Annotated in this window: 91 protein-coding genes and 1 riboswitch (1 of these 92 running past the window's edge); of the genes, 31 read left to right on the plus strand and 60 right to left on the minus strand. The window is 45.8% G+C overall.

Features of this window, described 5'->3' with window-relative positions; translation table 11 throughout:
* The first annotated feature begins 80 nt into the window (after window positions 1–80).
* The 3 genes from AC0J2X_RS05060 to AC0J2X_RS05070 all read left to right on the plus strand — a co-directional run bounded on the left by AC0J2X_RS05060 (window position 81) and on the right by AC0J2X_RS05070 (window position 2,699).
* Window positions 81–626: an NUDIX hydrolase gene (locus tag AC0J2X_RS05060; protein WP_069943750.1), complete on the plus strand. Its 546-nt coding sequence runs from the start codon at window positions 81–83 to the stop codon at window positions 624–626.
* Window positions 627–691: 65 nt separating this feature from the next.
* Window positions 692–1,459, plus strand: a complete 768-nt coding sequence (locus AC0J2X_RS05065) for a class II aldolase/adducin family protein (RefSeq protein ID WP_049587025.1) — start codon at window positions 692–694, stop codon at window positions 1,457–1,459.
* 55 nt (window positions 1,460–1,514) lie between these two features.
* On the plus strand, window positions 1,515–2,699 hold the full coding sequence (locus AC0J2X_RS05070; protein WP_014975676.1) for a mandelate racemase/muconate lactonizing enzyme family protein: 1,185 nt from the start codon (window positions 1,515–1,517) through the stop codon (window positions 2,697–2,699).
* A gap of 70 nt (window positions 2,700–2,769) precedes the next feature.
* Here the strand turns inward: AC0J2X_RS05070 and AC0J2X_RS05075 are convergent, their stop codons facing one another.
* Entirely contained in the window at window positions 2,770–3,645 is an 876-nt protein-coding gene (locus tag AC0J2X_RS05075; protein WP_069943749.1) for an amidohydrolase family protein, read from the minus strand.
* A gap of 86 nt (window positions 3,646–3,731) precedes the next feature.
* Window positions 3,732–4,523 (minus strand): SDR family NAD(P)-dependent oxidoreductase, encoded by a 792-nt coding sequence (locus tag AC0J2X_RS05080; RefSeq protein WP_069943748.1) that lies wholly within the window; start codon window positions 4,521–4,523, stop codon window positions 3,732–3,734.
* A 347-nt stretch (window positions 4,524–4,870) separates the two neighbouring features.
* Between AC0J2X_RS05080 and AC0J2X_RS05085 the strand changes: the two genes are divergently transcribed.
* Window positions 4,871–6,631 (plus strand): acyl-CoA dehydrogenase family protein, encoded by a 1,761-nt coding sequence (locus tag AC0J2X_RS05085; RefSeq protein ID WP_069943747.1) that lies wholly within the window; start codon window positions 4,871–4,873, stop codon window positions 6,629–6,631.
* Between the two features lie 94 nt (window positions 6,632–6,725).
* On the opposite strand, the gene AC0J2X_RS05090 is transcribed toward AC0J2X_RS05085, so the two are convergent.
* The gene (locus tag AC0J2X_RS05090) at window positions 6,726–7,271 is read right to left on the minus strand and encodes a DUF3016 domain-containing protein (RefSeq protein ID WP_014948252.1); all 546 of its coding nucleotides are present in this window, start codon (window positions 7,269–7,271) and stop codon (window positions 6,726–6,728) included.
* Window positions 7,272–7,394: 123 nt separating this feature from the next.
* Complete coding sequence (locus AC0J2X_RS05095; RefSeq protein WP_069943746.1) at window positions 7,395–7,766, minus strand: hypothetical protein; 372 nt, start codon at window positions 7,764–7,766, stop codon at window positions 7,395–7,397.
* A gap of 480 nt (window positions 7,767–8,246) precedes the next feature.
* Here AC0J2X_RS05095 and ccoG (AC0J2X_RS05100) point away from each other — a divergent pair, with 480 nt between their 5' ends.
* The 5 genes from ccoG (AC0J2X_RS05100) to AC0J2X_RS05120 all read left to right on the plus strand — a co-directional run bounded on the left by ccoG (AC0J2X_RS05100) (window position 8,247) and on the right by AC0J2X_RS05120 (window position 14,658).
* Window positions 8,247–9,677, plus strand: coding sequence for a cytochrome c oxidase accessory protein CcoG (ccoG, locus tag AC0J2X_RS05100; protein ID WP_014975671.1), 1,431 nt, complete (start codon window positions 8,247–8,249; stop codon window positions 9,675–9,677).
* On the plus strand, window positions 9,674–10,657 hold the full coding sequence (locus AC0J2X_RS05105; protein WP_014975670.1) for a serine/threonine protein kinase: 984 nt from the start codon (window positions 9,674–9,676) through the stop codon (window positions 10,655–10,657). The genes ccoG (AC0J2X_RS05100) and AC0J2X_RS05105 overlap by 4 nt, the downstream gene beginning before the upstream one ends.
* Window positions 10,658–10,776: 119 nt before the next feature.
* Window positions 10,777–11,028, plus strand: a riboswitch (cobalamin riboswitch).
* 90 nt (window positions 11,029–11,118) lie between these two features.
* Window positions 11,119–13,041: a TonB-dependent receptor plug domain-containing protein gene (locus tag AC0J2X_RS05110; RefSeq protein WP_240491561.1), complete on the plus strand. Its 1,923-nt coding sequence runs from the start codon at window positions 11,119–11,121 to the stop codon at window positions 13,039–13,041.
* A gap of 308 nt (window positions 13,042–13,349) precedes the next feature.
* Window positions 13,350–13,982 carry a thiol:disulfide interchange protein DsbA/DsbL gene (locus AC0J2X_RS05115; protein WP_014948248.1) on the plus strand — a complete coding sequence of 211 codons (633 nt, stop codon included), beginning with the start codon at window positions 13,350–13,352 and terminating at the stop codon, window positions 13,980–13,982.
* An 85-nt stretch (window positions 13,983–14,067) separates the two neighbouring features.
* On the plus strand, window positions 14,068–14,658 hold the full coding sequence (locus tag AC0J2X_RS05120) for an HD domain-containing protein (protein ID WP_069943743.1): 591 nt from the start codon (window positions 14,068–14,070) through the stop codon (window positions 14,656–14,658).
* A 58-nt stretch (window positions 14,659–14,716) separates the two neighbouring features.
* Here AC0J2X_RS05120 and AC0J2X_RS05125 read toward each other — a convergent pair whose 3' ends face one another.
* The 14 genes from AC0J2X_RS05125 to AC0J2X_RS05190 form a co-directional block, all read right to left on the minus strand.
* Window positions 14,717–15,937: an alginate export family protein gene (locus AC0J2X_RS05125; protein ID WP_069943742.1), complete on the minus strand. Its 1,221-nt coding sequence runs from the start codon at window positions 15,935–15,937 to the stop codon at window positions 14,717–14,719.
* Window positions 15,938–16,329: 392 nt separating this feature from the next.
* The gene (locus AC0J2X_RS05130) at window positions 16,330–17,232 is read right to left on the minus strand and encodes an ABC transporter ATP-binding protein (RefSeq protein WP_014975666.1); all 903 of its coding nucleotides are present in this window, start codon (window positions 17,230–17,232) and stop codon (window positions 16,330–16,332) included.
* A gap of 16 nt (window positions 17,233–17,248) precedes the next feature.
* Window positions 17,249–18,244 carry an ABC transporter permease gene (locus AC0J2X_RS05135; RefSeq protein WP_014948244.1) on the minus strand — a complete coding sequence of 332 codons (996 nt, stop codon included), beginning with the start codon at window positions 18,242–18,244 and terminating at the stop codon, window positions 17,249–17,251.
* An 88-nt stretch (window positions 18,245–18,332) separates the two neighbouring features.
* Window positions 18,333–19,742 (minus strand): CmpA/NrtA family ABC transporter substrate-binding protein, encoded by a 1,410-nt coding sequence (locus AC0J2X_RS05140; protein WP_069943741.1) that lies wholly within the window; start codon window positions 19,740–19,742, stop codon window positions 18,333–18,335.
* A gap of 570 nt (window positions 19,743–20,312) precedes the next feature.
* Window positions 20,313–21,629 (minus strand): methyl-accepting chemotaxis protein, encoded by a 1,317-nt coding sequence (locus AC0J2X_RS05145; protein WP_069943740.1) that lies wholly within the window; start codon window positions 21,627–21,629, stop codon window positions 20,313–20,315.
* 283 nt (window positions 21,630–21,912) lie between these two features.
* The gene (locus AC0J2X_RS05150) at window positions 21,913–22,914 is read right to left on the minus strand and encodes a GGDEF domain-containing protein (protein ID WP_472995830.1); all 1,002 of its coding nucleotides are present in this window, start codon (window positions 22,912–22,914) and stop codon (window positions 21,913–21,915) included.
* Between the two features lie 111 nt (window positions 22,915–23,025).
* The gene (locus AC0J2X_RS05155) at window positions 23,026–23,511 is read right to left on the minus strand and encodes a hypothetical protein (protein WP_472995831.1); all 486 of its coding nucleotides are present in this window, start codon (window positions 23,509–23,511) and stop codon (window positions 23,026–23,028) included.
* 4 nt (window positions 23,512–23,515) lie between these two features.
* A complete protein-coding gene (locus AC0J2X_RS05160) occupies window positions 23,516–25,033 on the minus strand; it encodes a bifunctional metallophosphatase/5'-nucleotidase (RefSeq protein ID WP_069943738.1) in 1,518 nt (505 codons plus the stop codon).
* A 145-nt stretch (window positions 25,034–25,178) separates the two neighbouring features.
* A complete protein-coding gene (locus AC0J2X_RS05165; protein ID WP_069943737.1) occupies window positions 25,179–26,165 on the minus strand; it encodes a glycosyl transferase family protein in 987 nt (328 codons plus the stop codon).
* Entirely contained in the window at window positions 26,149–27,132 is a 984-nt protein-coding gene (gene cobA / locus AC0J2X_RS05170) for a uroporphyrinogen-III C-methyltransferase (RefSeq protein WP_069943736.1), read from the minus strand. The genes AC0J2X_RS05165 and cobA overlap by 17 nt, the downstream gene beginning before the upstream one ends.
* 12 nt (window positions 27,133–27,144) lie before the next feature.
* Complete coding sequence (locus tag AC0J2X_RS05175) at window positions 27,145–30,036, minus strand: nitrate reductase (RefSeq protein ID WP_472995832.1); 2,892 nt, start codon at window positions 30,034–30,036, stop codon at window positions 27,145–27,147.
* Window positions 30,037–30,122: 86 nt separating this feature from the next.
* The gene (gene nirD / locus AC0J2X_RS05180) at window positions 30,123–30,494 is read right to left on the minus strand and encodes a nitrite reductase small subunit NirD (protein ID WP_014975661.1); all 372 of its coding nucleotides are present in this window, start codon (window positions 30,492–30,494) and stop codon (window positions 30,123–30,125) included.
* Between the two features lie 36 nt (window positions 30,495–30,530).
* Window positions 30,531–33,080, minus strand: a complete 2,550-nt coding sequence (gene nirB / locus AC0J2X_RS05185; RefSeq protein WP_069943734.1) for a nitrite reductase large subunit NirB — start codon at window positions 33,078–33,080, stop codon at window positions 30,531–30,533.
* A 311-nt stretch (window positions 33,081–33,391) separates the two neighbouring features.
* Window positions 33,392–34,957 carry a SulP family inorganic anion transporter gene (locus AC0J2X_RS05190; protein WP_014978293.1) on the minus strand — a complete coding sequence of 522 codons (1,566 nt, stop codon included), beginning with the start codon at window positions 34,955–34,957 and terminating at the stop codon, window positions 33,392–33,394.
* Between the two features lie 434 nt (window positions 34,958–35,391).
* Between AC0J2X_RS05190 and AC0J2X_RS05195 the strand changes: the two genes are divergently transcribed.
* The gene (locus tag AC0J2X_RS05195) at window positions 35,392–35,679 is read left to right on the plus strand and encodes a hypothetical protein (RefSeq protein WP_014948232.1); all 288 of its coding nucleotides are present in this window, start codon (window positions 35,392–35,394) and stop codon (window positions 35,677–35,679) included.
* A gap of 355 nt (window positions 35,680–36,034) precedes the next feature.
* Entirely contained in the window at window positions 36,035–37,375 is a 1,341-nt protein-coding gene (locus tag AC0J2X_RS05200) for a nitrate regulatory protein (protein WP_069943732.1), read from the plus strand.
* Window positions 37,376–37,457: 82 nt separating this feature from the next.
* Here AC0J2X_RS05200 and AC0J2X_RS05205 read toward each other — a convergent pair whose 3' ends face one another.
* The 6 genes from AC0J2X_RS05205 to AC0J2X_RS05230 all read right to left on the minus strand — a co-directional run bounded on the left by AC0J2X_RS05205 (window position 37,458) and on the right by AC0J2X_RS05230 (window position 40,849).
* A complete protein-coding gene (locus AC0J2X_RS05205) occupies window positions 37,458–37,661 on the minus strand; it encodes a helix-turn-helix transcriptional regulator (protein ID WP_014948230.1) in 204 nt (67 codons plus the stop codon).
* Window positions 37,654–38,136 carry a hypothetical protein gene (locus AC0J2X_RS05210; RefSeq protein ID WP_039231818.1) on the minus strand — a complete coding sequence of 161 codons (483 nt, stop codon included), beginning with the start codon at window positions 38,134–38,136 and terminating at the stop codon, window positions 37,654–37,656. The genes AC0J2X_RS05205 and AC0J2X_RS05210 overlap by 8 nt, the downstream gene beginning before the upstream one ends.
* A 377-nt stretch (window positions 38,137–38,513) precedes the next feature.
* Window positions 38,514–39,155, minus strand: a complete 642-nt coding sequence (locus tag AC0J2X_RS05215) for a nucleotidyltransferase family protein (protein WP_069943731.1) — start codon at window positions 39,153–39,155, stop codon at window positions 38,514–38,516.
* Window positions 39,156–39,157: 2 nt separating this feature from the next.
* The gene (locus tag AC0J2X_RS05220; RefSeq protein ID WP_069943730.1) at window positions 39,158–39,850 is read right to left on the minus strand and encodes a phosphatase PAP2 family protein; all 693 of its coding nucleotides are present in this window, start codon (window positions 39,848–39,850) and stop codon (window positions 39,158–39,160) included.
* Window positions 39,851–39,881: 31 nt separating this feature from the next.
* Window positions 39,882–40,202 carry a BolA family protein gene (locus AC0J2X_RS05225; protein ID WP_014975655.1) on the minus strand — a complete coding sequence of 107 codons (321 nt, stop codon included), beginning with the start codon at window positions 40,200–40,202 and terminating at the stop codon, window positions 39,882–39,884.
* Between the two features lie 5 nt (window positions 40,203–40,207).
* The gene (locus AC0J2X_RS05230) at window positions 40,208–40,849 is read right to left on the minus strand and encodes an alpha-ketoglutarate-dependent dioxygenase AlkB family protein (protein ID WP_069943729.1); all 642 of its coding nucleotides are present in this window, start codon (window positions 40,847–40,849) and stop codon (window positions 40,208–40,210) included.
* A gap of 317 nt (window positions 40,850–41,166) precedes the next feature.
* On the opposite strand from AC0J2X_RS05230, the gene AC0J2X_RS05235 reads away from it, so the two are divergent.
* Both AC0J2X_RS05235 and AC0J2X_RS05240 read left to right on the plus strand, forming a co-directional pair.
* Entirely contained in the window at window positions 41,167–42,399 is a 1,233-nt protein-coding gene (locus AC0J2X_RS05235; RefSeq protein ID WP_069943728.1) for a methyltransferase, read from the plus strand.
* Window positions 42,400–42,448: 49 nt separating this feature from the next.
* Window positions 42,449–43,057, plus strand: coding sequence for a peptidylprolyl isomerase (locus AC0J2X_RS05240; RefSeq protein WP_014975652.1), 609 nt, complete (start codon window positions 42,449–42,451; stop codon window positions 43,055–43,057).
* Between the two features lie 90 nt (window positions 43,058–43,147).
* Here AC0J2X_RS05240 and AC0J2X_RS05245 read toward each other — a convergent pair whose 3' ends face one another.
* The 7 genes from AC0J2X_RS05245 to efp all read right to left on the minus strand — a co-directional run bounded on the left by AC0J2X_RS05245 (window position 43,148) and on the right by efp (window position 52,754).
* Window positions 43,148–44,386 carry a dipeptidase gene (locus tag AC0J2X_RS05245; RefSeq protein WP_420920261.1) on the minus strand — a complete coding sequence of 413 codons (1,239 nt, stop codon included), beginning with the start codon at window positions 44,384–44,386 and terminating at the stop codon, window positions 43,148–43,150.
* 3 nt (window positions 44,387–44,389) lie between these two features.
* Window positions 44,390–46,735, minus strand: a complete 2,346-nt coding sequence (locus AC0J2X_RS05250) for a TonB-dependent receptor (RefSeq protein ID WP_069943726.1) — start codon at window positions 46,733–46,735, stop codon at window positions 44,390–44,392.
* Between the two features lie 333 nt (window positions 46,736–47,068).
* A complete protein-coding gene (locus tag AC0J2X_RS05255) occupies window positions 47,069–47,584 on the minus strand; it encodes a GNAT family N-acetyltransferase (RefSeq protein ID WP_069943725.1) in 516 nt (171 codons plus the stop codon).
* A 99-nt stretch (window positions 47,585–47,683) separates the two neighbouring features.
* Window positions 47,684–48,301 (minus strand): hypothetical protein, encoded by a 618-nt coding sequence (locus AC0J2X_RS05260; RefSeq protein ID WP_069943724.1) that lies wholly within the window; start codon window positions 48,299–48,301, stop codon window positions 47,684–47,686.
* A gap of 169 nt (window positions 48,302–48,470) precedes the next feature.
* Window positions 48,471–50,957, minus strand: a complete 2,487-nt coding sequence (locus tag AC0J2X_RS05265; protein WP_069943723.1) for a TonB-dependent receptor — start codon at window positions 50,955–50,957, stop codon at window positions 48,471–48,473.
* 173 nt (window positions 50,958–51,130) lie between these two features.
* On the minus strand, window positions 51,131–52,120 hold the full coding sequence (epmA, locus tag AC0J2X_RS05270) for an elongation factor P--(R)-beta-lysine ligase (protein ID WP_276205092.1): 990 nt from the start codon (window positions 52,118–52,120) through the stop codon (window positions 51,131–51,133).
* Between the two features lie 64 nt (window positions 52,121–52,184).
* Complete coding sequence (efp, locus tag AC0J2X_RS05275; protein ID WP_014948217.1) at window positions 52,185–52,754, minus strand: elongation factor P; 570 nt, start codon at window positions 52,752–52,754, stop codon at window positions 52,185–52,187.
* A 36-nt stretch (window positions 52,755–52,790) separates the two neighbouring features.
* On the opposite strand from efp, the gene epmB reads away from it, so the two are divergent.
* Window positions 52,791–53,816 (plus strand): EF-P beta-lysylation protein EpmB, encoded by a 1,026-nt coding sequence (gene epmB / locus AC0J2X_RS05280; RefSeq protein WP_472995833.1) that lies wholly within the window; start codon window positions 52,791–52,793, stop codon window positions 53,814–53,816.
* Between the two features lies 1 nt (window position 53,817).
* Here the strand turns inward: epmB and AC0J2X_RS05285 are convergent, their stop codons facing one another.
* Window positions 53,818–54,009: a hypothetical protein gene (locus tag AC0J2X_RS05285; RefSeq protein WP_044556911.1), complete on the minus strand. Its 192-nt coding sequence runs from the start codon at window positions 54,007–54,009 to the stop codon at window positions 53,818–53,820.
* A gap of 277 nt (window positions 54,010–54,286) precedes the next feature.
* Here AC0J2X_RS05285 and priC point away from each other — a divergent pair, with 277 nt between their 5' ends.
* The gene (priC, locus tag AC0J2X_RS05290; RefSeq protein WP_187447272.1) at window positions 54,287–54,619 is read left to right on the plus strand and encodes a primosomal replication protein PriC; all 333 of its coding nucleotides are present in this window, start codon (window positions 54,287–54,289) and stop codon (window positions 54,617–54,619) included.
* 97 nt (window positions 54,620–54,716) lie between these two features.
* On the opposite strand, the gene AC0J2X_RS05295 is transcribed toward priC, so the two are convergent.
* On the minus strand, window positions 54,717–56,012 hold the full coding sequence (locus AC0J2X_RS05295) for a hypothetical protein (protein WP_472995834.1): 1,296 nt from the start codon (window positions 56,010–56,012) through the stop codon (window positions 54,717–54,719).
* A 178-nt stretch (window positions 56,013–56,190) separates the two neighbouring features.
* Complete coding sequence (locus AC0J2X_RS05300) at window positions 56,191–56,892, minus strand: HAD family hydrolase (RefSeq protein WP_472995835.1); 702 nt, start codon at window positions 56,890–56,892, stop codon at window positions 56,191–56,193.
* A 212-nt stretch (window positions 56,893–57,104) separates the two neighbouring features.
* Between AC0J2X_RS05300 and AC0J2X_RS05305 the strand changes: the two genes are divergently transcribed.
* Entirely contained in the window at window positions 57,105–57,779 is a 675-nt protein-coding gene (locus AC0J2X_RS05305) for a hypothetical protein (protein WP_283645331.1), read from the plus strand.
* A gap of 78 nt (window positions 57,780–57,857) precedes the next feature.
* Here the strand turns inward: AC0J2X_RS05305 and parE are convergent, their stop codons facing one another.
* From parE to nudF, 5 genes are all read right to left on the minus strand, one after another.
* Window positions 57,858–59,753, minus strand: a complete 1,896-nt coding sequence (parE, locus tag AC0J2X_RS05310; RefSeq protein ID WP_014997265.1) for a DNA topoisomerase IV subunit B — start codon at window positions 59,751–59,753, stop codon at window positions 57,858–57,860.
* Between the two features lie 126 nt (window positions 59,754–59,879).
* Window positions 59,880–60,461 carry a YqiA/YcfP family alpha/beta fold hydrolase gene (locus AC0J2X_RS05315; RefSeq protein ID WP_061439462.1) on the minus strand — a complete coding sequence of 194 codons (582 nt, stop codon included), beginning with the start codon at window positions 60,459–60,461 and terminating at the stop codon, window positions 59,880–59,882.
* 119 nt (window positions 60,462–60,580) lie between these two features.
* Window positions 60,581–61,414 carry a metallophosphoesterase gene (locus tag AC0J2X_RS05320; protein ID WP_061439460.1) on the minus strand — a complete coding sequence of 278 codons (834 nt, stop codon included), beginning with the start codon at window positions 61,412–61,414 and terminating at the stop codon, window positions 60,581–60,583.
* The gene (locus AC0J2X_RS05325; protein ID WP_014975631.1) at window positions 61,411–61,851 is read right to left on the minus strand and encodes a DUF1249 domain-containing protein; all 441 of its coding nucleotides are present in this window, start codon (window positions 61,849–61,851) and stop codon (window positions 61,411–61,413) included. The genes AC0J2X_RS05320 and AC0J2X_RS05325 overlap by 4 nt, the downstream gene beginning before the upstream one ends.
* Window positions 61,848–62,474, minus strand: coding sequence for an ADP-ribose diphosphatase (gene nudF / locus AC0J2X_RS05330; RefSeq protein WP_049587314.1), 627 nt, complete (start codon window positions 62,472–62,474; stop codon window positions 61,848–61,850). The genes AC0J2X_RS05325 and nudF overlap by 4 nt, the downstream gene beginning before the upstream one ends.
* 295 nt (window positions 62,475–62,769) lie before the next feature.
* Here nudF and tolC point away from each other — a divergent pair, with 295 nt between their 5' ends.
* Window positions 62,770–64,143 (plus strand): outer membrane channel protein TolC, encoded by a 1,374-nt coding sequence (gene tolC / locus AC0J2X_RS05335; protein ID WP_049587315.1) that lies wholly within the window; start codon window positions 62,770–62,772, stop codon window positions 64,141–64,143.
* Between the two features lie 139 nt (window positions 64,144–64,282).
* Here tolC and AC0J2X_RS05340 read toward each other — a convergent pair whose 3' ends face one another.
* A complete protein-coding gene (locus AC0J2X_RS05340; RefSeq protein WP_014997260.1) occupies window positions 64,283–64,441 on the minus strand; it encodes a hypothetical protein in 159 nt (52 codons plus the stop codon).
* A gap of 209 nt (window positions 64,442–64,650) precedes the next feature.
* Between AC0J2X_RS05340 and AC0J2X_RS05345 the strand changes: the two genes are divergently transcribed.
* Window positions 64,651–65,505 (plus strand): ion transporter, encoded by an 855-nt coding sequence (locus tag AC0J2X_RS05345; RefSeq protein WP_061439458.1) that lies wholly within the window; start codon window positions 64,651–64,653, stop codon window positions 65,503–65,505.
* A gap of 114 nt (window positions 65,506–65,619) precedes the next feature.
* Here the strand turns inward: AC0J2X_RS05345 and prsT are convergent, their stop codons facing one another.
* Complete coding sequence (prsT, locus tag AC0J2X_RS05350; RefSeq protein WP_081333954.1) at window positions 65,620–68,394, minus strand: XrtA/PEP-CTERM system TPR-repeat protein PrsT; 2,775 nt, start codon at window positions 68,392–68,394, stop codon at window positions 65,620–65,622.
* A 305-nt stretch (window positions 68,395–68,699) separates the two neighbouring features.
* Between prsT and AC0J2X_RS05355 the strand changes: the two genes are divergently transcribed.
* The 4 genes from AC0J2X_RS05355 to AC0J2X_RS05370 all read left to right on the plus strand — a co-directional run bounded on the left by AC0J2X_RS05355 (window position 68,700) and on the right by AC0J2X_RS05370 (window position 75,029).
* A complete protein-coding gene (locus AC0J2X_RS05355; protein ID WP_472995836.1) occupies window positions 68,700–70,484 on the plus strand; it encodes a DEAD/DEAH box helicase in 1,785 nt (594 codons plus the stop codon).
* A gap of 129 nt (window positions 70,485–70,613) precedes the next feature.
* On the plus strand, window positions 70,614–71,996 hold the full coding sequence (cysG, locus tag AC0J2X_RS05360; protein ID WP_069943717.1) for a siroheme synthase CysG: 1,383 nt from the start codon (window positions 70,614–70,616) through the stop codon (window positions 71,994–71,996).
* A gap of 318 nt (window positions 71,997–72,314) precedes the next feature.
* Window positions 72,315–73,883, plus strand: coding sequence for a tryptophan halogenase family protein (locus AC0J2X_RS05365; protein WP_283627159.1), 1,569 nt, complete (start codon window positions 72,315–72,317; stop codon window positions 73,881–73,883).
* Window positions 73,884–74,024: 141 nt separating this feature from the next.
* On the plus strand, window positions 74,025–75,029 hold the full coding sequence (locus tag AC0J2X_RS05370; protein ID WP_435787127.1) for a hypothetical protein: 1,005 nt from the start codon (window positions 74,025–74,027) through the stop codon (window positions 75,027–75,029).
* 7 nt (window positions 75,030–75,036) lie between these two features.
* Here AC0J2X_RS05370 and ccoG (AC0J2X_RS05375) read toward each other — a convergent pair whose 3' ends face one another.
* From ccoG (AC0J2X_RS05375) to AC0J2X_RS05385, 3 genes are all read right to left on the minus strand, one after another.
* Window positions 75,037–76,410: a cytochrome c oxidase accessory protein CcoG gene (gene ccoG / locus AC0J2X_RS05375; protein ID WP_069943714.1), complete on the minus strand. Its 1,374-nt coding sequence runs from the start codon at window positions 76,408–76,410 to the stop codon at window positions 75,037–75,039.
* Between the two features lie 234 nt (window positions 76,411–76,644).
* Window positions 76,645–78,042 (minus strand): aminotransferase-like domain-containing protein, encoded by a 1,398-nt coding sequence (locus AC0J2X_RS05380; RefSeq protein ID WP_416022456.1) that lies wholly within the window; start codon window positions 78,040–78,042, stop codon window positions 76,645–76,647.
* 93 nt (window positions 78,043–78,135) lie between these two features.
* Window positions 78,136–79,533, minus strand: a complete 1,398-nt coding sequence (locus AC0J2X_RS05385; protein ID WP_014978266.1) for a PhoH family protein — start codon at window positions 79,531–79,533, stop codon at window positions 78,136–78,138.
* A 522-nt stretch (window positions 79,534–80,055) separates the two neighbouring features.
* Between AC0J2X_RS05385 and AC0J2X_RS05390 the strand changes: the two genes are divergently transcribed.
* Window positions 80,056–81,453: a gluzincin family metallopeptidase gene (locus tag AC0J2X_RS05390; protein WP_416022457.1), complete on the plus strand. Its 1,398-nt coding sequence runs from the start codon at window positions 80,056–80,058 to the stop codon at window positions 81,451–81,453.
* Window position 81,454: 1 nt separating this feature from the next.
* On the opposite strand, the gene AC0J2X_RS05395 is transcribed toward AC0J2X_RS05390, so the two are convergent.
* Complete coding sequence (locus AC0J2X_RS05395) at window positions 81,455–82,246, minus strand: DUF4019 domain-containing protein (RefSeq protein ID WP_171337542.1); 792 nt, start codon at window positions 82,244–82,246, stop codon at window positions 81,455–81,457.
* Between the two features lie 329 nt (window positions 82,247–82,575).
* On the opposite strand from AC0J2X_RS05395, the gene rapA reads away from it, so the two are divergent.
* From rapA to AC0J2X_RS05425, 6 genes are all read left to right on the plus strand, one after another.
* Entirely contained in the window at window positions 82,576–85,437 is a 2,862-nt protein-coding gene (gene rapA, locus AC0J2X_RS05400; RefSeq protein ID WP_472995837.1) for an RNA polymerase-associated protein RapA, read from the plus strand.
* Window positions 85,438–85,491: 54 nt separating this feature from the next.
* The gene (gene rluA, locus AC0J2X_RS05405; RefSeq protein ID WP_061094166.1) at window positions 85,492–86,208 is read left to right on the plus strand and encodes a bifunctional tRNA pseudouridine(32) synthase/23S rRNA pseudouridine(746) synthase RluA; all 717 of its coding nucleotides are present in this window, start codon (window positions 85,492–85,494) and stop codon (window positions 86,206–86,208) included.
* A gap of 149 nt (window positions 86,209–86,357) precedes the next feature.
* Complete coding sequence (locus AC0J2X_RS05410; RefSeq protein WP_039224451.1) at window positions 86,358–87,245, plus strand: DUF3530 family protein; 888 nt, start codon at window positions 86,358–86,360, stop codon at window positions 87,243–87,245.
* Window positions 87,246–87,387: 142 nt separating this feature from the next.
* A complete protein-coding gene (locus AC0J2X_RS05415; RefSeq protein ID WP_014948188.1) occupies window positions 87,388–87,711 on the plus strand; it encodes a hypothetical protein in 324 nt (107 codons plus the stop codon).
* A 43-nt stretch (window positions 87,712–87,754) separates the two neighbouring features.
* Complete coding sequence (locus AC0J2X_RS05420) at window positions 87,755–89,101, plus strand: AmpG family muropeptide MFS transporter (RefSeq protein WP_069943709.1); 1,347 nt, start codon at window positions 87,755–87,757, stop codon at window positions 89,099–89,101.
* 79 nt (window positions 89,102–89,180) lie between these two features.
* The gene (locus AC0J2X_RS05425) at window positions 89,181–91,373 is read left to right on the plus strand and encodes a response regulator (RefSeq protein WP_472995838.1); all 2,193 of its coding nucleotides are present in this window, start codon (window positions 89,181–89,183) and stop codon (window positions 91,371–91,373) included.
* Here AC0J2X_RS05425 and AC0J2X_RS05430 read toward each other — a convergent pair.
* The 7 genes from AC0J2X_RS05430 to rppH all read right to left on the minus strand — a co-directional run bounded on the left by AC0J2X_RS05430 (window position 91,368) and on the right by rppH (window position 98,860).
* The gene (locus AC0J2X_RS05430; RefSeq protein WP_081099330.1) at window positions 91,368–92,357 is read right to left on the minus strand and encodes a sensor domain-containing diguanylate cyclase; all 990 of its coding nucleotides are present in this window, start codon (window positions 92,355–92,357) and stop codon (window positions 91,368–91,370) included. The two genes, AC0J2X_RS05425 and AC0J2X_RS05430, sit on opposite strands and share 6 nt — an antisense overlap.
* A complete protein-coding gene (locus AC0J2X_RS05435; protein ID WP_061094163.1) occupies window positions 92,354–93,424 on the minus strand; it encodes a response regulator in 1,071 nt (356 codons plus the stop codon). Before AC0J2X_RS05435 ends, AC0J2X_RS05430 begins: the two co-directional genes overlap by 4 nt.
* A gap of 9 nt (window positions 93,425–93,433) precedes the next feature.
* On the minus strand, window positions 93,434–94,267 hold the full coding sequence (locus AC0J2X_RS05440) for a thymidylate synthase (protein ID WP_061094162.1): 834 nt from the start codon (window positions 94,265–94,267) through the stop codon (window positions 93,434–93,436).
* Window positions 94,268–94,275: 8 nt separating this feature from the next.
* Window positions 94,276–95,088: a prolipoprotein diacylglyceryl transferase gene (lgt, locus tag AC0J2X_RS05445; protein WP_069943708.1), complete on the minus strand. Its 813-nt coding sequence runs from the start codon at window positions 95,086–95,088 to the stop codon at window positions 94,276–94,278.
* 4 nt (window positions 95,089–95,092) lie between these two features.
* The gene (locus tag AC0J2X_RS05450) at window positions 95,093–95,899 is read right to left on the minus strand and encodes a sulfite exporter TauE/SafE family protein (protein ID WP_014975612.1); all 807 of its coding nucleotides are present in this window, start codon (window positions 95,897–95,899) and stop codon (window positions 95,093–95,095) included.
* A gap of 3 nt (window positions 95,900–95,902) precedes the next feature.
* Entirely contained in the window at window positions 95,903–98,194 is a 2,292-nt protein-coding gene (gene ptsP, locus AC0J2X_RS05455; RefSeq protein WP_039224899.1) for a phosphoenolpyruvate--protein phosphotransferase, read from the minus strand.
* 123 nt (window positions 98,195–98,317) lie between these two features.
* Complete coding sequence (rppH, locus tag AC0J2X_RS05460; RefSeq protein WP_049587332.1) at window positions 98,318–98,860, minus strand: RNA pyrophosphohydrolase; 543 nt, start codon at window positions 98,858–98,860, stop codon at window positions 98,318–98,320.
* Between the two features lie 113 nt (window positions 98,861–98,973).
* On the opposite strand from rppH, the gene mutH reads away from it, so the two are divergent.
* A complete protein-coding gene (gene mutH, locus AC0J2X_RS05465; protein WP_039224444.1) occupies window positions 98,974–99,651 on the plus strand; it encodes a DNA mismatch repair endonuclease MutH in 678 nt (225 codons plus the stop codon).
* 32 nt (window positions 99,652–99,683) lie between these two features.
* On the opposite strand, the gene AC0J2X_RS05470 is transcribed toward mutH, so the two are convergent.
* Both AC0J2X_RS05470 and AC0J2X_RS05475 read right to left on the minus strand, forming a co-directional pair.
* Window positions 99,684–100,763 (minus strand): helix-turn-helix domain-containing protein, encoded by a 1,080-nt coding sequence (locus AC0J2X_RS05470; protein WP_069943707.1) that lies wholly within the window; start codon window positions 100,761–100,763, stop codon window positions 99,684–99,686.
* 76 nt (window positions 100,764–100,839) lie between these two features.
* Window positions 100,840–102,345 carry a CYTH domain-containing protein gene (locus AC0J2X_RS05475; protein WP_014948176.1) on the minus strand — a complete coding sequence of 502 codons (1,506 nt, stop codon included), beginning with the start codon at window positions 102,343–102,345 and terminating at the stop codon, window positions 100,840–100,842.
* Here AC0J2X_RS05475 and AC0J2X_RS05480 point away from each other — a divergent pair.
* Window positions 102,308–103,120: a TIGR04211 family SH3 domain-containing protein gene (locus tag AC0J2X_RS05480; RefSeq protein ID WP_061094159.1), complete on the plus strand. Its 813-nt coding sequence runs from the start codon at window positions 102,308–102,310 to the stop codon at window positions 103,118–103,120. The genes AC0J2X_RS05475 and AC0J2X_RS05480 overlap by 38 nt on opposite strands.
* 133 nt (window positions 103,121–103,253) lie before the next feature.
* Here the strand turns inward: AC0J2X_RS05480 and AC0J2X_RS05485 are convergent, their stop codons facing one another.
* The 6 genes from AC0J2X_RS05485 to putA all read right to left on the minus strand — a co-directional run.
* Window positions 103,254–104,603: a sensor histidine kinase gene (locus tag AC0J2X_RS05485; protein ID WP_069943705.1), complete on the minus strand. Its 1,350-nt coding sequence runs from the start codon at window positions 104,601–104,603 to the stop codon at window positions 103,254–103,256.
* The gene (locus AC0J2X_RS05490; RefSeq protein WP_069943704.1) at window positions 104,597–105,337 is read right to left on the minus strand and encodes a response regulator transcription factor; all 741 of its coding nucleotides are present in this window, start codon (window positions 105,335–105,337) and stop codon (window positions 104,597–104,599) included. The genes AC0J2X_RS05485 and AC0J2X_RS05490 overlap by 7 nt, the downstream gene beginning before the upstream one ends.
* Window positions 105,309–108,536: an efflux RND transporter permease subunit gene (locus AC0J2X_RS05495; protein WP_139125416.1), complete on the minus strand. Its 3,228-nt coding sequence runs from the start codon at window positions 108,534–108,536 to the stop codon at window positions 105,309–105,311. Before AC0J2X_RS05495 ends, AC0J2X_RS05490 begins: the two co-directional genes overlap by 29 nt.
* Complete coding sequence (locus tag AC0J2X_RS05500; RefSeq protein ID WP_069943703.1) at window positions 108,526–109,980, minus strand: efflux RND transporter periplasmic adaptor subunit; 1,455 nt, start codon at window positions 109,978–109,980, stop codon at window positions 108,526–108,528. The genes AC0J2X_RS05495 and AC0J2X_RS05500 overlap by 11 nt, the downstream gene beginning before the upstream one ends.
* Window positions 109,977–111,419, minus strand: coding sequence for an efflux transporter outer membrane subunit (locus AC0J2X_RS05505; RefSeq protein WP_069943702.1), 1,443 nt, complete (start codon window positions 111,417–111,419; stop codon window positions 109,977–109,979). Before AC0J2X_RS05505 ends, AC0J2X_RS05500 begins: the two co-directional genes overlap by 4 nt.
* A gap of 260 nt (window positions 111,420–111,679) precedes the next feature.
* On the minus strand, window positions 111,680–115,343 hold the 3' portion of the coding sequence (putA, locus tag AC0J2X_RS05510; RefSeq protein WP_039217490.1) for a bifunctional proline dehydrogenase/L-glutamate gamma-semialdehyde dehydrogenase PutA. It continues 134 nt past the right edge of the window; only the last 3,664 of its 3,798 coding nucleotides appear in the window; its start codon lies beyond the right edge, outside the window; the stop codon is at window positions 111,680–111,682.

Here is a 115,343-nt window from a genome sequence, read left to right on the forward strand (position 1 = left end):
TTTTGCGTAGAGTCTGTCATTTAATATTGATTATTTTTAAAACAATCACAAACAGCTTTTAGAGTATTTTACCCAAATCGATGGTCATCTTATTTCGCTTATCAGCTATATTCGCTGTTTTAACGCTTTTCGCATGTTCACAGTCTTCACCCAACGCGCCGGTTTGTCGCGTTTCCGATAGGCTTTTATCTCAACAAAACCAAATTGGAGAAAACAGTCCAGCCCCTTTGATTGCTGCCGCGTGCCTAGTCAAAACAAATAATAAGGTACTGTTAGTAGAACACCGTCTTTCAGGTAAATTGGATTTTCCTGGTGGAGGGGTGCTTGAAAATGAATCGGTCGCCTGTACTGCACACAGAGAAACGTGGGAAGAAACTGGGTTCAATGTTGAAGTTACCCAATATTTATCCACCACACCTAATGGATTGGCTATATTTGGTTGTGATTTAGATGCTGGTATTGAGACCCTTCCAGACGCCTTCGATGCGCCTCCTTGGGCCAAATTAGAGATAAAAAAACTCGTAAAAGCCGACCCCTTTACCCTTGACCACGACGCAATGCGTTTCGCTGACGATCTTATTCCCTTGCGCGATGGCTACACCCAATTCGATATAACGCAGCACTGACAAAGCATTGTTCATTGTTGCGGGTATTGGTAAATTGTCACCATGAAAAGAATAGGAGAAGTGGCTTGTTTTCACTGCCAACCTTAAGCCTTAAAGGCAAAGTTTCTGAACAAGAATGGCAAACTCGTGTCGATTTAGCAGCATGCTATCGGTTAGTGGCAGATATGCGATGGGGCGACCTTATTTACACGCATATCTCAGCTAAGGTACCGGGCACTGATCATTACTTGGTTAACGCCTTTGGCCTGACGTTTGACGAGGTTACCGCCTCTAACCTGGTTAAGGTCGATTTAGAGGGTAACATCCTTGACGATACACCTTACGGCATAAACCCCGCTGGCTTCACCATTCACAGTGCTATCCACGAAGTGCGTCACGATGCCCAATGCGTTATTCACCTGCATACACTAGCCACAATCTCAGTCGCATCTGTCAAAGGCGGGCTTAAGCCCTGGAGCCAGTATTCAATGTTTTCGCTACCTTCACTTTCTTATCACAGCTACGAAGGTTTAGCCGTTGATGATAGTGAAAAGAAACGTTTGCAGGACGACCTTGGCGACACTAATCACATGCTTTTGCCTAATCACGGCGGTCTAACCCTTGGTCCCACCGTTGGCGACGCCTTTATGCGCTTTTACGATTTGCAGCGTGCGTGCGAAATTCAGCTTGCCCTGATGCAGTCTGATGAAGAGGTTATCGAGATACCGCAAAGCATTATTGATGGCATATACGCACAGGCTAATGTGGTTCACAGCGGCGAAACAGGCGGCCAAAAAGCATGGCCTGCCATGCTTCGCAAAGCTTACAAACTAGACCCGGGCTTCTGCGAATAATTTAGCTTAGCCAGCTAAACGCCAACTTATTTCAAACAGGAATTGTTTATACATTATGAAAGTCACCAAAGTAGAAATTTTTGATATCGAATGCCCTAAGCGCCCTCAGTGGAACCCGGTTTTCGTACGCGTTTACACCGACGAAGGTATTACCGGTGTGGGCGAAGCAGGACTGGCTTATGATTGGGGTCACAGCGCCGCTGCACACATGATTAAAGAAATTGCCGAAGCCATGCTGATTGGCTTTAATCCTTTTCACACTGAACTGCTTTGGTCGAGAATGCTGCGCGAAGGCTTTTGGGGATTAGGCGGCGGCCCGGTTATTTATGCTGCGATGAGCGCTATTGATACTGCACTTTGGGACATTAAAGGCAAAGCGCTTGGCTTACCGGTTTACGAATTACTGGGTGGCAAAACTAATGGCAAGCTCCGTAGCTACGCTAGCCAGCTACAGTTTGATTGGGACAAAGAAGTAACCAAGCTTAACGACCCCGCTGACTATGCTCGCGCCACTGAAAAAGCACTTAAAGATGGTTACGATGCGGTTAAAGTTGACCCCATCGTTTACGATAAAGACGGCAACACCCATTTCGACAGAACCAAACTATTCACTAAGCCCGAGCTTAAACTTTTCAAAGCCCGTCTTCAGGCGATTAGAGACACAATGGGCGAAGATGGCGACATCATCTTTGAATGTCACAGCTTATTAGGTGCATCAACGGCTATCCAGCTGGGTGACATCGTTGAAGAAATTGGCTGTCTATATTACGAAGAGCCAGTGAATTACCTTAACTCGAAGCTTCACGACAAAGTAGCGAAGAACGTGAATGTGCCTATTGCGGGCGGTGAGCGCTTGTACCACCGCTGGGATGTGCGCCCTTACCTTGAAGACCAATCTATTGATGTACTTCAGCCTGACGTTGGCCTTTGTGGTGGTTTCACCGAAGCGAAAAAGGTGTGTGACTATGCCGACATTTACGATGTACGTATTCAGGCTCACGTTTGCGGAGGCCCTGTAGCGACAGCGGCAAGCCTGCATCTAGAAACGGCCATTCCAAACTTCTTAATTCACGAGCACCATACCTACGCTATTAAAGATTGGAACCGTGAACTTTGCATTCAAGATCCTCAGCCAGTAAACGGCTTCATTGAAGCGCCTGACACACCGGGAATTGGTATCGATCTAAACGATGAGGTGGTTTATCGCTCGCCGCACATGACGGTAACTGCGCTTAAATAAAGCTGAAATCCAACGGGTTTATTGAAGGCAATAAACCCTAGGCTAGTTCAGCAGCTTAAGTAAGCTAGCTTTATGCGATGTCGTACCATCGCTTCGCATTTTCGTACAGCAGCGCCGCTTTTTGAGTTACAGAAAGCGGCGTTGTCATATCAATGAATCCATGCCAAAGCGCGGCATACGGCATTCGCCACTGACACAGCGGGAAGTTGCTGGCAAACATCATGTGATCTGTGCCAACGGTGTCCAGCAAGGTTTCAAAAATATAAGACGCACGCGGCCACTGCCAACGGCGATCTTGCATTTCTAATCCTGAGAACTTAAACACAACTTGCTGCGTTTCATTCAAGTCGCGAATATTCTGCCGCCATGTTTTAAACGCAAAGCTATTTACATCAATCGGCGCTATTGCGGCATGGTTTACAGCCACTTTTAGCAAGGGTGTTTGTTCTAGCACCGTTAGCAGCGCATGCACAGCATTGCTATCTGCAAGATTTAACTGCGCATCGAAAGACAAGCCTTGCGACGCCATGTGATGAAGCCCCCATTTAACTTTAGGGGTGCGTAAAAGTACTTTAGCATCGTCATCTAATATGTGACGAAGCCCACGTATTGAGTGGTACCGCTTTAGCTTATCGATATGACTGCCAACACTATTCTCTGTTAAATCGATACACCCAATTGAACGGAATGGCAGCGTACAATGACGCTCCAAGAACGCAATTTCACGCCAGGGTCTTTCGTTATCGTAACCCGCTTCAATGTGAACAAAACCGCCTAACTGCCCTAACGACGCGCGATAGAGCATGTGCTCTGTAGTATTTTTTGCAATCGCTTTTTTATCTGACCAGAAAGGGGCATTGGCTGGTTTCATCCAATCATAGTGCCCTTCGTTTAAGGCAAAGAAGTGGATATGAGGGTCTATCCAAGTGATTGAAGGCTTGCTCATCTTTGTTTATAAAACCTTGGTTTATGCTATTGCTGATAAGGCATTTCGCGTTGCTTTTCTGTTCAGCCCTATCTATTCAGCTCTTTCTATTGTGCTGTGTAGCCCCCATCCACCGCATACAAGCTACCCGTGATGAACGACGCTTTGTTGCTGCATAGGAAATAAGTCAATTCAGCTACGTCTTCGGGCTGGCCCAAACGTCCAATAGGTTGTGCAGCGGCTTCTTCAGCTACCACTTCATTTTTATCTGCCCCAGAACGTGCCACATAATTATCAATGGCGTTATGAAATAGAGGCGTTTCGATGGTACCCGGGCATACCGCGTTAACGCGGATGTTATAGGGTGCGTAGTCAAGCGCAGTGGTTTTCGCCATAGACGCCAACGCACCTTTGCTGACCCCGTAGGCAAACGAATTGCGCTTTCCGATAAAGGACTGATCTGAGCCCATCACCACAATCGCGCCGCTGCCCTGCTCTTTCATGGTTGGCAGGCAAGATTTAATCGCGCCATACGCCCCTTTTACGTTCAAGTTTAGTACCTTATCAAGCAGCGCTTCATCAGTGTCTTCAATGGTTGCTGAAACATGTATACCGGCATTACACACCAATGCGTCTATGCGTTGATAAGAACTAATAACCTCATTCACCGCGGCTTCAATATTACGCACAACACTTACATCACACGGCTTCCAGATAGCATTAGGTAACGCTTGCTCAAAGTCTCTGATATCTAAATTAATGACTTGATAACCGTTTTGACTAAACAGCTTGCATACCGCAAAACCGATACCCAAGCTTCCCCCCGTTACAATGCAAACCGGGATCTGCGCATCATCACTGCTATGTTTAAGGTTTTTCTTCGCGCTTTCTGAATTCATGTTTTTATGTACCGTGTTGCTTGTGCGTATGTGAACGGGTTATTTCAATGTAAGCTAAGCATGCCAGTGAGAATTTGAATTGCAAGCGAGCCTACCACTTGAGTTCACTTTTCTATATTAACATCAATGCGTCAGACATAATCACCAGAGCCTGTGTGACCTTTGCTGCACATTTAAAGTCCATGAGTCTTGGAAAACCTATGTGTTTCTCTCATGTCAGTCCGCATAGATCATTACCCACATCATCCAAATTTATTATTAACTTTCCTTTAACGGACTATTCGGACTACGCTTTTTGTGACTATAATAGACAAAATTAAAACACTTGTTTGAAAAAGGAGTCATCCATGCCTCTGTACCACGCCCCTACGACTGATTTTCAGTTCTTGTTAAAAGACTGGCTTGGACTTGATGCTCACTACGAAAAGCTCGGTATCAGCGACTTTGATAGCGAGCTTGCCAACGAAATTATTGCACAGGGTGCAAAGTTTGCTTTGGATGTGGTTGCCCCTCTTAACCGTGAAGGCGATGAAGAAGGCTGTACGCTAAAAGACGGCAAAATTACCACGCCTAAAGGCTTCGCTGATGCCTATCAGGAATATGTTGCTAACGGCTGGAATGCAATGCTAGGTACTGCCGAGTACGACGGGCAAGACTTGCCGTACACCATGGCTGTGCCTGTTCACGAAATGCTAAACGCGGCGAACTTAAGCTGGCGTTTAACCACCATGCTTACTGAGAGCGCAACACTTGCGGTTACTAAGCACGCCAGTAAAGAATTAAAAGATATCTACCTTGCTAAGCTAATCAGCGGTGAGTGGACAGGTACCATGAACCTGACCGAACCTCACGCAGGAACAGATTTGAGCTTGCTTAGTACCAAAGCTGAGCCACAAGGCGACGGCAGCTATAAAGTCACCGGTAATAAGATTTTTATTACCGCAGGCGATCACGATTGGAGCTCGAACGTTATTCACCTTGTTCTAGCTCGTCTGCCTGATGCTCCCAAAGGCGTTAAAGGCATCAGCTTATTCTTAGTGCCCAAGTTCCTTCCAGATGCCAGCAATGAGCCTGGCGAGACGAACAGCTTGTCAGTGGGAAGCATCGAACACAAAATGGGGATCAAAGCGAGCCCGACTTGCGTGATGAATTTTGACGGTGCAACGGGTTACCTTGTAGGTGAAGAAAACCAAGGCCTAGCATGTATGTTCACCATGATGAACGATGCACGCTTCCAAGTAGGTCTGCAAGGTTTAGGGGCGGCAGAAGCCTCTTACCAAGGCGCGCTGACCTATGCCCGCGAACGCGTTCAGTCTCGCGCACCTCAGGGAATTCAAAATCCAGAAGGCAAAGCAGACCCGATCGTCTTTCAACCTGACGTAGCGCGTATGTTACTTACGCAGAAATCACTGATTGAAGGCTGTCGTGCACTTTCACTTTTCTATGCCAAGTTTATGGACGTTGAGAAGCTTGGTGAAGGTCAAGAAAAAGAAGATGCCGACAAGATACTTCAGTTTTTAACGCCAATCTGCAAAGCTTTTATGACGGATATGGGCCTTGAGACCACCAGCCTAGGTGTACAAGTATTTGGTGGTCACGGCTTTATTCGTGAATGGGGTATGGAACAACTTATGCGCGACGTGCGCATTGCTATGTTATATGAAGGCACCAACGGTATTCAGGCGCTAGACCTTATTGGTCGTAAGCTTACCCGAGATGGCGGTCAAATGATGGAAGCGACCTATAATGCGTTTAACGCTTTGGTCAGCGACATTCAAGACAGTGAGGCGAAGGGTCTGGCTCAAGGAATTCTTGATGACTGGCGTGCATCTTCAGCCGATTGCTTAGGTATGGATGCCACCACCGCTGCAGCTGCTGCTTGTGATTACTTGGCATACAGCGCCTATTCATTGATTGGTGTACTGTGGTACAGCATGGCCGACAAAGCGCAGGCATCAGGTAATGCAGTACTTGCAGCGTCTAAGATGAAGACACGTGACTTCTACATGGAACGTATATTAGTACGTCGCGATGCGCACAAAGCCGCTTATAAAGCTGGCCCTGGAAGCACCCTTGCAATATCAGGTAATGAGTTTGATTATCTGTAGGCAGCTTATTCTGCTATAGCCCGTGAAATATGGGCTATGAACGCAAAAAAGGTCACTATATGTGACCTTTTTTATTATGATTTGAACGAAACTATTAGTCGTTCGCTGCTACTTGGGTTGAAAACGTATCTGAAAACCAATCGTTAAGCATCGCTTTTTCATAAGAAAGCGATTCCGTGCGATTGCGACGAATATTCGACTCCATAAAATCCATATCTTTAAGTTTCACATCTTCACCACTTAAAATGACCTGACCGTCGGCATTAGCCAACGAGTAGCTGAATGTCATTCTAGGAATATCAACGCGCTTAATGATACGGACGTCGCTACCGGCACCGTTACCGAAGCCGACAAACTGGCTTGGCCAAACTTGGCCAGCTAAATCAACATTTGTTACTGTCATTGACAGCACTTGCGACTCAGGTAAATCACTGGCCAAATCTACAATGTGTTCTTCAAGCTCTTGTAGCGTTCGTTCGCGGAACCGTTTACGAGATTCATTGGTTGGTCTTACATCGCTATAAGACTCAGGTTCTTCCCACGTTATCTTCACCTCAGCGGCTTGAGTGGGAGCAAAAACGGTAAGGAGTCCCACCGCTGTGGCGCAGCTTAAACAAGAAAAAGTACGTAATTTATTCACTTTTATGCTCCTAAATTCAGTCGTTTAAACTATGAGTTAGCAAGACATTTAGAGAAAGCTTAGCATGCAGCAATTGTCGGCTTTTATATCAGCTTTATATTTAACCAGCCTTGTTAAAATTGGCTAGTCTCGCTTTGCTACTTGCATAAATGACGACTGTTTAATGATTAGGCATAGTTGAACGCGTTTAGTTCCCGTAAAGTTGGGGTTTATATCGTCCTTTTCACAATAGGTGTGATAAAAACGTTTAACGCTTGCGCTATCAGCGGTGATTTGCTGAACATATGTTTGCTGGTAAGGCTTTAAGGGACTCAGCTGGATATTAATTTTATCTTGTAAACTACGCAGTTCTTCTCGCTCCGGTAAGGTGGCAATTGAAACTAGCCATTCAGAAAGCGAGTTCTGGATATCTTCAAAGAGATACTGAACAAAAGGAGACCGCAGCACAATTACCAAAACAATAATTTCAGCAGCGATGATAAAGAACCTTAACATGACTTCTCAGCTAACTTTGACAGACGTTTACTACAAATAGCGCCAATTTTTTAGCACCTTTCTCACTATGTGCTCAACTACACTTTGCCAATTTACATTTTCACAATGCTCACTGTACACGATTCAAACGGTAATTGACCACATTATTATCGACGATAATAGGGTTATATCGGTTTACCTGTAAATACAGCAAACTATACTCATGTATAGTACGTAAAGCCTAATCGTCGATGTTGGGCATCAAATGGCATCTGGCCGTTATATTAATCCTCATTATTCACGTAGCTGTATTTAACTATTTACAAAGTTACATAGACTGAGGAAATCAAAACAAAAAACGACTTACGTTCTGAAGTTTCAGTATTGACTGAAACTTTAAAAAGATACACCATACGCCGCATTATTGATCTACATTAAATATGACGTTGTGAACGCAGTTATACTGCACAGGCAGTTCGTTACGTCACATAAGGTTAAGCTATGAATGAACAAATACCGGTAAAGACCGTTACACCGGTAAAAGTACATAAACCCAAAGGTGGACCTGAGGGTAAACGCCACGACTCTCGTAGCCGTATTTATGTGCGGGCTGTACAAGGCCCTCTGGAGACGTTTAGACGCATGTTTGGCCTTTTCTTTTTGGGCCTCTTTGCCATCATTCCATGGATTCAGTACAACGGGCATCAAGCCGTGCTACTCGATATTGGTGAGCAGCGATTTACTATATTCTCACTAACCTTATGGCCTCAAGATCTCACTTTACTGGCCTACATATTTATTGTTTCCGCCTTTGCGCTGTTCTTCGTCACCACTTTCGCTGGTCGAGTGTGGTGTGGATTTATGTGTCCTCAAACAACGTGGGTATACATTTATACGTGGTTCGAAGAGAAATTCGAAGGCCCGCGCAACAAGCGTATAGCGCTAGATGCACGCAAAATGGATGCAGATAAATTTTTGCGTAAAACAGCTAAGCACACCGCTTGGGTATTGGTAGCGCTGTTAACGGCTTTAACCTTCGTTGGCTACTTTACGCCAATTGATGAACTGTTTATCGATTTTGTAACATTTAACACCAGCTTCTGGGCAGGTTTATCGGTTATTTTCTTTGCCGTCTGTACGTACGGAAACGCTGGCTACATGCGCGAAATCATGTGCACGCACATCTGCCCGTATGCGCGTTTTCAGTCTGCCATGTTCGACAAAGACACGTTTACTGTATCGTACGATGCAAAGCGTGGAGAGCAACGCGGCCCGCGACCACGCAAACTTAGTCACGAGCAAGTAAAAGAAAAAGGGTTAGGCGACTGTATAGACTGCAACCTGTGTGTTCAGGTATGCCCAACCGGTATCGATATTCGAAATGGCTTACAATACGAATGCATCAACTGCGGCGCCTGTGTTGATGCCTGTAACGGTGTTATGGATAAAATGGGTTATCCTAAAGGCCTGATAAGCTTTACCTCTGAAGAAGAACTAGCTGGCGGTAAGACTCATATTTTACGTCCAAAGTTAATTGGTTACTTTGTAGTTTTAGTGGTGATGATAGGCTTGCTGTTTGCCAATATTTGGATGCGCAGCCCCACCGAAGTTGACATTATTCGCGACAGAAACTCGCTATACCGCGAAACGAATGAAGGGCTAATTGAGAACGTTTATACAATAAAAGTACTTAACAAAACTCAGCAAACCCAAACCTACTCTATTGCTGTAAAAGGTTTGCCTGACTACAAGTACATTGGTGAGCAAACTGTAACAGTTGAAGGCGGTGCGGTGTATAGCACGCCAATTTCAGTTGCAACTGACGCCTATAATCTGGAAGATACGGTTACCGATATTTTTATCAGTGTAACCACCACTATTGATGGGGAAACGGTTACCGTTGATGAGCCAACTAAGTTCCTTTATCGATGACAGATTTTTCATTCTCTGGGCTTAGCCCAGACACCATATTAGATGCCCTGGAAAGTCAGGGCATTTTTCTTCAAAGCGGTTTGCTAGCACTAAATAGTTATGAAAACCGCGTCTATCAGTTTTTGGCTGAAGACGGTCAGCGCTATGTAGCAAAATTCTATCGCCCAGGTCGATGGACCGACGCTCAAATTCTTGAAGAACACGCGTTTGCTGCAGAGCTAATCGATAACGAAATTCCATTGGCTGCGCCCATTTCTCTCAATGGCAGCACGCTGCATCATCACACCGTGGCGGAAACTGACTATCGATTTGCGTTATTTCCTTCGGTGGGCGGTAGACAGTTCGAAAATGACAACCTTGATCAACTCGAATGGATGGGGCGTTTCATTGGTCGTATTCACCGCGTGGCCCATGCTAAAGGGTTTGCACATCGTCCCTCGATTGATATTGAAAGTTACCTCGATGAACCGAAGCAGGTGCTTATGCAAAGCACACTGCTGCCAGAGCATCTAAAGACAGCATTTTTTGCCATACTTAACCCCGTTATTGATGCCACGAAAAAAGCGTATAAGCCAACATCAAGTATTCGGCTTCACGGTGACTGCCACCCAGGCAATATACTGTGGCGCGATGGCCCTACCTTCGTTGATTTAGATGATTGCCGCATGGGCCCTGCTATCCAAGATTTGTGGATGATGCTAAGCGGCGACCGCCAACAACAACTATTGCAGCTCGATACTTTGGTTGAAGCATACGAGGAGTTTCACCCGTTTGACACTGCACAGTTGCCACTTATTGAGCCCCTGCGCGCTATGCGAATGGTGCATTACATGGCATGGCTTTCACGACGCTGGGAAGACCCTGCTTTTCCGCGGGCATTTCCTTGGTTTGCTGAAGACAAATACTGGGAAGGCCAAATACTTGCTCTGAAAGAACAGCTATCGGCCCTTCAAGAGCCTCCACTGAAATTAGGATATTGAGCCAGTCCCTTTACTGCTGAAAAAACGCTTTTTCGATGACCGTTGTCGATAATCTTATGGCGGTTACGAAAAAGCGTAAGGTATAAGAAACCGTATTCGCTATCACTTTTTAACTTAGATATAATCGACAGTGTGTAGGTGCTCTTGTCTAGCTCCATATTAACTACGGCGACAAGGGTTAAACGGGAAATCAGTGAAAAACTGATGCTGCCCCCGCAACGGTAAACTCAACGCGTTGTCGTTTTCTTTTCATACGCCACTGTCTTTTATGCGTTACGTATTAAACGCCATTAGATGGGAAGGCAAAAGAGCTATTACATTTGTAGTAATGGTGAGTAAGCCCGGATACCGGCCTGTACTTCATGGTGTCGTTTGCTTGCTCACATCCATAATTAAGCAAAAACGCGCACTTTCCCTAATCATGTGCTCGGGTGGAGCGCATCAAAGACAACATAAAAACCATGCGTACACATTTTACTAAAGCAGCCCTTAGCGCTGCAGTTATTTCGTGCTTAAGCACACCTGCCTTTGCTCAAACTTCTGACCAAGATATTGAAACTTTAACAGTAACAGGCACGCGTTTGCCTATTTCGTTAACCAAACTTCCTGGTTCAGTATCGGTGCTAACTGAAAGCGACATTAAAGCTTCGGGCGCACTTCAACTTACCGATCTAATTCGCGGCCTACCTGGCGTTAGCTTGTCTCAGTCAGGCAGTCCTGGTGGCTTAACGGAGCTGCGCGTGCGCGGCGGTGAAACCAACCATCTACTTGTTTTAATTGATGGCGTTGTTGCCAACGACGTAGGCCAAGGAAGCCTAGTTGATCTTGCTCACTTAACTAGCGCAAACGTGGTGCGCATAGAACTTCTTCGAGGCCCGCAGAGCGCAAGATGGGGCAGCGGCGCTATCGGTGGTGTATTGAGCATTACTACGAAATCAGGCCAGTTTGCCGATAATGCGTCACACGTAGACTTCTCTGCTGGCGTTGGCACACAAGGTACGTTGCAGGGCAGCATGAACGCGCGCTCGCAAAGCGATAACGTAGGTATTTCTGCATACGCCAGCTACATACGTACCGACGGCGACAACGTATCTCGTGTTGGTAACGAAGATGATGGCTACGACAACATGACCGCTGGCATTAATATTAATTATGCCGTAACGTCGGAGCATACGTTAATAGCTAACCTTCGCACGGTTCAGTACGAGAATGATTACGACGGCACTGATTTTGTGACGACAGGCCTTCCTGCTGACTCAGATAACGTGACGGATGGTTCACAAATTAGCGCGAAATTAAGATGGGAATTTGCTCCGGAAAATACAGGTTATCGCTCAGCGCTAAGTGCGCATTATCGCAAAGACGATAACGATAACACTGAGTCAGGTGCAGACACTGGCGGTACCACTGGTGAGCGCATAGAGTTAAACTGGACAGGTTTCTATACCATGGATAACTGGGATTTTGCTGGCGGTGTTGAATACCTACAGCGCCTTTTTACCCAGCGCGGCCCAATTGCATTTGGCGATCCGAACCAGAAGCAGCACGACAATACTTATAGCGTATTTGCCGAGACAAATGGCCAGCTAACCGAGTCGCTAACCGCAACACTAAGCGCACGATTCGACAACAACAGTGAGTTCGACAATGCCGTAAGTTATCGCGGTGGCCTTACATGGCAGCTTAACGATTACTACGCTGTTTTTACCAGCTATGGTAAAGCTGTTAAAACCCCCACCTTCACCGAGCGCTTTGGCTACTTCCCAGCAAGCTTCATCGGCAACCCAAACTTAGAACCTGAAACCAGTGAAGAATGGGAAATAGGCGTTAAGGCAAACTGGAAATCACTGTCTGCACAAATCAGCGCATACACTACCGACCTTGAAGACGAAATCAATGGCTTCGTATTTGTGTCAGATTTGGGTGCATATAGTGCCGATAATATCGACGGTGAAAGCTCGCGAGAAGGTATTGATCTAGAACTTAACTGGGACAGTGGCTATGGTGATTTTACCGCAGCGTATAGTTATCTAGATGCGGAACAAACCGACAGTGGTATAACAACCACTGAACTGCGTCGTGCCCGTCACCAAGGCTCATTAACCTACAACACTGACTTTGGAACGGAGAAGTTCAGCTTTTACACCAAGCTAGCTTACACAGGGAGTCATTACGACACCTTCTTCCCTCCTTTCCCTGAACCGTCTCAGACTCTGGCGCTGTCAGCCTATACGCTTGCAACCGTTAATTTAGGCTATCAGATAGATAAGCAGTGGCAGGTCTCGTTGAAGGTCGACAATGTATTTGATACTGATTATGAAGACATTGTAGGTTATGCAGGCCAAGAGCGTCGCGCTCTACTTTCAGTTAACTACAGCATGTAAGTGATGTAACGTTAATGAACCTTCTGTTGAGCGTTGCTTAAAGGCAAAACTCAACGTAAAATCAACAAACAATAAAGGGCTATACATGGTTATAGCCCTTTTTCTTTGAGTTTCTGTTAGGGCCTGATGATTCAGACTCTGTTCATCATGCGTATATAAAATACTGCATTTACCTAAACCTTGAATCGCGTTTTTTAGTGAGCTTATCGCGTAGTAAGGCATTGAAGTAGAACAGGTCCTAGTTAAGCGAACAAGCCTGTGATAATCTCGGTATCGATAATAGTTTTTTGAACATAGGATTATATTCCATGAAAAAGTTTGCAGTAATGTTTGTCATGGCAATGCTTTTGCCACTAACAGCATGCGCTCAGGAGCCAGCGTCTAAATGGAAAGAAGGTACGCACTATACTGTGCTTGATAAAGAAGCCACAGATAAGCCTGTTATTACTGAGTACTTCTCATTTTGGTGCCCTCACTGCTTCCAGTTCGAACCTATCGTTGCGCAAATTAAAGAAAAGAAAAGCGACGGCACGAAATTCAATAAGGTGCACGTAAACTTTATGCGTTTTACTGGACCTGAAGTTCAAGATGATGCAACTAAAGCCATGCTTATTGCGCGCGCTATGAAGCAAGAAGACGCGATGAACGGCGCTATTTTTAACTATATCCACAAGCAACGTGCATCTATCACTGGCTTGAAAGACCTTCGCAATATCTTCGTTGTGAACGGTGTAGACGGTGAAGAGTTTGACAAAATGGCTAAAAGCTTCGGCGTAAATAGCATGGTGCGCAAGAATCAACAGCAAATTGACGAGTATCGTGAGCACCTAACTGGTGTGCCAAGCTTTATTATCAACGGTAAATATCAGCCTACATTCACTGCTGACATGACCTTCGACGACATCGCTGACCTAATCGTGTGGCTATCTGAGCAAAAATAATTTGGTTAATAACCAATACACTCGTTAGACCTTGAATAATTAAATGGGCGCTCAGGCGCCCATTTTTACGCCTTGGAGCATCCCAATGTATGCAGTAAGTGACTTTGCTGACTTTATCTGTGAACTTGACCAGCTAAAAGCAGTTAAGCGCCAGATCACCCTACCCTGTGATAACTATCGACAGGAAAACTCCGCAGAGCACAGCTGGCATGTTGCATTAATGGCAAATATGCTAAGCGAATATGCGGCTAAACCCATAGATGTGACCCGCGTTATTCGCATGATCCTTATTCACGATATTGTGGAAATTGATGCTGGCGACATGTTTGCTTTCAATCATCAAACAGATCACGACGCACAAGCCGAGAAAGAAGTAGCTGCCGCTAAGCGCATTTTTGGTTTATTGCCGAGTCCACTTAGTAGTGAAATGCTCGATTTATGGCTTGAGTTTGAAGCAGCGGAAACCGCCGATGCAGAATTTGCAAAATCAATGGACCGCGTACTTCCCGTATTTCAAAATATGAAAGACAACGGAGGAAGCTGGAAGCGTCACGGTATTCCAAGGGAGAAAATTGAGAAGCGTAATGCTCACCTTAAATCTTGCGCACCGGCTTTATGGGACTACGTTATGCATCAGCTTGATGTGGCCGTTGAAAAAGGCTGGCTAAGTCAGTAACGACTCAGCCAGACCTGTAGTATTAATTACAACATAACGTTGTAATAATGTATTGCAATTAGAAGCGTGTACCAATCCACATCCAGAAGCGATTGGTATCCACCTTTATATCTCCCGCATCGTAAGTACCGTACTTAATGCCAAAATTGTACTTACCTGCAAACTTCTTCGTATACTGTACATTAATTTCGCTGCCTAAGTCGTCAGCACCGTTACTGCTGTCGTCAGCGCTGAAATCGTGGTAAGCCAAAAGCCATTTACCACCGGCTAGCCCACCTGATAGAGATAACTTAAGATCTTTTAAGCCCTGTGCTGGCGTGCCCAAGAACTGATCAGTCCAACCGTTGAATTTGTGCAGCGTAGCTAGCGGCGTTGCAAACCCATACAACCCATCGTCAGAACCTAGTATTTCGTAATCGACCTTAGCCGTCACGCCAGAAAACGTGGCTGCGACATACGCATTTAAATAAGAGGCGTCAAAGTCGGTGGCCGTTTCGCCCGCGCCAGCTTCGCTTGATTGCGTGGCAAACTCACCACCGTAAGCCCAACTCACGCTCTCACCTTTCATCTTTCCATCGTAGCTCACGCCATACGTGTCCAACGCGTTATCCGTGTCGTTGTCCACCTCTAAAAGGTAAGCGTAGGCCACAAACTTGCCAATTTTAGATGTATAAGTAGCATGAAGAATATGATCTTTAGAATCTAAATCTGCCGCCTCAGCAAAAATGCGGTTGCGTTTGTAAAGATAGCTATAGAACAGCTCTAAATTGTCTGTTGCCGCATATTTAGCGCTTACGGCATCAAAGGTCTGGCGGTCTTGTCGCCAGCCAACGTGGCCAACAAATCGATGGTCATCCAACGTAATTACTTGTCGCCCTACTCTGGCGGTAAAGTTATCCGCCTTATACTGAATAAAAGCTTGATCAACTTCGGTAGTTTCAGGGTCGGCAATGACCGAATACTCACCTACGTTAAAGCCAGTAGGCCCCACAGTAAACTCATCTTGCCCAAGTACAATACGACTGTCTTCAACCTCAGCGGTAAATGAGAAACCATTAACGCTACCCGAACTAAACCCTAAACGCGTACGCAAAGTCAGTGCACTTGCGTCTTCTAACGCATTGTCTTGATCAACAGCTTCGTAGCGTAAATTCAGATCCGCCCATGCCTTTGAATCGCTTAATGCGCTGTGAATGTCAGCGGCCATTGCGCTTCCACCCAATACTGTCAAAACAGATGCTGTTAGCATCTTAATGCCAAAGTTTTTTAACGTGTTCATGTGTATTCCCTATCGGTATTGATGAGGGCCTGCTGGCTTTTGCTGTACATTTTTTGCAGCGGTCTGTGTGCCATCTAGGCAAGGCGGATGTTTGACGGTTTAGTGGTTCTAAATCGAAAACATTCACGGCAGTATAGATGGCACACAGGCGCTGCCCGAAGGGGTCGTTATGGAAGCCTTTTACTCTTTGTCACAGTCCTTTAACTTAGCCCACTAGGCTTGCAGGACTGTTTCGCGATTAAAAGGCTTCCATTTAGACCAAAACTTGTACAACAAAGGCCAACAGGCCCAGAAGTCAAAACTTATCCAGCCAGCAGTAGAATGCTGGTTAAAAGTGATGGTTTTGGTTAGTTGGCGGAAAAGGCTTCCGCCCTAGTCAGGTGCCGATAAAGCTAGGCGGCATCTGACTTCTTAGCGTCTTTTTTTTCAGATGACACCCCGCTGGGTTTTGCTAGCTGTTGTGAATGTTTGTTAGTTGTAGGCGCTTGGTTGGCGCGTGACGAAACGGTTTCAACCTTCTTTTGTTTGTCGTAAAGGAAAGTTAAGACTTCATGTCTGTAGTGGTTGTACTGCTTGTTATCTGCAAGTGCTAATCTATCTCGCGGACGCGGCAACTCAATATCTAGAATTTCGCCAATGGTGGCTGCCGGGCCGTTATTCATCATAACAATACGGTCTGATAGCAATACCGCTTCATCCACATCATGAGTAATCATGATAACCGTGTTACCCAAATCAGCATGAATTTCCATTAGTGAGTCTTGAAGATGAGCGCGAGTTAGGGCGTCTAGCGCACCGAACGGTTCATCCATTAGCAGCACTTTTGGCTCCATTGCCAACGCTCGTGCAATGCCCACTCGCTGTTTCATACCACCTGATATTTCACTGGGTAATTTATCAAGGGCGTGGGTCATGTGCACAAGCTCTAGGTTGTGCATGATCCAGTCACGCATCTCGTTTTTACTCTTGCCTCGCATGGTCGATTTTACGGCCAGCTCAACATTCTTGTATACCGTAAGCCAAGGTAATAAAGAATGGTTTTGAAAGACTACTGCGCGTTCAGGTCCAGGCTGCTTCACTTCTGCGCCATCTAAAATTACGCCGCCGGTAGTAGCTTGGTGCAAACCTGCGACGATATTCAGCACCGTTGATTTACCGCAGCCCGAATGGCCAATTAACGACACAAATTCACCTTTGCTGATTTTAAGATTTACATCTTGAAGCGCAGTAAATGGCCCCTTCGGTGTGGGGAAGTCGATACCCACCTGCTCTAACTCTAAGTGTTTAGTGTGCATAAAATTCTCCTCAAAATTAGCGTAGTACGCTCGACTTGTCCCAGCTTACAGCGCGCTGAATCGATAACATTAGGCGGTCTAGTACAAAGCCAATAGCGCCAATGGTGAGCACTGCGACCATGATTCTCGCTAGCGACTCTGAACTTCCGTTTTGGAATTCATCCCACACAAACTTTCCTAGGCCCGGGTTTTGGGCAAGCATTTCTGCCGCAATCAGTACCATCCAGCCAATACCAAGCGACAATCTAAGTCCTGTAAAAATCATGGGGATAGAAGATGGAAGTACTATTTTGGTGAGATGAGCAAACGGCGTAAGGCGCAATACCTTACTTACGTTGATTAGGTCCTTATCAATATTTGATACGCCTACTGCGGTGTTAATAAGGGTTGGCCATAAACAACAAAGCGAAACCGTAAAGGCAGAGGTCACAAATGATTTAGAAAAGGCCGGATCATCGCTGACATAAAGGGCACTTACCACCATAGTCACCAGCGGCAGCCATGCCAATGGAGACACTGGCTTAAATAACTGGATAAGTGGATTTATTGCGGTGTAAGCAGATTTACTTAGACCACATAGTATACCCACGGGAACCGCCACGACTGATGCAATTAAGAATCCAACCATGACGGTGTAAAGGCTTGTCCATATCTGATCAAAGAAGGTTGGCGCACCGGTGAATTCTCTAATTTTTGGCTGATAAGTAGGGTCCTGCGCTACACGCGCTGCATTTCTTGCTTCTTGACGTTGATAGAAAGCGTCCGCTTTTTCACGCTGTGCAATATGTTCGTCAATTAACGCACCGGCTTGCTCAAAAACTTGTGCAGGCCCTGGGAACTGCCCCAGCGACGTGTCGATACTTTTTGCTACACCATTCCAAATGGCCAAAAACATCAGCAAGCCAATAACAGGCAGCAGCAACGCAGGCGTGGATTGATATAAACGGCTCAACAAAGAGTTGGCGTTTGACGGCGACGATGGAAGGCGAAGAATGGTTGTCATCTTGCTCATTGCTTGCTCCTGACACTTGATGTGCGCTTTTGCGCTGTTTATGCCCCGCCCTAGTTAGAACTGAAGGCAGGGCCATTAAATCAGACACTTACAGTACAGTGTCACCCTTCAGACCAATCTTAAATTGCTCTAAGTAAGCGTTAGGCTTGCTTCCGTCAAACGTCACGCCATCAATGAATTCGCTCTGAGGCGGCTTGTAGCCCGTTTCCGTCCCAAACTCTGGAAAGTCAGACGCCTTAGCTTTACCTTCGGCAATCAGTGCTTTAGCAGCCTGAGCATAAACTTCTGGTTTATAAACTTTTTTGGCTGTCTCTTTATACCAATCGTCAGACTTAGCCTCTGAAATTTGACCCCAGCGGCGCATTTGTGTGAGGTACCAAATAGCATCACTGTAGTATGGGTAAGTGGCGTTGTAGCGGAAGAACACATTAAAATCAGGCACGTCGCGCTTGTCACCTTTCTCGTATTCGAAAGTGCCTGTCATGCTGTTAGCCAGTACGTTTTCATCTGCACCTACGTAGTTACTTTTAGCAAGAATCTTTACCGCTTCAGGGCGGTTAGCATTGTCGTTTTCATCCAGCCACATTGCCGCTCGAATTAGGGCTTTAACCACGCGAATGTGCGTATTTGGGTATTTGTCAGCCCAGCCTTGGCTTACGCCGAACACTTTTTCAGGGTTATTTTTCCAAATTTCGTAGTCGGTGATCACAGGTACACCAATACCTTTAAACACAGCCTGTTGATTCCATGGCTCGCCTACGCAGTAGCCATAGATGGTGCCGGCTTCCATCGTCGCTGGCATTTGCGGTGGGGGGGTGACTGACAACAGTGCCTGAGCGTCAATTTGACCCGCGGTATCGCCTTTATGCGGCGCATAATATCCAGGGTGAATTCCACCTGCCGCAAGCCAATAGCGTAACTCGTAGTTGTGTGTAGAAACTGGAAATACCATTCCCATGTTGAACGGCTTTCCAGCGTTGCGGTATTCATCAACCACTGGCTTTAAATAATCAGCTTTAATAGGATGAACTGGCTTGCCATTTTCCTGTGGAATATGGGCCTTCATTTTGTCCCAAATTTCATTAGAAACGGTAATTCCATTACCATTGAGATCCATACTGAACGCTGTTACCACATGCGATTCCGTGCCGAAGCCAATGGTTGCACCAAGGGGTTGGCCAGCCAGCATATGAGCGCCATCTAGTTGGCCGTCGATTACGCGATCAAGCAGCACTTTCCAGTTAGCTTGCGCTTCCAATGTAACGTAGAGGCCCTCATCTTCAAAAAAGCCTTTTTCGTACGCCACAGCAAGCGGTGCCATATCAGTGAGCTTGATAAAACCAAACTTAAGTTCTTCCTTCTCAGGCCAGCCTACCGCTGGAGCTTGTGCTGCCACACTCGCAGAAAAACTTGCTACAGAGACGGCAAGTGCTGCACATACTCCAGCACTCGCCGTTCGAAAGCGTTTTAGCAGTGATGTTGTCTTTAACCCAGTCATACGTGTTCCTCGTAGCCAAAAAAAAACCCACCAGCGTACGACGTTTAACCGTCGAGCATGGTGGGCTTCGTTGCCGTGTTTGTAATATCGGAGTTCTTACAAACGCATCAAGTTGTTAATGGTAAGTCAGGAATTCCCGCTCACACACCTCATCTTTAAGGGAGGTTTATTAAAAGCTTTAGCTTATAAAACCATCTTTATTTTTTATTATTATGCACTTGCCATAAATGCCGGAGATGATGATGCTTCCTTACCGCTCTCCGCTGAATCCTATTTGTTTACCCTATGGTAAGTGTTGTGCATTCCACTCTGCCATCGCATTTGTGTTTGCACCCGTTGCTTTGTACAGCAACGTTGTTGTTGCACGGATTAATTAGCACCCATCGTGCCAGAAATGTAAGCCATTAAAATTTATGAACATTTACACTATTGAGGTAAGAGAAAAGTGAGAATGAATTCGTTTTGGTGCACCAAAACAGGGGGGTGTTCAACCTTGGTGCGCGAAAGCAGATACCAAGGTTGAACAAATATGGCCAATGACTAAAGCTGTCTGATTGTGTCGCTAATTTTCTAAAGGCGTTTAGTAAATTGCCCGATAGCGTTTACCACTTCATTGGCACCGCTTTGGATTTCGCTCATTGCTTTGCCTGACTGCGTTGAATACTCTAAGGCTTCGCGCGCTTTTTCCTGACCCGCTTCAATTAACTGAACTGCATTTTCTGTTAACTTTCTGTTTTCTACGACGACGTTTACGATTTCTTCAGTTGCGCTACTGGTTCGCGACGCGAGCTGCCTGACTTCATCGGCAACTACCGCAAAACCACGCCCTTGATCGCCTGCACGTGCAGCTTCAATAGCTGCGTTAAGCGCCAATAAATTAGTTTGGTCGGCAATTCCGCTTATACTTTTAACCAAGTCCGCAACTTTTTGGGATTGCTCATCAAGGTCCTTGATACCTTCACTCGCATTGCCCATCTGTTTCGCTAATTCGTTCATCGCCTTAACCGTAGAATCGAGCACTTGGTTACCCTTACGTGCTTGCTCTCCAGTTTCTTGCGAAATGTTGAATGCAACGTTGGCGGCTTCAGAAATGGCGAACTCCCGCTTCATTTGCTCTGTAATTACCGTTGCGAATTTCACTACTTTATAAAGCTGACCATCTTCGTTTCTGATGGGGTTATATGACGCTTCTAGCCACACGTCATTCCCTCGGCTATCAATGCGTTTGTAGCGTCCAGATTCTAACTGTCCTTGCGCTAGCCCACGCCAAAAATGTTTATATTCTTCCGAGTTCGCCTCTTGCTCTGTGCAAAAGATCCTGTGATGCTTCCCAACTAGTTGCTCCAGCTTGTACCCCAAACCTTTCAAAAAGTTTTCGTTGGCTTTTATGATGGTGCCATCAAGGTTAAACTCAATAACAGCAGAAGAGCGATGAAGCGCGGCAATCATATCTCTAAGCTCATTACTGTAAGAAATATTGCGCGTTTGCTCTGCCATATAGAAAGAAATACACTTCACATTTCCATAGGCGTCGTCTATGGGCTGTATGATTCCTCTTACCCAAATCTCATGACCTTTTGCATTGTTGAATCTAACTGCGCCATGCCAATGACGATGATTTTTAATAGCGCCTAGCATATCTTGAACGTCCGATTTTTTGAGCGATTTCGGATCCATCAGGCTTTCAAGAGACTTCCCTTCTAGCTCTGAAATCTTAAATCCTGTTGCTTGAGTATATAGATCATTAATTGCACTTATACGTCCGTCTGCATTCAACTCAATGTACAACATTTCTTCACGAAGCTCTTCCTTAACCGTTTCATGTGCCGCCATTTCCTTTTCCAAACGTTGGTTTTCGGCTATCAACTCTTTATTTTTGAAAAACATCCCGCGCTCCTAATGAACTTCGTTTCACGCATTATTTATCAGCCGACTTAGCTCATAACGAAGCCACCCTGACAAAATAGGCACTGGCGTATCACACTGAAATACGGTTAGTTGTCTGAAACGATAAGCTAGTATTTATTGGTTTTGATTAAAGATAGCAGAGGAAGTGAAGTTTATTGATGTTTCACACAAATAAAACTAAATTTTTTTGTTCAATAAAGATTAAAGATAGCCCAGTTTGGGCATTGACATAAACGCGCTACTTTTTGCTATACAAAAATACTCATGGCAGCGATGAAAACACGCAGCGATTCCGGCCGCCCGTTTTGGCGTCGTACAAAGCTCTGTCAGCGGTATTAAGGATCGAAGTTAACGTCCAGTTGTGGTGATTAACGAAATTGACCGTTGCAACGCCCAAACTTGCGGTAATTACGGGTGAAACTGTGCTCTTGCTGTGCTCTATCCCTAATGATTCTATCGCATCTCGAATCTCTTCAGCTTTCACCTTCGCGCCTTTCTCATCGATATTAGGCAGAATCGCTACGAACTCCTCACCACCGTATCGAGCACAAAAATCAGTATTACGGGTAATCACTTCATTAAGCCCAATAGCGACGGCTTTCAGGCATTCATCCCCTTTAGGGTGACCATAATTGTCATTGTAAAGTTTGAAACTATCGACATCCAAGATAATCACCGTCAACGGCCATTCATACCGTTTTGACATTGCTATTACCTTTTCCATTTCCATTTCAAATGCCCGTCGGTTTGGGATGTTAGTCAGCGGATCGCTAAGTGACAAACGAATCAATTCGGTTTCTTGGCTCTTCACTCTCTCAAAATACAGTGCGAAGGTTTTAGCCAGGCGAGATATCTCGTCACTGCCTTCGAAGCTTGCTACTTCTTCACTATTTTTTTCAACCAAGTTGGTTAAAGCAATTAAACGCAGAATAATACGTTTGTAGATATAGAAGATGATGGCGCAACAAATAATCATCACAATTAATGAAAGTGCCAATGACAGGGTTATTTGTTTGGACACAGCCTGGTTGGCAGACAATGCGTAAAATGAGGTGTCTTTTGTGATTGAAGATGCCCTAAACTCAATATTTGACGCGACTTCTTCAGCCAAGTGCTCAACAAAACTGCCTCGCCCTCTTGAACGTCCACGAATACGCATGACATTAGCTTGTTTATCAATCATGCCCCATTTACCTAATACCCCCTCCTCTAGCGCACTTACCAGTTCGCTGCTGCGCTTGTCTAGCGATGTCGCCTCACGCAAGGAAGCGATGCTTTTTTCAATACTGTCCTCTAACTTGCGTAACTCATGCAGTTGGAACTGCTGATTTATTTGGGCAATTTGTAATATCAGAGGAACCAGCGTTTGAGAGGATTAAATACCCACATACTGCGATTTATTGTCTTCAAAAATATTGTTCAAGTAAGTAAATAGTACTTCCCTTTCCACCCGCACTTCTTTTTCGACATCAATCCGCTGACGCACTAATGCGTTTAGTTCTTCTATTTCTAATGTAAGTACATTCAGCTGCGTCGCTAAGTACTTGTCTCCTTGCTCAAGCTTCAAATTGGAGGAATCCAAGCGCTCTATCGTTTCATCCAACTGGGTTTTGACGATACGCCGAGACGATTGGCTCTCAGACGATGTCAATCGCGCAGTAAGTGAAATTAAGTGCTGAACTTCACGCGTAATTTCAGTAGCTTGGCTAAGAGTGGGGATAGAAGACGAGGTGATATCGTCAAGCACTTTTCGCACGTCATTTAAACGCAGCAGCGACAAAACCAGTATCAAAAGAAAAAATCCCATCACACTGCATTGTGCAATGATAAACAGATACAAGGTCTTTTTCTTATGCTGCATCTGATCAACCGCCTTTTGCCATATTTATTATGCGGTTATCAGTTTTAGGCTTTATATCGTATTGATTGACGATGGCCTGCATCACAAGGTCTGATATTTGAGGGGGACGTGTACTCAAGGCCGGACGCTTTTCGGTATTCTTTAACGCATAGAAACCGTCTCCGCCATTGGCCAGAAAGTTACTTGTAGCCAGTGAATAGGTTTTCGACTTATCTATTCGCTTTCCATTAATCGTGACATTTTTTACTCGTTGAAAAACTTTCGCTGAAGGGTCGAAACTATAAGACATACCCGATACATGAGGAAAACCACCTTTTAAATTTTGATATTGCGAAAGCCCCTCTTCCAGAGCTTGAATCAACTGAGCGCCAGTTATATCTAAAGCTACTACATGCGCGCGAAACGGCATTTCGGTGACAATATCTTGCCGAGTAATCGGTGTACCTGCCGTATATTGTTTGTTGCCTCGGATACTGCCTCCGTTTATCAAGGCAATTTCAGTATTGGCATAGCGTTTAATGGTATCCGCGACAAAGTTTACAAAAGGATTCTCTTCACTTCTCACTTCTTTGCGCGCGGTCGAAACGGCAATCTTCCATTCGCCAATTTGGATATTTAACAACCGCTTTAGGCGCGCTTCATACTCAATGAGTTGCTCGTTTAACTCAGCATCAGCCTCTATATCTTCTAACGGCTGTTCGGTATACGACGTTGCTTGCCACCCAGCACTTTTCACGAAACTAGCAACGACAGCGGTGCCCTGCTGCGTAAGCGCCATGCTATTAGGGTGACGCGTAGTTTCGAGCATATTTTTCTCGTCCAAGCGACTGTCTGTTATAAAAGCGACATCAATAATGCGTTTGTTCAGCATGGTATTAATAAAAGGGAACGGGTAGGAATAGTGAAGCAAAATAATATCTGCGCCTTGCTGTCGCAATCTTTTAGACTCCTCCATGATGGCTTTTTGAGGAGGCGTTATAGTAATATCAGATAATTGGTACTCTTCTATCACTCTCTCATGTAAAACTGATATAACACCAAGAGTTAATTCTTCTTTTTCTACAATCACAGAAGTGTGCAGGCCATCAGGGGAACGCCCCACTCGGTTATCTATTACGTTGCTGGCTACCAATGGAAAGGCTGCTTCATAAGAACGAAGAGATAATTCATCCTCATAGAAACTAAATTCTCTCTTTGTGACCCCCATCACATCTGGCTCAAGGGAATTGAGAATATCAATAATGTGGGAGCCACGGTCAAACGAGGATAGCGCGCTCGGCCCAATCGAGCCACCGCCGAAAATGAAGAAGACGGTTTCACTAATTTGCCGCTGTTGTTTTACGAGGGTTTGAAGATTAGCGTAACGCCCTGTGCGTGCGTCGCTAATATTAGGCATATCTGCGGTTAGTACGAAAGTTACGCTAGAGGTTGTGACCTGTTCTCGATTTTCAGATACAGCATAACCTGCTCGAAATATGAGCGACAGGCTAGCTAAAAATACGAGCCATTGCGTGATTCGCATAACACCACTTAAGGAAAACTTGTTATTACTATTAACAAGTATAGCAACGATTAAGTCAATGCGACGATTGGCTATTTTTCCTTAAAAAGAAGGGCTTTATATCAAGCAATATAGATAATTGCCCGCTCGGAAAACGCAGGTGACCTTAAAATGGCGTTGCGCTTTTATCGCGCTGTGCCCAAAGCTGCCTTGCCTGGGACAGGGCATCTGCGGAATCACACTTTTGTAGCAGCACTAAATAGCTGGCAAGTGTACTCAAAACGGCTTGTTCACCGTAAAGGCTACTCGCGTTACCCGCCCACACATCAAGCATGTCGTTAACGTTCATGCCTTTATCTTTAAGCGCCCATTTGTCAGCAACCACCGGCATTATTACTTCTTCGGTCTCACCATTTCTGGTAATAAATAGCTCAGTTTCCCGTTCACCATTAACTTCAGGATCTCCGCCATCACCACGAAAACAAAGCGCATCTATAGATGGATAATTTTCATTAACGCGGCAGTGTTTGTGGTCAAGATGCATATGGAAAACGCCCTGTACGCAAAATTGTGCAGCGGTGGGATTCAACAACCTTGCGAGGGTGTTAGCGCATGAACGCAGGCCAAATACCTCACGAAGCTTAATAATTGTGTCGAGCGCAGGCAGCAAATAAGACAAATCAAGGTAAGTCACCCCTTTATCCGTTAACTGCTGTTTGGCATCTTCAATACTGCTAACTTCAGACAGGCCCAATTGGGGTAACGCTATACTTGCATAAAGGCGTCCCGAACCCGGTTCATGCGCACCGTGGAGCATAACCGAGTAACCATTGTTGGCTAGAACCGCTACGGCCAATAAGTACCACGGTAACTGGCGACGCTTTCCCGCGTAGCAGCCAATATCTAACGTGGGGGTGAGGTTTTTAACTTCTGGCTCTATCAGCTCTCTGCATGCATCGACAAAGCCAATAACTTCTTCTGGTGTTTCTTCACGGGTACGCAGCAACATAAGAAATGCGCCGCGTTGATCGCCTGTCACTTCATTGGCCAATACCATTTTCATGGCATGATAAGCCTCATCACGGGTAAGGCTACGCCCCCCTTTTTGACCTTTTCCAATAATTTTTATGTATTCACTAAATGGTTGCTGCATGCTTGGATGAATGTAATAGAAGAGTATTTACCTGTTGACGAGACTCTACCACCTTTCCAAATATAAGTAACGTAGGCCCCGTTAAATTTGCTGCTTCTACCTTGCTATGAATATCGGCAAGCACGCCAGTAATCACGCGCTGTTCAGGCGAAGTGGCATTTTCAATTGCCGCTACTGGCCATGTGGTTGGCACGTTGTGATGAATCAAGCCTTTGTATAGCCCTTCAAGTCGGCTTAGCCCCATATAAACCACCATGGTTTGCTTCAATACATTTTGCGCCATGGGTGCCATCTCTGGCCATTGATCCACGTCCTTAAAATGTGCGGTCATAAAACTCACCGACTGAGCACAACGCCTGTCGGTTAAAGGGATCCCCGTATAGGCTGACACACCCGATGCTGCCGTAATACCAGGAACAATAGCAAAAGGAATGTTGGCTTTTGTGAGTGCATCGGTTTCTTCGCAGGTTCTTGCAAATAGGGCTGGGTCACCGCCTTTTAACCGTACGACAGTGTGACCGTTGCTTGCCAATTCAACCACTCGCTTGCATATAGCGTCTTGGGTAAAGCTATGCTTTTTGCAGCGTTTCCCTACATATTCTTTCACCACTTTAGAGGGAATTAGCGCGAGAATATCTTCGCTGACTAAAGCATCTAACAGCACGACATCGGCTTGTTGCAGAAGACGAAACGCTTTTAACGTAAGTAACTCGGCATCACCAGGGCCAGCACCGACGATGAACACCTGCCCTTGTTTATGACCTTCAGTTTGCCTGTTTGCTAACTTCAACCACTTGCCAAAGTATGAATGCTTAGCTGGAGCTTTTGGATTATCGGAGCGCTGGCGCGTCGTCACGGTCGTGACCGAGGTAGAAATAGCATCGCGATAAAAGAGGTTTAACAAAGGTTTCTGCGGTTTAAATAAGGTGCGCAAAAACGGTAACGACCAACTAGATGCAATTGACATGATTTAACGCTCCTAAACAGATTGAATTTCAATGACTAAATGCTTGTCTATCAGCTGAGACAAGGCGGGCTTGCACGAGCCACAATTCGTACCACACTTTAATGCTTCACCAAGCTCTGCCACCGAACTACAGCCTTCTTCGATGGCATGTGTAATGGTTTTTTCGCGCACTTCAAAGCAGCTACAAACTACATCACCATTTAAAAATGCGTCGTCTACTTGGCCACGTATTAAATTGCGCTGTATGTCTGTAGAAATAGATGTGTTGAGAAGACTGGCAAGCCATTCGTTAGGTACTGACCATGTGCTTTTTGAATGTGGCGCTGCTTGCGCTGTTGTATGTGCAGTTGCTGGTGCCCTTTCACCCTTTTCTGGCTCATCGCCCAAAAACGCCGCGAAACAAAGAGTATCATCGACAAGCGCAAGGCATACTGAGTATGTATGATGATGAAACTGCAATAGCACCGCGTTTTGCGGCAGCAGAGGTATCAACCCTTGTGTAAAATCTCGACGACCTTTGTTTGAAGCAACGTTCAATACTGATAATGCTGCATCCGAGTTATTTACAGGTGAAGTCGCCTCTGTGCTTTCAAGCGGTGTCGTATTCCAGTAATCACACGCATGCTTTAGTACGTCTTCATAACTGGGGCTAAATTCTGAATTAAGTGTTGATTGGTTTACTGATGAAACAAAGAGCTTGCCGTAGGTAACGAAATGAGCAGGCGCGATAGCAACCGCCGCGTGTTTTAACTCTGGTTGCCCTGAAATAGGGTCTACCGCGCTGGCATAAAGTGCGCCTAGTTTACTGTGAGAACCCCATTGCGCCGACCAGTGAATGGGAATAAATACTTCCCCTTTGCGCATATCCGTATCCGCTTTAACCGGATAAATAACAGGGGCGTCTTTACACACTGCACTTGAAAGAGAAACGAGGCTTCCGTCTTCAACGCCCAATTCAGCAGCGTCTTTAGGGTTGATATGCACGCAAGCACTTGGCATATGAGCCAGTAACTTTGCCGCTTTACCCGTGCGCGTCATGGTATGCCACTGATCTCGCGCTCGGCCGCTGTTTACAACAAAAGGATAAGCGTCTGATGTTACCTGCAGTGGCGCTCTGTAAGTTACGGGAATAAGCCTAGCCTTGGCGTTGGGTGTTGAAAACTGCTTGTCTTCAAAAGGACGTTTACCGGTAAGGCTAGGTTGAGAATTAGAACTGGCCGTATTCTCAGCTTTTGTAACTGCTTGAAAGGGCCACTGCAAAGGCGATAGCCCGTTGTATTGAGCTTCACTTAACGCTTGTAAAGGTGACAGGTCTAATTGTCGCTTACCGTTATTTTGATAGCCGGTTAGCCCAGCGTATTCGCAGAATATTTGTGACGGATGGGTAAAATTAAATGCCTCGCCAAAGCCCATTTTACCCGCCACTTCACACAGTATTTGCCAGTCGTGTTTTGCACTACCTGGTGGAGGCAATATACCGCGCTGACGTGAAATACGGCGCTCTGAGTTTGTCACCGTGCCGTCTTTCTCCGACCACCCCGTGGCAGGAAGGGCAATGTGCGCGTAGTTAAGCGTATCGTTAGACTCAACGATATCAGACACCACCACCATGTCACATTTAGAAAGTGCGCGTTCAACTTGACCGCGATTTGGCATACTGACAACAGGGTTAGTCCCCATTATCCAAACGAATTTTACCTTTCCACTCTCAATTGCATTAAACAAATCAACAGCTTTAAGCCCCTGCCCTTTGGGCATAACAGGGGCATTCCAATAAGTTTTAACAGCGCTGATATGCTCAGGGTTTTCAAGGTCCATATGTGCAGCTAGCATATTGGCTAACCCACCGACTTCACGCCCTCCCATGGCATTGGGCTGGCCAGTAATTGAAAACGGGCCACAACCGTCTTTAGCAATTAAATCCATTGCTAAATGACAGTTGATAATGGCTTGGGCTTTATCCACACCAGCAGAAGACTGGTTTACGCCCATAGAATAAAAAGTAATTGCGCTAGAGGCTTTGCAGAAGGCATCAAAAAAGGCCTTAATACTGTTAACGTCCAGGTCGCATACTTCAGCAACGTCATCTAACGTTAAAGCATTTGCACTTTTAAGCGTTTCATCAAGCCCCTCGGCATAGGTATCAACGGCGGATTTGTCTATTCGACCTTGTGCGTTTGCATAGCTGAGTAAACCGTTAAATAGGGCTACGTCGCTACCCGGTTTTACAGGAAGGTGTAAATCGGCAATGGTACAGGTTTCGGTTTTGCGTGGGTCAATAACAATGACCTTCATATTCGGATTTTTCAGCTTTGCTCGCTGAATGCGTTGAAAAAGCACTGGATGCGCCCACGCCGCATTACTTCCGGTGATCACCAGTAAATCTGTACATTCCAAATCGGTGTAATCGCAAGGCACCACATCTTCACCGAACGCACGCTTGTACGCGGCAACGGCTGATGACATACACAGGCGTGAATTCGTATCGATATTGGCGCTGCCGATGTAACCTTTCATAAGCTTATTGGCAATGTAATAGTCTTCGGTGAGAAGCTGACCTGATACATAAAAAGCAACGGCATCCGCGCCATACTGCGCAATGGTAGAGGTGATCTTATCCGCAATCACATCGGTGACCGTGTCCCAATCCACCGATTGACCTGCCATGGTTGGGTGAAGCAAACGTCCGTTTACGTCGTTTGTTTCAAGCAGGTTTGTTCCTTTAACACACAATCTTCCATAATTGGCGGGATGCTCTGGCGTGCCTTTAACAGTGTCCAGGGTTATGGCACGCGGGCTTACGTTGCAACTGATATCTACACCACACCCTACGCCGCAGTATGGGCATGTTGTTTGTCTTAATTGTTCAGACATCATGTCGGGTTGTCGTGTAGGCATATTCATTTCATTACCTTTTTCGGTTTCACAGCTTTTGAATGCATTTTGCTAAAAGGCTTTATTCATGTGGGCGTATAAAAAAGACAGTTTGCTTAAACGCCCACAAAAACCTTTTCGCCCTCTACCTTCACAGCGTAAGCCGTGACGGAAACATCGTCGTGTTCTTTACACAGCCCGGTTTCTAAAAAGTAATGCTCTTTGTATAGAGGCGAAGCAACAACAGGCGCACCGCCTATCGACCCTAGAAGCCCGCGATAGAGTACGTTTGCTTTACCAATAGGGTCGTAGTTACTAATGGCGAAAACCTGGGTTTCGCCGTTTATCTTCAAACTGAAAATTGCCACTTGCTGTGAGTCGACAAGGGCGCAAACCCCACTGTTTGTCACTAAGTCGTTCGTCTCACAAACATAGTGCCATTGCACTTGCTGTGGTTCTGACGCCATTACATTTTGCGCTGCTGACATAATTTGATTCTCCTAACAGGGTTGATAAGCCAGTGGCTATACCATAGAGACAGGAATGAACTGATCTTTACCTGCTACTTTTTCAGCTTCAGTAGCTGGGCGAACCTGGCCTCGCTCTGAAACAAACTGAATATTGGTGTCGCTAGCATTGCTGTTTACGAATTGACGGAAACGCTTGCGCGACTCAGGGTTTTCAATGGTGGTTTTCCATTCGCACTGATAAGCATCAACCACAGCATCCATCTGTGCTTCAAGCTCACTATTAATGCCAAGAGCATCGTTTATCACAACGTCTTGCAAGTAAGCTAACCCACCTTCTAAGTTGTCCATCCACACCGATGTGCGCTGTAGGCGATCAGCCGTTTTCACGTAAAACATCAGCACGCGGTCGATGTACTTAATTAGGGTTTCGGTATCTAGGTCGGTGGCAAACAGGTCTGCATGTCGAGGCTTCATGCCGCCATTCCCGCAAACATACAGGTTCCAGCCTTGCTCGGTAGCAATAACGCCAATGTCTTTGCTTTGGGCCTCTGCGCACTCACGGGTACACCCCGAGACGGCAAATTTAATTTTGTGCGGCGCACGTAAGCCTTTGTAACGATTCTCTAAGTCAATGGCAGTGCCAACAGAATCCTGAACACCGTAGCGGCACCATGTGCTTCCCACACACGATTTCACGGTACGCAGTGCCTTCGCGTAAGCATGGCCGGTTTCAAAACCACCAGCGACCAGTTTTTCCCAGATATCAGGTAAGTGCTCTACGCGCGCTCCAAATAAATCAATGCGCTGACCACCCGTGATTTTGGTGTACAAGTTGTATTCTTTTGCCACTTCGCCGAGCAGAATCAACTTCTCAGGCGTTATTTCGCCACCAGGTACACGCGGTACAACGGAATACGTGCCATCTTTTTGCATGTTGCCAAGGTAGATATCGTTGGTGTCTTGCAGAGGAAGATGTGAAGCCTTAAGAATGTAGTCGTTATACACCGAGGCTAAAATTGAGCCGACAGCGGGCTTACAAATTTCACACCCTAGACCTTCACCATGCTGCTCTAGTAGCTCGTCAAAGGTGCGAATGCCGTTTACCTTAACAATGTGAAATAGTTCTTGTCGGGTATGGTTGAAGTGCTCACAAATGGCTTTTGATACTTCCACACCGCGCTTTTCAAGTTCGCTATCCACAACATTTTTAAGTAAGGCAGCACAACCTCCACACCCTGTGCTAGCTTTGGTTTCGCCTTTTACATCGCCAACGCTACAACAGCCGCCTTCAATGGCTGAAACAATATCGCCCTTTGTCACATTTAGGCATGAACAAATAGACGCGGTGTCTGGTAGTGCATCGGCACCTAACGCCGGTGCGGCATCGGATGAGGGCAGAATTAGGCTTTCTGGGTGTTCAGGTAATTCAATATTATTAAGTGCATACTGTAAGAGCGTGTCGTAGTCGCTGGTATCGCCAACGAGTACAGCACCAAGCACGTACTTTTGCTCGCTATCTACCACCAGCTTTTTGTACACGCCTTCTGGCTGATTTAAATAGGTGTAGCTAAGCGCACCGACTGTGCGTTCATGAGCATCGCCAATTGAGCCCACTTCCACACCCATTAGCTTGAGTTTGGTACTCATATCTGCGCCAGCGAACTCGGCATCGCCGCCGGTTATATGACTTACAGCCGTGCGCGCCATGGTATAGCCAGGTGCTACCAGGCCAAATATTTTGTTATCCCACAGCGCACATTCACCCACAGCGTAAATGTTTGGGTCAGACGTCACGCAGTGATTATCAATGACAATACCGCCGCGCTCACCCAGTGTTAGCGCTGACTTTCTGCCGAGCTGGTCGGAAGGTCGAATACCGGCAGAGAATAAAATCATGTCAGTTTCTAGTGCAGTGCCGTCAGCAAACACCATTTTATAGCGGCAGGTATCACCGGCCTCAATAGTTTGCGTTGCCTTTTGGGTGTGAACCGTAACGCCCAATGCTTCTATTTTGTCCTTAAGAACGTTACCACCTGCTTGGTCTAGCTGAACCGCCATAAGCTGCGGGGCAAACTCAACCACGTGGGTGTCGAGACCGGCTTGCTTTAATGCGTTAGCGGCTTCTAAACCCAACAGCCCACCACCAACAACAACCCCTACTTTGCTCACTGCTGCTGAAGCTTCAATAGCGAGTAGATCGTCTATAGTACGGTACACCAAGCAATGCTCTTGATCGTTGCCAGGGATGGGTGGCACAAATGGGTATGAGCCCGTAGCTAACACAAGCTTATCGTAGCTAAACACCTGCCCTTCAGAAGTCGTCACTTTATTATTGTCACGGTCTATATCGGTAACCAAGGCATTGGTAACTACGTTTACGCCCCACTCGGCGTACTGAGCGGGTGTAGTTAGCGCTAAGTCATCAGCACTCGCGCCGCTAAAAAAAGACGACAGATAAACGCGGTCGTACGCAAGGCGTGACTCGCCGCATAAAACGGTTATTTCTACATTGGCATCGCTTTGGTGAAGCTGCTCAACAAAATGATGCCCCACCATGCCGTTGCCTACGACGACAATTTGCGTTTTTGAGTCCAATGAAGTCATGATATTCCCCTTTTTTCGGGACAAAAAAAAGCCCGCTTCAACTTTCGTTGATGCGGGCTTCGTTGCCTATTTTGCCAACGGTTTAGGTCGGCTAACACATTTTACGGAGTGTTATAAATCACACAATTTTCAGCGATTGACACAAATCACCAAAACACACTTTACGTTTATAGCTATCCAAGTTCAGTGCCAAAACCGTAAACAATTGTTTTTATTTGATTTACTACAAAATAAGCATTATTCAGACTTCACAACTGCACCAAACAAACGCAAAACTGTGTTTACTTGGTGCATTAAGGCTTTCAAATAACTTAGGCCAGCTTATCCGTCGCTACGCGATAGCGAGGATCTTCAACCACATTAATTTCAACAAACTTATCGGCCTTGCGAAGCAGTGAGCGACACTCATCACTGATATGGCGAATGTGTAGCTTTTTACCTTGCTCTTCGTATTTGTCAGCAAGGGTATCTAGCGCATCGATACCTGATGAATCCCAAATGCGAGAGTCTTTAAAGTCAATAACTACATCATTAGGGTCGTTGGCGATATCAAACAGGTCTTTGAAATGCGATACCGAGCCAAAGAACAGCGGGCCGTCTAGCTCATAGACTTTCCAACCGTCGTTATCGATATGGGATCTCGCTTCAATATGACGAGCGTGTTTCCATGCAAACACCAGTGCTGAAACGATAACACCCACCACAACCGCAATAGCCAGATCAGCGATAACGGTAACGCCTGTTACTAGGAAAAGTACGAACGCATCTTCTTTGTTTACGCCGCGAATAATTCTGAATGACGCCCACTCAAATGTAGCGATAACCACCACGAACATAACGCCAACAAGGGCAGCGAGAGGAATCATTTCAATTAGCGGAGCAGCAAATAGAATAAAGCCTAATAATACAACCGCCGCGGTGATACCAGACAAGCGGCCACGGCCACCAGAGTTAATATTAATCATACTTTGACCAATCATGGCGCAACCGCCCATACCGCCAAAGAAACCGTTTACGGTATTTGCAACGCCTTGGCCAACGCACTCTTTGTTGCCGCGCCCGCGGGTATCTGTCATTTCGTCAATTAATGAAAGAGTAAGAAGCGACTCAATTAGACCAACCAAGCAAAGAATGACTGAGGTAGGCAAAATGATCATGAAGGTTTCCCAGGTGAACGGCACCATAGGAATAGCAAAGCTAGGAAGTTCACCCGCTAGCGTCGCGGTGTCGCGCTGGTCAGCTGGTAGCAAATCGCGAACAAAGTCGATTACAGTGCGCGCTTCAAGGTCAAGACCGTGTACTAACAAGGTTACCGTAACAATCGCTACAAGCGACGCCGGTACAGCTTTGGTTAGCTTTGGCAATAAATAGATAATGGCCATGGTTAGCGCCACAAGCCCTAACATCCAATATAACAGCGTACCTTCCATCCACTGTAATTCACCGGCTGCGTTGGTCACTTTGAACTGGCCTAATTGCGCCAAGAAAATAACAATTGCCAAACCATTTACGAAGCCTAGCATTACCGGATATGGGACCAGACGTATAAACTTTCCGAGCTTGAAAATACCGCACATTATTTGCAGTAAACCAGCCAAAATAACCGCGGCAAATAAATACTGCACGCCGTGTTGGGCAACCAGTGCCACCATTACAACGGCCATGGCGCCGGTAGCACCAGAAATCATTCCTGGTCGGCCACCAATAGCGGAAGTGATTAAGCCCATCATGAAAGCCGCATAAAGACCAATCATCGGTTCTACGCCGGCCACAAATGCGAATGCAACGGCTTCAGGGACCAAGGCAAGCGCCACGGTAATACCTGATAGCACGTCGTTTTTAACGTTGCTGTCTTTACTGGTAATTAAATCGAACATGTTCTCTCAGAAGCTAAGATGTTAAACACAACAACCCACCATGGCGTACACCGCGTTAAAGCAGAACACCAAGTAGGTAGGAGATTTTTTCGGCGATTCTATCACCATTGTAGCGCAAAATCTTTTAATAGATTGTTACTAGGGCCTGTTGAACGTTGATGTGCAGCAAAGATCAACAGGCCCCAGTCCGAACTACTTGGCGCTTACGTGATAAGCGCAGGGCTCTTTGCCCCTTTCCTAATGCTGTGAGCTTGTCAATTTTTCATGTACGGTCTCAGGGCTTAATTTAATAGCGAATGCTGACAAATTGCATCGTACATGGCATCGTATAATGGTTTTTATTAACCGCGTCGTTCAATGCGCTTCGATTTCTAATACGGGGCTACGGTAAGACGTCGCAATAAGGCACAAGTCTTATTCAACGAGGAGTTAAAGTGGTACCTTATATTCTGACTATTTTGTGCGTGCTAGTGGCAGGCGCTATTCATTGGATGTCGCCGAAGGCTTATTGGAAAGCCACTATCATGTCGACCGCTGTTATTTTACTATTTTCTGTAGCTGCATTGTTTATCTTTAAAGCATCAGGAATGCTGGTTAGCGAGCACACTGGCGAGAATGCTGATTTTTCTGGACAAATGCTAACCATCACCACAATGATTGCCTTCTTCGGTTTCTTAATATCACTGTTTGTAGGTTGGTTTCTTCGCGTAGTCAGAAACTAATCCGGAAAGCAAAACCACATAGTTTGCGAGGCTGCACCATTTTGGCGCAGCTTCTTCCCTATCAACTTCCCTCTTGACGCCGCTAACCTTTCCGTCCCCCCTTATAAAGTCACCTTAAATAAAAGTTCCAGCCGAATCACATGCCGCGAAATGTCAGCACTCCGGGCGTTTTTGTTCACTCTAACGCTTATCTTCATTAATTCTAATAAACAGGGCATAAGTGTTGCTTGGTACACGTATTGCTCTGCTGAGTGCAGGGGCTAAGAGCAATGAGTTTCAAAAAACGTTTCGCCAATAGATGCACTCATCAAGAAAAAATTCGAAACGTGTGTACCGAAGATTAGCAGGCCTTAACATGCTTCATGAACCAGAACAGACCATTGCGCTTTGTAGCGACGCCACTAAGCGCTTTTTGCTAGCGGCCAAGCACGCCGAAATAACCGTGCTTGAGCAACTATCTAGTAATTGTCGAATTGTAATTGCCGTTCGAGAACTTATTCATGAACTGCAAAAAGAGCGTGGGGCCAGCAATATCTTTCTTGCTTCAAAAGGCGAGCGTTATGCCGCTGAGCGAATGCAGTACGTCAGTGCTAGCGAGCAAGCGGAGTCAATGTTGAAAAGCCACTTGAAATCGCTCTACCTGACAGATGAGATCACCACGGGTAACCCGCGGTTGTTGAGCAGCATTACACTTGCTATGCAGGCGACGGACTACCTGCCCAGACTGAGAGAACAAGTAAGCAAGCAGCTGCTGACACCACTGGAATCCACACGAGCATACAGTCGCCTTGTTGCCAGTTTACTTACGGTTATTTTTGAAGCGGCAGATATTGCAAGCGACCCGACAATTACTCGCTTATTGGTTGCATTGTTCAACTTTATGCAGGCAAAAGAATACGCTGGGCAGGAGCGGGCGTGGGGCGCTATTGGTTTCGCAGAAACTCATTTCGATGTTCGCCTCTGTGAAAAGCTGGCCGCGCTTCAGCATGCCCAAGAACATCACTTCAGTATATTTTGTGAGTTTAGCTGTAAGCCGCATAAAGATGCATTAGACGCGTTGAACAAAAGCCCTGCTGCAATCGATATTACACAGCTTAGAAATATGATTGCACAGCTTGGTGACGGCAGTCCGATTGCCGGAGAAATATCGGAAGTTTGGTTTGATGTAGCAACACGTCGAATGGATGCAATGCAGACTATCGAAGTGGCGCTCACTGAGGCCCTTACTCAGCAAGCTAACAGTAAAGTGGCCGATGCAAAAAATGAGATGGCCAATCATCAGCAGTTGCTTACGCGCTTCAATGATGAACACGCCACTGATGGCTCACCGCTCACCTTATTGTTCGATCCAAGTATGCCTGGACTCGCGGAAGACACCAAAGAAGACGAAATCAAAACGCTATCACTTAACGAGCAAACGAAAACTTTATCTGCTCACCGCTCTTTTTATGATTTACTGCGTTCACAGGCCCAACACATAGAAGATATGGGTCGAGAGCTCGAAGAGGCCAAGCGTGCAATACAGGAACAAAAACTGATTGGGCGAGCAAAACTGGTAGTAATGGAGCAATTCGGATTAAGCGAAAATAACGCGTATCGTCGACTGCAAAAACAAGCTATGAGCGAAAATACGACCATAGCGGCTATTGCCGCTAAGATCGTAAATATTACAACGAAAAACTCAGTAGGAAGGTAAATTCCGGCTCAACACAAATTCCGACTTTTTGTGCAGCGCCCTTTAATAGGCTTCCACTACAGAATATTTCCAATGTATCGATTTATTTAAGTGCGAATACTTGCTCAACTGGAATAGCAAAATATTCGGCAATTTTTAGAGCAATAACTACCGATGGTGTGAAACGTCCGGTTTCCACGGTACTTATAGTTTTTCTGGAAACACCTATCGCATCAGCTAACTCTTGCTGAGAGATTTTATGTTGCAATCGGAGCTTGTGAATGTGGTTATCTAAATCTTCATTCATCTAGCTCTTCCTCGCGCAACTTCCACAAAATGGATGTTCCATGAGCAGCCGCGGCTACACCAAGTAAGACTTGAAGAGCATTGGTAATCTCAAAGGGAGCAATTACTTCTACAAACCACCTACTGTCCCCCCAAAAAGCGAGAATCAGTGTGCCGAAAATCAGTATATGACAGGTAATGCGCAAGCTAAATGAGCTGACGTAGTCCACATATTCATCGTCAAATGTTAGTGTCCAAAAACCCAACCGGGATATATTTTTGGCAAACTTCGTTGATTTAATACCTAATGCTACGCAGTAAATAGCACTTGCTAATGAAGCTACCTCTAATGCCCAGTAAATAACTGAGTCTGTATTGCCAATTACAGCTAATGCAACTTGGAATAGCACAAATAAAGCTAAGGCGAGACTGACTTTACCCGTGATTGTTAAATACTCTTGTTCCGTCTCTGGTGGTACCAAAATTGATGTTGCCATTTTTAAATTCCCTATTATTAACGGCGCATTGATGCCGATTAAAGCTCACTGCGTTCTAATGTCACATGTGATACCTAAACGGATCATATGTAACCCTTAGGCATCAATGATACCCAAAGGTTACATGAATGCAAGTTTTTTATGCAACACACGTGTGCCGCGTTTACTGTAACTACGTTCTTTCGTAATTTTTTCGACGATAGGTACAGAGGAAATGCCGGGATAAATTGGCTAATTCGTAATGCTTTACTGATAGTATGAATGCAGAAATGAACAATGTATTGTTGTGCAGAAGAACGTTTATTATGGCTTTGATTAATCAAAGTATAGTCTGAAACATTGCGTGCCAATTCGTACAAATATGTACTGCTTTCCAGTTATTTATGAACTTTCAACAAAGGCCAAACAGTAAGCCAGTTCTTAGAAGCAAGTCGCGGTTTAAAAACTTCGGGCCTTGGATATTTTGGGTTAATACTTATGGTGCCGGCGAAGTTTGCTTCCAAGCCAAATGGCGCGAGTATGTCTAAATCATCATTAGCTAAAAGACGAACCGCAACACAGGTTTCTCGTTCTATCCAATAAGAAATAGCGTCGTGGCAATTTTGATAGGGAGCGTGCTCGTGAGCTACGTGCATACGCGCTTGGTTTTTAACTTGCCAATTAGCTTGAGGAACCATACGCGCTAGCTCGCGTTCTATGGCTTGTTCTTGTGCTTTTAGCCCTGGTTTGACGGCTGCAGAATTTGGTGAGTAAGCTTGCGGTTGAGGTACTGATTCCAATGTATTATCGGCACTCGCAACACTTTGCGGCGGATTAATTCCACCACTAAAGTAAATTACATCAATATCGTTAAGCGGAGTTGGGGTCGCTCTTGCGTGTAACTCATCCCATATGGCATTTCGAACAAATCCAGCACCAATGTACCCTTGCGGTAAATCGAGCGCTCTCAAAGCGCGAAGGCAACGCATGCGAAAAGGATCCCGCTTAATAATGTCGCCTAGCCGTTTGAGATCTTGCACGTTTAACCTTCGTCTTTTATACGCAGTTTGCGTTTCCACTTGATGATATAAAAGCAAAAGGCAGCCATACTGCCACCAGCAAACCACCCTGCAATTATGTCGCTAGGCCAATGCACGCCCAATAAAATACGGCTTAAGCCAATACAAAATACAAGAAAGGTGGCTGCCATGTAGATCCACACTTTTACTGAAGCGTTTTGCGTGAAGTACGTTAACAAATAGGCGATATAGAAATAAACAAGCGTAGATAAGGTAGCATGTGCAGAGGGGAAGCTTTGTGTATACACACTTACATCCTGCATGGGCAGCGGAGGACGAGGCCTGTCGATGCCAGCTTTGAGTAAGAAGGTCGTTGCGATCCCCACGGCAACAGCAATCAAAAAAGTCAGTGCCTTTTTCTTTTCACCGGCCATCGCCAAGGCTCCGGCAACTGAAATCGTGACAAAGATAAGTGCCGTATTACTGCCTAACGCGGTGATATCGCGAAGCGCGTCTTCTTTCCAACCCGATACATTGCCTACTTCGCTGATTACATTGAATAACGCATTGTCAAACGTAGTCAGCACGCCCATGTAGACAAACAACATCATAAGCAAAAAACCGGTGCCAAGTAGTAACACCTGAATAGAGGGTGTTTTAATGATGTCTAAGTAAGAGGCTAGCGCGCCGCTGTTTTTTGTTTCACTGCTTGTCATAAATCTACTTCCATTTAGTACAAAAAGAGCGTTATTGGTCGTGCTTGCTACCACCTAGGCAGTTTGGCGATACCATAGATTGCCCACCTCGAGCTTCCCACTCTGCAGGCGTATACGTGTGGAGTGCCAACGCATGAACAGGCCCTTGCAGCGCTTCAGCCGCAAGACCGTTAATTTCTCTGTGTCTCGCTATTAAGCGCTTGCCCTCGAAGGCATCACTCACTACCGTTACTTTGAAATGACTCTGAGCCCCCTCTGGAACATTGTGCATAAAACTCTCATCTACAACCTCGAGAAAACTCGGGTTAAGTGCAGCTTCAATCGTAGTTTCCAGAAACGCTTTTACTTGCATTTGGCTTACCTTGTTCTGTGAATAAGATGTCGGAATGTAAGATTAATTCTACCACCGATAGGCTTAGCCGTCTTCGCAATACCGTGCACATAATGACTTTGTGTCGTTCCTGCCATAATTAATACACTGCCGTGCTCAAGCACCTGTGTATACTTTTCCTTTGTTTCTTTGTGCTTAAAAACAAAGGGCCTTGCTTCACCTAAGGTGACGGATGCAATAACCGGGTTTATACCCAACTCAGGCTCATCATCTGAATGAAAGCTCATGCTATCTTGTCCGTCACGATACCAATTCGCTAACACACTGTTGAACTTTGTATTTTGGGTTGCAGCACATAACGCTTCACAACAATCCTTAATGCTTAAAAGGCTGTTCGTCCACGGATTTGGCGACAAGGTTAAATTCGAATAGGTATAGGTGCAATCGTCATCGCCGTGCCAGCTCTGAAGGCGGGGAATTTTTACCGGCTTGCCAAACAATCTGATCGAGTCCTGACGCCAGGGTAACTCGGCCTTCAGTAACTCAAAAAAAGTATCTGCATCATCTTTTGACAGTGCTTGAGGAAAATAAGTGACGTCGCCCTCTGACAGCGGGAGCTTATGAGATGAGCTATTGTTTTCTGGGGTCTCGAAAAGAGAAAACTGCATGCGTAACTATGATATTTCCGGTGATTTTTAATTTTGGCTGTGGGCACTTGATCTCAAAAGTGCTTAAACACACTTTTGAAGTTCCTCCAATTACACCTTAATTACGCATGCATTGCTAATGTGGATTTTTCTGCGAGCTATAAAAGTGATTCTTCCACCATTACATTGTCACCATCAACATTGCACGGCATAAGAATAACACGTTATTGGTTAGAGCCGCGTAGCTGATATGATAAGATAGGCAACGCGTACATAAACCAAATAGGCATTCCCAAAAGTATGTGAGTGCTTTGAGCCATCTCTGAAAACAGACTCCAATGAATACAGAATTTATTTTTGCCGACCGACAATTCTCGCTTATTCGCTACCCTGAAAAGCACCAGCACATAAGCCTTCAAGCATGGGATAGCGCTGATGAACTCGTTATTGAGCACATTGAGAGCTTACTAAGTGAAGCGTCGCTTTCAATTGGCAGTGGTGACAATGATGGCTCAATGATGATTTTTAACGACGATTTCGGCGCGTTGGGTTGTTGGTTTTCGCACTTAGCACCTTACTGGGTATCTGACTCCTACATATCTTTGCGATCACTCTCTGAGAATTTAAAAGCCAATCATTTACTGAGTAATGCAGAAACGGGTAATAAAAACGGCCTGCTAACCGCGCCGCTGAAAACCTTGACTAGCGTGCAAAGCTTAACGTTTAAGCCAGAAAAGGCGCCGAGTCTTGTTGTGCTGAAGGTCCCCCGCGCCCTTGCACTTCTTGAACAACAGCTTATTGATTTACAAAAATATATAACACCTGACACGCGTGTTATCGCAACCGGTAAAGTGAAGACCATCACAAAATCCGTACTCAACCTATTTGAACGATATATTGGCCCCACCACCACGTCCCTTGCCAAGAAGAAATCGCGGCTTGTGTTCGCTTCGCCTCGTGAGTCAATAAAACTATCTGACTCGCCCTATCCGACGCGCTGGCAGTGTAAAAGTACGATGGGAACGGCGTTAACTATAGACAATCTGGCTAATACGTTTTCTCGACAGTCATTAGATATAGGCGCGCGCATTATGCTTGAACATATGACGGTGAGCGCTAATGATGTGGTGGTAGATTTAGGCTGCGGCAACGGAGTACTGGGGGTTAATGCCCTTTCTCTTGCCCCTGATGCCAAAGTAATATTTGTGGATGAGTCCTATATGGCATTAGAAAGTGCCAGACTCAATGTGCTCAACAACTTCCCGGATAAAATTGATCAATGTGAGTTTGTTGCAAGTAATTGCCTTGAAACATTGATCAATAGAGAGAATAAACCTGCTGTTACCAAAATTCTGTGTAACCCACCGTTTCATCAACAAAACGCAATCACTGACCATATTGCATGGCAAATGTTCACTGATTCCCGGGACGTACTTATTAAAAGCGGTCACTTAGTGGTGGTTGGTAACCGGCACCTCGACTATCACATTAAACTTAAAAAGTTGTTTGGTGGCGCTAAGGTACTTGCGAGTGACAAAAAGTTCGTTATCTTAGGCACTGCAAAACGATAAGCGATCAAAAAACATGCGCGAATTAAGGAAAACATTTAAAGGCATTTTTATGAAGAAAATACTTTTATCACTGCTGACCGCCATCATGCTAATAGGCAGCAGTTCACCCGTTATGGCCAAGAAAGACGATGGGTCTCAGGTTCAGCCAGATAACTATTACCCTCGGGTGAAAATAGAAACCACCATGGGCGATATTGTGGTTGAACTGGACAGAAGACGTGCGCCAATTACCGTAAATAACTTTCTTCGTTATGTTGATAAGCGCGCCTACGAAGACACCATTTTTCACCGCATCGTGCCTGGTTTTGTTGTGCAAGGTGGTGGTTATACGGCAGACTTCAACGGCAAGTCGAACTTTCCAGATATCTTCAATGAGTCTGGTAACGGTTTGACTAACGACCTGCACACTATTGCAATGGCAAGACAAGGTGACCCGCATACCGCAAACCGACAATTTTTCTTCAACGTGAATGACAACAGCAGCTTAAACCCCGGAAGAGACTGGGGCTACGCGGTTTTTGGCGTAATTGTTGAAGGCGAAGATATTGTTGATGCCATGTCGGAAGTAGAAACTGAATATTCGATTCGCCTTAACGCGAATAACGTACCCATTGAGCCGATCATTATTAAAAAGATGACCGTGTTACCACCGTTGTAAAGCTCCCCAACTAAAATTAGCGTTAACTTTAAAGACATTAGTGTCCTTATCTTGTAAAGATAAGGACACTTTTTACGATTTAGGCAAGGTTCATTTTAAAGACTCGGCGTAGTCTTGTGCTTGAGAAAGCAAGCGTAGAACGTTGTTTCCCCAAATATCCGCTAAGTCTTCTTCGGTATATCCTTCGGCCAAAAGCCTTTCTGTTATAAGAGGCAGTGCAGCAACGTCCATCATGCGCTCAACACCTCCGCCTCCATCCCAGTCTGCACCTACACCAGTATGCTTAGGACCCGCAATTTTCAGAATGTGAAGGAAATGCGCCATATAATCTTCGAAGGTGGCACGAACTGCTGGGTGCTCCATATCAATTTGTTTTCGCTTAAGCTTTAATGCCGTGACTTCTTCAGCAGTCATCTCGGCAATATTACCCATTTGCTTAAACAATTCTCCATATGCTTTTTTGCGTTCTGGGTCGCTCGGTAGCTCTGTTAGGTAGGACCCATAAGCGTTTACATGAATAACACCGCCGCTTTCAACTAACTTTTTAAGCAACTCGTCGTCAATATTACGCGGATGATCATAGACCGACTTAGTGCCAGAATGAGAAAGAATCACTGGTGTTTTGGACAATCGAATCATGTCTTCTAAGAGTTCATCATGAGCGTGCGAACCATCTAGAATAATCCCTAGCTCATTTGCCTTTTTTACCAACTTTTCTCCCAACGGAGACAAGCCTCCGTATTGTTGGCCATTGGGATCGGTTGAGCTATCGCCAAATTGATTATTCTTGAAGTGTACAGGCCCAACCATTCTTAAGCCCATCTTGTAGAAGGTTTCTAAGAGACTTAAGTCTTCTCCTAGTGGGTAGGCGTTTTCCATACTGATATAGACAATTTTCTTTCCTTCATCAGTAATCGCTTTTGCATCGCCCGGGTTAGTAGCAAGAGCAAAAGTGTCAGGGTTGGCTTCGACCATCTTATGAATTGCCATCGCTCGCAGCAGCGCCGTATCTCGAGCAGACTTGAATCCTTCATCAGTTACCGGCCCTTGTGATGTGTATATAACCCAAAAACCACCATCTAGACCTCCGGCATCCATTCTTGGCACATCGACCTGAGAGAAGTCTCCATCCACCGTATGGGCATGCATAATGTCAAAGCCCGGCTGCACGAGTAACGCTGGCGTGTCTAAATGGGTGTCCATTACAACTATGGATTCATGAAACGCTTGAGTTTTAGACTCATTACCAGGCGACTGTGCACAGACACACATTGAAGATATGGATAAAGAGAAAGCAATCGCACCTAACTTCATACTTTTAACACTCATCATTTAAAAATCCACCGTTACTGTTGCTTGGAATGTACGGGGGCTTAAAGGTCGTCCAAACGAAGAGCCCGTAAAACCGAAAGACATCACTTCTTTATCAAACACGTTATCTACATTAAACCGCAGTCGAACATTTTCTGGCATCCCAAAATTGTTCGGGCCTCCAATATCAATGTAAGCTTGCGCCACCAAATAGCTTTCTAGCTCATACGTTTCGTTGAAGTCGGTATAGCGGATATCTGTATACTTCGCTGAGAAGTTAGCAACCAACCACTCAGTAGGTTCATAAGTTACTCCACCTGTCATTAGCCATTCAGGGCTATCGGGTAATTGACTACCAGCAGGATTGCCTGCAAAACCATCCACTAACTCTGCTTTTTTAAACGAAACATTTGCATTGAAATAGAGCTTTCTATCGAACATGTCTGGCTGAAAAACACCACTAAACTCAATACCATAAGCTTTCGATGCACCAGCATTCACATAAAAGGTTTCTGGCTGACCTGTAGCAGGATTGATGACGCTACTTGCAATTAAACGATTATCAAAACGTGTGTAAAACAGCGCAACAGCCCCGTTGTAATGCTCGCGATTAGTTCTAAAGCCCAGTTCATAGTTGTCTGCTTCCTCACCTTCCGGTGCTTCCACATCAAAGCCTACCGCGTTATCAAAGATGTCGTCGGTTCCAGCTGGCAATGCAAAATTTTGCGCGTAGGAAGCAAAAAGCTGATCAGTATCGTTAAGACGATATACAGCCCCCACCATTGGTAAGAAATTATCGGTGTATTCAGCGTCTACTGATTGCGGCCCATAGCCAGGCTCTCCATCAATTTCATAGTCGTCATAATCGCGATAGCCATCTAATGAATAATCTATAGACAGTGACTTAAAGCCAACCTCCAACAGAAGGTCATCATCCATCATGCTGAAGTTATCTTTTATAAAGAGTTGCGTAGTATCACGAACTGCAGTGTAGTCGCGACGATAGTACGCCACCTCATCGTAAATAACTTCACCATCAGCACTCCCCCCGGTTTTGTTAAGGCGGGCTTGTGTTCGGTTATAAGTATCCTCTTCAATCCAACCACCTGCTTCTAATTTATGATCTCCCATGAACCAGGTCACACTTCCAACAAGACCTTCACGTTCACCACCAACTGTCGATAGGCCGTACTGGACTCCTCTAGGGTGAACTACATCTAGACCTGCGGCAGCTTGATCAGTATAAATACTTAGTGTGTTGGTGTAGCTATCAGGCGAAACTCCATAGCCATTTTTATCTTCATAGTAAGCTGTAACTTCAAGCTGTACTTCGTCAGTTAAGTAAGTACCAAAGCCTAATGAATAAAGCTTGTCGTCGCGTATATTAATTCTGTCTTCGTAATAGCTTGTACAGTTTGAACCTGTGAATACAGGCGTAAAATCAGTATCGTCTATAGTGCCATCACCGTTAAAGTCATATACTTCAGGCTGCGCTTCGATACATCCTTCAGGTATGGTGTCTAAGTAACTATAGTAATAGTCATCTTTAAAGACTGACGCTGGCGCAGAGGGCGAGTCATAATCAAAAAAGTCATTGGAAACATATGTAGCTTGAATATAGCTGCTGCCAAACTCGTAAAGCGCCTTAGCTTCAATGTGCTCACGGTCGATTGTACCAGGGCCCCGCCATAGTTCAGAATCGGTTTTTGAACGGCTAACGTAAGCCTTAAATCCTTCAATATCACCCGTTTCCAGTTTCACGAAAGTACGTTGTAAATCGAAGTCACCCGCGGTAATGGCCACCATTCCGCCCATTTCATCCGAAGGCCTTACCGTATTATATTGTGCAATAGGCCCCAGTGACGCGTAAGTTGGAGCAGATACATCGCCCGCACCTGGAGAGGCGATTACAGCCCCTAAATTTTCGTTATCAACATAACGAAAGATTGGGCTACCGCCAAATGCATCAGAACGCCCCATAGGAATTCCATCAAGCACAAAACCCATCTGACTGAGCTGAAACGCTCTCACTTGAACCGAATTACCGAACTCATAAAGACCCAGAGCACCATCGGTTTGTACATTGAAGCCCGGTAAGCTTTCCAACATTTTCAGGCCGGATATTCCTGAGGGAGCTGAAAGCAATTCTTCGCGGCTTACGGCAAGTGTATTGGTGGCTTCATCGGTACCAATCGCAATATCCGTTTGTGAAACGCGCCGCCCAGTTACGACAATTTTCTCTTCAGTTTCGGTTTGTTGATCTGTTTGCGATTGTTGAGCATTCACATGTGATGACATCAATGCTTGGCCAATTACACCGGCCAACAACGAATATTTAAAGCTTTTGTGTGTACGTCTTGTGTTCATAGTTGTGCTCTTCTTTATCTGTTTTTATAGTCTGATAAGCAACCCTATTATTGTTCTGCGCACTTCCTTATGCGGTGATAACTTAAGAGCATTTTCAATAGCTATACCAAGACGATGGGAAAGAGATAAAGATTGGACGAAATGCCATCTCACAGAGATAGATTACGTATCCAGCACGTTAAGATACTCAAGAAAAAACATCTTTTAACGTTCTAACAACACGAATATAAGAGGAAGATCGTTTAGATAGGCACCATAGCGAAGCGATGCACCAAATTAGACAAAAGTATAATAAAATTAATAAGTATTTCTGAACTAGCGCTTCTTTTTAAGTTATCGTAATTCCAACCTGAACAAATGCTGTTTTGGGAACGTTTTGTCGAAGTAAAAGCCCTGCTTGTTAAACCCTAAGCGCTGTAAAAGCTTCTGCGACGCCATATTTTCTGGGTGCGTCATGGCTGTTAAAAAACGATAGCCCTTAGACGCAGACCACGCAATAACACACTGACATGCCTCATAACATATACCCTTGCCTCTTGCTTCAGGCAGCATGGCAAAGCCTAAATCTGGACATTCAAATGCAAAGCGATTGAAGAGACCACAAACCCCTAAAGGTTGTTTGGTTTCGGTTAATTCGACAGCCAGCAGGCCATACCCCCACTCTTCGCGCTGCGCATTTGTTTTGCCAATGTAGTCACACGCATCGTCTACTGTTTCGACATTTTTACTTCCAATGTATCTAAGCCATAGCGGGTCCTGCTGCAGCGCAAGAACCCAGTGTTTATCATCAAAAGTAAGCGGCCGTAGCGTTATTTTATCGTTTATAAAAATAGCGGTGTTTGTGTTCACACTAATCCTTTTAGCAAAGTTTTTATGACGCGCATGTAGTACTCGCTTTTGTACCTCTACATTTGAATGTATAGCTAGAAGTAAGACCTAAGGCAAACACTATCTCTTTGCTAGAAGCCTATCTATGTGCTCAAAGTGGTCTGGGTTGACCACTGCCGCGCGGGGGTACTTCGGGTTCGTTCTGTCGTTTACTCTTGGGTGCTCCCACAACGATGTATGGGCGATAAATCGCTCGGCTTCCTCTATACCACCGTGCTCTAAGCATCCACTCAAGCATGTATCTACGTACGTTTGATGTACGGGATAGGCGTCATTTGCCTGTGTACAATCGAGTGTTTCGCAAATCCAAAAGGTAAATTGTGCAAGCACATCGTCTAAGGACGCAGAACCCTTGTGTTGATGAAAGTTGAGTGCTTTAGCGCTTACTTCGACAAACCGATAGTCTTTTTCTCTCTCCTGTAAGGCAGGGTTAATTTGTGTTGGGATAAGCTGGGCGTTTAATTTGCTATGCGCATTAGCCACGGCGCCAACGTAAGTCTGCTTTTCATGAAGACTTCGCGTCACCCATGCCCTTTCGAAGCCAGAAACCGTCACAGGGATCCCTGGTGTAAAAATGTTGGAGTAGCGCTCTCGGCTGTCTTTGCTAAGTAAGCTTCCATAACCTAACACCATGTGTTTTTCGGTTTGCGTACTTAACCAATTCGCTATGTCATTCATTTTCACCTCTACTTCACAACCGCTCGACGTTTACCATCTTAAGCATGTTTATCTTTGCAGTTTATTCAACTGGAAAAAATCGTACTGACCACTTTCCCCTAGTATAAAAAAAGGCGATGTACTGAGAGCCCCAATACATCGCCTTGTATACCGCAGTGGAGTTGTTTAATTAAAACAACGCTCTCACACCCATAGTAAAGTTTCTACCTGGAAGCGGTGCTTGGTCTTTTAAGAAAGATGTATGAACACGGGCTTCCTCGTCAGTTAGGTTTTCACCGCGCGCAAACACTACCCAGTCAATGCCCTGCGTGCCAAACTCATATTGCACGCTTGCGTTAACCAAGGTGTAGCCGTCGGTTGCAGTCTCAAATGACGCAACGTCATTTTGGTCGTCGTACCACGTAAAGCCAACGTCAGCACTTAAACCATCGTTCACGTAGCTTAATTCACTACCAAAGCGCATAGGCGGCGTGCGCGGAAGGTTGTCGTCTTCAATTTCTGCGCGGATATAGTCACCAAATACGGTTAAGCGTAGCGTGTCTGTTAAATCAACGTAAGTTTCTGCTTCAAAGCCCCAGATGTCAGCGTCAGCCTGTTGGAAATAATAAATTGGCAAGCCTTCTTCATCGCCGTGTTCATCATGTCCATGTTCTTCGTGCTCGCTTTCTAATCCTTCCTCTTCGTGCTCATCGTGTTCTTCGTGCTCGCTGAGCGCAATTAAGCCTGTGCTTGTTTGGAAGATATAGTCATCTGCTTGATTGTAGAAGAACGACGCACTGTAGCCCCAGCTTCCGGTAAACTTACGGAAAGTAATATCTAGGTTGGTACTAACTTCTTCTTTTACGCCTTTAAGTGTTTCTTCGATATGGCCTTCCTCGTCCATATCAAATACTAGACCTACTTCGTAGCTTTGCGTTGCTAAATGCTGGCCAGCAGAGAAAAGTTCTTGCTGGCTTGGTGCACGTTCGCTGCGTGATAGGGTTACGGCAATTGAGTGACCTTCCTGGTATTCCCAGTTAGCGCCCGCTGAAAGTGATAGGCTGGTGAAGTCGTAGTCAGGGAAGTTGAAAGCAACAGCATGCTCTTCGTGTTCTTCACCCTCATGTTCCTCATCGTGCTCCTCGCCTTCATGCTCATCATGCAATACGTCAAGTTCCACTTCGCTGGCATCAGCGTCTAATGTCGTTCGCTCTAGTCGGCCACCAAGCTCAAAGGTTACATCACCTACTTTCTTTTGTTCTATAACATAAAGTGCGTAGCTTGATGTGGTATTAGCTGGGGTAAAGGCTTCTTCGCCCACGGCATTGTAGTCACTATGATTAAACTGTAGCCCGAATACGCCGTGCCAGCCGTTCACTTCTTCGTGGTAAGCAGAAAGACGGATATCGCTCGACTCATTAGTAAATACGGTACCTGGTTCACCATCTTCAATTTCAGCATGTTCGTAATCGGTGTAGGCTGCGGCAAACTTAAGGTTTGTAAGTCCACGTACTGGAGAGTGCCACTCACCGGCTGCTTGATAACGGGTCATATCTACATCAAGTAACACGCCTTCTTCAGCGTGTTCTTCATGATCATGTTCTTCAAGGTCGTGGTCTTCGCCCTCATGCTCTTCATCGTGCTCTTCCTCACCATGAGCATGACTATGGCCAGGTACGCCATATTTATTGTCGAGTTGTTCAACAGCAAAACCGAAGTAGCCTTCTTCAGCCACGTAAGATAAACCAGCAACGACGTTACGCGTCTCCATTGCGCTGCTTTCTAGCACACCGTTTGGTTCATCTTCATCGGGTTCGATAGACGCAAAACCCGGAATATCCGCGTTGTCTGTATCGCGATAAAACCCGTCGACATGCCATACAATATTGCCACTGCCACCCGTTACATCTGCACGGGTATACGAGCCGTTATTCACTGTGCTGTAGCTAGTTTCAGCTTCGCCTTCTACGCCGTCTAACTGATACTGAGGAATACGTTTGTCAACCACGTTAACCACACCACCAATAGCGCCACTGCCGTATTGGAGTGTTGCAGGGCCTCGAAGCACTTCCACCTGGGTTGCGCTTGAGAGGGTAGTTGCTACGTTATGATCTGGCCCAACACGAGATACGTCAGAAACATCCAAACCGTTTTGAACAATCTTGACACGCGGGCCGTCGTTACCGCGAATAACTGGGCTGCTTGAAACCGGGCCAAAATAAGTGCTGTGCACACCAGGCGCGTTTTTTAGGGTTTCCCCTAAGGTTGGTGCTTCTATTTTATGTAATTTTTCAGCACCAATGACGGTCACTGGCGTAACAGATTCCAGTACTGATGATTGAAGCGCATTGGCGGTAACCACGATATTTTCGACGGATGCAGGCTTTAAAACGAAGTCTACATTTTGACCCGTATTTACGTCGCCTAAGTCGTTATCACCATGAATGTAGTTAGAAGAATAAACATGTAAATGAATATGTGGCTGCTTTACATCGTCAAAACGGTAAATACCATTTGCATCGGTGTATGCTACACGGCGGCTGCCTTCAATCTTTACTTCAGCCCCTGCAATAGGTTGCCCTGCCGTGTCGGTGACTTTTCCCGTTACTGTGGTGGCATACACAGGCGCACTTAACAGCCCTGCTATGGACAAACTTAGCAGCGAACGCATTTTCATGGGTATTCCTCTGAGGATGTTATAACATTATCTAGTGATGTTATAACATTTTTCAGCATTGCCGTGCTCATGTCAACCGCAGGCCAATGTAAGTTACCCCTTATCTAAACTAATTTAATGTTTTGTAAATATTTAGGTGCAAAGCCTTCGCTTTTCTGCCCCATTAAAAGTCTCTAAGCTCTGCTTACCGTGAAGTTGATCACTTCTTGAATGTGTTTTGCATTGGTTTTAAGCATAAGCAAACGATCGATGCCCAGCGCCACACCCGCACACGGTGGCAAACCTGCGTCAAGCGCACTTAGAAAGTTTTCATCAATGGGCTTAGTGGGAAGGCCATGTTCTTCGCGCTTTCTGTTATCCGTTTCAAAGCGCAGCCGCTGCTCTTTTGCTGCACTTAACTCATGAAAACCGTTAGCAAGTTCAGCGCCTTGGTAATACACCTCAAAGCGTTCGGCAACCCGTTCATCAACTGGGCTTAGTTTGGCAAGCGCCGCCTGAGAAGCAGGGAAATCGTAGATGAAGCACGGTTTTTCGTTACCGATTTTAGGTTCGATTACATAGCTGAATAACAGTTGTAACTTGCTGTCATAACTTAGATTTTGCGGCGCATGAATATCTATGTTCTGCTCTTCCATTGCCTTTAACAAAACGTCGTTATCAGCACTTAACGGGTCAATATTTAAATAGGTTTGAAAAGCTTTCTGATACGTCATCTTATCGGCCGAAGCCGTGTTTAAGGTTTCTTGCAGCAAGGCGTCAACCTCGTCCATTAGCGCAAAATGATCAAAACCTAAGCGGTACCACTCTAGCATGGTAAACTCTGGGTTGTGCCAGCGCCCTTCACCTTCATGGCGAAACGCTTTACACACTTGATAAATACTACCGCTGTCAGCGCACAGTAACCGCTTCATGGCATATTCAGGGGAAGTTTGAAGATACAGCGTAGTTGGCTTACCGGATGAGGCAAAATTGAATTGTGTATCAAACGCATCTAAATGCTCATCGGTAACCGTACCGTTTGAAAGTAAAGGCGTATCGACCTCTAACACGTTTCTTGCGTAAAAAAACTCACGGATTGTTCTGAGTAATTCTGCTCGCGCAACACGGGCTTCATGAGTGGTAGTAGGCTGCCAAGATTGCATGTATTCAAACCTAAGAAGAATAGCTAAAACAAAAAACCGGTACACTAAGGCACCGGCTTTACACGTATACAGAATGTCTCAGATATTATTTTTGTGCGCGAGACACGTATTCGCCAGAGCGCGTATCTACACGGATAACTTCGCCTGTTTGAACGAATAGAGGAACGCGAACAACTGCACCAGTGCTAAGCGTTGCTGGCTTACCACCAGTACCTGCTGTATCACCTTTAAGACCAGGATCAGTTTCAGTGATTTCAAGCTCAACGAAGTTTGGCGGCGTTACTGTGATAGGTGAACCGTTCCACAGTGTAATGGTGCAAACGTCGTTTTCTACCAACCACTTGGTATTCTCGCCTACCGCTTTTTCGTCTGCAGCGATTTGTTCGAATGTATCGTTGTTCATAAAGTGGTAGAATTCGCCGTCGGTGTACAAGTAGGCAAGTTCCGTATCCATTACGTCAGCGCCTTCTACTGATTCACCTGAGCGGAAAGTTTTTTCTAAAACTTTACCTGAAATAAGCTTGCGGATTTTTACGCGGTTAAACGCTTGGCCCTTACCCGGCTTTACGTATTCGTTTTCTAGAATGTTGCAAGGTTCGCCGTCCAGCATGATTTTCAGGCCGCCTTTGAACTCGTTAGTGCTGTAATTAGCCATAATTCCTCTGTCTAAACATAAGGTACAAAAAGTTTCGTGGAACAAATAATACCTAAAAAACCGATTTCTGTAGAGCATAACTGGCAAAAAGAATTAGCAAGTAGCTTTACTGATCCTGCAAAGCTATTGCAACACTTAGGTTTAGACCAAGAAAAATACGCACAACACATTAAAGCACGTCGTCTTTTTCCTATGCGTGTTCCACGACATTTTGTGGATCTGATGGAAAAAGAAAATCCCAACGACCCGCTGTTTTTGCAAGTCATGCCGCTCAGCGATGAATTCCTAACATCACCCGGTTATAGCGAAGATCCGTTAGACGAGCACGACACCGCAGGCAAAGGTATACTGCACAAATACGATTCTCGCGTGTTGTTAATGGTTCGCACTGGCTGTGCAGTAAACTGCCGTTACTGTTTTCGACGCCATTTTCCTTATGCCGACAATGCGGTAAGTAAGCACCAATGGCTTGATGTGCTTGAATACCTTCGCAGTAATAACAAAATTAATGAGGTGATTTTTTCAGGTGGCGACCCACTGATGGCGAAAGATGATCATTTGTCATGGTTAGCCAACGAAATTGCCGCCATTCCCCATATAAAACGACTGCGTATTCATAGCCGTCTGCCGGTAGTGCTACCAGAACGAATTAGCCATGACTTCGTTGAATGGTTTAGCGCATTGCCGCTTCAAAAAGTATTAGTGCTGCACGCAAACCACGCAAATGAGATGTCAGAAACGCTAAAATCCCGATTAAACACACTACGAGAGAGAGGTGTGACTCTGCTCAATCAATCGGTATTGCTAAAAGGCGTAAACGATTCCGGCGATGCCATAAGTGATTTAAGTGAAACGCTATTTGAGGCTGGAGTACTGCCCTATTACTTGCACGTGTTAGATAAAGTGCAGGGTGCGAGTCATTTTTATGTGAGTGATGATGAAGGCCGCGAAATTATGGAAAAAGCGATAAAGCGCCTGCCGGGCTTCTTGGTGCCAAAACTGGTGAGAGAAATTGGCGGTCAACCCGGCAAAACGCCTATCGACTTAAAGTTGCATCCCTAACTTACGCGAAGGTATCGACGTTGGCGCCTAACGCGGGGTTTGAAGATGACGATTTTGGTACGTCAGAAGCTGATTCCAGCAACTGAAGCGACGCTTGTCCCTCTTGCTCTTGTTGGCTTTTAGCCAACTTAAGAGAGGCCAACTCAAGTGACGCACCGGACGTTCCAGAGGCACTAGTACCTTGTAGATCCATACCATTTTCCTTTGTTGCTTGTAGCAAAGTAAAAAAATGGGCAGAATTGCCCACCCTTACGATGTGTTGAGTGTTACGTAATCAGCAAATTCGTTAGTGAACCGCAAGCTTTGTAATTTACAACATCGTTAAGTTATCGGCCTTGAAAGGCGAAACTTTAACCATTATTTACCGTAATACATTTGGCGTGGCAAAAAATAATTGCGACGCAACTCATATAAACTTAGGTGTGCAGGTAGTACGCACTCCTAATCACATTAGAAATAAAGGCGTGACTATGCAACAGAGCCAAGAGATGCAAGCTGTCCATCAACAACTTCAAGAAACACTTCAAACGCTACACCGCAAAGCCGTTGATGCCGACCAAATACTGGATAGTTTACAGCGCGATCAAAAAGGTAAGTTTGCAGCAGTATTCGCTGACGACAGTGGGTTTAGCACATCAGCAAAACGCTTTGGCCCCTATGTACAAGAGATAGCGAACGACTGGCAGTCGCTAAAGGAACTGGATGATGATGACGCTAAGCAGGCACTTGCGCCTTTGGTTAAAAAAATAGAGTTGGCGCTGGTGACCATTGCGCAATTTCAGCAGTCTCTATCCCAAAAGTAGTGTAGAACTGCAAATGAATAAAACAAAGCCCGCTTTCATAGCGGGCTTTTTATAGGTTGGCTTCTTACTTTCGGCGCACTCTCACGCGCCTTACCACTTATTTTTGGTAAAGCGGCAGCAAGGCAATTCTCCGATTAATTTCCTGCACTTCTTTTAAGTACGCTTTGCTGTCTACCCGTTGATATTGTTCGGTAAACGCTTGCTTACTTAAGCCTTCAGGCAGCCCATCGATAGGCGGGATGATTTCAAGCTCACTTTGAATGCGCGCAATCGCGTTTTGCACTTCCATTGCAGTATTTGGATGGGTCGCAACTTTTGCAAACTCAGTACCCGACATATCAGCTGCCAGGTCGACAAAACTATAGCCAGAGCCACCATTACCGCGGTCCATGAGTTCTTTAAACTCGCCAATTGCTAGGGACATGCCTTGTTCCGCCAACAATTCCAATGCAGCAGAAATAATAAAGTGACGAGCCAAATCGTTGCGCTTGTGCAGCACAGCACCTCTGCGAGGCTTTAACGCTTTTTCGGAATCTGGCTGGATGTCGCCCACCAAAGTACCAACACGATGATGCCCAACGTAAACCGCTAAAGCGAGGATTACCGCATTATTATGCAGTACTGCATCTTGAGGGGTTTGGCTTTGCTCTCTCGCCCGCGCCATCCCTTCGCGCAAGTATTCAATAAGGGATACCGGTTTATTTGATAAGGCTATTTCTCTACCAGACAAATACCGTAAATAGTACGCAGATAACTGCTGAAGCTCGGTCTGTTCGCTTACCGACATGTTCGACGCCACCACGTTTAACTCGCTTAGCAGCTCATCTAAACGCCCAACATCAAGGGTAAGTTCACCGCTTCTCATGGTCACACGTTCAACCCGCGATAACGCAATGGTGGCTATTTCTGATTGCGTATAAGAGTTCACCGTACGCTCTAAAAACCCAAGTAAAAAACGACCCGGAATGGTTAAGTCGCCAACTTGGACTTGCTCTATACGCAAGCTATCTCCAGGCAGTACTAGTGCTGACGCATTTACATAATACCCCGTATTGTTGATAGCGTAAGTGACGTTAATGGTTCCCGCCAACGGCGTGATATTCACTACGCCCTTAAAGTCAGGTAATGCACGCTGTAACACACCCACTAAGCTTTCGACTTGGGTTTCGGTGAGCGTAACTTGATGGCCTTCTTCTCGGCGAGAAAACGCCTGTTGCAGCTGACCGAGGAGTTCATTAACGCTATCAGCACCATCTAGCTGTGTGGGCGCTGTCGATGCGACTAATGGCGTTTTTTGCACAGCCATAACCGTAACCGTAGCAACGCTTACTACAAGCAGAACAACAATGATGGCAAAAGTAATCAAGAGCCATTTTACGCTACGCAATATCATGAGAAATCAGCTGTACCTGTCATAATAATTAATAAAAAATAAGTTAGCGCCTCTGGCATTCTTCGCTGTAAAACAAAGAAAGTTACGCCCTAACGTGCTGGTTATACTACGTTATCTATTTTCGCGCTACCAGTGACAAGTGGCACGACAAGTCGGCAATTAACCTCCACCGCATTCGCTAAAAAACGAGTTCGCAGTCCACCCAGTCTTTCAAGCTTGTATACCGCACTGTGGCACCAGACAAGTTATGATGTTTCGACAAATCCGTGGGTATCACAACGCAGGCTAGGTTTGCCGCAAGTGCCGCTGTCATGCCGGTTTGCGTGTCTTCAATTGCTACACATTCATCTGGAATTTTTCCTAGCTTGTCCATTGCAAGCGCGTAACAGTCAGGTGCTGGTTTGCTGTTTTCAACGTCTTCAACGGAAACCACGCAAGATATATAAGCACTCAAATCATACTGAGATAAGGTTTTTTCCACCGACTTTTTACTTCCCCCAGTCACAATGCCAATGGTATAGCCTTTGTTTGCACATTGTTTAATAGCTTCCTTAGCAAACGGCATTAAGGGGAAAGCTTTCTTGTCTAAGTAATCGCTAATGCTTTTGTGTTTTTGCTCTGCCAGCTGCTGCGGCGCTATATCGATGTTAAAATGTTCGACGAGATCGACAGCATTTTGCTTTACAGGAATACCCGCCATCACTTCGCAATAAAAATCCTCGCTTAGTTCAACATCGTACTTCAGCAAAATGTCTTTCCACAGGTCAAAATGTACGGATTCTGAGTCAATAAGGGTACCGTCGTGATCAAATAATAGCGTTGTGGTTTTATCGCTTACCGCTAACTGGCGGGTTGATGAAGAAACTGAGTGCAATGCCAAAATAAACCTCCTTGCTAGTTCAATACCGGTTTTGAAAACATATTGGGTGTCATCGATACCGAAAAAACGATAACACCTTTAGCCCCTGTTGCAGTGCTTTGTTAATAGTGATTGTTTGCATGCCATATGTCAGAACATGCCAGAACAGTGCCAGTGCTGTGGTACACTGGGGCATTCACGAGCTAGAACATTTTCAACGTGGAGCAAATTGGGTGCTTTACCACATTTTAGGCTTTGCCAGTGCCGCGCTGTTTTTACTGACATGGTTAGGATTATGGTCACAAATTAAGGCCATGACGCGCTTTCAAGTGCCCGTTTCTAGCGAAAGTGACGATGCTAACCACAGTCTGTCACTTAACCAGTTTGGCTCTAGCTATTTTGCCTTTTTCTCAATTTTCCTATTTGGCATTTCGGTAGAGCCTTTCAACCATTACTTGGTGTGGACACGATTTGGCGCGCTCATACTTACGCTCATTATCATTTGGAAAATATGGCAACACAGGCGCACTTCAATTTCAGGCTATATTGCCGCTATTGCCTTGCTAGCCCTTATTGGTGGCACACTTTCCATTGCTTTTCGGCCATTCCCAACGCTTGCACAGCTTGGCGCAAACACCTTAATGCTGGTCGTTACCGTTATCTTATTTCAAGGTTCACTGCACCAGTGGTTTGTACTGCAGCGCAGACAAAAAGTGGGATCGCTGTCATTTGCGCTGTTTCGCAATATATTGATAAAAGACGTTAGCACTTTATTGTTTGGCCTAACAATGCCATTAAGCCAAAGCTGGCCGCTGCTTATCTTAAATGGTACGAGCGTAATTATGCGCGGCAGTATTTTATTGCAAATGCACAAACTAAAACGCCGAGAACTTCCCGTGTCAGGGTAGTTTCTCGGCGTTTCAACATTAAACTATTAAGCAGAGTGTTCTGCACACGCTTCTGTGCACAAACATTAAAGTGGCGTGTTACAGTACCACTTCAGCCATATTACCTTTACTTTCGAGCCATATTTTACGGTCGCCAGAACGCTTCTTAGCAAGCAGCATGTCCATCAGCTCCATCATTTCTTCAGCGTCTTCAATGGTCAGCTGAACAAGTCGACGGGTATTCGGATCCATGGTTGTTTCGCGAAGCTGTAGCGGGTTCATTTCACCCAAGCCTTTAAAGCGCTGTACGTTGACTTTACCGCGTTTTTTCTCCGCTTCAATTCGGTCAAGGATGCCCTGCTTCTCGCCTTCATCTAGCGCGTAGTACACTTCTTTGCCTACATCTATTCTAAATAGCGGCGGCATAGCAACATACACATGGCCTTGCTCTACCAAGGTTCTGAAGTGACGAACAAAGAGCGCACATAATAAGGTAGCAATGTGTAGCCCATCAGAGTCAGCATCGGCAAGAATACAAATTTTACCGTAGCGTAAACCAGACAGGTCGGTTGAATCTGGGTCGATACCCAGCGCAACTGAAATATCGTGAATTTCCTGTGATGCCAGCACTTGAGAAGAGTCGACTTCCCAGCTATTCAGGATTTTACCGCGCAGCGGCATAATTGCCTGAAACTCTCGGTCTCGCGCTTGCTTGGCCGAGCCACCCGCCGAGTCCCCCTCTACTAAAAACAGTTCAGAGTACGAAATATCTTGTGATGAGCAGTCGGTCAGTTTGCCTGGTAGTGCAGGCCCTTGAGTGACCTTTTTACGCGCAACTTTTTTGGTTTGACGCAGACGGCGCTGTGCATTGTTGATACACATTTCAGCAAGCGCTTCAGCAATTTCAGTGTGTTGGTTTAACCAAAGGCTGAATGCGTCTTTCACTACACCTGATACAAACGCACTGGCCTGACGTGAAGACAGGCGCTCTTTAGTCTGCCCGGCAAACTGCGGGTCCTGCATCTTAGTCGACAGGATATAAGCACAGCGGTCCCAAATATCATCAGGCGATAACTTAACGCCACGGGGCATTAAGTTTCTAAATTCGCAGAATTCGCGCATTGACTCCAGTAAGCCTTGGCGCAACCCATTGACGTGTGTACCGCCTTGCGCTGTAGGAATAAGGTTAACGTAGCTTTCCGTTACCAAATCTCCACCTTCAGGCAACCACATTACAGCCCAATCGGCGGCTTCTGTATTGCCGCTGAATGTACCCACAAACGGCGTGTCAGACGGTAAGGTTTCAAACTCTTCTACCGCTTGGTAGAGGTAGTCTTTAAGGCCATCTTCGTAATACCACTCTTGGCTTTCTTTGGTAATCTTGTTGTCGAAACGAATGCGCAGACCCGGGCTTAACACCGCTTTAGCGCGCAAGTTGTGCACAAGTCGGCTGGCTGAGAATTTTGCCGAGTCGAAATATTGCGGGTCAGGCCAGAAGTGAACACGGGTTCCTGTATTGCGTTTACCGCAGGTATCGATAACCTGTAAGTCTTCGACTTTGTCGCCGTTTTCAAAGGCGATTTGATATACGTTACTGTCTCGTCGAATAGTCACTTCTACGCGGGTTGAAAGCGCGTTAACTACCGAGATCCCTACCCCGTGAAGACCACCAGAAAAGGCATAGTTTTTGTTTGAAAACTTACCACCTGCGTGAAGTTTACATAGAATAAGCTCTACGCCTGATATTCCCTCTTCAGGGTGAATATCTACCGGCATACCACGACCATCGTCGATAACTTCTAACGATTGGTCTTCATGCAAAATAACTTTGATATTAGAGGCATGCCCAGCAAGCGCTTCATCCACACTGTTATCGATGACTTCCTGACCCAAATGATTCGGGCGGGTAGTGTCGGTATACATACCAGGGCGGCGTTTTACGGGGTCGAGGCCGTTTAAAACCTCGATAGCATCTGAATTGTATTGATTTGACATAGTTATGGTTGTTATTTAAGCCAGCGACAAAGAAAGAGATACGCAGCACTAAGGTTAGCTATATAGTATAGCGCCGCACAGCAATATGTTTGATGTTAGCAGGGCTAGTAAAGACTGGCAATGCGCTTATTTCAGCAAAAACTCGGCAATAGCAGGCAAGTGATTTTCGTAGCCTACAAAGCTGTGATCGCCACCCTCTTCAATAACCAGGTGACTTTGCGCGTACTTTTCTTCAGCCAAACGGTAATCCAACGTTTCATCTTCTGTCTGAAGCAACACTTTGTAACTGTTTGGTTCTTTGATTGACGCTGCCTCTAACGCTTGAATTACCCCTATATCGCTTTCAACTATTTCAAACTTTTCCTTGCTGTAAGGATTTTCATGAGTGCCGATTAAGCCTTGCAACAGCTCGTAGGGGCGAACTGCAGGGTTAATTAACACCGCTTTGCCTCCAAATTTTTCAAGCAAAAACGTAGAGAGATAGCCCCCCATTGAACTACCTATAAGCTTCAGCCCGTTTTCAAGCAGAGCTGGAGTGTTCTCAATAAGTGAAATTAGCTGGCCTTCTACTTTACTGGGGAAATTAGACAGCTCTGGAATATGTAGGGTAACGTTTGCGTGATGCTGCTCAAAATACGCTTTTGTGGCTTGCGCCTTAATGGATTTCGGCGAACTTAAAAAGCCGTGAAGATATAAAATGTGCTGCATGTTTTTCTCTATTCTGTGTTCTCTGTTTCTATATTTAATATGGACTCGATGAGAGTTCAAAACTGTTCTTAACGCCAAATACTTCCAAAACAGCCACGCTTAAGCAAAGAGCGCGAAAGCTAAACCCGAACAACCTTAACGCCCACCGAGCCACCATCCATTAAGCTCATCACCTGATACCCTGGCGCTTCATTGCTAACACCGAATTCGGGACGCATTTCCCATTGCCAACAGGTAGATGGGCTTGCGTAAGAAAGCGTTTTGTTCACTCCTATTTGCTGGCGCAATGGCGAATGCACATGGCCGTGAATGACAGCTTTCACTTGTGGATGTTCGTCTATTAACGCGGCTATCTGTTGCCCGTTAGCTAACGAGTGCTTATCCATCCAACTGTTTGAAGGCAATATGTGGTGATGAAGTGCAACGAGATGATTGGCCTGTGGTGACCTAATTAGCGCTTGTTCTAGCGCCTGTATATCGCTTTCTTTTACTTCCCCGGCTGCCGTTTGCTTATTGGTTATAGCGCGGGTATCCAGGCCGTGTATTTGCCAATTGGGAAAGCTTATCGGGTCATTGCTCTTTAAATAACGGCTGCTAAGATATTTTTCAAAGTACGGATTATTATCGTGGTTACCCGCCAGCACAAACCATTCTATATTTGCTGGCTCAATATATTGCTCCATCAATGCGATAAAATGCTCGTAGCTCTCAGGTGAATTATCGCCACTAATATCCCCAGTCACTAGCACAATTACTTGGTGCTTTGCTCTCTGTTCTGGCTCGCTGGCAGCTTTTTGAGCAACGTAATTTTTAATATCAACGCTATCAACAACATATTCCCGAACGCTACTGAGCACGCGTGCTAGCGATTTATAGGGCGCTATACCCGCATATCCCGTTTTATTTTTATCTTTCAGTAAGTGGCAATCACTGAGTTGTATAAGTGTAATCACGCTTCAGAGGTAACATTTGAGGAGTGTTGCAAACAGAAGTTTAGCCACTCAGCTAAAAAGATGTTCACCATATGCTTTTCGTTGCGCTGGCGCATCTTTAAGTTCGGATACTCGTAAGAGGGTTCGAGCGCTCCCGTATTTTGGCTATTGATAACCTCCGCCATGCGAGCGTCGTGATATAGGCGCACCGTCATACTAGGCGTTAAGTAAGACGGCATGTCTTTAGTGGTTTGCTTAATACTTAATGTACTGGTGTAGCGAGCAGACTCCACAATGCGTATTTCATAAGACAGGCCCACTCCTACCGAAAATTCATAGCTCAAATCTTCCGTATCGCAATCAGGCAAAATTCTTAGAACATGGGAGTAGTTCAGTTCGCAAAGCGCCTGCATGGAAGGAAGATGAGGTACATATTTTCGTTGGTTGCGTTGAGTCACGATGTCTGCCACTGCTCCAGAAGTTGTGTTTTGTGCATAAAGAACCATTGTAGCGCAATTACCGCTGCGGCGTTGTCAATATGGCCATTCTCCAACCATTCAAGGGCTGTGTTCTCTTTAATGCGATGCACTTTAATATCTTCAGACTCACTTTCCAGGCCGTGCACACCATGCGCTTGGCTAGCGTCGGTCTTTGCAATAAAAATATGTAATCTTTCTGTGGTCCCGCCCGGACTAGACAAATAGCTCAATGCTTTCGTTAATTTATCTAACGTGATACCCGCCTCTTCCATAGACTCTCTATGGCATACCGCTTCAGGTGTTTCACCTTCATCAATCATGCCAGCAATAATTTCTATCAACCAAGGGCTTGAAGATGTGGCTAATGCCCCAATTCTTACTTGCTCGATTAGCACAAACTCTTGAAGAACTGGATCGTAAGGCAAAACGCCTACTGCATGACCGCGTTCAAATATTTCTCGCGTGACGGTATCACTCCACTCTCCATTAAAACACTTGTGCTTAAATTGATACTGATTCATGGTAAAGAAACCACGATACACTGGCTTAATGTCAGTGATTTCGACGTCATTTGAGGTAAATGAAAGGAATTCCTTGCTCATTTGCTGACACTTATGGTTCAAATAGATTTATCATACATAGTACATTTACACACCAACCATGTATATGCGTTAAAAATGCATAACGGGGTGTGAGCGAATAACAGAAAATCATATTACAAGTCGTCTATTACTATAATAATTGCGTGGGTAGATCACATATTCTGTTACAGTTAATCAAATACTGTTACGAGTTTGGACTTTCGGTTTGTGGTTGAATTTTCATACACTTGGTTTTATTAAGTCGTCCCTTAGAGCGAATGACGACGCAACTTGAACACAACAGGAAGACGTAAGCATGAAACGAACACTTCTGTCGCTGGTTATCGGAGTTTCGATGACAACGGGTGCGCTGGCCGATGACCTTATGCAGGTATATCAACAAGCACTGGCGAACGACCCATTGGTAAACCAAGCGAAAGCGCAACGTGATGCAGCGTTTGAAGGGATTAGTATTAGCCGCGCAAACCTTCTACCACAGATATCTGGCTCGGTAGGCTATACAACTTCTACAGCTGAACGTGCACAAACGTTAGGTGCTAATGCTGATGACCTTCAAATTGTGGTATTTGAAACAGACGTAGACACTATCGATTATGGTTTGCAGGTACAAATGTCACTTTACGACCACGCAAACTGGCTAGGGCTGGATCGCGCTGAAAAAGTGGCCGAGCAAAGCGACGCCCAGCTTGCCGCTAGCATGCAAGACGTTATTGTGCGTACGGTTACTGCTTATTTTGACGTACTACGTGCACGTGACAATGTTGAATTTGTGGGCGCTGAAAAACGTGCCATTGAGCGCCAGTTAGAACAAACTCGCCAGCGTTTTGAAGTGGGTTTAACGGCTATTACTGACGTACACGAAGCTCAGGCCAATTACGACAGCACGGTGGCGCAGGAAATCCAAGCAAAGAACCAGCTTGAATTTGCTCTTGAAGCGCTTCGCGTAATTACAGGTAAATATCACGATCGTTTGTTTGGGCTAAACACAGAGAATTTTGCCGCAACTATGCCTGTGCCAGCGGCTGTCGATGAGTGGCTAGAAACTGCGCAGGATAAAAACTTAGCACTTCTGGTTGACAGACTTGCTATGGATATCGCGAAAGAAGATATTTCAATTGCGCGCTCGGGTCACTTACCTACCCTTGGTTTAACAGCTAACGCATCGCGAAGCAAAGACGATATTTCAAACCCGTTCTTACAGTTTGAAACACCTTATCTTGATAGTCAGTCAGTTGCGGTTCAATTGAATGTGCCTATCTATCAAGGCTCTCGCGTTTCATCGCAAACCGACCAAGCTAAGTTTAACTATGTTGCAGCAAGCCAAGCAGCTGAACAGACTTATCGTCAAACTGTGCAGTCTATTCGCAGCTCGTTTAACAATGTAAAAGCGTCAATCTCAACGATTCGTGCTTTAGAGCAGTCAGTGGTCTCAGCAGACAGCGCCCTTAAAGCAACAGAAGCAGGTTTTGATGTAGGTACACGTACCATTGTTGACGTGCTAGACAGCACACGTAACCTGTTCGATGCACGTCGTAACCTTGCGGGCGCACGCTATGACTTTATTCAGTCAGTGGTTACGCTTAAGCAAGCGGCAGGTACATTGACAGGTGAAGATGTGGCTATGATCAACCGTGGTCTTAAGCCAGCAGAAACCAACACCAATGATTAGCATTGGATAGTTGAGCGTTTAGTACATGCTCAATAGTGAAAGAAAGGGTAGCCAGTGCTGCCCTTTTTTATGCCTGAGATAATATGACACCTGAAGAAATGCGATGCTGAGTCGCGAAAAAGGGCTATGTTAATGATGATTAAGTTGGCGATGTAGGTGTATATTTCTTAAGTGCGCTTAGCAGTTGGCGATATTCCATACGCAAGGCTTCTGCATTTTGCTTTGTGGGCGCGAAGTTAGACAAGCGTTCCGCTACACGATGCAATTTCTCTTGCAACAACCGTAATTCATCATCCATGATTATGCCCTTTATTTTTAAGCCTGTGTATTCGGCTTGATAAACGTTTAGGTAACGTGCGACGAGACAGGTTTAAAACGCCCGTTGTGCCCCTACATTTGTATGCAATAAGTGCGCGTACGCTGCACTTCTGATTATTTAGTATACAGCCAATGGCGCTTACCACAAGCCCTTTGGCTATTCGGTTTTTCTTTGAGTGATAAATAGAAATGCAAGCCTCTGAACTTCAAAATAAATTTGAGCGCATTCGAGCCAATAAATGGTTCGAAGCCTTTGTAATAAGCGTTATTGTTATTTCAGCGCTACTCGTAGGTGCCAAGACCTATGAACTGCCAGCTGGCATGTCGTCAGTAACACTATTTTTAGATTGGTTTATCAGTGCCTTCTTTCTAACAGAAATCACCATTCGTTTTTTGGCTGAAAAACGTAAACGCTACTTTTTCAAGAGCTTTTGGAACTGGTTTGACACACTGATTGTGGTTATTAGTCTCATTCCGGCAGACGATACCGAACTGGCACTTATCGCCCGTTTGGTGCGTGTGTTCCGCGTATTGCGTATGATTTCGATCATTCCCGAGCTCAGGATCTTATTAGTTTCTTTGGTTAAAGCACTGCCCCAATTAGCATATGTCATGCTGTTGATGTTTATCATTTTCTACATTTACGCAGCTATAGGCAGTACTTTATTCGAAACCATCAATCCCGTGCTGTGGGGCGATATCACTATCTCGATGCTAACGCTCTTTAGAATTATGACATTCGAAGATTGGACCGATGTAATGTACGAGACTCAGGAGGTTTACTCGCTAAGCTGGATTTTCTACCTTACCTTTATTTTCTTTACAGCGTTCGCGTTCTTGAACATGGTGATTGGGATCGTGGTGAACGTGATGGAAAGAGAAAACGAAAAAGCACGAGCAGAAAAAGAAGCCGCCTTACTTGAAGAGCAAATTGCCCAAGGGAACGTAGAGCCAACCCTTCAAGATGTAATGAAAGAACTACGAGAGCTGAAGGCACAGCTTGCCGCTAATAATCAAAATAGCACGGTAAACAAAACCAGCTAAGTGCGTTCTGTCCGAATAGCGCAATTGAAAAAGGCCACAGTGATGTGGCCTTTTTAGTTTCTCAAAAATGGTGATGCCTAGATTTAGGCTAAAGCAAGATACGCCCGGGCGAGTCTAAAGCCCGTATTGCTGCTTAAGTGACTCCGCTCTTTGCTTGGCTGCCTCTGACTTAAACTCTCGGCTTGCCAGCTTGCGCGAGGCGAGCGCCTTTTTATCGAGTTCAAGTAATACACTCACATAATTTAAATATACGTCGTCGTTCGCAATAGGACGTGCAGCGACTTCCTCGTACAGTTTAAGCGCTGCGGCTTTGTCGCCTTTAGCAATGTATATTTGCGCTAGCGTGTCCGCGGCGTCTGCGTTCTCACGCTGCAGTGATACGGCCTTTTTAGCGAGCTCTTCTGCTCGGGTAAGTTTTTTATCTTCCAGCGCCAAAAACGCCAGGTTATTTAATACGACAAAATTATCTGGCGTTTTAGCTAGCACCTGTTCATAAGTTTTAATGGCTGCTGCTCGGTCTTTGCCAATTTGACGCTCGGCTAACAGCATTGCACTTGGGATGTCGTTGCTGTGCATCTGAACGTGTTTTTCAAGGAACGTATGGGCCTGAGCTTTTTTATCCGACATCTCCAACGCTGCCGTTAATAACAAAGCATTGTCAGAGTTTGGCGTGGCGTCATAAGCAGCTTTTGCATGCTCTACCGCTTGCTCTGGCGCTTTATCAATAAGATACAAACGCGCAATCACACCTCTTACAAACGGCAGCGCTCTCACCTCTTCAGCGGTACTATTTATTATGTCCCACGCAGGTTTAGCCTGACCCAGACGGCTGTGGAAGTATGCTTTCAATAAAGTTAGCTGTGCGTCAGGACGTTTAGCTAATACCTTATTTATTAATGTTAGCCCCTGTTCAAATTGCTTTTGCGAATCAACAATTAACAATTTCCCCAATACCGCGTTTTTATCTTGAGGGTAAAACGATAGCCAGCGATCAAAGAATGCTGTCGCATCTTTCAAATTGTTAGTTGCGATGAGCGCTTGGCCTTTTAGATTCCAAAACGCTTGCGGTGACGCTTCATTCCCTTCTACATCAGCTAAAAGCGAAACCGTTTTATCAAGCTGATTATTAAGCGAATACATTCTTGCAAGTAAAAGCCTTAAATTCAGGTCGCCTTTTTTAGCGTTAAACTGTTGTTGGGTATGTTTAATTACTTGCTCTGCGTTACCTTTTTCAGTGGCTAACGCAAACCACAACGCCAGCGCAGGCACATCGGCAGGGTTCTTATCAATGAACGCGCGAAGAGAGGAAATCGCGTCGTCTTTTTTGCCTTCTGCTACCAGTAGTTTTGCGCGAGAGTATACCACCTCATTTTCAGCACCTTTCAGTTTGCTTGCCTTATCAAGGTATTGGGCGGCTTCTTGATAAGCTCCTTCTGCGGTAGCGATATTGCCTAAGTAGATAAGCGGCGCGGCGGTGTCAGGCGATTGTTCGTGCCACTCTTTGGCAGCACTTTTTGCTTTTTCCAACTGGTTGGTAGCAATGTAAGCTCGTAGTAACGTGGCTTGTGACGTCACTGATTCTGGCGACTGTTCAACGGCCTGTTCAAGATTCACAAGACCATCGACATCGTTTAACGACAATTGCAGCACACCCAAACGAGAGAGATCCTCTGCCGTGGTACTCACCGCTTCAGATTTTTCCACCATTTGCTTAGCGCCAACCACATTGCCGTCTTTTAACAGCTGGTAACTAGCTTTTGAGAATAACGCAGCATCAACACCTTCTTCACCTTTCACTCTGGCTAACACTTTTAGCGCTTCATCGTTCTCACCTAACTGCAACATACTGTCTGCCAGCATGCGAAGGCCTGGATGATTGTCGGGAAGGCTAGACGCAACCATTGTAAGGTGACGTTGCGCAGCTTCAAAATCTTGTATTTGGTAAGCGCTAAAGCCCGCAACCAAGCGCACCACTTGGTCACTTCTGCCGTTTTGAACGGCTATCTCTAGGTGTTTTAAGGCTTTTGCGTAATTTTCGTTGGCCGACTCAATAATTCCTTTAAAGGTGTTAAGCAGCGGATGATTTTCATTAAGAGCTAACAAGTCATCAACAATAGGCTCTGCTTTATCGAGTTCTCTTATCTCAATCAGTAGTGCTGCATAGGCAAATTTGCTGGTTACGTCGTCTGGATACTGACTCACATACACGCCGTAGACCTCGGCAGCTTTACTCGGCTCACCTTTTTGAAGATAAATTTTTGCTAGCTGTTGTAGCACGTCTTTATTGGTGGGGGCTTGTTCTCGCAGCTTCTCGGTGGCGGCTAGCGCTCCATCCATGTCGTTGTCTAAAACAAAGGCATAACTGTCAATAAGGCCTTTGTAGACTGAGCTCGTATCTAGGGTTGATAAATCAGCCAGTAGCGTTTGAGCTTCTTCGTTTTTACCTAGCTGCATTAAAGCCTGTAGCTTATAAAAACCCACTTCGGCTGATTCAACTGCTGACATCCCTTCTGCGCGATAATCTACTTCGGCCAGCGCATTTTCTGCCCCTGACTGTTGGTAAGCGACCGACAATAAAGGAATGACTTGGCTAACAGGATGCCCAAGTTCCATTGCCTTGTTGAGTTCTTTTTCAGCAGCTGAAAAATTACTTTGCTGCAAGTACAGCTTGCCAAGTTCGAAGCGCGGTGCTGCGGCATCGGGCGCTTTTTGAATGGCATTTTTATATTCAACAATGGCGGCGTCGATTTGTTGAGAAGAGGCGTAGTTCCTTGCATCTGCCAAATGGCTCTCCATTGATTTTTCACTACATCCAGATAAAAGCGCGCTGGTCAGCATTACCGCTAACGTTGTGCGTTTAAGTAATGTATTGGGTTTCATTTTTGTCATTGTAATTCCTTGCCCTACCTCAACTTTTTATTGTCACATCGCTACACATTGAAAATAGCGCATGGTGTACTGTCTATTATTTCATCTAAACTGTGCAATTTCGTGGCAACCTGTCCATTATTCGAATATAATATGGTTTTTTGCAACACTGCTGGCAAGCATATCGCGAAATACGCTACGAATACGCTTCATAAACTCGCCCGAAAGGCCAGTTCATCGCTGTATAGCGTCTTGCGATAATAAACCGAAAAAGTACGGTTTAATCGTATGCCGCACCCTCCTTACTTAATGCACCAGGACCCTTAATGACCACAACTGTCGACATGACATTTAAAGACCTCAATTTACCAGAACCTATCTTACAAGCCCTTGAAAAAGTTGGCTACGAGAAACCGTCTCCTATTCAAGCAGAGAGTATTCCTCTTTTACTTGAAGGGCACGATCTACTCGGTCAGGCACAGACAGGGACAGGAAAGACCGCTGCGTTTGCCCTGCCTATGTTGGCAAATATCGATCCTGAGCAACGTAAGCCGCAATTACTGGTATTGGCCCCAACCCGTGAACTAGCTATTCAGGTTGCAGAGGCGTTTCAGGTTTATGCGAGCTTTAGTCAAAAAATTAAAGTACTTCCAGTATACGGCGGTCAGTCGTACGACAATCAAATTCGCCAGCTTAAACGCGGCGTTCAAGTGGTTGTGGGTACACCAGGCCGTATCATCGACCACATTAAGCGTAAGACACTAGACTTAAGCGAGCTTAAGTTCCTAGTTCTAGACGAAGCTGATGAAATGCTTCGCATGGGCTTCATTGATGATGTTGAGCTTATTCTTAGCCACGCACCAGAAGAGCGCCAAACGGCCTTATTCTCAGCAACTATGCCTGGCCCAATTAAGAAGATCACTCAGCGTTACTTAAAAGATCCTAAGCACGTTAAAATTGCGTCTAAGGTAAGCACCGCGAGTACAATTCGCCAGCGTTACTGCCAAATCGCACCGCACCACAAACTTGAAGCGCTAACCCGCATCATGGAAGTGGAAGTGTTCGACGGTATGATCATATTCGTTCGTACTAAAACCGCTACGGTTGAACTAGCAGATAAACTATCTGCTCGTGGTTACGATGTAGAGCCGCTAAACGGTGATATTCCTCAGGCAGCCCGTGAGCGTACTGTTGAAAAGCTTAAGCAGGGTAAAATTGATATCCTTGTTGCTACCGACGTAGTAGCCCGTGGTCTTGACGTTGAGCGCGTAAGCCACGTTATCAACTACGACATCCCGTACGATAGTGAGTCATATGTACACCGTATTGGTCGTACTGGTCGCGCTGGACGTCAAGGTGATGCAATCTTGTTTATTTCTCACCGTGAAAAGCGCTTGTTGTTCTCGATTGAGAAAACCACTAAGCAACCTATTGAAGCGATGCCAATTCCTTCAATTAGCGAGATAAATGAAACCCGTTTGAGCCGCTTTAAGCAGTCAGTTGCCGAAGCAGCGCAAGACGATAGCATTGAGTCATTAATGCCAATCGTTGAGATGATTAAAGAAGAAAACGAAGCTTCTCCTGAAGTTTTAATGGCTGCGCTACTTAAAATTGCGCAAGGTGATGAGCCGTTAATTCTTAAAGAATCAGATCGCCCTGATATCAACAGCAAGCCTCCGCGTGATAGCCGCGACAGCAACTCTCGTGACGGTCGTGAGAGAAAGCCGCGAGTACCTCGTGGAAACCGCAAACCTGAAGAAGGCATGCAGCGCTTCCGTATTGAAGTGGGTCATGTTCACGGCGCTAAGCCTGGTAATATCGTGGGCGCTATTGCGAACGAAGCGAATATTAATTCGAAGCACATTGGCGCTATCGAAATTTATGACAACTTCAGCACGGTAGACCTTCCTGAAGGCATGCCGAAGGAAACGCGCGATACGCTACAGGGCACCCGTGTTGCCGGTCAGCGTTTAAACATTCGCGAATGGTCAGATACACCGCCGGCTAAAGGTCGTGGCGATCGTGGTAACCGTGGTGACAGAGCGCCTCGCGGCAATCGTGAAGACCGTCCTAATCGCGGAGATCGCGAAAACCGTAAGCGTAAGAACTAAATAGCAACACATTCAGCCTTTATATAACTAATAGCAATATAAAGGCTGTTTTCGTTGTTTTCTAATTAAAAAGAATTGGCGCAAAATAGTGTCAGTTCTTTTTTTGTATTTGAAGCTAAGAAAACCTTTATGGATTACTTTCCGTTATTCCTAGACGCCAGAAAACTCAATGTTCTAATTGTTGGGGCTGGTGAAGTAGCAGCCCGTAAGCTAGAGCTTATTATGAAGACACCTGCGACCATCACTGTAGTGGCGCCTTGGGTTTGCGATACGGTGAAGCAATTGGCGCAAAATGAGAAAGTAACACTTATTGAACGAGAGTTTGAAAATAGTGATCTCACCCATAAAGATATGGTCTTCATTGCCACAGATAAAGGCGATGTTAATCAACATATTCACGACTTAGCGCGCGCTAACAAAGTGTTGGTGAACGTGGTGGACAATACGCCGCTTTGCCAATTCATCACCCCCTCTATTGTTGACCGCTCTCCTATCGTTATTGCTATGAGTAGTGGTGGTGTAGCGCCTGTTTTGCTTCGTTATTTACGTCAAAAGTTAGAGACTGTACTGCCTGCTAACTTAAGTCGATTGGGCGCGTTTTCTGAAAAATTTCGCGACAAAGTAAAGCAAACGCTTAATGGCGTTACCGCTCGTCGATACTTCTGGGAAGACGTGCTCGATGGTGACATTGCTGAAATGGTAGAAAAGGGCCAAGACAAAAAAGCCGATGATGCATTTGAATTAGCATTGCAAGCCGCCGCTCAAGACAAAAAAGTAGAAGGGCAAGTGTATTTAGTAGGAGCAGGCCCTGGCGACCCCGACCTTCTCACCTTTCGCGCATTGCGCTTAATGCAAAAGGCCGACGTGGTAGTCTATGACCGCTTGGTATCGCCGCAAATTCTTGAGCTTGTACGCCGTGACGCTGAGAAAATCTATGTTGGGAAAGCTAAAAGCAATCACACGCTTCCCCAAGACGACATTAACCAATTAATGGTTGATGAGGCTAAAAAAGGCAATCGTGTGGTGCGTTTAAAAGGCGGCGACCCATTCATATTTGGACGTGGTGGAGAAGAAATTCAAACACTTATTCAGCACGGCATCGACTTTCAGGTAGTTCCCGGCATAACCGCCGCAAGCGGGGCGTCTAGCTATGCTGGCATTCCACTTACTCATCGCGATCACGCACAGTCTGTGGTATTTGCCACCGGTCACCTAAAAAATGGCACTATCGACCTCAACTGGCCTGCCCTTGCACAGAAAAATCAAACCGCTGTGTTTTATATGGGTTTGACAGGCTTGCCGATTATCTGCGAAAAGCTCATTGAACACGGTCTTGATGCCAATACGCCTATCGCTTTAGTTCAATCGGCGACTACCGAAAAGCAGGCGGTACTAACAGGCACGCTGAGCAATATTGTGGCTAAGCAAGAAGAGGCGCAATTACAGCCTCCTACACTTATTATCGTCGGTTCAGTTGTTAGTTTACGTGACGAACTAAACTGGTACCAATAATCCCTTCCTGCCCCTTTGTGTAAATAAAGGGGCTCTGTACCAGCTTTGCCGTTTATGAACGTCGGCTTCTACTTACCTCCTCTTCAACATTGCTCTGCCGCAATTTCCCAACCGACTACCAACATCTGCCCCAATAATTTCCCTCTGTATTATTGGCAGTAAACAATGCTGCCTGTACTCGTAGTTAATTGCGTTATTTCCTGACTACCGACTAATTATGTAAACGTTTCCACTTACATTTAAGCCCCATTTAATATACATTTAAGAAAAACCAAATCGTTAACATTTTGTTTTCATAAAGTAGGCTTTGGGAAAAATATGCATCAAGCGAATAGCCCCCTTCGTCGTATTGTTGTTGTAGGTGGTGGTGCCGCTGGCTGGTTAACCGCTTCAATCATCGCTGTAACGCACAAGCACGATGACAATATTAGTGTCACCTTAGTTGAGTCACCAGATGTCAGTATATTGGGTGTAGGCGAAGGGACGTGGCCTACTATGCGCAGTACGCTTCTTAAAATTGGTATCAGTGAAGAAACCTTTTTAGCCCAGTGCAATGCGTCTTTTAAGCAGGGTACCAGTTTTCACAATTGGCGCTCAGACACCATTGAACATCAGTACTACCACCCTTTCAGCCTGCCATTTAGGTACTTTGAAAGCGACGTAGCAGCATGGTGGCAAAGCTACGCAGCAGAGCAAGATTTTGCACATGCTGTATGTTCCCAGGCCGCGTTATGCGACCATCACCTCGCACCCAAGCAGCGTCAAACGCCTGCGTATGCTGGCATTGCAAACTATGGTTATCACCTTGACGCAAACAAGTTTGCAGCCCTACTTCAAAAGCACGCGACAACGGTTTTAGGTGTTCAACATATTGTGGATCATGTGGATGATGTGGTTGGCTCATCTTCAGAACCTATTGCTGCAATAGTGGGTCGTGAACACGGTAATATTACTGGTGATCTATTCATAGATTGTACAGGCTTTGCGGCAAGGTTAATTGGTCAGCACTATGGTATCCCCTTAACATCTTGCTCCAACGTACTGGCCAACGACAGTGCTATCGCAATCCAAGCTCCCTACGTTGACAGCTCAGTTGATATTGCCTCTACCACACACTCAACAGCTCAAGACAGTGGCTGGATTTGGGACATTGGTTTGCCTTCGAGAAAAGGTGTGGGATACGTGTATAGCTCAGCGCATTGCAGTGAAGATGAAGCAAGAGCAACACTGGAGACCTACTTAAAGCACGACAAGAAAACCGCTGATGTGGATGTTAGCAAAGCGAGAAAGATCACATTCTCACCGGGCTACCGTAAAACGCTTTGGGTAGAGAATTGTGTCGCCATCGGCACATCTGCTGGCTTCCTAGAACCTTTGGAAGCGTCGGCGCTTGTCATGATTGAATTATCTGCCACCCACATAGCAAAACAACTGCCTAGAACATATAAAGAATGCCAAGCGGCTGGTCGACAGTTTAATCAGGCTTTCGAAAAAAAATGGGAAAGAATAGTCGACTTCCTAAAGCTTCATTATGTGTTGAGTGAACGTGAAGCTTCTGCGTACTGGCGTGATATGCGGAACCAAGAGAGCTGCTCCACCCAGTTACAAGATTGGCTAACCCTGTGGAAAAGCCGCAGCCCTATTTCATCTGATTTTGAACTTCGTGAGGAATTGTTCCCCGCGGCCAGCTATTTGTTTGTTCTATACGGCATGGGATTCAGGTCGCAGTACAATGATGTCTATCAAGCCAATTTGCACACTCCTGAACAGCGGCAGGCCTACGCAAAACATGTACAAAGTACTCAGCAACAACTCAGTGGTTTACCCACTAATCGACAGTTTTTGAATCAAGTAGCACAATCCCAAGGTCTCTCAATGCATTATTAACGCCCACTGCCCTTTGCTAGGGTAATGGGCTGGCACGACCCAAGGCAAAGGCTTCAAAATAGCCTTTGCCTTGTTTTTTTCATTTTCACGCGCATACTCACAAAATGAGTGATCAATTATTGAGTTAACCCAACGATAACAATGAAGCTTCACACTAACTCGAAAAAAAAGAACATTTGGCGCTTTATTAGTAAGGTAACGAGATACCTTGGCCTCGCAACGACCCTTGTGGTTTTCCATGTTCAGCATGCGCTCTCTGAACAACTCGAGTTCAAAAGAAAGAAGACTGATACCGGCATGCAGTTCTATTACGAATGGATTGACGGTGCGAAGCAGCGACATAACCTCAAGTTTGAAATTCCCTTTGAGTCAATTGAAGACTTGCCGCTAAGGCAAACTAATTACAAGCCCAAAATAGCACAGCGACACGTGACTGTTGCGTTGACCAAAGCAGCAAAGGCTATCGACCCCAAGGACGCAAAAGTAACAATCAAGCCCATGAGAGAAGCCATTAATATTAAAGTGTCGGGGACTGACGAAGATAAAATAGAAGACGTTCAAGCGCATTTACGTGACGTACAGCAAAACGCTTACGATAGCTACTTGCATGAACATTACTTCACGCGCTTTACGACTTTATTTAACCAAAGTGCCATAAAGCCAGATCACCTGCGTTACATCTCTGAGTCAGTAAAACCTTTGGTGTCCGTTTCTCAAGCGTTTTACGAGAAAGTCGCGTCTGAGTCAGATTCAAGAGCCTATTTTTCTTTAATTCTCAGTTGGCTGCAAAGCATCCCTTACGACACGTTAGAAGATAGAGTAGTGAGTAATGGCTCTGGGTATGCGCCGCCCATAAGTGTGCTTATGCAGAACCTAGGGGACTGTGACAGTAAAGCAGTGTTAGCGTCTTCAATGGTAAGAGCTTTTTTACCTACTACAAAGATGATTGTGCTTTACCTGCCCAACCACGCCTTGCTTGGAATTGCATTAACCCCCATGGCAGATGACCGAACCATAGAGTACGATGGCGACGTTTACGTGCTCTATGATCCTACGGGTCCGGCACTCATTCCTTTCGGGCAAGTATCCGAAGATACAGAGCGCAACATTGTGACCGGGCGCTACCAAGTGGAAGTAGTAGAGTAAGTTTCATCTACATTTGCCTGTTATTCCCTGAATAGAACATCACTTCATTGCCAATCACACTGTTGGTAGATTTATCGATAATAACAAAGCTAACAGATTGCATGGTATTAGCCATTGGCGACAATGCTTCAACTGAAAACGGCACATTTCGCTTTTCGCCTGGTGCTACGTTTATAGTCGGTACGTTAATAAGCTGCATATCTGATGGCGTTTCTATAGCAATTTCATAGGTTTTGGCCACGCGGGATTTATTTAAAACGGTTAACGTATAAGTGTTTTCAATGTGTCCCGCGTTGTTCTCTCTGTAAAGCGCGTTGCGGTCACGGCTAATTGAAGCTTCGAAGTCCTGCCTGTCGATAGCCCACTCGCCCATTGCGAGCAGTATGGCAATGATTGCGGCGCCGTAAAGATAGTTAGTGAATTTACGCCCAGAATTCCTGCCGGCTCGCGAAAAATTGATAAGTTTGAGCGGATAGCCAAATTTGGCCATGACCTTGTCGCATGCGTCAATACACAGGCCACAGTTAATGCACTCGTACTGAATTCCTTCACGAATATCTATGCCTGCTGGGCAGACTTGAACGCACAAATTACAATCCACACAATCGCCCAAGTCTTTGTGCTGTGAAAAACGCTTCCTTGGCCCGCGACTTTCTCCTCTCGTTTCGTTGTAAGTAACCAATGACGTACTGTTATCAAACATCGCAGCTTGAAAGCGAGAATAGGGGCACATGTGCGTGCACATTTTCTCTCGAAGCCAACCGGCATTGGCATAAGTGCAAACGGCAAAGAACATTGTCCAGCCTGAAATTAACGCAGGCGCAGAGAAAGTGAAAAACTCCGTATAAAGACGAGATGCCGGATAGAAATAAGACATAAAAACCAGCGCAGTAATAAGGCTTAATGCCAACCATGCACTGTGTTTTGCCCCCTTTACGACTACTTTTGTTAGTGAGCTAGGCTGCTTATCTAAAGCCTTGCTTTGATTGTGCGTACCTTCAATACGGCGCTCTACCCAATTGAAAGCCAGAGTCCATACGGTTTGAGGGCAAGTAAAGCCACACCATACTCGCCCGTAATGACGGGTGACTAAAAACAAAACAAAAGCCGCAAGAATAAACAGTAAGGCAAAAATCATGAGGTCTTGTGGATACAACACCCATGTAAAAAGCGTGAGGGTTTGACGCCCCACATCAAACAAAATCGCCTGCTGTCCTTGGTATTGAATAAAGGGGAGCGCAACAAACAGCGTCACTAATACTATATTCAAGTATCGACGTATTTTTTGAAAGTGCCCAGTTTCCTCACGGATATAGATTTTTTTGCTTTCTACGGGTGTACAAGCAATGATGTCTTCTTGCCGAATTTTAACTGCCGTCATTAGCTTTCTCCGAAAATTTTGCGCTAATGGTAGGGATTTAAGGCCGTTAAAATAGAAACAGATTAGGGGTTTCTTTATAGATCAGTTGCAATAGTTTTTAAGGCGTAGATATTTAAGGTGTAGGCTTTGAAGTCGCAGATTTTTAAGGTGTATGTTTTTCTTGTTTCAAACTTGCGCCCTTTACAGAATGTGCAAAAACTATGGTTTGCGTTACACAGAGTGATAACGCGTTATTTATGAAAGACTTTTTATAAATAGCGAAAGCTTAAGCAGTTGATTGCGCTTCGCTTCATTCAGAGCAAACGATGCATTTAAACGAAAACAATGGTTAAACTCATTGGTTAAGCTAAACAGTTTTCCTGGCGCAATGGTGATGTGTAAACGCAACGCTTCTTTATAAATAGCCATTGCATCAACATGCCCCCGGCATTCCACCCACAAAAAATAGCCGCCGCTATGTGTATGAATAGTCGCAACGTCTGATAGAAGGTCGGTAAGCAGCGCCGTTATCGTCTTCTTACGAGCGATGAGTTTTTTTCGCAGCTGCTTTAAATGAGACTCGTAATTTTTTGTGGATAAATAGTCTACAAGCGCAAGCTGTATCGGCGCACTGGTTGCCAATGTACTCATAAGCTGCTGTTTTTGTATTTCAAGGGCACGCTTACCTGCGGCGACCCACCCTATTCTGTACCCCGCCACTAAAGACTTGGAGAACGATGAACACAACATGCTATCTCCCTCTTTCATAAAATGCTTAATTGGCAGAGGTGGACGCTTATCAGCATAAAGCTCGGCATACACATCATCTTCAATAAGGGCAACATTATACTTATCGAGTAACGCGGCCACCTGCTGTTTTTGAACGTCACTCAATGAGTATCCAACAGGATTTTGAAAGTTGCTCATAAGCCAGCAGGCTTTCACATTATGATTTTTAAATGCGCGCTCAAGTGCAGCTACATCCAATCCAGTGTTGGCTGATACCGTTACAGTAATCGCTTTTAGACCTAAACGTTGAAGCGCCTGCAGCGTTCCGTAAAACACCGGCGACTCGACAACCACCCAGTCTCCTGGTGTGGTGCATGCCTGCAAACTCAAGTTCAGCGCCTCTAGCGCACCAGCGGTAACAATGATTTCATCAGGCGATATATTCACGCCTTTGGCGGCATAGCGCTTAGCGATGATTTTTCTAAGGTCCAGGTTACCTGGAGGCAAATTATCCATGGCGCTGGTCAAGGAAATTTGCTGGGCGGCAGCTGCAATAGACTTATTTAAATGTTGCCTTGGATAAAGGCTTGGGTCGGGGTAAGCAAATCCTAAACTGAACATGTGGGGGTCGCGAGAGGCCTGCAGCACTTCATATACAAAGTCGTTAATGCTGACGGCTTCTGTGGCCTGTACACGTTCTTTTGAGGCATTGCTCGCTTTAGCTGTTACCAGAAAGCCCGAACGTTCTTGGGAGCTTACTATGCCTTGGCTTTCTAACATCTGATAGGCGTGCAGCACTGTCATTAGGCTGAAGCCTGTTTGTGCTGCCTGTTTGCGAAGCGATGGGAGCTTTTCATTTTCTACCCACACGCCGCGCTCAATCTGCTCTTTAAGTTGGTGAGCTAAAACTTCGTATTTAGCCACGTTATACTCCGATAGTTCCCACCAGCGGAGTATAACAGTGAGGACAGTATTCTGTTATAAAAACAATACTACCAATTTACGCATTATCTTAGGTTATAGATTTTCTTCAGCAAAACTCGCAAGACGACTTCTTACCACGCCGTCTAGGTTAATGGTGGCACTGCCCGAGAAGTCTTTAAACTTCTCAACCAAGTAAGTAAGCCCCGATGTCACTGCGCTCAGATAGTTACTGTCTATCTGCGCCAAGTTACCGCCCACTATCAGCTTCGTTCCTTCACCGCAACGTGTGATGATCGTTTTAAGCTGTGACGCGGTTAAGTTCTGCGACTCATCCAAAATCACAATCGCATTTTGAATACTTCGGCCTCGCATAAAGTTTACCGACTTATACTGAATGTTGGCTTTTTCCATGATGTAATTCATAGAACCTTTGGTATTTTCGTCATGCTTGTGGAGTACTTCCAAAGAATCGGTAATTGCTGCCAACCAAGGCAACATTTTTTCTTCTTCCGTTCCCGGCAAGAAGCCAATGGACTCAGCAATTTCCGGCGTGCTTCGCGTGACAATGATTTTGTCATACATGTTACGCTCTACCACCATTTCAAGGGCTGCAGCTAACGCAAGGAGCGTTTTACCACTACCGGCAGGGCCTGTGAGAATAACCATATCAATGTGTGGGTCTAGCAGCGCATGAAGCGCCATGGCCTGCCCTATATTTTTGGGTGTGATGCCCCAGGCATGACGACCCATCAAGCGTTCGTAACCTAAATCCAACACCTCTAAATGATCGTCGGTGATCTCTTCTACTAAACCTGCAAACTGTTTAGTTTCGTCGAGCAAAAACTCGTTTACATACGCTTCTGGCAACATAGACTTGGGGATAGTGTGAATAGTGTCGCGCCCTTCGCTGCGGCTATCCACGCTTTTTACGCTGTCCCAAAAATTACCTTCAAAGGTATGAAACCCGCGAGATAGATATTTGATGTCAGTAATTAGCTGGTCGGTGCGGTAGTCTTCAACATGAGCGAGGCCTGCCCCTTTCGCTTTAAGGCGCATGTTTAAGTCTTTGGTAACCAACACCACTTTTTGCGGCGCGAACGTCTTTTGCAAGTGCAGCGCTACGTTAATAATGCGGTTGTCATTCTCGTTGCTGGTAAACACTTGCTGAGCCTCAACCATGTTGAGGTCGGCGAATATAGATAGACTCCCTGTAGGTGCCGTTTGACCCGCGCCCAACCCTTCCATCGATACACCCGCTAGCATATCTTCTGGCGTTGCGTCGTGGAGTAAATCCTCCATTGCCCGAATGGATACCCGTGCATCACGCGCCACGTCTTTTTTGCTGTCTTTGATGTAGTCGAGCTCTTCCAATACGGTCATTGGAATAACAACGTCATGTTCTTTAAAGGAGAGAAAAGCGTGAGGTTCGTGCAGCAGAATATTGGTATCGAGGACGTAAATCTTAGTATCGGTAGAATTTTTTCTTGGCATCCTTCACTCCGGTAAATAAAGCCAGGTTAGACGTATTGTTCATTTATGAACGCACGCGCTAACAAGCTACAGTTACGGTTGTAGGAGAATGCCGCTCGAAACAGGACTTCTTCCCCTACTCGCGTCGACTGAGAAGCAGTACTACTCTTTCTGCCTCAAAGGTTCGTTTGTTAAATTAGCGAACCCTTAATTCCACCATAATCCAGTTTTTGAGATTTAGCACTGTTTTTTCTTTTTTATTTTTCGTTAGAACAAGTGAGAAGCGACGAACAGTCCTTTCACGTTATATGAGATAGCACAGCGCTCCCATTCTGCATTAAACAAGAAACTGGCATACTTGGTTCGTAACAAATGCTCACACTTTAACTACAGTTAGCGCAGTTTTAGCTGCGTTTTTGATACCCAAATAGGCTAAGGTGTACATGTTGAAGCGGTGAACTAAACACGGGTGCTAACCCAATGCCACAACACCTCAATAAAGTGGATGCGTTTAAATTAATAACACTCAGGGAAAGATCAGCTATGAATTGGCTTAACATCACAAAAATAAAAACGGCCATAAGCATGACGTTATCGCTACTAGCGTACTTTAACGCCGAAATTGCATGGGCGAATAGCCAAGCGCACAATGATTCTTCCCCTGCTAACATTCTAATCAAGGTTGAGAAAAGCACGACTGACACGTCTGAAAAATGGGTAGTCACCTACACATTGACTACGCCAGCCAAAACGCTGGCTTTTGTTAGAAACCCAGATACATCAAGAACAACACGTTGGTTCGCGCAAGACAACGACATAGAAATCGTCTTTGATAACGTCAAACACCAAGAACTTGTACGTTCGAAGTCAGGCAAGCCCCTCTCTACCGTGTCATTTTTACTGACGCCCACCTATAAACACCTGGGTAAAGATTACGCACCATTTTCTCCTTTTTCTGATGGTGGAAATGCCTTTCACTCTGGGCGACTGTTTGCTTGTGCTAATACCTGTACTGAAGAAGATAATAAATGGCACCTGACACTCAATGTTCCCAGTGATGAACACATATTGTTGAATGGCAAAGTAATGAAAAGCAGCGTGTCGTGGACAGATAACAATGATGGAAGAGTCGTGTATGTGGGTAAGCAACAGCCAATTATTACCGATGATGTGGTTGCCCTAATTGATCCCGGGCTTCCTGAAAGCATTAAAGCTTCGCTAGAAGAAAATATACCCAACATGATGGCGTTTTTCTCCCATTCTCTTAATCCGCTTAAGGGCGAAAAGCCCATGTTATTTGCCTCTTATGCAAACGTAGACGATCACTCTACACAAGGTGGAACACTACCTAACCAGATATTTATGCATTGGAACAGACAAGACTTAAATGAGCAGGCGAATAACAGCAGCTTTGTTAACCAAACACTTTGGTTCTTTGCTCACGAAGTCGCCCATTTATATCAGCCTGGCAGTACCGAAGGTGTATCAGAGAACGAGGATCAGTCTTGGCTGCACGAGGGCAACGCCGACTACTTTGCGGCAATCGCCATGAACTTCCTCTACGAAGACGCCAATAGCTACGTTGAAAGCCGAATGACCCGCGCTTTCGAGAGCTGTACTGAAGGGCTGGCGCAGACAACGCTGGCTCGTGCTTTTAAAAACGGGCACTTCAATCTTTATTATTCTTGCGGAATGATAATGCACCGCGCCATCGATAGCGTGGTGCAACAAAAAACGTTAGGTGAAGAGTCGCTGTTCACCGTATGGAAGCGACTTCAAAAAGCAGTGAATAGTGGCATGCCGCCTGGCACAGCGACGTTCTTAACCTTGTTAGAACCCTACAATGCACCTGAACTTATCAAAGCCATCAACAATGCAACGAGCGATGATGCTTTCAAAGCCATTCAAGGAATTGAAACTTTGTACCAGTTACCTGAGTAGGCTACTTAATGAAGTAGCCTATTGCTTTATATTCGCCATCAACTTCCACCATAGAAAGGGTCTCTACTTTCATTGTGGTCTGGGAATCAAAGTCAGTGGTGAACGACAAAATTAGGTAGTTTCCTTTAGGCAATCCAGGCAGTGAAGTTGGCGCTTGTGCTAACGCGATTTCCCTCGACTTGGCTGCCCCCAATGGCTCCCTGACTAGCTGCATCGCCTCAGTCCATTTAGCTATTGAAATACCGCTTCTAAAAATAGCCCCACTCTCTTTCCAGCTTTGTTCATATTCACCGCTGTCGATAAGTTCCAGCCAACTTGTTGCATCTTCAAGGACTTCGCTACTGACATTAACTGGCTTGCCAGCTTCAATTACTTGGTTGCTACCATTGTTCGCATTGACCGTTTGCGCATAATAAATAGCAGCAAACAAACTGATGGCGAGCGCTAGCGTGATCCAAAAAACATGTTGGGGATTCAACGACGTTGGCCGGTCACCCTGCAGCTTAATTGAATGATGAGCTGCGGCATTCTCGCCCGCAGTAGAAGTTTGCGAGGTTGGCTGCCCTTGAGCATGACTTGTAGTGGCGTGGGTTTCACCCATTAAAAGCGCATCGGGCGTCGTTTCGAAAACTGAAGCAAGTGCGCCTATTGAATCGTGTGATGCAGATTGTGTTTTCTCAATTCGCTGAATAGTACGCAAACTCAATCCAGACACATCTGCCAGATGCTGCTGACTCCATGCCCTAGCATTGCGAAGTTGTATAAGCTTTTGACTGTCTACTTTCATATCCATCTCGCGCTTCCTCCTGTTAGCTGCGATTCACATACGTTAAAAACGTAACGCGGTTAACAGTAAGAAATATCCATGGTCAGTTATACGACAGTTTTACGCCAACCCTGTGACAAAGCAAGCCTGATGGGCACGTCAACGTTCTTATTCTTTTGCTACCAGCATTCTCGTTGTGAAGCAAAGAAGGCCTACTAGTGCTAATCGTCTTGTTAACGCAGGGCACAGGTACTCAATCCCCCCACCTGCAACCGCAAATCAAATGAGCTAGTATTAATGACTTATCACAACGCAATGCGTACAATACCGCCCCCCGAAAAATAGGTTGGTGATTTATGAGTTCAGATAGTCAATTTTCAGTTGGTCAGCGTTGGTTAAGCAACACAGAAATAGAGCTGGGGTTAGGTGTCGTTATTGGTAGCGACTTCCGTTCTGTCGAAGTGTTGTATCCAGCAACAGGCGAAGCGCGAAAGTATACTAAGCAAGATGCGCCGCTTACGCGACTAATTTTTGAAATTGGCGAAACGGTCAAAAGCCAAGACGGCTGGGAAATGACCATTACTGAAAAAGAAGAAAGCCAAGATCTTTTCATCTATCACGGGCTTCGCGAAGACACCAAAGCGCAAGCGCGATTACCTGAAACCATGCTAGACAGCCACATTCGCTTGAACCAACCTGAAAAGCGCCTGTTCAGTCAGCAATTAGACAACCCTAAATGGTTCGATTTGCGCGAGCGTGCTTTAGATCATCAATATGATTACTTACGTTCAAACACCATTGGTCTTGCAGGTGCGCGCATATCGCTTATTCCGCACCAACTCCACATTGCGTCAGAGGTAGGCGGCAGACACGCACCTCGCGTATTACTTGCCGATGAAGTAGGTCTTGGTAAAACCATTGAAGCCGCGTTGATTATTCACCAGCAGCTTAAAACAGGCCGCGCAGAGCGCGTGCTTATTTTGGTTCCAGACTCGCTCATACACCAATGGTTAGTTGAAATGCTTCGCCGCGTTAACCTTCCTTTTGCCATTTACGATGAAAGTCGCTGCGAGGCTATAGAGAAGAGCGAAGGCTTACAAGATGACGAAATATCTGACGCGAGCGCTGTGAATCCATTTGAAAACGACCAGCTGGTACTTTGCAGTATCGACTTCCTAAGCAAGAGCGAAAAACGCCAGCAGCAAATTCAAGCTGCAGGATGGGATTTAATGGTTGTCGATGAAGCCCATCACCTTGCGTGGTCAAGTGAGGCTTGCTCTGCCGAATACCTGTGTGTGGAAGCGCTGGCAAACCAAACACCTGGTGTATTACTGCTTACCGCAACGCCTGATCAACTTGGTCACGAAAGCCACTTTGCCCGCTTGCGCCTGCTCGACCCGGCTCGCTTCCATAGCTACGATGCATTCTTAGATGAAGAATCGAAATACAGCCAACTGGCCGATGCGGTAGCGCCATTACTTTCAGACGCCGAGCCTAACGACAAACAACGCAGCAAACTCGCAGAATTCGCGCCTGACGTAATGGAACATGTGGGTGATTTAAGCTCGCCGGAAAATCGCCATGCGCTGCTGCACCAACTTATCGATTGTCACGGCACAGGCCGTATGCTGTTTAGAAACCGCCGCGCCAATATCGAAGGCTTTCCGATGCGTAAATTAAGCGCTTACGAACTGGCTTTGCCTGAGGTTTATTCAGATGCCGTGAGCGGCGGCGACTTAACCTATTCACTGTATCCTGAACGTATGGCAAGCGTGGTTAACAGCTGGACCAAGCAAGACCCGCGCGTTGAATGGCTGCTTGATTTCATGCAAAGCGTTAAGCCAGAAAAGATTCTGCTTATTTGCGCAAGCGCCCGTACAGCGCAAGAGTTAGGTGAGGTTATTCGCACGCAAACCGGTATTCGCCACAGTGTATTCCACGAAGGCATGAGCATTGTGGAGCGCGACAAAGCGGCTCATTATTTTGCCGATGAGGAAGACGGCGCACAAATTCTACTGTGTAGTGAAATTGGTAGCGAAGGCCGTAACTTCCAGTTCGCTCACCATTTGGTGCTGTTCGATTTGCCTATTACGCCAGATCTGCTTGAACAACGTATTGGTCGTCTTGACCGTATTGGCCAAACCCAAACCGTACAAATTCACGTGCCGTATTTAGCGAAAACCGCGCAGCACGTATTACTAGATTGGTATCACGAAGGGCTGAATGCCTTCGAAAAGACCTGCCCCACGGGCTCTGGTGTGTTTGACGACGTGAAGCCATTGCTTATTGGTGCCTGCTTACACCCTGACGATATAAGCGCCCGTGATGAGCTAGTGAACATGAGTGTTACGCTTAATAGCCAGCTCGTGGCGCAGCTTGAAGCCGGTCGCGATCGTCTTCTAGAGCTTAATGCTTCGGGAGAGGGCCGCGTAGAACAACTGCTTGAAGACATTATTACCCTTGATAGCGAACAGGATTTATCCCGCTTTATGGGCCGCGTATTCGATGCTATCGGTGTTCAGCAGGATGAAAAAGGCAATGACTGCTTTATTCTTATGCCAACCGAGTCGATGGTGAGCCAGCTTCCAGGTCTTGACCCAGAAGGCATGACGGTTACTTACAAGCGCCGTGTAGCCACCACGCTAGAAAACGTACAGTTTTTAAGTTGGGATCATCCACTTGTGCATACCGCCATGGACGTAGTACTCACCGACGTACACGGAAAAAGCAGCATGGGCTTTATTGCCGAGCCGTCTTTGCCAAAAGGCGCTTATTGGGTTGAGGCGTTGTTTGTGCTGCAAGCGCAAGCGCCTAAAGCGCTTCAGTTGGGTCGCTTCTTACCTCAAACGCCCGTGCGCGTGTGTTTAGATGCGCAAGGAAACCCGTCTGAATTGAGCTTCGACGTTAAGCGTAAAATTGGACGTAAGATCTCGGCTCAGCTTCTAAAAGCCTTGCAACAGCCGCTTGAGCTTGCCATTGAAAAGGCGCGTAAGCTTGCCCATCAGCAAGCCAACCAAAAGCAACACGACGCACTTAACAGCATGCACAGCACGCTTAACGAAGAAATACAGCGCTTACGCGATCTTCAAAAGCGTAACCCAGCAGTACGTGACAGCGAAATTGAGTTTATTGAAACGCAAATGAACGCCCTTGATAAAGTTATTCAGGATGCAGATGTTCAGCTGGACGCCATTCGTATTGTGGTAAATAACCCGTAGCCTCGAAAGGTTAAACATTCAAAATCGACTGTGAAGTAACGAGTACATAATATAATGGCGAACCCAAGTTTTGTTTATAACCCACCGATGACACCTTATCTTGATATTTTGTATCAAGATGAGGACATGGTGGTTGCGCATAAACCTAGCGGGCTATTGAGCGTTCCGGGCAAAGCATTAGAGCACCGCGACTCGCTGATTAGCCGGGTGAACCGTGTGTACCCCACCGCCACAGTAGTGCATCGCTTAGACATGGCGACTTCGGGTATTTTGGTGCTGGCGCTTAATAAAGACAGCCATCGCCATATCTCGAAACAGTTTGAGTTACGTCAAACTAAAAAGCGCTACTTCGCACGTGTTCATGGGCATGTAGAACAAGACAGCGGAGAGGTTAACCTTCCCCTTATTTGCGACTGGCCAAACAGGCCAAAGCAAATGGTAGACTTCGAGCGCGGTAAAAAAGCCGTAACGCACTTTGACGTCATTGAGCGCACACTGGATGAAAAAGAGCGACCCTATTCTCTCGTTGCCCTTTATCCTATTACCGGTCGCTCTCACCAACTGCGAGTACATATGCTTGCTTTGGGTCACCCTATTTTGGGAGATAGACTCTATGCCCATGAAGAAGCGTTATCCATGGCGCCTCGTTTACAGCTTCATGCTGAAAGCTTGAGTCTTTCGCACCCGACACTTGGGCATTGGCTGCACTTTAATGTCGCCAACCCTTTTAGTCCGTTTTGCCCAAAGCCGCTCTCAGAAAGTATTGAGTAGCGTTCTAACGCTACTCAACTTTATCAATAGACTCCATTTTAGTTTTAACGCACCCTGCCGATAACCTTCGTATACGCTTGATGTACGAATTAATTTGATGCTGTCAAAGCTGAATAGATCCAGATTAAGGTAAAGGCAAACCACATTTTATGAAAAGGCACGCTCTCCTTTTAACATTTGCTGTTATTGTTTCACTATTGCCTATGACAGCTCACTGTGACTTTTTCACAGATGTTAGTCACGCCTATCTGCCTGGAGAAGTGAAACCTTTGATGATTGGAGAAGTTGAATCCCCAATTATTGAAATTGAAGCGCAAACACCATTACCTTTGGGTGTGGCTATCATACTCACCGAGCCTTTTCCCTCTAGCCTTACGCTCGCGCAGGGAAATAGCCTTGCCAACATGCTTGCAGAAAAAGGCTGGAATGTAGTGATAAGTCCGTTTAATTTGCCGGTCAATGTCACGTCCCAGCAGAATCTACCTGCTGAATCTACAAACACCGACATATCAGACTCTGAAACTACGTCTATGTCAGCCCAAAATATCCACCCCAGAAGTAATCAACTTACGCAGTATCTCAATTTTGAATCAGCAACTTCAGCGCTGAGTTTACAACTCAATGCATTGAATAATTATTTACAAGACAATTCAGGCTACCGTATGGTCATTGCACAAGGCATGCTGGCCACAACTTACTTGTCCGTCGTAGAGCAACAGCCTCAACTTCATCCAGACACTTTCGTAGCCATTTCACCTTTTTGGCCAGAAGAATCAACGAATACATTAGTTATAGATAATATAGCGCAGTCCAGCTTTCCAATATTGGATCTGTCACTAAGTGGATTTAACGATTGGGCGAACAGTACCACGCAAAAACGAAAGATTAGCGCAAAAAACGCACTAAAGATGCACTATCGACAAATAATTATTCCCAGCAATTTATTAGCCTTTAGTATAAAGGAGTTTCAGAAATCCCCTCATATTCAGATAGTTGCAAATAGCACTATTGGTTGGACTCGCCACCTAGGCTGGTAATTCGATAATTAACCGATTACGCTAAATTAGTATCCAAAACAATTACCTAAATTTAATGGTGTAAATAGCAAGCCTCTGTCCTAAGCAGTAAGATTGTTATGAACTATAATACTTTTAGCAAACATAAACGGTTGAGTTACTTGTGAGTGTTCAAGATTTCGTAGATAACAAAGCAAAGCAGCTGTGTTTCTATTTGAGAGCATTTTGGCAAGGAGAGCTTCCTATCGAGGAGATCGAGCTATTCTTTTGGGATAGTATGGAAGAATGGGGGCAAATTGATTACACCTTAACGCAGCCCTATACACAAAAAGAACGGGTTTTTTGGCATTTACTTCACCAAGTGCATTATTGGAATGAAGATAAGCTAATTAACGACCAGTTTCTTGTAGATGAACTAAATAACTGCGTGAATTTCCTTGAAGGTTTGGGTCATTGCCCACTCGACTGCGTAGGCATTCGTCCATAGTAAAATTTTCACTTCAACGCGTTATTGCTTCTCACTGTGGTTCATGGCTCAATATGCTTTTGTATTCTTGCCTAAGGCCGCAGTTTTGCTCAACGCTTTAAAAACGTTTAACGACAAACGATACCTCAGTATATTTCTTTTCGGCATTTCCAGTGGCTTCCCTTGGATCATGATTAGTTCAGTGCTATCTGCTTGGCTCAAAGATGAAGGTTTGTCTCGCTCGGCCATCGGCTTATTCGGCATTATTTTCGCGACATACTCTTTTAATTTCCTCTGGTCTCCGCTTGTCGACAAAATCAAGCCCCCACTATTAGGTCAACGACGAGGTTGGATTTTCGCTATGCAAGGCTGTGTAGTTTTGCTGTGTTTAGTGATGTCTCAACTCACTGCAGACCAAGATTTGTTTTATGTTGCATTAGTCGGTTTGCTTATTGCTATTGCCTCAGCCACGCAAGATATCGCCATCGATGGTTTTCGCATTGACTGTATTGCCCAAGACGACAAAGACGGCATGTCAGCTGCGTCTTCAGTAGCCACCGCTGGCTGGTGGACAGGTTATGGCGGGCTTGGTGCTATCCCGTTCTTCTTGGCTGACATGACATCTTGGACTTGGCCAAACATTTATCTTTTACTCGGTGCTCTCATGGCTTTATTAATGTGCGCCACGTATTTAGCGAACGAGCCACAAATTGACCGCGAAGCCTTACTTGAAAAGATAACAGCCAAAGATACAAAGCAGTCTCCCGTTTTTCACTGGATACAAACTACTCTTGTCACGCCATTCGCCGAATTTTTCAATCGAAACGGCGTTAAATTAGCGGCGTCGTTTTTACTGTTCATCTTTCTATTTAAAATCGGTGAAGCCTTTCTAGGCCGCATGAGTATCGTGTTTTATAAAGAAATTGGCTTTTCTAATAGCGATATCGCTACTTACTCAAAATTGCTCAACTGGTGGGTAACCATTGTGTTTTCACTGTTAGGTGGGTTGGTTAACATTCGCTACGGTATTTACCGCGGATTAATGATTGCGGGTGTGGCCATGGCCGCGTCTAACTTACTATTTGCACTGATCGCGCAAACAGGCCCTTCCACATCTCTTTTAGCCATAACCGTTATTGTCGATGGTTTTACAGGGGCTTGGAGCACCGTTGCCATGGTCGCGTTTATCTCACTATTGTGTAATCGGGCGTTTAGTGCAACCCAATACGCACTCATGGCCTCCCTGAGTGTTGCAGGCAGAACTTTGGTCGCTTCTAGCAGCGGCTTTGTTGTAGATAGTCTTGAAGGCAATTGGAGCTTGTTCTTTATTCTCACAGCAGTCATGGTAATTCCCAGCCTTTGCTTTTTGTATTCAATTAGGCACCACATAAAGCGCGTTGAGTCACCGTAATTTTATTCTACTTCCTTGCAAGTTAGCGTTAGTTGCCTACATTTAAGGTAGGTATCTCTACCGCATATTACTTGCAAGGATGAACGTGAGCTCAAACCAGGCTGGCCAGTCGCAGCGCAAATCATCATCAATTTCGCGGACATTCACTTTTTCAAAAGTGAGTGTTACAGCACTGTTGATCGCTATGGTTGTCATTGCGGTTTTAATCGCGCTGATGAGCAAACAACAAGCTCTCATAGCAGCCTTAAAGCAGCAGAGTTATTTAGAGGACAATATTCTTGCCACTGAGTCTAGTATCAATCAGTTTACGTTTCAGGTGGAGAGCAGCGCGTTTTCTGGCCCCGCGAATTATACTATTTTAAAGCGCGAGCTACAGGTCACCGTTCAAGATATATCAGAATACCTTCGCAGTAGTGCAGGTCAAGCTATCTCGCCCACCGTCTTATCCGAGAGAGACTTTGCAATAGCAAAAGAAGGATTGAATAGCGCGTCTGCACGGCAGGTCGCGCAAACCACACTAGATTTACTTTATACTCTTATTGAGTTGCCGACAGACGATGCAACTCAACGTATTCAGCAGCAATTTAGCCTGCTGCCTATGGTCAATGCCATGCAGGCGGAAGAAAACGCGTTGTTACTGCGTATTCAGGCGTTGCGCAATAAGATGCTTCTCACTACTATTTTGGGCGCAGTCGTCATTGTACTTTGGTATTTTATTGCATGTTTTTTTTACAAAAGTAACGCAAACAAGTCGCCTAAAAAGTTTGGTAAATCGAAGTTGAGACTTGCCGTTGTGGATGACGATAGAGATTTGCAAAACAAAGAGTTTTTGCAACTGATTAGTCATGAATTCAGAGCGCCAATAAGTGCAATTATCAGTGCTCTTGAACTTATTCCTAACATGGAAGAAGAGCGCACCAGACTAATTCAGCAGGCTGAACAATCCAGCTATCGACTTCTTAATCTTACCAACAACCTTACCGATGTATTAACCAATAACACTGAAGACGACCTGCACTTTTCAGATGTCGACCTAATCAGCTTGCTCGACGAATGTATCTCGCCGTTTTCTGTACGCGTAAAAGACAAAAAAATCGAATTTAATATGCACTGTAGTCACAGTGTGCCCCATTACGCAGAAACGGATCCTGTCGTCCTTTCTAAAGTAGTAGTTAACATTCTTGATAACGCCGTTAAATTTACGGCTAATGGACTGATTGACGTCACCGTTACAACCTTGGTGAAAAACCAAGGGATTTTTCTCGTTATTATAATTAGTGATACTGGAATAGGAATTGATGAGGCGACGCAAAAGCGCATGTTTGAACGCTTCTATCGCGGTGAACACTCAACTGGTCAGCGCTTCCCGGGGGCAGGAATTGGCTTGTCTGTAGCTAAACGCAGCGTTGATAAGCTGGGCGGTGCACTACAGGTAACCAGTACAGTTGGAGTTGGTACAGAGTTTAAAATTTTACTGCCTCTGAAACCTATTGAGGACCTTCCCGCTACAAATTCAGCACCGTCTAATGCGACCTTCGCCGTAGTTGACGATTTAGAGATATCTAGGCTGCATTTACAATCAATTATTACCAAAGAGGGCTTTAGCGCACGCACGTTTTCATCTGGTGCGAACTTGCTTAATCTGCACGAAGAAATACTTCAGTTTTCAGGCATTATTGCAGATTTGTACATGCCGGGCATGAATGGTCTTGAGCTAGTGAGGACGCTCAAGGCGATTTTTGGTGAACGGGTACCGCCCGTTATTGTGCTGTCAGCAACCCCAGATATTGCCAACATTATCGCAAACAGTGAACTCCCCATCTATCAAAGCTTTGTAAAACCCATAGATAGAAACCGGTTTGTAGATGCGCTCCATCACCTCACAGCAAGTAACGCAAGAGTTGTTGAAACAACGAAAAAGGCCAACGTGTTACTGGTAGAAGACGAGCCCATTAATGCAGAAATGGTGGGGTATATGCTGCAATGTATGGGTCACGAAGTTACCGTGAGTTACACCGGTGACGACGCTATTATTAGAGTGAGTGAAAATGCGTTTGACTGTGTACTGCTGGATATCAACTTACCAGATATCAATGGCTTGGAAGTCGCTAAAATAATGAAAGAAGGTCACCCTGACCTTCCAATCATCGCCCTTACGGCGAATGCTCACAGAAGCGATAAAGAAGCGTCGCTGCAGGCAGGTATTCGATACCACTTAGTGAAGCCTGTTACCTTTCAAGAGCTCAAAAACACCCTACGCCTAGCGCTATAATGCGCTAGGCGCTGCATAAATGCGATATTGATTTCGGCCGTTTTCTTTTGCTTCATAAAGCGCCTGATCAGCACACTCAAGCCATGCCATCGCTCCTTTAAAGTCAGGAGAGAATTGTGCAAGACCTAAACTAACAGTGAAACTTATTGACTCACCTTCGTGTTCTACCACTAAACGCTTTGCTAATTGTCTGATGCGTTCGGCAACTATCTTGGCATCTTCAACCGAAGAGTCATTCAGAATAATGGCAAATTCCTCTCCGCCGTAGCGCCCTGCAAGGTCGGTTTCTCGCACACAGCGCTTAATTAGCGCTGCTAACATCTTAATCACCTTATCCCCAGCCTGATGACCATAAGTATCGTTAATACGTTTAAAATGGTCGATATCGAGCATAAGCGCAGTACTTGGCTTTTCTCGGCGCACACAAAGTTTGTGCATCTCATCAAAGCGTTCCTGCCAGTAGCGACGATTATATAGCCCAGTTAAACCGTCCACGCGGCTCGCTGTTTTCAACTCTTCGTTAAGATGCTCCATTCCACGCTTACCAAGCGCCTGCTCAGTGACATCGTAAACAAGCATACAAAACCGCTCTACGTTGCCGCGCTTATCAACAATAGGGAACATGGTCACATTTTGGTACATGAACTCTGCAGCGCTGGTTACAGGACGATTACAACCAAACTTAAACAAGTAAGGGCGCTGTTCCCAAATAATAAACACCGGGCTCTTCAAATTGAACACAGGGTCGACTTTGGTTCTCAACCACTTTTCCTCTATTTCCGGGAAATGAGAAAAAAGACTGTCTCCAATGATTGCTTCCGCTTTCTTTGCACCATGGTTTTCAAGAAACTTGTTCCACACTTGAACGTTGAAGTTGCGGTCTAGCACTGCAATGCCCACTTCAATGGAATCGAGAAGCTCTGCGGGTACTTGAGAAGAATTAGCTAAAGCACCGGTGGAAAGTGCGTCTGTTGATGCATTCATATACTTTCCTTGTCTTGTGTGACAGCGTCATCATCGAGCAGCCGAGAATAGATATGGTTCATGGCGTCACCAGGAAATAGCAACAGCAGGTCAAAGGAAATATCTCTGGCCTTAATGGCATAACCTATTTCGATAGCCATGAGCTTGCCCCATCGCTGCACGTTATCACTTAAAAGCGTTGATAGTCCTTGGTGCTGCCCCAGTAGCACCGGATGCGTGTGGCTAAAGGCGACATTTAACTGCTCTGACAAACCGTTTAAACAGGCCCCGATAAGAATATTGGAAACATCCATTAGTGCTTCTAGCGCTAGTTGGTCTGAGGAAGCTGACGGCGGATACTTTAATAGTTCAACGATGTTTTGAGAATTTGTGTCGGTAAAAATGACCAGCGCTTCGCCGCTTATACCTTCACTAATAAAGCCTTTTGAAACTGCCGACACACTGTCGTTACGATTAATTTCCGCAACCGCCATAGACAGTTCGTTGCTTTCAATTAAGTTGACGTTTGGGATAGGCAAATCAATAAATTCACCTAGCAGTTGAGCAAGATTCTCACCCGCACGCCCCATGGCAATATTGACCATTTCACGGCATGCGTCTAATTGATCTTCTTTACTCATCTGGCGCTTGGCTAAAACGGCATTTGAGTCGCTATCGTCTTGCGCTTTTTGTAAGCTCGCGCCAGAAGAATGTCTCTCGCCACTGTAAATCCCGTAAGAGGCTAGGATGTGGCTGAGTTTTTCGTTATCAATTGGCTTTCTTATGAAATCCAGGGCACCAAGAGCGAGCATTTTTTCTCGCGCTTGCGCTTGTACATCACCGGAAACGACAACCACCAAGCAAGGAAGATCCTGTTGGCGAATGGCTTCCATGGTTTGATAACCGTCCATTACCGGCATGTTTAAGTCGAGAAACACCACATCGCCTTTGCCTTCGCGAACAAGCGCGAGGGCTTGCTCACCATTCTCGGCAAACGAAATATCCACGTCCCACCCATCAGGTAAACTGCGCGCCATCTGGCGCCTTGCGAAGCCTGAGTCATCGCAAATCAATATCGGAGTACTCATGGTAACTCCTTAAATAGCTACAGGGGCTTTAATGTGTGGGTGTGACTGATAGTTTTTAAGCGTAAAATCGTCGAAAGAGAACCCAAAAATGTCTTTAACCTCTGGGTTAATTTCCATAGTTGGACGCGCAAACGGTTCGCGACTAAGCTGTAGCTCTACCTGTTCAAGATGGTTTGAATACAAATGCGCATCGCCTAGCGTATGAATAAAATCGCCGGGCTCTAAATCACACACTTGCGCCATCATCATGGTCAGTAAAGCATAACTTGCGATATTGAACGGAACGCCCAAGAAAATATCGCCGCTTCGCTGGTAAAGCTGGCAGCTAAGCTTACCGTCTAATACATAAAACTGGAAAAGTGTATGGCAGGGTGGCAGTGCTTGCTTGCCCATCGCTGCATTTTCTTTAGGAGAATAACTGGTATCAGGGAGTACCGCAGGGTTCCAGCCGCTAACGATAAGTCGACGAGAATCTGGATTGTTTTTGATTTGCTCAACCACTTCGGCAATCTGGTCTACCGAAGTGCCATCACCGCGATCCCAACTGCGCCACTGGTGTCCATAAACCGGACCAAGTTCGCCTTCTTCGGTAGCCCACTCGTCCCAAATACTCACCCCGTGCTCTTTCAAATAAGCGATGTTTGTCTCGCCTTTAAGAAACCAAAGCAATTCGTGAATAATGGATTTAAGGTGACACTTCTTTGTTGTCACCAAGGGGAAACCTTCCTGTAAATTAAAACGCATCTGATAGCCGAATACACTTAACGTACCTGTACCAGTTCGATCTTCCTTTTTCACACCCGTATCACGTACATGGCGCATTAGAGCGAGATATTCTTTCATCGTTATTCTTATATTTTTTGCTGTTCAACATGGTCTTTTCCGCGCATGTAAGCACGGGCTATTAATCCTATTCCTAAAGCTATCATAGGTAAACAAAGAAGTTGCCCTTGGCTTAGTCCCATTTGATATAAGCCAATATGTGCGTCGGGTTCCCTGAAGTATTCTACGATAAATCGGAAGGTGCCGTAACCAAGTAAGAACAAGCCGCTGACCGCCCCTACTGGACGCTTTTTGGCAGAATATAGCCATAGGATAATAAAGAGTAGTACGCCTTCAAGCGCAAACTCGTAAAGCTGTGATGGGTGACGGGGGATATTACCCGCGTTGGGGAAAATGACCGCCCAAGGCACATCGGTGCTACGCCCCCAAAGTTCAGCGTTTAAGAAGTTACCTATGCGTCCAGCACCCAAGCCGATGGGTACTAACGGGGCAACAAAGTCCCCTAGTCGAAGAAAGGTCGTGTTCATACACTTGGCGCGCCAGAATAAGGCTGTTAGCACCCCTAAAAGCCCGCCGTGGAAGGACATTCCACCAGCCCAAATTTTGAATAAGTACAAGGGATCGTCGAGAAACATACCAAACTGGTAGAAAAGCACATAGCCTATTCGACCGCCTAATATTACGCCAACGAAGCTCCAGAAAAGCAGGTCGCTTAACTGCTCACGGCTCCAGTTGGTTTGTGAAAGACGCTTTTGTGCCAATAGGTACGCGGCGATAAAGCCCACCAAATACATAAGGCCGTACCAGCGGACACTTAACGGACCGACACTGAAGATAACGGGGTCGATACTGGGAAATACCAGATAACTGCTCTGTTCCATTACTTTATTCAATTCCTAAAATCATTCTAATGCTCACCAACACGAGTAAGCACGCCAACATCGCTTTTAACACACGAACATTTACTCGCTGCCCAAGCTTTGCACCTATGTTTGCGGTAAACATAGAGGTGGCAACAATACCAGCTGTTGCAGGTAAATACACATAACCTAAACTATGTTCTGGTACATCTATCGCATTGTAACCGGCCACAATAAAACTCGTGGTACCAAAAACGGCAATAATAAGTCCGCAAAAGGCAGCACAGCCAATTGCCGCCCGTACATTAACACGAAACCATACCAGCGCAGGTACCAATAATGCACCGCCACCAATACCCATAAGTGCACTTAGTAAGCCAGCTCCACCACCAACAGTCGCAAGCGTGCCTTTTGATGCGTCATTTTCTGAGGCTTTTTGCTTACCAAATATCATCTGCATCGCAATTAAAATAACCAGCACCGCAAACACATCTTTAAGCAGTTCACCAGAAATATGGCTTGCTACCTGAGCTCCGGCAAATGCGCCAAAAGCAATACCTAAGCCTGTGTAAAGCACAACATGCCTTTGAATATTACCCAGTTTGTAATGCGCGAAGGCCGACGACATTCCTGTGAAGATGATGGTAGATAATGAGGTAGCGATAGCGACAGGCATTACGGTTTCAGTGGTCATTCCCATGAAATGTATAAGCAAATACGACAACACAGGAACGATGATAAGCCCACCGCCAATGCCCAGCATACCCGCCAGAACACCTACCACAGAACCTAAAATAAGGCAGCTAAGAACTATTACAACTAATGGATCCATTCTTTAAGCACCTGCTCGGATAAGGCCTCCCAGGCCCTTGGTTTCAAGATATTGATTCAAGTGCACAAAAACTTCTTCTTGGCTAACAGAGGTGAGCGCCAATGACAGTAACTGCTTACATTCATCCAGCGTGACTTTTCTAATTAGCCAGTTTATTTTTCTTAAGTTAAAGCCGTTCATACTTAGGCGGCGATAACCCATTCCCATTAGCAGTAATGCTCCAGCTGGCTCACCTGCAATTTCACCGCAGATAGTCACGGGCACTTGATTTTGATTGGCTTTTTGAACCACGTCGTAAAGCGCCCCTAATACCGCAGGATGATAGCTGTTGTAGAGCCCTGCCACCCGCGTATTGTTTCTATCCACCGCGAGCAGATATTGGGTCAGGTCGTTACTGCCTACCGAAAAGAAATCCACGTGCTTTGCTAATTGAGGTAGCTGATAAAGTACCGACGGGACTTCTAGCATAATACCTAACTTAGGCTTGGTTAACGTTTGTCCTGACTCTGCAATCTCATCACAAATTTCATAATATGCCTGATTAATTAGCCGCTTAGACTCCTGCACTTCAGATACGGTGGAGATCATAGGCAGCATAATTTGCAAATTGCTTAGGCCTACACTTGCACGCAGCATGGCACGAACCTGAACCAAGAAAATTTCTGGATGATCAAGGGTTAGGCGGATGCCTCGCCACCCCAAAAATGGGTTTTCTTCATTAATGGGGAAGTACGGTAGTGGCTTATCGCCTCCTACGTCGAGAGTACGCATAGTGATAGGCAATGAAGGCGCGGCCTCAAGCACTTGGCGGTACAGCTTTACTTGCTCTTGTTCTGAAGGAAAACGCTCGCGTAACATAAAGGGGATCTCGGTGCGATAAAGCCCTACACCCGCGCCAATTTGTTCAGCGTTTAGCTCGACTTCAGCTGAAAGGCCAGCATTGATATAAAGAGACATTCTACAGCCATCAACACTTTCGCAAGGTTTATCAGCCTCGGCGTCAATTTTCTCTGCGATGGCCGACTCTTCTTCAATGAGCTGTATAAATTCAGACTTGATGTTACGTTCAGGCGATACAATGACCTCGCCTGAATACCCATCAAGCAAAATCTCTTTGTCTTCGAGTAGTGCTGGCGTGACGTTTTGACAGCCCATCACTGCAGGCACGCCCATGGCTCTAGCCAATATTGCCGCGTGAGAGTTATTTGAACCGCGAATAGAAATAATGCCTTTTAGCTTACCTCTTGGAAATTCGGCAAGCATAGGCGCTGAGACTTCATCAGCTACGAGAATACTGGCTTCGGTTATCGTTTTTTCAGTAACCTTTTTGCCATTCGCTTCATACAAAATGTTGGCAAGAATACGGTCGGATAAATCGACAATATCAATGGCACGCTCTTGCATGTAAGGGTCGTCCATTGCTTGAAAGCGTGCGGCATAGCTTTCTACAACCATTTTTAATGAAGACGCCGCATCCCAACCTTGGCGAATTTTTTCTTCTACTTCCCGCCCAAGGCTGTTGGCATCTAGCAGATGATGATATAGCTGAAAAATGGATTTAACATCGTCGGGAATGCCGTCATCTAACCGCTTCGATAACGCATCGACATGACCTCGCGTAACTTCAACCCCTTTGCGATAGAGTTGAATTTGATCTTGAGGAGATTGCGTGCGCTTTACGACCCAGTTTTTAAGGTTAATAGATTTGTCTGGAGACACTCCCTTGCCAATAGCAAGGCCTGGAGAACCCGCGATACCACGCACATTTTTTTGCCGCGCAGTATTGTCGTTCGAATTTGACAGCGTCAAAGCCCCGCGAATATCAGCATTGGTTATTTCTAACGCGAGCTGCGCAGCAAGGGTGACTAAGAATGCTTCTTCGTCTTCACTGAAGCGGCGCATTTGTGATTGCTGAAGGGTAATAACACCAAGCACACGCCGTTGGTTGATAATAGGCGTACCTAAAAAGGCGTTATAGTTTTCTTCCTGAACTTCGGGGTAATGTTTGAATCGAGGATGGCTATGAGCATTAACGATATTAAGGGGCTCTTCCCGCTGACCTACCAGCCCGATAAGCCCTTCTGAGAAGCCAATGCGTACCTGCTCGACTGCATCGGGATGTAGTCCGTCAGTGGCTTTAAGGATAAATTCTTGGGTGTCGTAATCGGCAAGGTAAATAGAGCATGAATCGACATCTAGGGTCTGTTTAACCCGCGAGGCTAGCCTAAACAACGCCGTATCGAGAGCAGGAATTTGATTCATTTCCTGCACGATACGCTTTAACGTGGTTAACATTGTTCCTTGCTGGCTCTGAGGGCTCACCGGTTTTTCCTTTTTTACTCGCAGTTTACTCGCTGCTTACTCCGCACACCGCAATATTGCACACCTCTTTCTTGCGTACCTGAACTTCGCATACGCTTATCCACGCCTGCGTTTCTTGCCACGTTTGTGTGGCGCTGTGTTTTGGCGCTGTTGAGGCCGATGCTGCGCAGACATAACTACAGGCGAGAACTCTTTCATTACTCGTCTGTATACATCGCGCTTAAACGATACAACGTTTCTTATTGGATACCAGTAACTTACCCACCTCCAGTCATCGAATTCAGGATGACCTGTTTTAAGTACATTAACGTCTCGCTCATTACAATCGAGCTGCAACAAGAACCATTTTTGTTTTTGTCCTATACAAACAGGGTTGCTGCCTTGTCGAATTAATCGCTTAGGCAGCTTATATCTAAGCCAGTTACGGGTAACACTTAAAATAGTGACATCTTTCGGTGTCAGCCCTACTTCTTCGTGAAGCTCGCGGTACATAGCTTGTTCAGCAGATTCCCCTTCATCAATTCCGCCTTGAGGGAACTGCCATGAATGTTGACCATAACGTCTTGCCCAAAATACTTGACCCATTTTGTTGCAAATCACTATGCCCACATTCGCACGGAATCCATCGGCATCTATCACATAGACTCCCGGGCACACTATACTGTTATATGTTTTCATTCTTCCACAAACTATGCTCCAATCATAGTCTTAATATTCGTACCCGCTTTTCAAACAGGAAATTAACCATATTTATGCAGCCACCAGCGTCTCCCCCGTCATCTCCAGATAGCCTTTTAGCTCGTTGTCATGCGATAGCAGGCTTGACGCTTGGAGAGCTTGCGGACATGGCAAATGTAGCCATTCCGGCCAATTTACAACGTCATAAGGGGTGGCCAGGCATGCTGATAGAGAAGTGGCTGGGCGCGAGTGCAGGTTCGAAGCCTCAACAGGACTTTCCTGAACTTGGTATCGAACTTAAAACCATTCCCATCGACGCCCATTTTTCCCCCTTAGAAACCACCTACGTTTGTTTTGCCCCGCTTTTGATGACGCCCGGCATTACATGGGAAACGTCTAACGTGCGAAACAAACTACAGCAGGTATTGTGGCTACCTATTGAAGGTGACAGAGCTATTCCGCTGGCCCATAGGCGGGTAGCAACAGGCTTCTACTGGCGACCGAATGAACACGAAGATGCGGTATTGAGACACGATTGGGAGGAACTGGTCGAGCAAATTGCAACTGGACAGGTCGAGTCGATCACCTCTCGTCAAGGCGAGGCCTTACACATTCGTCCTAAGGCAGCAAACGGGAAAGTGCTCACCGACGCGTTGGGGCCAGAAGGTCAGCGTATCAAAACCCGTCCTCGCGGCTTTTATTTACGTAAAACCTTCACCCATCAAATATTGATAAATGCATTTGGTGGCTAACGCGAACTCAACGTCTAGCACAACACTCTTGTTTATCTTAGCGGCGTGGAGTTTAGGTGTTTAACCAAATACTCACTCAAAAACTTTTCTGAATTTATCCCCATGCGTTTTGCCACGGCTTCAAGTTTAGCGTCGCTGCGCAGCAGTACATTCTTGGCGTACTCTAAGCGGTAGTGGAAAATGAAACGTCTAAAGTTTTTCTTTTCGGTAAGTTGCAAGGCCAATGCGAGCGAGGTGGGGTCGATATCTGCCCCTTTACAAAACTCACTGAGGGTAAGGAAGCGAACCTTGTACGCCTTTGACTCTATGGTGTAGCGTTCTGCTTTAGAAATAATACTGCTAATTTCATAAGGCGTTGCTTTGCCTTCATCTAAGCGTTCGTAATCGAGTGGCGACGGGGACGTCCGTCGTATAAAGGTTAGTGAAAACAGTACAACTAGAATTGCCGTTCCAATCATCAGATGATGAAACCCTTCCCAAAAAGGAACAGGGAAGAAGCCGAATGTTGCGGCCGTCACAAGTAAAATACTCATAAACGCAACGCCAACCAAGCTCCCCATTACTCCGGCAAGCCTAGGCATTTTCAGGTTTTTTATATCCACCGCCTGCTCTGGTAAGTGCCTATGGTACATTTGAATATGCTCGGTAATAAGAATACCTATGAGCAACACGCTAAACCCCGTTAACAGTGATGCTATGTAGGCAGGCCACAATAGCAGAGGCTGACCATGAGGAGACGATGAGAGCCATTGCTGCTTATCGTCTACGGGTATTAGGAGAATGGCGCACTGAAAAACGCCGGTCATCACGACAGGCCACCACAGCCGCTTTCGTGCCGTAGGATAAGCTAACAGCATGGGCTTTATTGCGCGGTAACAACACGTAATCGCGATAACAGCAAATACTTCTGATAGCCCGTAGATATTAGCCAGCCCTGTGGCATTTGCCATACGAAGCCACTCATCCAGCATAAATACAGGCCAGCACAAAAACGCTGCCGTTAGCCAGCGTCCACTGCGTAAATTGACTTTTTGAACGAACAGACGCACAAAGCCAATGGCATAAATGCCAAGCAGTGCGTAAAGGAAATAGTCATTTATGGCTGAGGTCATCAGCGCCCTCCATCCTTGAGATTCGAGTTGCCTTTACCGTGCATGTTTACAGTAACCACATATGCATAGAAAACAATTACCAGTAAACGTCACGTTGCATAGCCACTGTGCGAGTTCGTTCCATAATTCGAATAAGCGTGCTGAGTTTCTCTGCTGTCCATTTACGCACTTCGTCATGGGAGTCTACTTCGGCGTCGTCTATCGACTGCTTTAACATAAGCAGCGCATTCAGCTCATCAATACCAGTGAGCAAATCTAACCACGGTGCGCGAAAATTACCCCGCTCTTCTACAAACAAGTCACCCAGCAGAAATCCACTCCATAATGTCTGCCTAAGCATTACTTCTACAGCGCTGTAATTGGCAGGCCCCATGGTTTTATTTAGCGGCATACTTTGCTGTACAGTTTGCCAACCTTGCGACAGCCAGCCTTTTGCATGATCAAGCACGGGATGATCAAAACCCGTTGCGACTTTTTGCCACGGCTTATTCTGAATAAGACTTATGGCGTGTAGCTTAATGTCTGTGGCATCGTTGTCGAAAAACAGCTTTTCGGGCTCATGAGCCTGCATTAAACCTGTTTGTCGTCCTTGCAAATAGCTTACTACTGCAGGATGTTTGCTGAGAGTTTTGTTAAACATGCTCTTTTTAGAGAGCAAGTAACGCAAACTTTGTAAGTCGTCTTGCCAGCCCCACTTTTGCGCATGGGTGACCAGCTTTTTATGCAGGGCTAGTAGCTCAGGGCACTGCAGAACCGGCAAGTAAAGCGATACACTTTGCAGTAACAAACGTACGCTTTTAGCAACTTCAGCCAGCATTTTTATTGAGCCACTTTCGCAAAACACATGCTCGTGGTGCTGCCAATGCGCCAATGCAGTTTGAACCGCGTGGCTAAATGCTTCTTCCGTGGTGGTTGTGTCTTCAAGCGCAAGGAAATCTGGCAGGTGTCGAACTTTAGCGTTAAACCCGTGAAGTAATTGATATCCCTGCGCCGCTTTTGATACATCACTAAGGCGTACCGGCATGTTGTCGTTTATTAGCACCGCCAACGTAAACAAACTGTTGATATCACCTGACATCAATTCAAGCTCTATTTCGTTGATTGGGGAACTGGCTTTTTCTGTACTTGCTTCGCCACAGTCCAGCACAATCTCAACCACACTTTCACCCACACTAACCACATAGGCATTGCGAGTAAAGTGAGTGCTAAACTGTTTAGATAGACGCGTGTTTTTTGCCGCCACGTCCCAATCCTGGGGCCAAGCGCTGGCTTCAAATAGCGTGAGGTCGGGCCTTGAATTATCAAGGCTCACATTGTATTCCATGCGTTTGTGCAGACCACCGCTGACCACGCCGTTAGTCTTTAGCGTCTGTTCGTATTCACCATTGTTACCTCGAACACGAAAGCCCATTTTATTGTTTTGAAAATCGAGCTTATCGGTATCGTAATAGTCGTTCTCAAGGCGCATTTCACGATGAGAGTTAACCTGAATACTGTTTTTTTCGAAAAGAGGAAGTACACGTTGACTAAACGCATGGTGGGCGTTGTCACCCGTTACAAATTTTAATTCTATTTCTGACATGGTTGCGCTAGGCACAGCTTATGATGCTGACACCTTACCTTTGTCGCTTACTTTTCGCAATGCTGGCGCCATGAAACAAGATGCTTTAATTAGACAAAAGTGGAACAAACTTGCCTTTATCGCGGTCAACCAATACCATCTTCACGTTTTAAATTCTAAAATTGGACTTCATATGATTCGAAAGTGGTTAGCAGCAGCCCTTATTGCATGCTCTTTTCAAGCATTTTCGCTACAAGATACCGCTGATTTAGAAGCGTCTTCTTCGCATTACATAAGAGATGACTTGTTTATCTTTATGCATACTGGACCTGGTCGTAACTACCGTATTCTAGGTTCAATTGAAGCAGGCACACCTATTACTGTGCTTGCACGCGATAACGATGCTGAATTCACGCAAATTACCGACAATGAAGGTCGCGAAGGCTGGGTTGAAAGCCGCTTTGTGTCCAATACCATGTCGCAAGCCGAGCAATTGCCAATCATAAGTGAGAAGCTGGCTGAGAGCCAAAGCGCACTGCAAAGAGCGCAGTCTGAAAACGCCAGACTTCGCCAGCAACTCAACGATGCACGTCAGCAGGTATCGAAGCTTACAACAACTAGCGAGGAACAAGCCTCTGAGATAACTCGTCTTACCGCCAAAGTAGATAGCGCGAATAAAGATGAGCTGGTTACCTGGTTTACACGCGGTGGTATGGTAGCCGGTGTGGGTATATTACTGGGCGTAATGCTGACTTACCTTCCCAAGCGCAAACGCAGAAGCAGCGAGTGGATGTAGTGTAGGTTTTATAGCTGTACGTTAAAAAACGAAAAAACGCCGATGTTAGCATCGGCGTTTTTTATTGGGCTTGTTTCGGTAAACAGATTAGAAGTGACAACGTGCAAACACTTTGATGAGTTATATGCGCCTATTATCGTACTGTAAGCACCACTCTATACCCTATTGTCATACGAGAAACATCACCTTGGTCATCATGTGAACCTCGGGCTGTTATCCTCTCATGTGCATAACCCCATTTAAGCTTCGCACAAAGCTTATCAATGAGTTTTAACCCTATTCCAAATCCGCCATCTAACTCACTGATAGTCGGCGCAGATAAAGTCGCTTGGCCTTTTTCGTTAAGCGCCTCTTCTTCAAGGCCGTCCTCTTCGTTGAGCACGGTGAGCGTTGCATCTGAAAGACTTATTGTGACTCTTCCTTGCTGCGTGTGCTGATAAGCGTTTCGAATCACATTTCCGATCACAATTTCGCTCGCCGTTTTCGCCAGCGTTAACTCACAATCGCTCAATTTCAGCTGCACACTCACGTCTTTTCCCGACAACAAATACATTAAATCTTGGCTTAGAGCCTCAACCATTGCTTTAAGGTTAACCTTTTCTTTGGGTAAAGCTGCTTCTTCATTTCTTCCTAACCAAAGTAGAGTTTCGGTCAAATCTGCCATGGTTTTTGAGGCATGATCCACCCGCGCAAGCGCGTTATTGCCTTTAGTATTTTCACTATCGATCACTCTGTGCAGTAATGCCGCGCTACTTCTAATGACGGCAATCGGCGTTCTAAGCTCGTGACTCGCATGGTTAACAAATTCCCGTTCTCGATTTAGGGTGTTGCGCACGTTTTGCAAGCTGCCATGTATCATCCCTGCTAGCGCGTTAAGTTCCTTATAACGAAACTCTGGGATAGGCTTATCGAGCTCTTGTTCATCCAAAGACGCCGCCCACCTCTGCAATGACTCTATGGGGCGAGACACGCTGCGCATAAGAAAAAGCAAGGCGACAAAAAACAAAACCAGTGCAACTACGCCCACAATGGCGCTGTAAATAACATGGTTTATTCTAAAGTGTTTTTTGCCGTCAGAAGGTGGCGCGACAAACACTTGGGTAACGTATCGCGATTCTCCATTTTCTAACGGAACTAACACGGCAAAGTGAGCCGAAATAGGACGGGAAAACCAATCAGGTTTGTTGATATCTTTCATAAGTGAAAACGGTATAAAGCTCTCTTTGGAAAAGCTCTGCTTCACTTCGACAGGCAAACTCTCGTAGTTCGCAAAAACATGTAAATCGAGAATTTGAGCATGCTTGTTGTCATCAAGCTCTGCGCTTTCTGCCGCCCGTATCATGGTATTTCTCAGCATGCCGTCCATACCATCGAAAAAGCTATCGCTGCTTTGTATTGAAAAGAGCACGATAACTACGGCGGCCAAACTTAATAGCGACCACAAGACGTAGCGTCTTAAGCTGATGCGAAGGCCATTTACCACTGTTCGTTTCCTTTATTTGTACTTTTTGGTTCCGCGCTTGTACTTTGCACTGAATTGGACTGCTCTGGTTTTAACGTCACACAAAAGCCTGTGCCGGCTACTGCTTTTACCTCTATGCTGGCATTCGCTTGCACCAGTGATTTACGCAAATTATGAAGATGCACTTTAAGCGCATTGCTCTCTGGCGCATCTTCTCCCCAAACCGCATCGAGAAGACGCTCCCGTGGCATAACTTTTCCTTGTTGCTGTAACAATGCCTTTAGCAGCGTAAATGCTGTGGGGCTTAACTTAATAGGCACGTTCTCAACACTTACTACGTCGCTTCCCATTGCTAAACTTACGTTGCCAAAGCGCAGCTTTTTCACTTGTGATGAACGCCTGTGCGCCAGTGCAAAAACCCGAGCAACCAGTTCGGGCATGTCAAACGGTTTCACTAAATAGTCATCGGCGCCTTTTTGAAACCCTTCTAGCTTGTTTTCCAACTGGTCACGGGCGGTTAGCATAATAATAGGCGTATCGTTGCCGTCTTCCCGCACCCTTTCACATACGCTTAAGCCATCAAGTCGCGGTAAATTAATGTCCAGCACCATAACATCAAACGGATGCTTTTGGATAAGAGACAGCGCGGCTACACCGTTTGCAGCGTGGTCACATACCATGTCTTCAAGCTCTAAATAGTCGATAATATTGCCCGCCAGGCCCATATCATCTTCCACTAGTAACACGCGGATCATTAGCCGTACTCTCCGTTAAAGGTTTAACCAAATGCCTTGCCATTAAATGTCTTACATCGTCATAAATTAACAGTAATGCGGGTATTAATAAAAGTGTGATGACGGTGGCAAACAATATACCGTACCCCAGCGACGCGGCTGCCGGAATTAAGAACTGCGCTTGTACCGACGTTTCGCCCAATATGGGATATAAGCCTACAAAGGTGGTAATTGAGGTCAACAACACAGCTCGCAAGCGACTGGTACAAGCTTCAATAACTGCCGTTTCCACCGGCACACCTTCTTCTCGCAAAGCGTTGAATCGTGAAACCAACAACAAGCTGTCGTTAACCACTACACCGCTAAGCGCCAATATGCCGTTCAGCGAGAGCAGACTTATCATTAATCCATTCGACCAGTGGCCGATAATGGCTCCGACTATACCAAAGGGGATGGCGGTCATAATAATAAGCGGCTGTACGTAGGATTTAAGCGGAATCGCCAACAACGCAAAAATAGACAACAAGGCTAGTATAAACACGCTCTGCATAGAGCTTTGCGTTTCAGCTTGCTGCTCAGCCTCACCGGCAAAATAAAGCGATAAGTCCTGATATTGACGCGATAGCTGAGGAACAAACTCGTTGTTTAAGTAATTCACCAGTTCGGTAGAGGTAATAACATCGCTATCCACCGACGCGCTAACCGTTAGGGCGCGTAGGCCGTCTATACGTACCACCTGTTTTTCTTGTACATCTTGAATAACGTTAGCCACTACAGAAAGCGGTACTACGGTGCCATCGTCCAGACGCACTTGCGTGTTCATTACATCAGACGGATTCATTCTGTCTTGTTCAGGATAACGCACCCGCACTTTTACTTCGTTTTTATCGCGCAAATAGCGCTGAACAATTTCGCCACCAAATGCTTTTAACAGTTGCTGCGATAGGCTTTGCGTATTCAACCCCAACGCTCGTCCTTCGGGGGTAAGTTCAAAGCGCATCATGGCTTCGCCGGGTGTCAGCGAGCTCTCAACTGCATATACACCATCGATATTGTTAAGTACTTCAATAAAGGCATCGTTAGCCGCCGTCAGGGTATCGTCGTTAATGCTTTTAATTTCAACGTTAAACCCGTCGACCATCTCTCGGCGTGAGCGTATTTTTAGACTTTTTACGCCTTCTAAATTGCCAGTTAACGCATTCCAGCGTGACGACAATTCATCAAGAGAATAAGAGGAGTCTTCATCAAGTGAAATGGTGATTGTGCCGCTTTGATCGCCACTCGCCGTTACTTGCAAACTGCTAATGCCACTTTTATCTGCGCCGTTTTCTTGGGTTAATTGGCGGTCTGCCTCTAGCGCATTTTTCTCTAGCAGCATTAAGTTGCGTTCGTTCTGTCCATAGCTGGCATCGCTGTAAAGCGACATATTGGCCGAAACCGTATCGTCCTGCATACTGGGGAAGAAGCTTACTCTTACCGCACCTGTGAGCGGTAGGCTAACCACCATGACAAATAAGGCAATAAACAACAATACAGCGGCATAACGGTACGCTACGGTGACTTTCAACAGGCGCTGATACACGCGGTAATTAAACCACTGAAGTCCACCATCCGCTTTTTGCTGCACTTTGTTCCATACGCCACCTAATCCCCCCCGCGCTTTTTGCTTGGTTGGCAGATGGGCTAAATGAGAAGGTAAGATCAGCTTCGATTCCACCACCGACAGCAACAAACACAAGGTAACGATAGTGCCGAACTGAGAATAAAGCGTACCTAAGCCGCCCGATACGTTCGATAATGCGAAAAAAGTGGCCACTGTGGTTAGCACACCAAACAGTGTGGGAACCGCCACTTTATGGGTACCTAAAATGGTGTTTTGAAGCGTATCGCCATGCTGTTTACGCGTGGCGTACACGCTTTCCCCCACCACCACGGCATCGTCCACCACAATGCCAAGGGCCATGATAAAACCGAATGTGGTCATTTCGTTTAACGTCATTCCCGTATAGCTGTCGGTCATGAAGTACAAGGTGCCGAAGAAGATAAAGGGCAACCCAGCCGCCACCCAAAATGCCACGCGTAAATTTAGAAACACGGCAAGAGTAACAAATACCAACACAATGCCCATAAGCGCATTGCTGGTAAGTAACGTCAATCGCTCGGTAATAAGCGTGCTTTTGTCATACCAGGTTTCAAGCTCTACGCCTTCAGGTAGCAAGCCTTTTTCGTGCCATGCGTCCACTACTTCGTGAGCCTGCTGTACCATTTTGGTTACGTCACCATATTCATCCATAAGCACCTGGATACCATACCCATTGGTACCGTTGTAACGTGACAAGTGATAGCTGTCGTCGGCAAACATATCGCGCACTGTAGCAACATCGCCAACGGTGAGTATGACGCCATTGGTATCGGTAATGAGGGGGATGTTGGCAAAATCTTTCGCCCAGTAAGACTGTTCAGACGCTTTTAAACGAATCACTTTTTCTTTGTTGCGCAAGCTGGTTGTAAGCGCGGTATTCGACTCCTGGTTAACGGCATCAGCCACGTCTGACAGCGTTAATCCGTAGGCTTGAAGCTTACCTTCGTCTATTTCAATAGACATCATAGGGTCGACAAAGCTGCCTGCACTGACTTCGCGAATGTCATCTGTTGCCAGTAAATCTCGCTCTAACTGCTCCCCCAAGTATTGAAGTGAAGCGTGGTCGACGTCACCATAGAGCTGCACCCAAATAGCGTGCTCTTGTCGGCGTGCTTTGCTTATAACTGGATTTTCAGCATCAGATGGGAAGTTAGAAATACTATCTACTTCGGTTTTGATGTCGTTGAAAAGCGTGTCTAAATCGTATTCGGTTTCCTTTTCTACCTGCACACTGGCGCCGCTGGCGTTCGAGGTAGACGTAATTCGCTTAATCCCAGGGATTGCCTCCAGCGCGGTTTCAATTTTGATAGCTATCCCTTCTTCTGCTTGTTTAGGATCACCACTATCGTATGTCATTGAAATGGTAACAAAGCGTGGCTCCATACTTGGAAATGCCTCTTTGCGGATATCGTTCATGGAAACCAAGCCAAGCACGATAAGGCTGACCATGAGCAAATTGGCCGCCACCGAATTTTGTGCAAACCAAGCGATAATTCCCCGAGGGCTTTCCCCGTTATGTCTATTACCTTTAGGCTCTTCGCTGCCATAAAATGGCGCGCCTTCTCGATTATTTGTCACTGGCTTGCCCTCCTGTTTGTCCTTCCACTACGGGCAGTACTTTAGTATTCACCAGATAGCTGTTTAGAGGACGTGCAACCACCAGCGCTTGATGCAATTCGCCAGCTTGCTCAGGCATGCTACCCCCGCTTAGTTCGGCCCCAACATCACCCGTAATGTCACTGATTTTTGGCGGGGTGATGTAGGCATAGCCTTCGCTTTCGAACAGTACCGAAGGCGTAAATTTTGCCAACTGTCCGGTAGATGGCATTACTAACCATACTTCTTGCTTTTGCGAGATAGCGGAAGCCGGCAGTTTCCAGACATTGTCGAGTGCTCTTCCTTCAATATCTGCCTGCACAAAGCTGCCGAATAAAAGAGGCGTTGAGTATGCTAACGGCTTTTCAACAACCGCTATGGCATTACGCTGACGCGTTGTATCACTTTGATGCCATTCAACGCGAACGATATTGGCAACCCAGGTATTTCCCGTAGTGGTATCGGTAAGCGTTACCGGCCAGTTAAGGGAGGCATCACCAGACAACTGCGTTTCATCACCAGAAGGTAGTTGAGCCCATTGGCTAGGTGAAAGGCCAATAGCCACTTCGGCAATATCTGCAGAATAGAGTGTGGCGACCGCACTTCCAGCTTGAACATAGCTCCCTAGCGCAATGTCACGGCTGACCACCAATGCATTAAAAGGTGCACGTAACGAGGTAAACGCCAAATCTCGCTTGGCTGAATTTACACTTTGCTCGGCTTCATCCAAAGTGGCCTGAGCCGCCTTTAGCTGTGGCTCACGCAGTACTAATGCCGATAAAGGTTCACCATCAAGCCCTGAACGTGTCCATTCATCTTTCGCTTGAATACCTTGTAATCGCTCTTCTTCCAGACTTACCACAGCCGCTTGATAGGTAGCATTTGCACTTGCTAACGCCTGTTGATAGTTGGTGTCATCAATACGTACCAATACCGTGTTATTTGCCACTAGGGCACCAGTTTTAAAAGACGAAGATATATCAGTAACTTGACCACTAACCTGTGCGACTAAGCTCAAGCTATCTTGCGGAACAACCTGACCATACCCCCTCACCTTAGCGTTATAGCTGTCGGCGGTTACATCAATAACGCCTACTTGAGCCAGCTGAGTATTGCCGCTTTGTTCTCCCTTTGGGCTGCGATTAGTGGTATTCACTGATGACGTGTCGCTTGCCCTTTTAAGCCTGTTCACACCGCTATCGGCAATAGGTAATGCTGCTGGCCTTTCACCACCTGCAGGTTTCTTTGCCTGAACGGCATTTTGTGGTTGCTCGGCATTCGCGGAAATTGCTGGAGACGTTGGCTTTGATTCGGTCTGCGGTTTTGCGCCGGGATGTTGGGCGCCCATATTCATCATGGTATACATAACCGCTAGCGCAATACTTGCAGCGGCGAGTAAGGTTACAATAATTCGTTTGTTTCTCATTGTGACACTCCAAGGCCAAGGGCTAGGCCTAAGTCAATTCGGTTTTGTAGTTTCTGAGCGTGCAGCTCAACTGCCTGAGCTTGTAGGTTAAAGCGCGTGTCATACACAGAAAGTAAGTCCAAGATGTCAGCAAGGCCCTGTCGATATTGACCTTCAATGGTAGAGACGCTGCGCTCTGCATTTGCTATTGCCACGTTGGTGTGGCTAATTCGAGCACTCAACGCGGTTTCACTATCCAGCGCATTTTGGGTTTCCTGTACCGCCGTTAATAACGTTTCGCGATACTGCCACCAGGCATTGGCTGAGGTTAGCTTTGCATCTTCAACTTGCGCCCTTAGAGCGCCCCCCTGAAACAGTGGCGCGGTCATCTGTCCAAGCAAACTCCACAAAGGGTTAGTAAACAAAGCTTGTGAAGGTGTAGAGGCATTATCAGAAAGGGATGCAGACAAGCTAATGCTTGGCAACAGGGCTTTGTACGCCACACCGACTTCAAACTCTGTTGCTTTTAACGCATAAAAGGCCGCCTGAAGATCGGGTCTACGTGCCAGATCCTGTTTCGGCAAAGTTGTTAGCGGCAATAACACGTCGGGAAAACTAACTTGAGTGTTGAGCTCGTTTAGCGATTGGTTTTGCCTGCCTAAGAGTACGGCCAACGTGCGCTTTGCTGTTAAAAGTGCATTTTCATATTGGGCAATAGTAGCGCGAGTATTTGCACTGCTTGTACGCGCAGTATCTAAATCGTCTAGGCTTCCCAGCCCGGTGCTATAGCGCTTTAAAATAACGGCTTCGTTATTTTCTAGTACCGTTAGCCGAGACTGCTCAATATTCAGTAATTGCTGCTGAGTGAGTACGTCGATATAGCTTCTTACTACGTTAGCGACCAGAGAATCTCTGGCAGACTGATAACTGGCTCTGGCACTTGCTGCATCTAAATTTGCTGCACTTATTCCATCGCTGATTTTTTGCCATAGATCCAGCTCCCAACTGACATTCATGCTCGCGCTATAGCTTGGACTGATCGAGTTAGAGCTCGTACTGGAGCTGGTAGATGCATTGCTATTGGTGGTTTCACTTTTTGACGCAGAGAAGCTCGCGTCAACATTAAGGTTCCTATCCGCTTTTGCACTATCAATGGCTACTTGTGCTTTTCTAAGCGTTATTAACGACTGCTGCAGACTAGCATTAGAAGACAGGGCTTCATCAATGTAACCGGCTAAGTGGGGTAACTCTTTGATATCAATGACATCGGTTAACGTCGTGTCCGAATTCAGCAGCAAGGTTTGTGTTGATTCTTGTTGCTGTGCTTGAGACTGCCACACAACGTTGTTACCCGTTGACGACGATGCCGATTCGCTCAACGCTCTGTCATCAGTACTTGTACATGCAGACAGCAAAATGCAAAGGGTAATGCTATTTACCGTCAGTTTTATCTTGCCCATGACTTGTGCCTATTATTTGGCGCACAGGCTACTTTCGAAGGTCTATGCGCAGCTTTTTTAAATTAACTGACACGAGTATTTCAAACGCAGGGTTAAGGTCCGGTTAAGGAAAGAGCAAGGAATTAGAAATAAATGAGAAAGGTAAGAATAAGGTATTAAAAAGGCCAGCTTAACGCTGGCCTTTGAATGACATGTTGTGAAGATAGCTCTCAATTAAATCGCTATCTTGCCAAGTCGGTATTTACCGCAAGTATTACCGCTTATTCATCATCTTCAACTAGGGTCATCAACGATGTGTTACCACCTGATGCCGTAGTATCAATACTGATGGTTTTTTCGGTCATCAAACGCTGAATAAGGTTATCGTTATATTCAGCTGTGATAACCGGCAAGATAGCGCCTTCGCGAGATGACAGCATTGCTGTAATACGCGCAGTACGCTCTGTACCAGAGTCGACCACCACGCCAGATAAATCTTCATCCATTAGCAAGGTATCTAGATGCGCAAGACGCGCTACCTGGAATAAGCCTTTTGGTGCGCCAGTTGATTCAAACTTGTTTTGAATTTCTACTGCTTCTTCATAGAAGATTTCAGACACAACTGATACTACCGGGTTACCCGTTGATAGCGCGGTCACAATAGACAGTAACCAGTATTCGAAGGTTACTTCTTTATCGGCAAAACACACCAAGATCCCGCGAGGCTCTAGGTAAAGCTTGTTCGATTCACCTGTTGGCCCCGGCAAGGTTTGTGGCTTGGCTAGCTTGCGTTCAACACTGGTTAACTGCTGACGCGCCGTCGCAAGCGTACGGTTCAAGTCATCAGCAAGCTCGTCAACGATGTCCACTTTCGCAATTTTAGCGAGAAGCTGACGTACCATAGAAATACGGTCATTCAACGGCGTATGACGCCACTGCACTTCTACCGCTTTCGCTTTATCCATCATTACGTGCGCACGCTCGGCAATCTTTTCATCACCGACAAGCGCTGCATCAGTACCATCTACATCATCAATGTGCGATGGCTTAGGTGTGGCACGTTCCATCATTAAACGAGGCAGATAATTAGGACCACCCGCTTTTGGACCTGTACCAGACAATCCACGTCCACCGAAAGGCTGAACGCCAACAATAGCGCCAATCATGTTGCGGTTAATGTATACGTTACCCGCGCGGCTCTTGGCTGCTAGTTCGTTAGCACGCTCTTCAATACGCGAGTGAATGCCCATAGTTAGGCCGTAACCTGTACCATTGATTTGCTCTAGCACACTATCAAGGTCTTTCGACTTAAAGCGAACAATATGTACCACAGGGCCGAACACTTCTTTTTCAAGCACATCAATGTTCTTGATTTCATATAAGGTCGGCGCAAAGAAAGTACCGTTTTCAAAGCCTGCTGGCATTTCATTGCGATAAAGCAGCTTAGCTTTATCTTCCATATACTCTTGGTGATCGGTCAGGCTCTTAAGCGCCTTCTCATCAATAACAGGGCCTACATCGGTAGCAAGCTGCGTTGGGTCACCAACGGTAAGCTCTTTCATGGCGCCGGTTAGCATTTCGATAAGGTCATCAGCAATTTCATCTTGTACGAACAATACGCGAAGCGCTGAACAGCGCTGACCGGCACTTTGGAAACCAGAGTGGATCACGTCATCAACTACCTGCTCTGGCAGTGCAGTTGAATCAACAATCATACAGTTTTGACCGCCCGTCTCTGCAATCAATGGCACCTGTTCGCCACCACGTTCTGCAAGCACTTGGGAAATTAACGTACCGGTTTGCGTTGAACCTGTGAACATTACCGCTTTAATGCGCTCGTCTGGTAGAAGGGTTTCGCCCACTTCTTTACCAGGCGACACAATAAGTTTCAGTGCGTCTTCTGGCAGGCCTACCGAGTGCATAATATCTACCGCACGCTGCGCAATAATGCTGGTTTGTTCAGCAGGCTTAGCAATAACAGTGTTACCTGTTACAAGTGCCGCTGCCACTTGGCCTAAGAAGATGGCTAGTGGGAAGTTCCACGGGCTAATACAAAGCACAACACCACGAGGAAGTAAGCGTTGATCTTCAGCAAGCTCTTCTGCACGCGCCGCGTAGTAGCGACAGAAATCAACGGCTTCACGCACTTCATCAATGCTGTCTTGCGCTACTTTACCGGCTTCACGCATACAGATAGCGATGAGTTCTGCCATGTGGCGCTCAAGCGCATCTGCTGTTCGATTAAGTATTTCAGCGCGCTCGCTTACATCGCGTTTAGACCATGCTTCAAACCCAGCTTCGGCTTCATCTAATGCTTTACGCATATCATCAGGCGTAGCGTAATGGTGATAACCTACCACGTCGTTGTGGTTAGTTGGGCTAAGTACCGCTGTCGCACCTTCTGGCACTTCACCGGTCACTTTGTAGTAATCCTGCCAGCGTTCAAGTTCGTGTTTAAGCGCCGTTACCGCATTGGTGTCGGTAAGGTCTAGACCACGCGAGTTATCGCGCTCTGGCGCATACAGCCCACGTGGGGTTTTGATTAACTTGTTATAGCGTACTTTCAGGCGTTGTGTTTTCTCTACCGGATCTTCAAGCAAAGACTCAACCGGTTTTTCATCGTCAACGATGGCGTTTACAAACGACGAGTTCGCGCCGTTTTCAAGAAGACGACGTACAAGGTAGGCCAATAAGTCTTCGTGTTCACCTACAGGTGCATAAACACGGCACTGAATTTTATCCTGTGTTACCACCTGATCGTAAAGAGTATCGCCCATACCGTGCAGACACTGGAACTCAAAACCTTCTTTGTCGTCACCAGCAAGCTCAACAATTACAGACGCTGTGTAGGCATTATGAGTCGCAAACTGCGGGTAAATGGTGTCGCGATACTCAAGTAGACGGTTCGCACAGGCATGGTATGACACATCTGTTGACGACTTACGGGTAAATACAGGGAACTCTTCAAGGCCCGCTTGTTGAGTAAGCTTAATCTCAGTATCCCAATAGGCACCTTTAACTAAACGCACCATTAGCGGACGACCTACCTCTAGGGTAAGTTCACGTAAGTGCTCTATAACGTGGATTGCGCGTTTTTGGTACGCCTGTACGGCCAAGCCAAAGCCTGTCCAACCGTTCAGGTCTTCATCGCGAAATACAGCTTCAATAATATCTAGAGAAAGCTCTAGACGGTCAGCTTCTTCCGCATCTACGGTTAAACCGATATCGTATTCTTTCGCCATCATACACAGCGCTTTCAAGCGCGGCGGAATGTCTGCCATGGCGCGTTCGCGGTGAGAAAATTCAAAGCGTGGGTGAATAGCAGAAAGCTTTACCGAGATCCCCGGTGAACGCTTAGGACCGCGTCCGTTAGCCGCTTTACCGATTACTTTTATTGCTTTTACGTATGCATCGTAGTAACGCTCAGCGTCGCGCATAGTGCGTGCGCCTTCGCCTAGCATGTCGTAAGAATATACGTACCCTTTGGTTTCTTTCTCTTTGGCGCGATCTACCGCATCTTCAATGGTTTCGCCCATAACGAACTGACGACCCATAACACGCATCGCAATGTTCATGGCGCGGCGAATAACAGGTTCACCCAAGCGGCCAAGGGTTTGTTTTAATAAGCCAAACTGTTCTTTCTTGCGCTTGTCGGCATAGTTCACCATGTTGCCCGTAAACAACAAGCCCCACGCCGATGCGTTAACAAATAACGACTCTGAATTCCCCAAGTGAGGTGTCCACTGTCCCTGAGACAGTTTGTCACGAATAAGCTCATCTTGAGTGGCTTTGTCTGGAACACGCAGCAAGGCTTCAGCCAAGCACATCAATACCACACCTTCTGCTGTAGATAGCGAGTATTCATTTAATAATGCGTCAACACCACCGTGCCCTTCTTGCTCTCGGCGAATTTGAAGCACCATCTTTCGTGCGCGTTCCCATGCA

This window comes from Alteromonas sp. R7 (assembly GCF_055755235.1).

What these genes read in the sequence shown, in the direction of transcription:
- AC0J2X_RS05475 (WP_014948176.1), bottom strand. Translation starts at nt 102,345, where the DNA reads ATGTCAGAAATAGAATTAAAATTTGTAACGGGTGACAACGCCCACCAT.
- AC0J2X_RS05340 (WP_014997260.1), bottom strand. Translation starts at nt 64,441, where the DNA reads ATGGATGATGAATTACGGTTGTTGCAAGAGAAATTGCATCGTGTAGCG.
- mutH (WP_039224444.1), top strand. Translation starts at nt 98,974, where the DNA reads ATGCAGCCACCAGCGTCTCCCCCGTCATCTCCAGATAGCCTTTTAGCT.
- AC0J2X_RS05385 (WP_014978266.1), bottom strand. Translation starts at nt 79,533, where the DNA reads ATGCCAAGAAAAAATTCTACCGATACTAAGATTTACGTCCTCGATACC.
- AC0J2X_RS05505 (WP_069943702.1), bottom strand. Translation starts at nt 111,419, where the DNA reads ATGGGCAAGATAAAACTGACGGTAAATAGCATTACCCTTTGCATTTTG.
- AC0J2X_RS05110 (WP_240491561.1), top strand. Translation starts at nt 11,119, where the DNA reads ATGCGTACACATTTTACTAAAGCAGCCCTTAGCGCTGCAGTTATTTCG.
- nirD (WP_014975661.1), bottom strand. Translation starts at nt 30,494, where the DNA reads ATGTCAGCAGCGCAAAATGTAATGGCGTCAGAACCACAGCAAGTGCAA.
- AC0J2X_RS05250 (WP_069943726.1), bottom strand. Translation starts at nt 46,735, where the DNA reads ATGAACACAAGACGTACACACAAAAGCTTTAAATATTCGTTGTTGGCC.
- AC0J2X_RS05095 (WP_069943746.1), bottom strand. Translation starts at nt 7,766, where the DNA reads ATGTTAAGGTTCTTTATCATCGCTGCTGAAATTATTGTTTTGGTAATT.
- AC0J2X_RS05205 (WP_014948230.1), bottom strand. Translation starts at nt 37,661, where the DNA reads ATGAATGAAGATTTAGATAACCACATTCACAAGCTCCGATTGCAACAT.
- cysG (WP_069943717.1), top strand. Translation starts at nt 70,614, where the DNA reads ATGGATTACTTTCCGTTATTCCTAGACGCCAGAAAACTCAATGTTCTA.
- AC0J2X_RS05160 (WP_069943738.1), bottom strand. Translation starts at nt 25,033, where the DNA reads ATGCGAATCACGCAATGGCTCGTATTTTTAGCTAGCCTGTCGCTCATA.
- AC0J2X_RS05430 (WP_081099330.1), bottom strand. Translation starts at nt 92,357, where the DNA reads ATGAATGCATCAACAGACGCACTTTCCACCGGTGCTTTAGCTAATTCT.
- efp (WP_014948217.1), bottom strand. Translation starts at nt 52,754, where the DNA reads ATGGCTAATTACAGCACTAACGAGTTCAAAGGCGGCCTGAAAATCATG.
- AC0J2X_RS05365 (WP_283627159.1), top strand. Translation starts at nt 72,315, where the DNA reads ATGCATCAAGCGAATAGCCCCCTTCGTCGTATTGTTGTTGTAGGTGGT.
- AC0J2X_RS05390 (WP_416022457.1), top strand. Translation starts at nt 80,056, where the DNA reads ATGAATTGGCTTAACATCACAAAAATAAAAACGGCCATAAGCATGACG.
- AC0J2X_RS05370 (WP_435787127.1), top strand. Translation starts at nt 74,025, where the DNA reads ATGAAGCTTCACACTAACTCGAAAAAAAAGAACATTTGGCGCTTTATT.
- AC0J2X_RS05145 (WP_069943740.1), bottom strand. Translation starts at nt 21,629, where the DNA reads ATGTTTTTCAAAAATAAAGAGTTGATAGCCGAAAACCAACGTTTGGAA.
- AC0J2X_RS05410 (WP_039224451.1), top strand. Translation starts at nt 86,358, where the DNA reads ATGAAAAGGCACGCTCTCCTTTTAACATTTGCTGTTATTGTTTCACTA.
- AC0J2X_RS05235 (WP_069943728.1), top strand. Translation starts at nt 41,167, where the DNA reads ATGAATACAGAATTTATTTTTGCCGACCGACAATTCTCGCTTATTCGC.
- AC0J2X_RS05295 (WP_472995834.1), bottom strand. Translation starts at nt 56,012, where the DNA reads ATGATATTGCGTAGCGTAAAATGGCTCTTGATTACTTTTGCCATCATT.
- nudF (WP_049587314.1), bottom strand. Translation starts at nt 62,474, where the DNA reads ATGAGCAAGGAATTCCTTTCATTTACCTCAAATGACGTCGAAATCACT.
- AC0J2X_RS05265 (WP_069943723.1), bottom strand. Translation starts at nt 50,957, where the DNA reads ATGAAAATGCGTTCGCTGCTAAGTTTGTCCATAGCAGGGCTGTTAAGT.
- AC0J2X_RS05225 (WP_014975655.1), bottom strand. Translation starts at nt 40,202, where the DNA reads ATGCAAGTAAAAGCGTTTCTGGAAACTACGATTGAAGCTGCACTTAAC.
- AC0J2X_RS05490 (WP_069943704.1), bottom strand. Translation starts at nt 105,337, where the DNA reads ATGATCCGCGTGTTACTAGTGGAAGATGATATGGGCCTGGCGGGCAAT.
- AC0J2X_RS05070 (WP_014975676.1), top strand. Translation starts at nt 1,515, where the DNA reads ATGAAAGTCACCAAAGTAGAAATTTTTGATATCGAATGCCCTAAGCGC.
- AC0J2X_RS05435 (WP_061094163.1), bottom strand. Translation starts at nt 93,424, where the DNA reads ATGAGTACTCCGATATTGATTTGCGATGACTCAGGCTTCGCAAGGCGC.
- AC0J2X_RS05105 (WP_014975670.1), top strand. Translation starts at nt 9,674, where the DNA reads ATGACAGATTTTTCATTCTCTGGGCTTAGCCCAGACACCATATTAGAT.
- tolC (WP_049587315.1), top strand. Translation starts at nt 62,770, where the DNA reads ATGAAACGAACACTTCTGTCGCTGGTTATCGGAGTTTCGATGACAACG.
- AC0J2X_RS05120 (WP_069943743.1), top strand. Translation starts at nt 14,068, where the DNA reads ATGTATGCAGTAAGTGACTTTGCTGACTTTATCTGTGAACTTGACCAG.
- AC0J2X_RS05155 (WP_472995831.1), bottom strand. Translation starts at nt 23,511, where the DNA reads ATGCAGCATAAGAAAAAGACCTTGTATCTGTTTATCATTGCACAATGC.
- AC0J2X_RS05230 (WP_069943729.1), bottom strand. Translation starts at nt 40,849, where the DNA reads ATGCAGTTTTCTCTTTTCGAGACCCCAGAAAACAATAGCTCATCTCAT.
- AC0J2X_RS05245 (WP_420920261.1), bottom strand. Translation starts at nt 44,386, where the DNA reads ATGAGTGTTAAAAGTATGAAGTTAGGTGCGATTGCTTTCTCTTTATCC.
- rapA (WP_472995837.1), top strand. Translation starts at nt 82,576, where the DNA reads ATGAGTTCAGATAGTCAATTTTCAGTTGGTCAGCGTTGGTTAAGCAAC.
- AC0J2X_RS05200 (WP_069943732.1), top strand. Translation starts at nt 36,035, where the DNA reads ATGCTTCATGAACCAGAACAGACCATTGCGCTTTGTAGCGACGCCACT.
- AC0J2X_RS05420 (WP_069943709.1), top strand. Translation starts at nt 87,755, where the DNA reads ATGGCTCAATATGCTTTTGTATTCTTGCCTAAGGCCGCAGTTTTGCTC.
- ccoG (WP_014975671.1), top strand. Translation starts at nt 8,247, where the DNA reads ATGAATGAACAAATACCGGTAAAGACCGTTACACCGGTAAAAGTACAT.
- AC0J2X_RS05395 (WP_171337542.1), bottom strand. Translation starts at nt 82,246, where the DNA reads ATGGATATGAAAGTAGACAGTCAAAAGCTTATACAACTTCGCAATGCT.
- AC0J2X_RS05210 (WP_039231818.1), bottom strand. Translation starts at nt 38,136, where the DNA reads ATGGCAACATCAATTTTGGTACCACCAGAGACGGAACAAGAGTATTTA.
- AC0J2X_RS05285 (WP_044556911.1), bottom strand. Translation starts at nt 54,009, where the DNA reads ATGGATCTACAAGGTACTAGTGCCTCTGGAACGTCCGGTGCGTCACTT.
- AC0J2X_RS05355 (WP_472995836.1), top strand. Translation starts at nt 68,700, where the DNA reads ATGACCACAACTGTCGACATGACATTTAAAGACCTCAATTTACCAGAA.
- AC0J2X_RS05125 (WP_069943742.1), bottom strand. Translation starts at nt 15,937, where the DNA reads ATGAACACGTTAAAAAACTTTGGCATTAAGATGCTAACAGCATCTGTT.
- nirB (WP_069943734.1), bottom strand. Translation starts at nt 33,080, where the DNA reads ATGACTTCATTGGACTCAAAAACGCAAATTGTCGTCGTAGGCAACGGC.
- AC0J2X_RS05080 (WP_069943748.1), bottom strand. Translation starts at nt 4,523, where the DNA reads ATGAATTCAGAAAGCGCGAAGAAAAACCTTAAACATAGCAGTGATGAT.
- AC0J2X_RS05075 (WP_069943749.1), bottom strand. Translation starts at nt 3,645, where the DNA reads ATGAGCAAGCCTTCAATCACTTGGATAGACCCTCATATCCACTTCTTT.
- AC0J2X_RS05220 (WP_069943730.1), bottom strand. Translation starts at nt 39,850, where the DNA reads ATGACAAGCAGTGAAACAAAAAACAGCGGCGCGCTAGCCTCTTACTTA.
- AC0J2X_RS05140 (WP_069943741.1), bottom strand. Translation starts at nt 19,742, where the DNA reads ATGACTGGGTTAAAGACAACATCACTGCTAAAACGCTTTCGAACGGCG.
- AC0J2X_RS05440 (WP_061094162.1), bottom strand. Translation starts at nt 94,267, where the DNA reads ATGAAAGAATATCTCGCTCTAATGCGCCATGTACGTGATACGGGTGTG.
- AC0J2X_RS05345 (WP_061439458.1), top strand. Translation starts at nt 64,651, where the DNA reads ATGCAAGCCTCTGAACTTCAAAATAAATTTGAGCGCATTCGAGCCAAT.
- AC0J2X_RS05190 (WP_014978293.1), bottom strand. Translation starts at nt 34,957, where the DNA reads ATGTTCGATTTAATTACCAGTAAAGACAGCAACGTTAAAAACGACGTG.
- AC0J2X_RS05260 (WP_069943724.1), bottom strand. Translation starts at nt 48,301, where the DNA reads ATGAATGACATAGCGAATTGGTTAAGTACGCAAACCGAAAAACACATG.
- AC0J2X_RS05470 (WP_069943707.1), bottom strand. Translation starts at nt 100,763, where the DNA reads ATGACCTCAGCCATAAATGACTATTTCCTTTACGCACTGCTTGGCATT.
- AC0J2X_RS05060 (WP_069943750.1), top strand. Translation starts at nt 81, where the DNA reads ATGGTCATCTTATTTCGCTTATCAGCTATATTCGCTGTTTTAACGCTT.
- AC0J2X_RS05450 (WP_014975612.1), bottom strand. Translation starts at nt 95,899, where the DNA reads ATGGATCCATTAGTTGTAATAGTTCTTAGCTGCCTTATTTTAGGTTCT.
- lgt (WP_069943708.1), bottom strand. Translation starts at nt 95,088, where the DNA reads ATGGAACAGAGCAGTTATCTGGTATTTCCCAGTATCGACCCCGTTATC.
- AC0J2X_RS05115 (WP_014948248.1), top strand. Translation starts at nt 13,350, where the DNA reads ATGAAAAAGTTTGCAGTAATGTTTGTCATGGCAATGCTTTTGCCACTA.
- AC0J2X_RS05130 (WP_014975666.1), bottom strand. Translation starts at nt 17,232, where the DNA reads ATGCACACTAAACACTTAGAGTTAGAGCAGGTGGGTATCGACTTCCCC.
- AC0J2X_RS05500 (WP_069943703.1), bottom strand. Translation starts at nt 109,980, where the DNA reads ATGAGAAACAAACGAATTATTGTAACCTTACTCGCCGCTGCAAGTATT.
- rluA (WP_061094166.1), top strand. Translation starts at nt 85,492, where the DNA reads ATGGCGAACCCAAGTTTTGTTTATAACCCACCGATGACACCTTATCTT.
- AC0J2X_RS05240 (WP_014975652.1), top strand. Translation starts at nt 42,449, where the DNA reads ATGAAGAAAATACTTTTATCACTGCTGACCGCCATCATGCTAATAGGC.
- parE (WP_014997265.1), bottom strand. Translation starts at nt 59,753, where the DNA reads ATGTCAAATCAATACAATTCAGATGCTATCGAGGTTTTAAACGGCCTC.
- AC0J2X_RS05135 (WP_014948244.1), bottom strand. Translation starts at nt 18,244, where the DNA reads ATGAGCAAGATGACAACCATTCTTCGCCTTCCATCGTCGCCGTCAAAC.
- cobA (WP_069943736.1), bottom strand. Translation starts at nt 27,132, where the DNA reads ATGTCAATTGCATCTAGTTGGTCGTTACCGTTTTTGCGCACCTTATTT.
- ccoG (WP_069943714.1), bottom strand. Translation starts at nt 76,410, where the DNA reads ATGACGGCAGTTAAAATTCGGCAAGAAGACATCATTGCTTGTACACCC.
- AC0J2X_RS05315 (WP_061439462.1), bottom strand. Translation starts at nt 60,461, where the DNA reads ATGCAGCACATTTTATATCTTCACGGCTTTTTAAGTTCGCCGAAATCC.
- priC (WP_187447272.1), top strand. Translation starts at nt 54,287, where the DNA reads ATGCAACAGAGCCAAGAGATGCAAGCTGTCCATCAACAACTTCAAGAA.
- AC0J2X_RS05175 (WP_472995832.1), bottom strand. Translation starts at nt 30,036, where the DNA reads ATGAATATGCCTACACGACAACCCGACATGATGTCTGAACAATTAAGA.
- AC0J2X_RS05165 (WP_069943737.1), bottom strand. Translation starts at nt 26,165, where the DNA reads ATGCAGCAACCATTTAGTGAATACATAAAAATTATTGGAAAAGGTCAA.
- ptsP (WP_039224899.1), bottom strand. Translation starts at nt 98,194, where the DNA reads ATGTTAACCACGTTAAAGCGTATCGTGCAGGAAATGAATCAAATTCCT.
- AC0J2X_RS05085 (WP_069943747.1), top strand. Translation starts at nt 4,871, where the DNA reads ATGCCTCTGTACCACGCCCCTACGACTGATTTTCAGTTCTTGTTAAAA.
- prsT (WP_081333954.1), bottom strand. Translation starts at nt 68,394, where the DNA reads ATGACAAAAATGAAACCCAATACATTACTTAAACGCACAACGTTAGCG.
- AC0J2X_RS05425 (WP_472995838.1), top strand. Translation starts at nt 89,181, where the DNA reads ATGAACGTGAGCTCAAACCAGGCTGGCCAGTCGCAGCGCAAATCATCA.